We start from the raw sequence: 111,915 nt of genomic DNA, 5'->3' as shown, positions 1-111,915 counted from the left end.
GAGGATGGCTGTGGATCGGGCCGGTGACGCTGGTGAGGTTCGCGGTGTGGGGTGACCATCGTTGTTGCTCCAAGGGTGCAGGGGGAGGTTGGTGTGCCCCGCGGCCGCAGCGGGCGGAAGTGACCGGAGGTCCGCAGTCGCTGTACGCAAGCCTGGTTGGACATGCGAATCTCCCTGGTCTGGCGCGTGCGGCGTACTTCCGGTGACACGGGCAGTGTCAGTCGCCTGTCGATCGAGGTTGGTCACAGCGGCTGTGACCTGGGGTGTGAGAGCCGTAGGCGTTGCCGTTCGGGTTCGAACTGATCGGCAACCTCCGACAGTCCCCTGACAGCGACCGGGTGATCGCTCCCGTGGGCCGCCCCGGTCTGCTCCTCGACCGGCCCGTGGGCCGGTCGAGGAGCCGCGGTCGGTTGGTCAGGGGCGCGGCGGGTAGTGGTACGTGCCGTTGGCGACGGATTCGTCGTAGGGGCGTTCGGGGTCGTAGATGGGGTGTGGGGCTCGGGGCCGTACCTCCTTGAAGGTCACGGTGTCGGGCGGCCACTGATCGGGGGTGGGGGGAAGGTCGGTCAGGGCGAGGCAGTGTGTCTCGCCGATCGGCTGCCAGACCGGGTCGGCCGGGTGGCCGTGCTCGGGGTTGCTGGTGACGACGGTGAGGTGCCGCGTGTTGCGGCGCTCGAGGTAGCGGCGCAGGTCCTGCTCGCGCTGCGGGTCGGCGGCGTGGAACAGCAGGGTCGCCAGGCCGGTTTGTTCGGCCAGCCGCCGGTAGGCGTGGACGCGGTCGGCGAGGTCGGCGGGACGGATATGGCCCGGGTCGGGCTGGTACCAGAACGCGTGGCGGTCGCGGTCGTGGATGTACTCGCCGTGCCAGGCGGCATGTCGCGCCGCAGTGACGTATCGGCAGGTGCGCGGTGACCACCAGGTGCGCAGGTCACTCCCGGGTTCGGTGAGCGCGTGGGTGGCCAGGTCGACGAAGAAGTCGTTGGCCCGCAGCAGGCCGGGCAGGCCCACGTGTTCGCGGAGCCGGTCGCGGGCCCGGTAAACCTGCGCCGGTGTGACGTCGTGGTCTTCGCCGAGTGGGGTGAGTTGGGCGCCGATCGGGCCGAGGCACCACCACGTGTCGGCGATGGCCGCGGCGCCGGTGTTCCAGAGGCGGTCGATCCAGCCGCGTCGGGCGAGGATCGCCAGACGTCGGGTGGCCGACGCCGTTGTGGTGGCGAAGCCGAGTGCGGTGAGCTGCGCGGTGGTCAGGACGCGGTGCTCGGCGAGCATCTCGACGGCCCACCAGTCGGGCAGGCGCATGCGGCCGCTCTCGGCCAAGAGCAGCTCCGCGGGAATCGATCGGGTGGACGGGACAGTGAACTGGGGATGGTAGGTGGTCGACATGACCGTTTCCTCCAAGGTGGTGCCATCCCGGATAGGGGGTGGCAGGGGTGGATGAACGCCTGTGCGACCGCGTCGGTGCGGCATACCTCGGGCGGATCACGCACCGCGGTCGTGCGTCGCGGCGGGTGACAGTGCGGTGCCAGATCGCCGCTCCGTGCCCGGACGGCCGTCCGGGCACGACATCGGCTGGTCCGCGCGGCCGGATCGCCGGCCGGTATCTGCGGTACGGCGAGAACCCGAGCGCGGCTTCTGGCGCCGTCATTAAAGGAACCGCCTTTTGTGTGCTCTGGCGAACGCCTGCCCCACTCACAACCACTCACAGCCACTCACAACGAGGGGTTTCCCCAGTTGAGGTGATCCGTCCCAGGAGCCCTCACCGGGGGAAGTGACGGCGCCGCGAGAAGAGGGAGCCGACCTACGCGACTGCCGTCGACGTGGCGGCAGTGGTGGAGAGGCGGCGGCGGCTGGCGGCGCGCAGGCTGGCCCGGCGTTCGGCTCGCGCCGCCAACGCCTCGGCGGCCTGCGGGGACGCCGCGCCGGTCAGCAGGCCGCTGGCGAGAGCTTCGGCAAGGCGGGTGTCGATGCGCCCCAACCGCATGCCCAGGGCGTCGGTGCTGATGCCCATCCGGGCCGCGATCTGATCAATGGCCCGCCGTCCCAGCCGCACGTCGATGTAGGGCTGCTCGTCGTCGGCGTCGAGGATCCCCAGGCGCACCGCGCGGCGTACCAGCACGTCGGGATGCCCGTAGGGCACCTGCGGGGTCCGCGGTCCCGTGACGCGCTCCACGTCCTCGACCGTAACGAACTCGCTGGCCTGCTGGCGCAGCGCGTGTCCGGCGCGCCATCCGGCCCGGCACAATGACGCGTACGGCGCCCGGCGGGCCATGTCCACGTGGTCACGCAGCGCCGCCAGGAATCCCGCGAGGATCTCCGCGCCGATGTCGTCGGGGTCACCGCGGTAGCCGTCGGACAACCGTCTCGCGTAGCGGCGCAGCGCCGGCATCGCCATGCCGACCGCGGCGATGACCCACTGCGGCCCGTCCAGGCGGGCACGACGGATCAGCTCCCGCCACACCGCGTCGCGGGCCGTGTAGGCGCGCGGATTCGCCAGCAGCCAGTCCCGCAGCGCCGGCAGCGCCACGACACCCGTCGGCAGGCCGACATCCGGACCGAACGCGTCGAGGTCGAGGGACAGGGGCGCCGGGTCGCTGGTCAGCGCCGCGAACGCGACGTCGACGGCGTCCCGGGGCGCGTCGGGCCAGATTGTGTCGGACACCCTCATGATCAGTACTCCTCGGTCAGAGAGACCATCGGATATCGCCGCCGTGTTCTGGCGACGCTGGGATGCCGATTACGCCACGACCGACTCACAACCGCTCACAGCCCAGGTCAGGACCGCTCTTTGCCCCCAACGGACCGCCGTTGCGCCCCGCCCGAACTCGGGCGTCAGTCCGGCGCCAGACGGGCGACGCGGACGGGCCACGGTACGGCTGAGCAGGGCTGTGAGCCAACGAAGCGCAGCATGGGCGGCACCCGGACGGCTCAGCGACGAGGTGATGATCGTCGGGCTCGCGCCACCGCTCACGGTCACTCACAGCGGCTCACAGACACTCACAGCCGCTGACCCAGCACGTCTGGTCAGCGAATCTCGTCCGTCATCGGCGATCGGATCACTGTCGTTGGCACTGGATTATCTTGGCTGGCATCGGACTGACAGCGCCGTTGAACTTCGTGCCATCGAAGGTGCGCCGCAGCCATGTCTCGCTGCCGAGGTGGCAGCGCCGCTGGTCACCTCGCGCGAGGGGTTCTGAGCAGGGCTGTGAGCGTAGGGGCCGGTGCGAGAAGTGTCCGACAAGAGAGTTGCCAAGCCCTATACACCCTTCCTCTCACAATGGCTCACAGCCGCTCACGAAGACTCACAGCGACTCGCAGCGGGTGGCATCCGCTGCCGGCACGACCGGTAGGCCAGCGGACGACACCGGCGTGGCGCGAATCCCGACCATCTGCCGCGTCCCCGTCCCCGGGCGTCATGCCCGGCGTCTCACCCATGTCGGTCGCCGGAGTATGAGCACCAGTGGTGGGAACCTCCGTCCCGGCTGCCTCGCCCGGAAAGCGCGCGAACTGGGGTCAACGAGGGCGGTCGATTGACAGGTTGTCCGTTCGGCCGGCGGCGACCGCGTCCGCGAGGACAGGAACGTCGGCATGAGCGCCGTGTCACTTTGTCCGGACACGCGTTCACCGGCGGTCAGACGGAACTGAGAAATGGCGATCGGTGTCGTGCGCGCGGCCATGGCATCGAGGTGGGAACAGCGTGTCCTCCGTGTCCGGCCCGGTGTCCGCGACGTCGCGCGTGTCATCGATGTCCGTCGTTGACAAAGTGTCCGGTGGGATCGCTGAGCAGGCCCGGGACAACGCAGTCCCGCGTGTGTCGCCAGCATGAAACGGCATTGGCGTCGACGACGAGAGTCCGTCCTGTGATGGCGATGGCCAAACCGGCATGACATCACCGCGCCGCCTGGGCGGGTGTGTCAACCGCCCACAAGCTGTGTCGGCGCCCGTCGGCGGCGGGCATGTCCGCGGACAACTTGTCATCGACGTGCGTGAGTGCCCGACCGGTTGTCGCCGAGGCGGTGTGTGACATGTTGGCACCGCTGTTGAGCCGTCGGCGGACGCGAGGTCGGAGCGCCCGTGGACCGTCACACCACCCGCCGTGTCATCGACCTCTGTCACTGTCCCGGGGGTGGCGTCGAGGCGATGGCACATCCGCGCGCTGGCCCGGCGAGCGGCCGGACGGGCAGCTCTGTGAGCCGTCGTGAGTGGCGGTGAGTCAGGCAGGCGTTCGCCAGGGCACACAGACGCCGGTTTACAGATGTCAGCGCCCGACCGATAGGGCGTCGGAGCCGACATCGACATGGGTGAGCGCCGAGCTAAGCGCTGCTTGAGTCGTACCGGCCGGCCGTGCTGGATGTCGCCGGACCAGATCAGCATCCATCGGATCTGCTCCTGCGATCCGGCGGTGAGGTCTGAGCCCGTCTCCGGCATCCAGCGTCACCACCGTGCCCCGGGCCTGACCTGTACGCCCGTGCCTACCGTCAAGGAGATGACCATGAGATCGCCCAGACGCAATCGAACCGTGCCACCGCAGTCCGGGGAAGGGTCGGCTGCCGGTGAGCGGGAGCCGGCGTGGACGGCCGAGCTAATCCACGGCTTGGGCGTCAGCACGGACCTGGCTACCGCCGCGGCGGTGCTCGGCATGTCCCGCTCCGCCGCCTACAAGCTGATCCGCCGCGACGCGTTCCCCGTGCCGCACTTCCGCGTCGGCGCCCACTACCGGATACCGACGGCGCCGCTGCTCGCCGCCCTGCACCTGCAGGACCCGGGTACCACGCCGGAGCGTGCCGCCGGCGCCACGAGTGCCCCACCGTAGGCGCCTTCCGCGCTGGCGGGAGCTCATCCCGCCCCAGCCCTCACGCCGCGCCAACGCGCGCGGTTCTCTTCCAGTCCCCGACCTTGCGCCGGGACCGTCGTACGACGGTCCCGGCGACTTGATCGTGTCCGCGGATCACGCGTGGATGTCGATCAGCGCAAACCGATGCACCCCCACCTGATCGAGGAGCACCACCTGCCATGCCTGACGGAAGCATCTTCAAACGCTGCGGCTGCCGCCACCCCGACACCGGCAAGCCCTTTGGAAACGACTGTCCCAAGCTGCGCCGCCCCAACCGCGCCTGGAGTTCCGAGCACGGGCACTGGACCTACCAACTCGAACTCCCACCCACCGTCGACGGCGGGCGCCGGCAACTACGCCGCTCCGGCCTACCCACCCGCCGGGCCGCCGCCGACGAACTCGACCACGCGCGCGAACTGCTCGCCCTCGCCAAGGGCGACCGGCGCCGCCGCACCGAGATCGGCGACCTGCTCCAGAACGCCGCACGCACCAAGCGGCCCTTGCCCGAGGTCGACCGGATTCGTCAGCGGCTGCGCGGCGACGGCCCCCTCGCTGACGCGCCCACCGTCGCCGACTACCTAACCGGCTGGCTGACCCACCTCGCCGTGGACGACAACACCCTGCGCGGCTACGAGTCCATCGTGCGGGTGCACCTGATCCCGCACCTCGGCGAGGTCCCGCTGGACAAGCTGCGCACGAGCCACGTCCGTGCCATGTTCGCCGCGATTGAACGCCGCAACGACGACATTCGCGCCGCGAAGACCAGCCCCGACCCGGCGGTGCGCAGGTCGGCGGCCGGGGTGCGGCCCGCCGGCCCCACGACCCGGCAGCGCATCCGCGCCTGCCTGCGCAAGGCCATCAACGATGCCCTCGCCGACGAACTGATCGTCGGTTCCAACCCGGCCGCGCTGGTCAAGACCCCGGGTGACCGGCCGCTGCCGATCGTGTGGGAGGACGAACGCGTGCAGCGCTGGAAGGACACCGGACAGGTGCCCGGACCGGTGATGGTATGGACCGACGCCCAGGTCGTGGACTTCCTCGACCACGCCGCCCGGCACGCCCCGGACCTGCATCCCCTGTGGCACTACATGGCCTACCGCGGGCCCCGTCGCGGTGAGGCCTGCGGACTGCGCGACAGCGAGGTCCGCCTGCACCGACGGGAAACCACCATCAACAACCAGATCGCCACCCACGGCTACACACCCGTGCAGAAACCCCCGAAGAGCAGGTCCGGAAACCGCGACGTCGCCCTCGACGCCGACACCGTCAAGGTCCTCACCGCCTACAAGGCCCGCCGCGCCCAGTGGCAACTCGCCGCCGGCCCGGCGTGGCCCGACACCGGCCTGTTCTTCGTCCGCCTCGACGGGCAGCCCTGGCACCCCAACGCCGTCACCCAACGCTTCCGCCGGCTCGTCCGCAAAGCCGGCCTACCGCCGATCCGGCTACACGACCTGCGCCACAGCGCCGCCACCATCGCCCTCGACGCCGGCGTCGACATCAAGGTCCTCTCCGACCAACTCGGCCACTCCACCACGACCCTGACCCGCGACACCTACCAGAGCGTCACCAAACAACTGCACCAGGATGCCGCCGACGCCGTCGCGAAGAAGATCAACCAGAGGAGCCGCGGTTCCCGCAAGGCGGGGTGAGACCTACCCTCACCGAAACGGTAGCGGCTGAGCGTGTACGGGCCCGCAGGGCCGGAATACCGGTCACGCGAGCGAATACGCTCGCGCTGTGGGCGGTGACGACCAGCGGCTGAGCCGGCGGGGCAGCTTCGACGAGGATCCGGACAACTACCAGGCGGCGCGGCCCGGTTATCCGCGCCGGGTGTACGAGGTGCTTGCCGACTGCGGGCTGCGGCCCGGTGCCCACGTCCTGGAGATCGGACCCGGAACCGGGCAGGTGACCCGTCCCCTCGCGGCCGCCGGTGCGTCGGTGCTGGCGGTGGAACTCGGTGGCCGCCTGGCGGCCCGGCTGCGAACGAACCTGGCCGGCCGCGACGTGACCGTGATCGAAGGCGACTTTGCCACCGTGGCGCTGCCCGCTCACCGTTCGACCTGGCGGTCTGCGCCACCGCCTCCCACTGGCTGGACCCGGCTGCGGCGGTGCGGCGGCTGGCCCGCCTGGTCCGGCCGGACGGAGGACTGGCGGTGTGGTGGACCGTCTTCGGTGACCTCGAGCGCAGCCCGCCCTGGCGCACGGACCTGGACGCGCTCTACCGACGGTGGCTAGCGGCGCAGGGGCGCGGCCCGGCGGGCGTGCCAGCGCCCCTGCGAGTCGCCGAACGAACGGCGGAACTGCGGGCAGGTGACTGGTTCGGTCCCGTCCGCGTCGAGATGATCCGCTGGGAGCACCAGCTGACGCCGCACCGTGTGCGCGGGCTGTGGGGGACCTTCCCGAACGTGCGTGAGAGGAGTGCTGACCGGCGAGAGGCGTTCCTCGACGGCGTCGCCGAGGTGGTCGCCGGCCAGCCCGGCGGGACGGTGGCCGACCACTACGTCACCGCGCTGTACACGGCGCCGCGCCGAAACGGCTCTGCCCTTCGGACCGGTCGCACAGATCGGGCAGCGGACGCCTGAAGAGTGCCAGCGGAGTCACCTTCGACAGGGCTCGGGCCAGCCGGGACTGCTGGAGCAGGGCGCCCACCGCCGAGCCCCTTAGTTGGCCTGGGGCAATGTCTGCTAGCTGGTCCGGATCGTTCTGGCCTGGCTGCGTACCGACCATCTGTCATCCCGCGTCCGGGTGGTGGTGTCGCCGCTCGGCGCAGTGCTGCCACATCCGGGCGAGGTGCCCGACCATCCGGTCGCTGGCGGGGTGTCCAGGATGTGCGTGTCGGTGGGCGGAGATGGTGTCGGTGAGTAGCCTCCGCGCGCGGGCGCAGTGGCCGAGCTGGTGGAGAACGACGGCGAGTGACGCCTGCGCGGCGAGGGTGCGGTGCGCCTCGGGCCCGGCAGTGGTGGCGAGTTGCTCGGCGAGGTGGCGGTAGAGGTGATAGGCGCGCTGGTGATGCCCGGCCAGGCGGTGCGCGGTGGCGAGAGTGTGCAGGGCCGTCAGGGTGGTGCCGGCGGCGGGGCCGTGCAGGTAGGTGCCTGCGTGGTGGGCGTAGGTGGCCCAGCGGATCGCCGCACTGGGGTGGCCGAGACGGATGAGCACCTCGCCGAGGATGCCGGCGGCGTCGGCGTGAAGGGGGTCGGCCGGCGCGGTGGTCGGGTCGACGGCGGCCAGCGCGGCGTGCAGGAGTTCCCGGGCGTGAGCGGGATTGCTGGCGGCAAGGCTGCGGGCGAGTTCGACGTATTCGGTGACTGGAACGAGACTGGTGACGACGGGTCGCCAGGTGATGCGCAGATCGGTGCAGGTGCGCCCGGCAGTCACGCGGCTGATGACCCGTCCGGCGCAGGCCGCGCCCATCAGTGGGCTGTGGGGGTGAGCCAGAGTCGTGGGCACGATGCGGGGTGCGTGACGCAGCACGGCGCGGCCGATGGCATCCACCACGAGCACAGCGGGTAGGCCGGGGCGGCAACACCCGGGTGGGCAGTCGTAGACGAGGTCCTCGCCGCAGTCCATGACCGCGGTCATGGGCTGGGCGCAGAGGCGACACCACAGCAGCCCCGGCGGCAGCACCACCTCCCACGGGTCGGCGTCGTCGGCCCGCTGGAGAGCAGACCCTTCCCGTGCGGCAGTTGACGCTTCGGTCGCCTGACGTGCGTCGGTGACCCATTTCTGCACGAGCCGGCGCTGCAGGTTCAGCTCTTGGGCCACAGCGGTGACGGCACGGTGGTCGCCCGCCGCGCGCTGCTGATGTACGCGGGAAACCGCGGCGTCGATGAGATCCTGCGGGTACTTGCGGGGGTGTGGCATGTCGGATCGGTCCTGGGCGTGAGTTCTGGGATCAGCGGGCGCGAGGGCGTCGCGGCGGGCACGACGCTCGTCGGATTCGTCCTGGACCGGCACGGTCTCGTCCAAGACCTCGTGTGACGTGGCGCAGGATCGGCCACGGTTCGGTTCGTGAGGCCATCGCGCGGATCAAACGCCCAGACCGCTGGCCTGCGAGCCACCGGCCGCGCTGACGGTGTCCAGTGGATCGGGGCCCGACGTGGGGGTGCAGCGCATCGGGGTGATGACCGGGCCTGCGGGCAGCCGGACGGCTTCCTGCGGGGTGTATCCGTAGCGGGTGTAGACGTTCTGGCACTCGCCGATGGTGTCGGTCCACGAGGGCAGGTCGACGCGGTCGAGTCTGTGGCGATGGTGGGCGAGTATCGCCGCGCCGACACCTCGCCGCTGGGCGGCAGGCGCGACGGCGAGGAACGCCAGGTGGTAGTGCGGTTCAGCGGGCCGGCGCGCGCTGAGCAGCCCGTCGAGGATCTCGAAGCGCTCAGCATGGTCGCCGGCTGCGTCGGTGAGGCGGCTGCGGTAGTTGGCCGGTGGCGGGATGCTGCGGTAGCGGTGGAAACCGACTGCGGCGGCGTTCAGGTCGTCGGTGACGTAGGTGTCGCCGTAGAACATGGCGTGTTCCACCCAGATTGCCGTCACCTCGGTGAGGATGCGGCGCCGGTGGGTCGCCTCGGGCACCAGCCAGGCGGCCAGCGGGTCGGGGTGCAGGGCGTCGGCGATGAGCGCGGCGACCATGTCTCTGTCGGCCCAGCGGCCGGCGCGGATACGAGCAGTGGCGTCCATGAGGATCCCTTCAACAGTCCGGAAGCGGTTGGGAGTTGCCGCTTGATTGGCGGCGCGGTGTCAGGGCGTGTTGTTGGTGCTCGTGCGGGTGTGGATGCTGAACAGCAGGTAGTCCTCGACGTCGCCGGTGCGGGTGTGGCCGCGCCTTGATGGCGTGAAGTGGGCGCGTTCGTAGGCGAGGACCTCGCCGGTGCTGGGGTGCAGGACGAGCAGGACGCGGGTTGCCCCGCCGTCGCCGGTGGCGCTGACGCCGGCACCCGGGCGCCCGGCGCGGTCTCGCACGGCGGGGTGGTAGTTGAGCCCGTTGGTGTGGCTCAGCAGGGTGAGGATCGCGGTGCGGGCGTCGCGGTCGGGTGTGCGCCAGGTCGTCAGGCTGGCGATGGCGTGCAGGACCGCCGACGGGCCAAGGTACGGCGGCGAGATGCCGGCAATCTGCCTGCTGAGTCCGGCGGGGGCGAGGGCGATCGGGCCGATGGCTCCGTCGAGCGTGCCCGGCGGGTAGATCTCGTCGGTGGTGGGCTGTGGGCCGGGCGGGTGGCGCATGCTTGCCCGTCCGGATCCGTTGTCGGCGCGCCAGTGCCGCTGTTCGAAGACCACGACGGTGCTGGTCGCGCGTCCTGCGTCGATGCGGGTGTCGGCGGCCCATTGCCGTATCTGCACGAGCGAGAACCGGCCCGGGACGTCACAGGTGGCCTCGGCGGCGACCTTGGGAAGCGCGTCGGCGGCTGGCCGCGGTGCGGGTAGGGCGGTGGGTGGCGCCGCGGCGGTCCGCGCGGCGAGGGCGCGCAGCTCGGCGGCGGTCAGTGGCGCGGGGATCTCACACGGTGCGGTGCTCGTTCGGGCGGGAGGCGTGACCCACCAGCCGCTGTTGTACGGCGCGGGAGGTCGCGTGGCGGACCAGGCGGGGGCGAGGGCGGCTACGACGAGCAGGGATAGCACGGACAAAGCGGCGGTGATCCTGGCGGCGGGCCGTCGATGCCAGCGGGCCGGCAGATCCGTGGGCATCGCGGGTGGGTGAGGTGGGTGGATCACGGTCAATGGCTCCGGGAGGCTGTGGTGGGGTCAGCGGTAGGCGGCGGTGGCGAGGTCACCGATGGCCGCGTCGACGGCGGCGGTGATGTCGCGTACGGGTCGGTGGTGCTGTTCGGCGATCGCCCGCAGCTGGCCGGTGACGGTGGTGGTGTCGTCGAGGTAGAGGTGGGTGGTCAGGCCGAGGGCGGTGACGAGGCCGGCGAGGGCGGCGGTGTGGTTGTCCGGCGGTTCGCGTCCGGCGGCGAGGTAGCGCAGCCGGGCCCGAGCTACGACCGCCCATTTGGTGTCGGTGGCGAGGTAGACGTCGATGCGGGCGAGGCCGCCGAGGCGGCGTCGGCTGGTGCGGTGCAGGATCCCGCCGGCGTGCAGGCCGGCGCGGGTGCGTTCGTACAGGTCCTCGGCGAACCACGTCAGCCATCCCCGCAGCGTCGGGGCGGGATTGGCGTAGCGGACGGAGGCGATGGCGGTGTCGGCGATCAGGTCACCGACGGGCCGGTCGCGGTGCAGCCGGATCCGCTGTTCGCCGACGGGGCGAGCGCCCTCGGAGTCGTCGAGGGCGATCCGTCCGGCCAGGAACAGGTCAATCAGGACCGCACCGGCCATGCCGAGGGCGAGGGCCTGGCGGTGGATGTGGGGTTGGCCGGTGTCGTCGTTGTGGCCGAGCAGGAACAGCTCGTCCCGCAATGGCAGCTGAGGAATTGACGCGGTCATCGCGGTGGCTCCTACCGCAGCCCGGCCACATGCTGCCGTGACCGGGCGTGCACCCCGCCGTACACGGCGGTCGGGGCAGGAAGTAGCGCCTTGTCGACGGCGGCGAGGACCGTGTAGTTGGGGTCGCACACGTTGCCGATCGGCGCCCTGCCGGCCTGCGACACCAACTGGTAGGCGTCGAGCTCTTCCAAACCGGTGAGCGTGCTGGTCCAGCCGACCAGGTCGCAGTGGGCGATCCGGTAGGCATCCTCCAAGGGCCGGGCGCAGCCGACCGACATGATCGACGTGTCGGTCTCCAGCCGGGGCCACACCGTCGGGGTGCCCTTGATGACCTCGATGGTCAGGGTGGTGGTTGTGGCGATCTCCACCCCGACGCCGCAGGCCTCGCCTTCGCCTTGGCGGGCGTGTCCGTCGCCGAGGGCGAGCATCGCCCCGTGCACGGTCACCCCCAGGTAGAGAGTCGTTCCGGCGCGCAGCTCAGCGGTGTCCAGGTTCCCACCGTGCGTGTCGGGGACGATCGTGGAGCGGGCCTCGAACCCGCCGGGAGCGACCCCGATCGTGCCGATCATCGGGTCCAGCGGCAGGTCGACGGTGTGGTCGGTTTCCGTGGCGTGGAAGCGGACCGTGCCGGCCTGCCGGTCGATGTCGTACACCCACACCCGCTCCTCAAGTGGCGGCTGCAGGGTGGCGGTGTGCGAGGTGGAGGTCAGCGCCCCGAAGTGCGGGAATGTCGAGGACACGCCCCAGTCGCGGGCGGGGATGATCGAGGCGATGTGGATGGCGAGGGTGTCGCCGGGTTCGGCGTCCTCGACGAAGAACGGTCCGGAAACCGGGTTCAGGTACGGCATCCGGCACACCTGCGACGGCAGGTCCGCCGGACCGCGCACGAGGCCGCCGAAGCAGTCCTCGGTGTGCACCTGCAGGATGTCGCCGGAGCGGACGTGGGCCACCGGCATCCGGCCGCCGAAGGTGTAGGCGAGCTCGTCGCGGGCGGGACGGTAGGTGATCGTGTCCATGGCGGTCACACCCGTTCCACGTGGCGGGCCTGCGGCTGCGCGGGCGCCAGACCCGACAGGGCGGGCCGGCGGCCGGTCAGGTACAGGCCGGCGAGTACGGCCATGCCGATGGCGAGCCAGGCCAGGCCGAGGCGTTGCGCGGCGATGTTGGCGTTGACCACCACGTAGGCGAGGATCGCGAACCCGATCCCGGGCATGACCAGGTGCGCCCACCAGTTGCTACTACGCTGGCGGATCAAATGGTGCACGACCACGGAGACGTGCAGCACCAGGAAGGCGACCATCGCCCCGAAGTTGATCAGCGACGACAGCAGCGTGATCCCGTCGGCGCGGGTGGCCATGTACAGGCCGAGGACCAGGGACACGGCGCCGGTGAGCAGGGTCGCGTTGATCGGCACGTTCCGGCGGATCGACACCTTCGCTAAGAACGCGGGCAGTTGCCGGTCCCGGGCCATCGCGTACAGCAGGCGTGAGGTGGCGACCTGCGCGACCATCGAGTTCGGCAGGCCCCACGCGATCGCGGTCGCTACCGCGCACAGGGTCGCCAGCCAGCCTCCCCCGGCCACGGCGGCGGCGTCGTAGAAGGCGGTGCCGTTCACATCGCCCTCCGCGAGGAGCGTGCCGGGGTCCGGGGCGAGCATCGCGGCCAGCCAGGTCTGGGCGATGAACAGCACCCCCGCCAGGACCAGGACGGCGGCCATAGCGCGGCCGATCTGCCGGGAACCGCCCTTGGTCTCCTCGGCCAACATGGAGATGCCGTCGAAGCCGAGGAAGGACAGCACCGCGATCGACACCGCCCCGGCCACGAGGGACCAGGTGAACGTGTCGGAGTTGTAGAACGCCTCCCAACTGAACCGGCCCCTGCCCGAGGCGAGAGCCCAACCGGCGACGGCCAGGAAGACCGCCAGGACGATCAACTCGCCGACGAGCATCACCCGGGTCACCATCGCGGTCATCCGGATCCCGACCGAGTTGACGACCGTGTTGACCGCGACGAACCCGAGCAGCCACAACCAGACCGGCACCGCGGGCACGGTGGCGTGCATCGCCACCGACGCCACCAGGTACAGCAGTCCCGGTACGAGCACGTAGTCCAGCAGGATCACCCAGCCGGCCAGGAACCCGACCGGCGCGCTGATGCCCCGGCCGGCGTAGTTGTAGACGCTGCCCGACATCGGAAACGCCTTCACCATCTGCGCGTACGAGAACGCGGTGAACACCAACGCCACCACACCCACGGCGTACGCAAGGGCCACCATCCCGCCCGAGCCGGCGTACACGCTGCCGAAGATCGCCATCGGCGCGATCGGCACCATGTACACCAAGCCGTAGGCGACCAGGTCACGGAATCGCAGCTGACGTGCGAGTTCCTGTCGATAGCCGTAACGGCTCAAGTCGTTCTGCTCATACATTCGGGAACCGCCTCCTGAATCGAACCGCAAGGAAAGCGCATTCGGAGCCACGTCTCTTGGGACTGACGCGCCCGTGGGTCATGCGCTTTCGGTGATCCGGTCTCACACGCGCCAGTACCGGACCGAATGAACGATTACGTGATCACGGAGGGCAAGACAGCCCATGGTGAGGGGCCACCGTGACACCCCAGCGTGAGGTGTCCCAGGCGCGCCCTCGGCACGAAAGATATCGGTATCCGTCGAAGTGGTTTCGGCGACGACCGTGGGGAGGTGGACCGTGCGCGTGTCAGCGATGACGCCGGATCCGGTGCCGTGGGAGTGGGAGTTCGACTGGCACCTGACGAACCGCTGCAACTTCTTCTGCGAGTACTGCCACCCGCAGATCCGCTATGTCTTGAACAAGAAGCACCTGGACGAACCTGATCCCAAGCTGGTGGTTCAGCGCTTTGATGAGCTCAACCGCACCTGCCTCGTGCACATGTCGGGCGGGGAGCCCTTCCTGTTCCCCGGGTTCGTGGACCTCTGCGCCGGGCTGACCCGCCGTAACTGGATCAGCATCAACACCAACCTGGCGTCGCCCGAGCTGGTCGCCCGATTCGCTAGCGAGGTGGACCCCTTGCGTGTGGCGAAGATTGTCGCGGCCCTACACGTATCAGAGCGTGAACGTCTCGGTTTGCCGATGGCGGAGTATGCCGAGTCGTTCCGGATCCTGCGCGGGGCCGGATTCGATGTGGTGGCCCTGTACGTGCTCTTCCCGCCGCTACTACCCCGTCTACGTGAGGACCTGACCACACTGGCGGCCCTCGGAGTAGATCCGCTGCGAGCCAAGGTGTTCAAGGGCGTCCACGAAGGTCGCCGGTACCCGGAGTCGTACACCGACGCGGAGCGTGCGCTGATCCTGGAGAACTCCGGAGAGTACGCCTTCAACCGGCCGTACCTCGACGGGGTGCTTGCCTTCCGCGGCCAGCCCTGCACTGCAGGTATGACGTCGTTCAAGGTGACCGTGACCGGTGAGGTGCGGCGGTGCGCTTCGGTGCCGACCAGCTACGGAAACCTCTACGACGGCACCTTTCAACCCGCTGCCGAGCCGCAGCCGTGCCCGGCGAAACGTGTCCTCGTCCTGTCGCAATGCATGGCGTACCTCGTCGAGCCGCCGCAGCCGGTATCCGCAACCGCTACCGCGCCACGTCCGTGAGAAAGGGAGAAGGCGCCATGCAGGTCATCACCAGCCTCGGAGCGGTGCACCCCGATCAGGCTCCGTTCGACGTCGCGGAGCGCAAGGGCATCGGGCACCCCGACAGCCTTGCGGACCTCGTCGCCGACAGCTTCTCTCGCCGATACTCCGCAGCCTGTCAGGAGCGGTTCGGTGCGGTGCCGAACCACTGGGTGGACAAGGTGACGCTGGTAGGCGCGGCCGCGGACGTTCGCTTCGGTGGCTACGACATCCGCAAGCCCGTCGACTGCTACCTGTTCGGCAAGGTCACGGAGCGAATTGACGACAACGAGATACCTGTTGCCGAGCTGTTCGACGACACGGTCCGTGCTGTCCTCACCGACGCGCTGGACGACCCGGCAGTCCTCGGGCACCTGCGCATGCACGTCAACAACACCGCCGGCACCGGAGTGGACCACGACACGGAGTTCTACCGGCCTCGCACGGCTGCCGCGATCAGGCAGGTCCTCGCGAGCGAGTCGGTTGCCAACGACACCGTCCTGTGCGCCGGGACGAGCCTTCGTGGCCTCGCGGCGCAGACCGCAGTACGGCTGGAGACGATTCTGACGAGCGCCGCCTTCCGTGCCCGCTACAACACCGGCACTGATGTCAAGGTCATGGTGGTCCGCGACCGTGACCAGCTCGACGTGACCGCCGCTGTGCCGTTCCATCCCACGAGCACCAACGGCTGGTCGACGTACCGGACGGGGCTGGACGCGATCCGCGACGAGATCGAGGGCGAACTCAAACGGATGCTCGACGAGACGCCGACCGCATCTGCGGCACGGTTGTCGCTGAACACCAAGGACGTACCCGGCCGCGGCTATCTCGCACCCTTCGGTACCTCACTCGGCAAGGGCGACTGCGGCGCGGTCGGGCGGGGGAACCGGTACAACGGGGCGATCGAGCCGCTGCGTCCGGCAAGCGGCGAGGCACCGGCGGGCAAGAACCCGCTCCACCACGTCGGCAAGATCTACACGGCCGTGGCCGAGGACTTGGCGCGAAGCATCATGACGGAAATCGGTACCTACGCCGAGGTTGTCATCGCGGCGCGCAACGGCGACCAGCTCGACGACCCGGCGTACGTCCTCGTCCGATCCGAGGCGCCGATCGGAACCGCCGGCGAGTCACTCGTCGGGGCAGCGGTCCAGACCGCATCTGAATACGTCGAGCGGTTCCTGGCAATTGACCCCGTTAGTCGCTTCCGCGAGGAGCAGCCCTGATGGCGGCACTGTTGGACGAGGCTCATCTCTGCCACCTGCGCGAGCTGCGCGCCCGACCGGCCACGATCGATGACGAGGGCCTCCGCCTCGGGGACACGTACGTGATGTTCTTCGCTGAGTCCGGTTTGATGGCTGAGCACGCCGCCGCGTTAATTGGGGGTCGATGCGGAGCTGACGTCCTGGAGGTAGGCCTCGGCCTCGGCGTGTTCGCGCAACAGCTTGCGCCGTTCGCACCCGCAAGCTATACCGCTGTCGAGCCACACCCGGCGGTCGTCAATCTGGTCGCGCCAAGGGTCCGCACGGACCTGCCCTGTCCCGTGACGATTGTCGTCGAACCCTGGCAGGCGCTCGACCTTGAGCCAGAGAGCTTCGACGCGATCATGTATGACACCTGGCCGCCCGACGGACACGCCGACGCCGACTTCACCAGCTTCGTGGAACAGGTAGCGATACCGGCTCTGCGGCCAGCGGGTCGACTCAGCTTCTTCCACAGCGGGACTCGAATGTCCGAAGCACGCACACGTGTACTGGACCAGCACTTCCCGGGCTGGAGCGCAACGAGCATGACCATTCCTTCGAATCAACTGCCTACCGGCTGGACAAAGCCAACGGGTGACTTCCTTGTACCTTGCGCCCAGAAGGGAGTCCGCTGATGCGAGCGCTCGGCAACTCCGCCCAGTCCCGCTTCCAACAGGACGGCTACCTCACCATCGAGGGATTCCTCGAGCGCGAGACGCTGTCTCATCTTCGGGCCGCCGCTGATCTAGCGTTCCAGCAGGTCGTCGGCCACACCCTGTCCCTGCGGAGCGCACACCCCCGCCTTACATGGTGGCGCCTACCGGACGGCCAGCCATACATTTTCAAGATCAAGCCCGTGGTCGATCTCGCGCCGGCCTTCGACCAGGCAGCGGCGAGCGACGAGATCCAGATGCTTGCCTCGGCGATGCTCGCAGCCGACGTGATGCTGATGGAGAACAAGGTCACCTACAAGGCAGCACTTGCCGACGACGCCGGCTGGGCCGACTTGCCGGTTCTGGGCGAGGACGTCCGCAAACACTCCGACGCCGCGTACTTCGCTGCGCGAGGCTTCGGGCGGGTGATCACGGTGGCGCTGTGTCTCGATGACTGCCCAGCAGCGGCAGGTGCGCTAGAGGTCTGGCCTGGCAGCCACCGACGTCTGGTGCGACACGAGCGAACGGCAAACCAGGGGCCGGTCGTCCCGGACGAAGGCGCGCCCGACGATCAGGCGGTCACGCTGGAGGCACCGGCGGGAACGCTGCTGGCCTGGGACGCCGCGCTCGTACACGCCAGCGGACCGAACAGCACCGGCAAGCCACGGCGGCTGCTGGTCCTTGGTTATGCGGCCAGCGGCTCATGACCGCCAAACCGGGTCCGCCGGATCGAGCGGCCTCTGGCGAGCGGCAGCCAGCGGACGAGATGACCAGTCAGCCGTACACGCAACCGCACCCGTACTTCGGCCAGTGGGGCGAGGACCGCTGGCTCGTTGACCACCTTCCCGTTCCGGCGCAGGGAGTCTTCGTCGACGTCGGGGCAGGTGACGGAGTACGCGGCAGCAACAGCCTCTACTTCGAGAGACTGGGATGGACAGGGCTGTGCGTCGACCCTGATCCACGAAACCGGGCACCCCTCGCCAAGCGCAGCTGCGTGGTCCGCCACTGCGCCGTCTCGGACACCGCCGGCGAGCAGACTTTCAGCCAGTACGACGCCAAGCCCTCCTGGTCCGGCCTCGGTGACCGGGGCCACGGCTACACCGTGATTACTGTGCACTGCCTCCGGCTCGAAGACCTGCTCCGCGATCTCGGGATCGAGCGGATAGACCTGCTGAGCATCGATGTCGAGGGCGCGGAACTGGATGTCTGGTCGTCCTTCGACCCGGCTGAGCACCGCCCGGGAATCGTCATCATCGAATACGACGCCAAAGACCCGGACCGCAGCGAAGAGCGCATCGTGCGCGCTCTCGGGGCCGATCGCTTCGAAGTAATACACCGAACACCGGCCAATCTGATCCTGCGCGGGCTGGACGCCGAGAGCCAGCGACGGTGGCGTCATGCGGGATGAGGATCTCCTCGACGCGGTCGCCACCGCGATACGGCCGAAGGTGGCCGGCGAGAAGGCAGTGGTGTTTTGCTCCCACGGCGCCGACGCGGTCCACTGGCGCCACTTGCTCGCCGCTGCCAAGACGGCAGACGTCCTGGTCTTGGCTTTCGACGACGACCTCGCCGCATTCCCGAGCACTCCAGGTATCCGAACCGCCGCTCAACTGCTGGCGGACCGGCACGCTCTGCTCGCCACCCTCGCGACAGCCTCGCCTCTGAGCGCGCTCGTGGATCGCTTCGATCCCCACAGGCGGGCAACCCTTCTCATCACCGACCCACTGAACCCGACGGTCACAGGCAGTCGGCCACGCCTCGGTGCCAAACACCCGAGCTGGAGCTTCTTCGAACACAAGAGCGTCGTGGACGTGCTGTGGGACTCGATCGGCCTACCCCGCGCAGAGTCGGCGGTATACGACGCACCAGGAACGCTGTGCCGCCCGGAACCCGCGTCCAACTCGGGCCTCGTCTATGCAGGGCAGCCGTACGGGGCGGAGCCGTCAGCGGGCGGCGAGGACATCCGCTGGTCGAGCGCGAGCGTGCCCAGCCCTATCGTCGATCCGGCAGGTCGGCAGCGGGTGCGGATCATGCCGATGCTGGCCGGTACTCCGTGCCGCCTGCACGGGGTGGTCCTGACCGACTCGACCGTCGCCTTCACCCCGCTGGAGCTTCTCGTGCCGCGCCGGCCTGCCGACGGGACCTTCCTCTGCACGGGTACGGCACCGATGCCCGAGTCCCAACAGCCTCGGCTGATCGAGTTGACCCGGTGGATGGGCGAGGCTCTGCGCGGTCGTCTCGGCTACTGCGGAGGGTTCTCTGTTGACGGAATCCTCACCCGGAGCGGCTTCCGTCCCACTGACCTCAACACCAGGGTGACCTCGGCCTTCGAGGCAGCTCCGCCACCTCTCCGGGTCGCCGTCCACGCGAGCGCACTCCTCGCCCGGGCGGGCCTGCGCGGAGCCGACGCGGCAGAGCTGGCGGAAAAGGCGCATCGTGCCCTGAACAATGCTGCTCACCTCACCTTGCTCACCGTGGTCAAGCGGCCTATCCCGGCCGCGAGGCGAGACATTCGCTGGAGCGGCCTCGGCCTTGTGGCGTGCCCGCCCGATGAGGCGCACGGTTCGATCGAAGTCACCGGCGGAGCGCGCGGGACGGTACTGCGCGTCCGCCTGGGTAGAGATCACCTGCCGGCAGACGTGTCGCCGCAGGAGGTCGCCGTACTGGCATTCCGCGCGGCCGACGAACTCCTCGGCACCGGACTCGGTGACCTGCAGCCCCCTCCTGTCACGGGTGGCGCCGCTCCCACCCAACGAAGCGGCGCCACATAGGCCCCTATGAGAGTCGATCGATAGCACTCCCGATCCTCGTGACCGTGCGGCTTCGGCCGAGCATCTCCAACGACTCGAACAGGGGCAGCCCGACGGTACGGCCGGTAACGGCGACCCGGACCGGCGCCTGGGCCTTACCGAGCTTCAGCCCGCGAGTTGCTCCCAACTCCTCGACGGTGCGTTTCAGCGACTCGGCGTTCCATTCCACCGCCTTGAAGGCATTCGCCACCTCGGTGAGCAGCGTGAGGGCGTCCCCGGTCATGGCCTTCGCCCAAGCGGCCTCGTCGGTCGGCGGAACCGGCAGGAACAGGAAGTCCACCATCGGGACGATCTCGCTGAGCACCGCGACTCGGGTCTGCGCCAGCGGCGCGACAGCGGCGAACGCCACGTCGTCGTAGTCCTCCGCCAGCCACGGGGCGTCCTCACCGCGCAGCCACGGCTGGCACGCCGAGATGAATTCCTCCGTACTCAACGCCCGGAGATAGTCGCCGTTGAAGGCTCGGAGCTTCTTGACGTCGAAGTACGCCGGAGACGGATTGACGTCGGCCATCCGAAACTCCGCCACGATGTCGTTCCAGGGGACGATCTCTCGGTCGCCGGAGGGTGCCCAGCCGAGCAGCATCAGGTAGTTGCGCATGGCCTCGGGCAGGTAGCCCTCGGCACGGAAGTCCTCCAGGGCGACCCGATCCCGGCGCTTGGACAACTTCTGTCGCTTCTCGTTGACCAGGATCGGCGCGTGGGCCCACACCGGCGGTTCATGCCCGAGTGCTTCCCACAGCAGCTGCTGCTTCGGCGTGTTCGGCAGGTGCTCCTCGGCCCGGATGACATGCGTGATGCCCATGACCATGTCGTCGACGACGTTCGCCAGGAGGAACACCGGCGAGCCGTCGCCGCGAGCGATGACGAAGTCCTCGATTGTCGCGTTGTCGAAGGTGGGTTCGCCGCGGACCAGATCCCGCACGACCGTCTGGCCCTCATCCGGCGTCCGGAACCGCACCGCGCTGCCCGGGGCCGCAGCGAGCCCGCGATCGCGGCAGTAGCCGTCGTACCCCTTGTGCTCGCTTCCGGTACGCTCCACTACCCGCGTACGGACGCAGTCGCAGTAGTAGGCCTGGCCTGCGGTGAGCAACTTGGCGATGGCGTCGCGGTGGTGCTGGACATAGGCGGACTGGAACAGCGGGCCCTCGTACTCATCAGGGCCGGCGCCGAGCCACGCCATCGCGTCGATGATGCCCTGCACCCACTCCGGCTTGCTGCGTTCGGCATCCGTGTCCTCGATCCGCAGCACCATCGTGCCACCAGACTGCTTCGCCAGCACCCAGTTGTAGAGCAGCGAGCGGGCATTGCCTACGTGGAACATGCCGGTTGGCGACGGAGCGAAGCGAACCCGCACAGGGGAGTTTGGCGATGCCATGCACGCAGCGTACCGATATACGGCAGTCGCTTGATCGCATATCCCGGGTCGAGTTCTGCGTCTGAGGGCGGCCACGGCTGAAGCCGGCCAGCTGCTTCTCGATCAGAGAATGCGCCAGCGGCGCAGCTCGGCGCCGTCCTCGTTCCGGAGGTCGTCAAGCCGGCGATGCACCTCCGCTGCCGCCGGAGTGCCGGGCCGGGACTTGCGCGCGTTGGTGGCGATCATTTGGAGTTCGCGGAGTCGGCAGACCTGTTCGAACCCCGGCCAGGTAGTGGCGTCCCAGCCGTAGCTGGCCGTGAAGTCCGCGAACGCCGACTGCCCGCCGCCGAACCGCCGACAGTGAACCGCGATGGTGGCGATGTCCCACTCTCGCGGCCCGACCGCGATACCGTCCCAGTCAGCCAGTACCGGGGTGCCGTCGAATCGGCGTAGAGCGTTACGAGTCTGGGGATCGGATTGGATCAGACTGGCTCCCAGCGGGAAGGCCATCGACGACCAAGCCAAGCTCAGATCCTCGAGTCGGTTGAGCAACAGGTCGCGATCCCGATCGTCGATGATCTGAGCGTTTTCCACGGACCTGCGGACGCTCTCGACCGGCCGGAGCCTCGGCAGCTCCACCGGCGGCATCGGGAAGCCGTGCAGCTCTCGCAGCAGTTGCCCGAGCTCTGCAGCCGTGATCGGGTTGTCGTCCGCCGGGTCCAACCGCTGCCACACCGTGACGGCGTGCCCATCCACCACGAGCGGTTGAGCCGCCACCTGGGACGACAGATTGACGGTCGGGAAGCCCTTGGCCGACAGCCATTCGACCACCGCCACGACCGTCCGGGAGCGGTCAAGTCCGAACTCCAACGGCGCGATCTTGACTACTACCTCGCCCACGGCATACACGGCGTTGGTGTGATGCCGGAGTAACTGTGCCTCGGCAGCAGAGCGCTCCAGCCTCCGACACACTTCCGCGAGCACCGGACGCGTTCGTGCCTCGACGAACATGTCGCCCCTAGGGTTCGAGCACAGCAGTTCCGGCTGCAAGGGTACGGCTCTGCTCGCGGCACGCCTGCACGTACTCCGCCAGCTCGATCACCTCCCTGCCTCGCGCCGGTTGCGGAATCGCCGAGACGACCTGAGCCGCCTTGGTCAAGATGATCTCCGTACGCTGCAGCTCGGGCAGGCCGGCGACGGCAGCACAGGCAGCTACTGCCGCTTCCGCGAATCGGAGGTCGCGCACGAGGCAGAGGGCACGGTCAACGGCGATAAGAGCCGGATCGATCGGCACCCTCGGCCTGGGGCCATACAAGCTCAAGGCTTCGTCCTGGATCCGGTACGCCTCCTTCGCGTCACCAAGCCACGTTCTCGCCCCGGACAGGTAGAACAGCAGTCGCTTCGCGGGAAAGCGGAACGCTGCGTCGCTGTCGTCGTCACCCGCTTCGTCGAACATGCGGCACGCCTGCTCGATCGCCGCCCTCGCCTGGTCGACAGCACCGAGACGGGCCAACGCCCGCGCTCGTCCGGCGGCTGCCAATGCCCCGGATGGTGACGCCACGGTCGTGATGGCGAGCGCCTGGTCCGCCATCGCCACTGTCTGTTGTGGGTCGCCGAAGTAGTACGGCAGCATCGCCGCCTGGGCGCGCGCCAGCACCTGAAGTTTCGTGTCCGCGCTGTCGTCCGCCGCATGGATCGCAGTCCGGTACCACAGCCGCGCTTCGCTGGAATTGCCCAACCGCATCAGAGCGTCGGCGCACATGGTCGCCAGTAGGGCAGCCGCGCCAGAAAGACGGGCTTGGACCGACGCGGGTTGCCGCCGCCGCGACAGAACCTGGACTTCGAGACACTCGGCGGCAAGTCTCGACAGCATGACGGTCGGCGGTGCCGAGGGATACACCCGCATGTGCTCGCTTGTCGACTCCTCCACCAGTTCAAGGTGACGAGGCGACACGCTCGAGGACGACAGAGCCTCATCCAGCTCAGAGCGCAGGCGAGCGAGAGCACTCGCCTCCGCGACTGGAGCCTGATTCGCTGCTCGGGGAGAGCGGTGCGTACTCGATGACACCTGCGCCCGTACTGGCGGACCGTCCGCGCCGGTCGGCAGGTCCTGCGCGAGGCCGAGACCCATGACAGCCCGTGGGATGTTCAAGCCAAGGGCGATTCTTTCAAGCACCTCGTAGGCCGTGACCTGTCGCGTCCCCTTGGCGATTTCGGCGGCACGGTTAGCGGAGACATCTACAAGGGCCGCGATCGCTCCGTAAGAGACACCGCGAGCGTGCAGGAACCTGAAGACCGCCGCAATGTCACGCTTCTCCAGGAAGTCTCTGATCGGCCGACCTTCCCATCTGCCCGAAGTCCACCAGGCCGGGTCGATCCGGACGGCCATGATCACCTCCTGCATCTGATTCAGGGCCAAGTCGCATGCCGCCGCGGTGGGGCGCATGTGCGGCTTGTAGGTCGACCAAACTACCGGTTGTCTCGCGAAGGCTCCAGAGCGTTAGACCGACCCCTGACCTGGAACGCATAATCAGTGGCACCCACCCCGCACCAGCAACCCACAGGCGATGCCTGCGCGTTCGCGCCGGCCCGGAGGACCGAGACTTTCGCTGGCCTTGCGGGTATCCCAGTGACCGGTTGACGAGCCCGCCGTCGTCCGGCTCCGCGTGAAAGTTGTTCGAGGAGGGCCCGTGAGGCTGGCCGACAGGATCGCCGAAGTGTCGGTGGATGACGCTGTCCGCGCTTCGGTGAGCTACGACCAGCTGCGTACCGGTGATGACGGCCTGTACTGGCTGGAGACTCGCCCCGACGCAGGCGGGGGTACGACGGTGACACGGTGGCGGTCCGGCGAGGACACGCGTGATGTCAGTCCGAAGGGCCTCGATGTCGCCAGCGGTGCTCACGCGTATGGGGGCGGGTCGTTCGCTGTCGCCGAGGGGACGTTGTGGTGCGTCGGCGGAGATGGCCTCTATCGGAGCCGTCGTCACGGCGATGATCTCGAATTGGTCAGCCATGGATGCTTTGGTGACCTGACGATCGGCGACGGCGAGTTGCTGGCTGTGCGAGAGTCGGGGCAGGGTGACGAACTCGTCGCGGTGTCGCGCACCGGTGCTCCGCAGGTGCGGACTCTCGTCTCGTCGCGGGGGTTTCTCGGCGCACCTCGGCCGGGTCCGGGTTCGTTGGCCTGGACCGCGTGGAGCGAGCGCGACATGCCCTGGGACGCGTGTGAGGTGTGGGTGGCCTCCTACTCACCGCACGGTGGGGTCGAGGACCCAGTGAGGCTCGCCGGTGGTCCGGATGAGTCGGCGGTGGAGCCGCGGTGGGGACCCGACGGGGCGTTGTACTTCGTGTCGGACCGAAGCGGCTGGTGGAACCTCTACCGGTGGAACGGTCTCAAGGCGGAGGCGGTGGCGCCGATCGCGGGTGAGTGCGCTGCGGAGCCATGGGAGCTGGGTTACGTGTCGTATGGCTTCCTCGACGACGGTCGGATCGTCGCAGTGGTACGGGAGGGGCCGCGACACCGCCTTGTCGTCATCGAGCCCGGCGGCACGGTCCGCCCGGTCCACCTTCCGTACACGTCGATCAAGCCGTACCTGGCCGTTCGAGGGACGACCGTGGCGTTGATCGGATCGTCGCCGACCGCAGCCCCGCAGGTCGCGCTGATCGACCTGGCTGACGCCGATCCTCAGGTCGAGGTGCTTGCCAGGCCGGAGCACGCCGCACTCGAAGGGACGCGAATATCGACGCCCACGGAGCTGCGCGTCCGACTGGCCAGTGGTCGGGAGGTGCTTGCCCTGGTCTATCCGCCGACGGGCTCGACTGCGGACTGGCTCGCACCGGTGATTGTCCGGGCGCATCCTGGGCCTACCGCCTCCTGCCTGCTGCGCCTGGACTGGCAGGCGCAGTTCTTCACCAGTCGCGGGTTCGCCGTCGTTGATGTCGACTACCTCGGCAGCACCGGGTACGGCCGGGCCTTTCGGGAATCGCTGTACGGCCGGTGGGGTCTGGACGACGTCGATGACTGCGCGGCGGTGGCGGTGTACCTGCTGTCGACGGGGCGGGCGGTGCCGGGGCAGGTGTTCATCCGTGGTGCCAGCGCCGGCGGATACACCGCGTTGCACGCGGTGGCCCAGGACGGCCCGTTCGCCGCTGCCACCGCCGTGTCGGCGATCGTGGATTCTGACCGGTGGGCGCAGACGGTGCCCCGGTTCCAGCGAGCGCACGCGAGGCGGCTGCGCGGGGGTGCCGGCCCCGTTCGCGCCGCCGCTGTCCAGCAGCCGGTGCTGCTCATTCACGGCACCGCCGACGAGGTGGCCGTGGTCGAGGATGTCCACGAACTCGCCGACGAGTTGACGTCTCTTGGCATGGCACCCGAGGTGTTGCTTCTTCCTGATGTCGGCCACTACGTGGCGTCGTCCCGTCGAGCGGGCGCGGCGCTGGAGGCGGAGCTGGCTCACTACCGCTCGATGATGGCTGATGCGGCCAACGATGATCGGGGCTTACGCAGCCGCCAGCAGTAGTCGGTGACGAACGCGCTGCGTGCAGCGGTGTGAGGCGGTTCGTGAAGCGCCTCGACAATCCAAGCGGGACGATGCTGATCATTGACACCGTCTACGGTGAGTCCATGGCACACCCGCTCGCGCTGACGCCGCGGCCCATCCAGGAGCACGATGACCTGGTGGTGTGCCGGTCGCCGTTCGAGGCCCACGTCCCGTTCGGTGCCAGGGTCGACCACGCGAGCACCCCCGGCAATGCTGGCCGGTTGCTCCGCGTACCGACCAGCACAGCGACACAAGCGCCGCTGCACGCCGGCCGGAGTTCTCGGTCCACCACCGCCGCCCTCCCGCAAGCGTCCGAGACGCCGAGCGCCGAGCTCGGCCGACTTCGGATCGGGTACGCCCAGCTGGGCGCAAGGTTTCTTCCGATCGATCTCGGGGACCGGCGCGACCAGGTCCTCGCTCTGCTCCGGGCCTGCGGGCTGCGGTTCCGTGACGGCTCACGATGGCGACTTCCGGCGATGATCCCGCTCTTCTGACCGACGTGGCGACCATCGCCCCCGTCGGTGCGCGCCCTCCGTCGATCCATCACGCCGTGAAAGGTCCCATCGTCATGACCGCTCAGCGGATGCTCACCGGTGACCGTCCCACCGGAAAACTGCACCTCGGCCACTACGTCGGCAGCATCGCCAACCGGGTGAAGCTGCACCGGCGCTACGAGAGCTTCTTCATCATCGCCGACCTGCACATGCTGACCACCAAGAACACCCGCGACGACATCGCGAAGGCCACCCAGAACGCCCGGGACATGGTCCTCGACTCCCTCGCCGCCGGGATCGACCCCGACACCGCCACCTTCTACCTTCAGTCGGCGATCCAGGAAGTCGGTGACCTGAACACCCTCTTCCAGAACCTGGTCACCGTGCCGCGCCTGGAACGGGTGCCCTCGCTCAAGGACATGGCCCGCGACGCCGGCAAGGAGGAGATGCCGTACGGCCTGCTCGGCTACCCGGTGTTGCAGGCCGCCGACATCCTCTGCGTCAAGGCCCACGTGGTGCCCGTCGGCAAGGACAACGCCGCGCACGTCGAGGTCACCAGGGAGATTGCCCGCCGCTTCAACCACCTCTACGGCGAGGTCTTCCCCGTCCCCGACCTGGTCAGTGCCGAGACTCCCACCCTGGTCGGCACCGACGGCCGGGCCAAGATGAGCAAGAGCCTCGGCAACGCCATCGCTCTCTCCGACGAGCCGGCCGAGGTTCGCCGCAAGGTCATGGGCATGTATACCGACCCGAATCGGGTCCGCGCGGACGTGCCCGGCACGGTCGAGGGCAACCCGGTGTTCCAGTACCACGACGTCTTCAACCCCAACCGGGCCGAGGTCGAGGACCTCGAGAGTCGCTACCGCGAGGGCAAGGTCGGCGACGTCGAGGTCAAGGAGAAACTGGCCACCGCGCTGAACGCGTTTCTCGACCCTATGCGGGAGCGGCGCGCCCGCTACGAGGCCGACAAGGGTTTGGTCGACGAGCTGATCGTGGCGGGCACGGAACGTACCCGTCGGGAGGTCCAGCAGACGGTGTTCGAGGCCCGCAAGGCGATGGGCCTCACCGGCGTCTACACCCAGCTCCGCCGTAAGGCCGAGCGGTCCCGTAAACCCGCGGCCACCACGGCGTAGACAAAGGCCGACGACGACCACGTCGGGCTGGCCACCGACGCGATCGCACAACGGGGTAAGTGATCAAGCAACATCGTCGCCGATTGGAGACCGCTGCACGTGTCGAACATCGAGAAGGTTGACGCCGAGTTGCGTGCCCTGACAGCCGGCGTCGACCGAGCTCGCGGCCTCACCGCCGCAGCCGGTACCCAGGCGCAGGAGGTCGGGGTTCGTGCCGCGGGCGCCGGCTTCGCCGCGGTGGCTGCCGGCATGGTTCGGGTCCATAGCGCGATCGGTGAGATCCAGGCTGGTCTGGGCCGCCTCTCCGCGTCGATCGGGGAGGCGGCGCGGGCTGCGGCGGCGGTGCCCCGCCAAGGCACGCCGCAGGAGACGATCTCCGGGCTCGCGCCGGTGCAGAGCGCGGTGGACGGCGCCCGCGACGCGGCGACCGCAGTGATCAGTCAGGTCGGCGCGGCGCAACAACTCGTCAGGGCCGTCCTACTCGGCGGGCAGCCGGGACCCCTGTTGCAGGCCTTGGACGGCGTCAAGCAGGTCATGACGCTCATCGTTCAACGTACTGGCACCGCCCGGCAGTTTGTCGAGGCGGCGACCGCCGAAGCCCGATGGCTGGGGTCAGCGGGAAACTGATGGGGGCTGGCGGTCTCGCCCCGGCCAGCCCTTCCCCCGACGCCACCGGCGGCCCGACCGCAACCGCCATGGGCGACCCCGACCTGCCCGGATCGGGCCCCACCCCGTGGAGCAGAGCGCCCACGGGCGTTCCCGGCGGCTCGCCGACCGGACCACGGACCAGGATCCCACCCCGGGAGGACGACGCGGTACGGCGTTCGCTGGAGTTGGAGAACGAGTGCGCCGACACGCTTGCCCACGACGGCTACCGCGTGCACCAGAACCCGACGCGGCGGGAGATCGCCGACGCGCGCCGGAGCACCGGTGACGTGGGTAAGCCGGACAAGGAACCGGACTACCTCATCGAGGGACACGTCTTCGACTGCTACGCGCCCACCCTCGGCAAGGCGGTACGTGGGGTGTGGACGGAGGTGTCGCAGAAGGTGGCGAGGCAGCAGACCCAGCGGGTGGTGCTGAACCTGCAGGACTGGCGCGGTGACATCACCGCCCTGCAGGAGCAGTTCGACGACTGGCCGGTCCCGCAGCTCAAGGAACTGGCAGAGGTGACCCGGAGCGGTGCGATCATTCAGATCGTCCGACGAGACTGAGAAGGCAGGCAGCGCGTGGGCATCGAGTACCGACTGACCCTGGCCGGCGACATCCCGCTGGAGGACCTCGCTCCCCTCGTCGCCCCGCACGGCGTCGAGGAGTCGACACAGCCCGGCTACCCCCGGCTACTCAGCGCCGATCTCGGAGAGGAACTCGGCTACACGGTCACCATCTCCGCGGGCAGCAACGGCTACTTCGACGCCGAAGACGACGACGGCACCCAATGGGAATGGGAACCCGACAGGTACGCCAACGTCGTCTTCGACCTGCGAAAGAACGACCCACCGGAGGACGTGGTCCCCACCATGGTGTCGGCCGTCGGCCGTGTTCTCGCCAGCCGGCAGGAGGATGCCGCACTCGTGCTCAACGGCAACTGGCTCCTGCTGACGCGAGTCGCGGGAGAACTACGCGAACACCGGCCCTCGTGGTGGGACGCGTACGGCGTTGGGGAGATGATTGTGCAGTAAGCCGGTCCACGGCGGACACCACCTGTCGGCTGTTCCTGCCGGACCTGGCAGTAGGCAGCGACGGGGGCACTGGGCCCTGATGATTTCGGGTGTACGCGGAACGGTGTTGTGCCGCCTCCGGACCGGCGGCTTAGGCTGTGGCCAGCTCGCCCGGGTACCCGACGGCGTCGGTCGACGTCTTGGTCGGCACGCTGCGACGCCGGCTGACCCGCGACCCTGCCCTGAGTCTTCCTTTCTGCTACCGGCGGATCGAGCCGCCGGTCGTCCTCAGTCCGCCCACATCCTCGACCGGGTCCGCGCGGCGGATCCGCGCGAGAGCGACGTACCGAACGGATCTCGAAAAACTACTGACCGACCGCTGGCGCCGGCGCTCCGATGGTGGCCGGCGTACCGGTGGATCCGGTAGTGCGGCGCTCGGGGCGTGCAGACTTCCAGTCCGACGCGGCGCTGGCACGACAGGGGCGCCGGCAAGGGGTACCGGGCTTACCAGAACCGCACGAGGCAGGAGGTCGCGGACGCGCGACGCGAGACCGGGGATTCTGGGAGGCCGGAGAAGGCACCCGGCTTCCTCATCGAGGGGCATGTCTTCGACTGCTACGCGCCCACTCCTCCCGTGCCGTCCCGCGCCGTCTGGAGCGCGGTGTCCAGGAGGGTCGAAACGGAGCAGGCCCAACGCGTGATGTTGAACCTCCACGACTGGCGGGGAGACCTCGCCGTCCTGCACAAGCAGTTCGACGACTGGCCCATCACAGGGCTGAAGGAACTGGTGGCGGTAAAGCGCGACGGTGCGATCATTCAGATCATCCGGCGAGACTGATGAAGGGGTGCAGATGGCTGTCGAGTACCGGCTGACGCTGGCGGGCAGCATCCCACTCGAGCAGGTGGCGGAGCTGGCTGCTCCCGAAGCGGTCGAGGCGTCCACGGCGTCCGGCGGCCGGAGGCTCAGTGCCGACCTGAACGACGAGCACGGGTACGTCGTAGACATCACCGGCGGCCGGCACGGCTACTACTGCGCCGAGGACGACGAGGGTTCCCTGTGGCAGTGGGAGCCGGAGACCTACGTCGACGTGAGCTTCTACATGCGCAAGGACACCCTGGTCGACAAGGGCAAGCCCCACATGCTTGCCACCGTGGCCAGGATCCTCGCCGGCAGGGCCGAGGACGCGGCACTGACCCTCAACGGCGACGTGCTGATGCTGACGCGCGTCGCGGGAACCATCCAGAAGCACAACACCGACGGCTGGTACGACGAAGACTACGACAGAATCTTCACCCCTGATGGGCGTGCGCCCCTCGGCTGAACCCACCACAGCCACTCGCCCCCGACCAACCCGACCGGAAGTGCCTCAGTATGCGCAGCCACGACCTTACGCCCGGACGGATGATCGGCGTCACTTTCGACCATGCCGAGGACTTTTTCACCGCCCTCACCGACGCCTGCCGCACCAACGGCATCCGGCACGGCTACATCCCCGTCTTCATCGCCGGGTTCAGCACGGTCGAGATCGTCGGCACCTGCCAGCGTCTGGACGACCTAGAAGCCCCGGTCTGGGACCGGGTGCACCTGACCAACGTCGAAGCGCTCGGCGGCGGCACCATCGCCTACGACGACACCCACGACCGGATCGCGCCGCACATCCACGCCAGCGTCGGACTCAAGGAGCACAGCGCGACCGGCCACACCAGTCACCTGCTCGCCGCGACAGTCCAGTTCCTCACCGAAATGCTGATCATCGAGGTCGCTGCGCCCGTCATGCGTCGTATCCCCGAGGCGAGCCTCTACGACGTGCCGCTGTTGCGGATCGGCGACAACTGACAAGCCAATGGCATCCACGCCCGCCACGCCGACCGAATCGTTGCCCAACGGCACGGGCGTCTTGGTAGCTGCCGGCCGCGACGCCTCTACTACCAGCGGCGGTTCGCCGCCCGGGATCCCGGCTGCCACTCCCGGCCACGAAGCCGCCGACCAACGCGACACCGATGCCGCAGGCATACCGACCCATCGGCCCGGAGGACCGCCGCCATGAACGACGTGACCCCTACCGGCAGCCCCGACTCTGATCTGCATCCGGCGGAACTCCGGGGCAGGCAAGAGCGACGAGCGCGTGATACTTGGGGCGCGCTCCCTGACGAACCTTCCACTCACCTCTTCCCGTGCCCGGATCCGGCGCCATGACCTCGGTCCGGTCCGCGGCCAGATGGGCTTCCGACCCCGGCAACCTCAAGTTCGCCGTATACGTGGAGCAGCTGACCGGCGAATACAAGGGACCACCGGCCACGGCATCCGCACCATCTACAGCCAGGCGCTGAGCCAGATGACTCGCCGTAGCGATCAGATCGCGAGATGACAGCACCCCGGCGCGGGCCACGTGTCGCCCATACTTCTGTTCATGAACGAATACTCATGGCCAGTGGACGGCGAGCGACTTGCCGAACGGGCATCTGCTGAGTGGACGGCCACGGTCACCGCATTGCCCGCGGGTAGTGCCGTGACCGGCCACGTCATCGGCCGCCAACCTTTCGGCGTATTCGTAGTGATTGCTGACGTGCCGGACGCAGTGGGCTTGGCGGAGATTACGGCGATGCCGCACGGCGTCGCGCTTCCCCTCGTGGGCACCGTGGTGCGCGGAACGGTCATCGGCCACACTCCGCACAACCACCAGATTAGACTACGTCTCGTCGACCTTCAGGGCTGAAGCGCCGGCACCACGGTGCGCAGGTTCGCCCGCTACGCGGTATGAGCAGCTGCGCCTGTCGACTAACTCAACCCGTCCGGTCGTTCGTCCGCAGCCTCAGTGTCATCCTCCGCTTCCTCGGGATCGTTCTTCCCGCTTGCCGGGCCGGTGTAGCCATTCGCGAGCAGATGGCTATCGAGGATCTCGTAGAGGAAGTGACCCTCGCTGACCCAAAGCCGGCGGGTGCTGCCATCGGCTCGCGCCACAACGAAGTGAATTCTGTCAGTCTGGTTCTTGTGTCGCCAGGCTCGCAGCACCACGCGATCCGAGATGACTGGCACGGTAGGCCCTCCCTTGTAGACGACACAGAGTGCCACGATCAGGTCCAAGGTTGGTAACCGACCGTGTAGTCGGCGAGTCACAGCCGCACGGATGCCTCCCGTCGCCCTCTCTCGCAGCTCGATGGGCGGTGTCGGCAGGGCGCCGCACTTCCTCGGGCAGGACGTAGCGAGGCGCCGTGTGATATACGCAGTCTGCGGCAAATGCATGCGCTAGACCGTATCCGCGCAGGATGTACTGATACCTAGCCCTTGTTGGCCGAAGTTCAGCCGCAAGCGTCGAAAAGGTGTCATCGAATAGCGCTTCCTCAACAGCCGTTCGAGTCGTACGATTTGCGCTCGTGAGCGAAGCCCTGAACCCGGTTGGCGTGGTTTGCACATCTTGTCGCAACGCGACCTCATCTGTACCTGCTGGTTGGATCGGTGAGGATGAGGATCCCACAATTGGTTACGCGCTGATTGAGTGTTCACACTGCCATAGACTTATGGTTATTCAGGAGTTCAATGAATGGAATGGGCAAGATTTAGTTTCTAGTGGCGCTCCGGTTGTCGTCTGGCCAGTTCGAGACACACCACTCAGCGTCGAAATCCCTGATCCTGCACGCAAGTCTTTTGAGGAGGCGCGCGCCTGCCATCATGCGGGACAGTTCACGGCTGCCGCACTAATGGTGCGGCGGACACTCGAAGCGGTTTGTGTCGACAAGGGGGCCACGACCGGTAGCCTTCACGCCAAGCTGAACGATTTAAAGTCTAAAGGAATCATTGAGGGGAAGCTCACCGACTGGTCACACGACCTTCGAGCTCTGGGGAATGAAGCTGCCCACGATACAACGATATTCATCAGTGCTGCCGATGCGCAGGACGCCCTTGAGTTGGCGGAAGCATTGCTAAATTATGTCTACGTCCTCAATGCCAAGTACAACGCGTTTAAGGCGCGCCGCACAACCCCTGTTGCGTCATCATGATTACGCGAACTCGGCATTCTTATCAAGATCTCTAACAACGTCCTCACGCCCTACCGACCAACCGGAACCTGGCATAATCGACCACACCGCTCATCGGCATGAGCGGACACCTGGTGGGGCCGTCGCCGTAGGCGTCAGGGTGGGGCGTCGGCATCACAGGCCGGACGCCACCAACCCCATGAGCCAAGCGCCCGCCGACGTGCTCGGCGGGCCTCGCCGTCGGCGTGGGTGAGGCCGAGGGCTGACAGCGCGTCGGCCACCGCCGTCCGGTGCCCGGTGTACGGCCGGCGGGTCTTGGGCCGGGCAAGCGCATCATCATCTTCGAGGATGTGCTCGGTGTGTGCTCTCCAGCGGATGCCAACCCGGGTGAACCCATGCCAACGCGGGTCACCGCGGCCGAGCGCCGGTCGCAAACCGGGTTCGTGTGCTCGAGCTGTGGTCCTGGGCTGGGAGAACGGCGGTCCGGGGAACGTGGGTGAACGCGGGCCACTCCCTGCCACCCCAGGTGAACCCCAGGTCGCTAGACTAGGCCCTCGCGCCCTCGTAGCTCAGGGGATAGAGCATCGGTTTCCTAAACCGTGTGTCGCAGGTTCGAATCCTGCCGGGGGCACCAGCCACCGCCTTGACAGGTCGCGCAGTTGAAGTGACGGCGATCACATCGGGTCGAGACCCGATCCGGCGGGTCTTGTCGTCTTACCGGGTGTGAGAACAGGCATGGACGCTGCTGACGAGGGTGAACTCGTACGCCGAGTGGCTCGTGGCGATCGGCGGGCGTTCGACGAGCTCTACCGGCGTACGGCGCCCTGGCTGGAGGTGCGCCTGCGCCGCCGGTGCGCCGATCCGGACATGGTCGCCGAAGTCTTGCAGGACACGTACCTCACGGTCTGGCGGGCGGCTGGCAGTTTCGCAGGTGTGTCGGCGGCTCGCGGCGGCGGCGCGCAGGGGAGCGCTGTGGGTTGGCTGTGGACCATCGCCGCCCACCGTCTGGTCGACGCGTTCCGTCGGCGGGCGCGCCGGGCCCGGGTGCCGCAGGTGCAGCTCATGCCGGACACGGCCCCGGCGGCCGAGGACGAGGTGATGGCCGCCCGGATCGGCCAGGAGTTGGAGCAGGCCCTGCTGGTCCTGCCGCCCGAGGTGCGGGCCGCCCTGCGGGCGACGGTGCTCGACGGGCTGTCCATGCGGGAAGCGTCGGTGTTGCTGGGCGTACCGGAGAACACCGTCAAGTCCCGTGTCCGCCGCGCCCGGATCGCCCTGCGGGAGGCCCTGTCATGACGACCACACATCCGACGATGTCCCAGATCGAGCGGTACGCCGCCGGGGATCCCGGCCTCGACGAGCCCAGCGTCTGGGCGATCGAGGTGCACCTTGAGGGCTGCGCGGACTGTCGTGCCCGGCTGGCCGGTGCCACCACCGCCGACACCCGGAGCCTGATCGAGCAGGTCGCGACGAACCTGAACCGGGAGATCGCCACCGTGCCGGTTTCCGCCGGCCGGAGCCGGCCCTGGTCGGTGCTGCGTCACCGCTGGTACGTCGGCACCCTGTCGCCGTGGCTTGTCATGACCGCCACGGTGCTCGCCTCCGCGGTGCTGCTCGGTGAGCTGTGGGCCGGGCGGCCCTCGCTGGTGCTGCTGATCGCACCGCTGGCGCCGTTGCCCGGCGTGGCGGTCGCCTGGCACCGCCGCGCCGATCCGGCCTGGGAGCTGATCGCCGCCACTCCCGCCGCCGGGCTGACGGCGCTGCTGCGGCGTACGGCGGCGGTGCTGGCCTTCGTCATCCCCGCGCTCGCCGTGGCGGGCGCCCGCACCGGGGCGTCACTCGCGCTGATGCTGCTGCCGTGCCTGGCCTTCACCGCCGCCACGCTGCTGCTGGGCACGCTCGTCGGGGTACGCCGGGCCGCGATCGGACTGATCGCGATCTGGACGCTCGTCGTGGTCGCTCCGAGTCTGGCGGCAGCTCGGCTACCGGTGGTCCTGGCGGCGGACAGTGCCGGCAGCTGGGCGCTGGCCACGGTGCTGCTGACCGCCCTGGCTCTTCTGCGGGTCAACGGATTCCGGCGGCTCTCCCACCACGACTAGGCAGCTGCCACCACGACCAGGTAGCTGCCACCACCAGGCAACTCCCATCACGACCAGGCAGCCCCGAGCCGCGAATGAGGCGGTGTCGCTGCCGCGCTGACAATCACTGAAGGGGACGATGATGATGCGTGCCGTGAGTGCGGCCGAGACGGCCGCCACCACCCATCCCTGGGCGGTCCACGCGGAGGGTCTGCGGGTCCGGGCGGGGCGGCATCTGGCCGTCGACGGCCTTGATCTGAGCCTCACCTCCGGGGTGCACGGGCTGCTCGGCCCGAACGGGGCGGGGAAGACCACGCTGATGCGGGCCCTCGCGACAGTCCTGCCCCCCGCCGCGGGGCGGTTGACGCTGCTCGGGCGCTCGGTCGACGGCCGGTCCGAGCTGCGTTCGGTCCGGCGCACCCTCGGTTATCTGCCGCAGCATTTCGGCTTCTATCCACGGTTCACGGTTCGCGAGTTCGTCGGGTACATGGCCTGGCTGAAGGAGATGCCGAAGGCCGGTGTCGCGGCGGCCGTGCAGCGGTCCATCGACCGGGTCGGGCTGACCGCAAAGGCCGACGCCCGGCTGAAGACCCTCTCCGGTGGCATGCTGCGCCGGGCCGGCATCGCGCAGGCCATCGTCAACGATCCGCAGCTGCTGCTGCTCGACGAGCCGACCGTCGGTCTGGACCCGGAACAGCGGCTCGACTTCCGGGAACTGTTGCGTGACCTCGGCACCGACAGTTGCGTGCTGGTCTCCACCCACCTGGTGGAGGATGTGGTGGCGGCCTGCACCGACGTGATCGTGCTCAATGAGGGTCGGCTGGTGTGGCAGGGCACTCCCGAGGGTCTGTCCGGGCAGGGCGACCAGGGTGACGCCGGCGACAGCCGGGCCGAACGCGGCTACTCCGCCGTCCTCCGTCGGCACCGTGCGGAGGCTGCCCGATGAGCATCCTGGGGATCGAACTGCGCCGTTCCGCAGCGCTCGGTGCCGGACTGATCACGGCGGTGGTCGGGGTCGGTGCGCTCTATGTGGCCACCGGCCGGTGGTCGAGTGGCTGGATGGCACTGGCCCTCACCATCCGGGAGTACCTGCTCCTGATGTGGCCGCTGGCCCTAGCCGCCGGGGCCTGGCAGGGCCGCCGGGAGCACCGGGCGAAGGTGGGCGAGCTGTTCGCCACCACGGCCCGGCCCCGCGCCCAGCGGATGCTGCCGATCCTCGGCGCGACGGCCATCACCCTCGCGGTCGCCTACCTGCTGGTGACCGGGGCGGGCATCGGCTGGATCGTCTCCACCGCACAGCACCTGCCGCTGCTGAACTTCGCCGTCGTCACGGGTGTCGGTGCGTTGTCCCTGATCGGCGCGGCGTGGCTCGGACTGGGCATCGGGCGCATGCTCCCCGCCCTGGTGACCGCCCCGGCGCTGGCGGTGGCCGGCGTCCTGCTGATCTTCCTCAGCGCCATCCGGCTCCCGGACTGGTTGGCTGCGGCGATCTCCCCGGTCCACGGCACGGTTCCGTTTCACGCCTACCAGACGGTCGACAACCGGGTCAGCGGCGCGCTCGCGATCTCGATGGCCGCACTCGCCGCCGCCGGCCTGCTGTTGTTCGTGTCCGATGGCTGGCGTGCCCGTACGGCGGCGCTGGTGCCGGTGGCGCTCGGGCTGGTCGTGGCGACCGCGGTCGTCCCCCGGGACGAAGGCGTGCTCAACTGGCCGGTCGACCCGGTCGCGCGGGAACTCGTCTGTACCGACGACACACCGACGGTGTGCGTCAGCCGGGTCAACGCCAACGTGCTCGACGCGCTGACCCCGCTGGCCCGGGAGGGCCTGACGGCGTTGGCGAAGCTGCCGGACGCGCCGACCGCCGTGCACGAGGACACCCGAACGCCCACGTCTGACGACGTCAGCTCGCCTGAGGACGGCGTCGTCAGCATCACGGTACGAATCGACAGACGTGGCGGGCTCGCCCACCCGGCCGCAGTGGTTCCCGAGATCGTCAGGGGACTCGGAGTCGGGTACGACGGACGGTGCCAGAACCGCGACGAGGTGGTCGAACGGGCGGCGGCCTACTGGCTCCTGGACCGCGAGCCGCAGTCGGACGTCGGCGTGGTCCCCGGAATGATCGAAGAGGACCCTGAGATCAACGCCGGGGCGGTCGCGCTGTGGCAGGGACTGCGGGAACTGCCCGACGACGAGGCGTTGGCCCGCGTCACGGCGGTCCGCGATGCCGTTCGGGCCTGCGCCGACGTCACGGGCGTGCTGTCCGGGAGGGCCCGGTGACCGGGACGATGCTGTACCTGCGCTCGCGGCGCGTACCACTGGCCCTGGTCGCGGCCGTCGGCGGCGCGGCGGTGGTGTGGGTGCTGTGTCTGGCCTTCGCCGAGGAGCGGGACATCACGGTGATGGTGGTCGTGATGACAGTCCTGCTGATGGTCGCGGCGCTGTCGGCCACCCTCGCCGGTCCCGACGAGAACCTGGACCGGACCGCGTCGATGCGGTGGCCGTGGTGGCGGGCGGCGCACCTGATCGCCGCTCTGGTGGCCGTCCTCGCGGTCCTGCTCGTCACCCGGCACACCGGGGCCCGGTTCGGGCCGGCCGAGCTTGTGGTCCGCGACGCCGCCGGCCTGCTGGGACTGACCGCCCTGTGCGCCTCGGTGGTCGGTGCCGCCAGGTCGTGGTTCCTGCCGCTGGGCTGGACCATCGTCGCGGCCATGTATCCCCAGCAGGGTGTCTGGGGTGCTACGGCTACCTGGCAGGGACAGCCGCCCGGGAGTGATGCCGCCATGCTGACGGCCGGGGTACTCGCTCTCGGCGGGTTGATCGCCTACTCGGTGGCCGGCCCGGCCCGGCGCGAGGCGTCCGAGTAGACGCGGTGACTGTGGTGTGGCCCGCCGCCCAGCAGAGCGTGGGACGGCGGGTGCCACGGTCGTCAGAGTGCCGTGCGGATCGCCTCGGCGAGGGTGACAGGTGGGCGGCCGATCAGTTTGGCCAGGTCGTCGACCTCGACGTGCAGGTCGCCCTGGGCGGCACCCCGGTCGCCGTCGGCGAGCACCTCCGCGTACCCCTGGGGGAGGCCGGCGCCGACCAGGACCTCGACGTACGCCGCCACCGGCAGGTCGGTGTAGCGGACGTTGCGTCCGCTCTGTCGGGCCAGCTCGCCGGCGAGCTCGGCCAGGGTGAAGGAGTCACCGCCCAGCTCGTACACCTGGTTGGTGTGGCCGTCGCCGGTCAGCACCTCGGCGGCGGCGTCCGCGAAGTCCGCGCGGGTGGCGGCACTGATGCGTCCGTCACCCGCCGCGCCGGTCACCCCGTGCTCCAGGTACGCGGGCACCTGCGGCAGATAGTTCTCCAGGTACCAACTGTTGCGCAGGAAGACGTACGGCAACCCGGCGGCGATGATCTCCTGCTCGGTGAGCCGGTGCTCGGTGGCGAGGACGAGACTGGAGGTGTCCGCCTTCGCGATGCTCGTGTAGCCGACCAGGCCGACCCCGGCCTGCCCGGCAGCGGTGATCACGTTTCGGTGCTGGGCCACCCGCCGGCCCACCTCGCTGCCGGAGACGAACATCAGCTTCTCCGCGCCGGCGAAGGCCGCCCGTAGCGTGCCGGGGTCGTCGTATTCGGCCTGCCGGACGGTGACGCCTCGCCCGGCCAGGTCGGCCAGGCGGCCGGTATCCCGGCCCACCGCCACGATCCCGGTGGCCGGCACACCTCGTTCCAGCAGTGACGTGACGATGAGCCGACCGAGGTGCCCGGTGGCACCGGTGACGACGATGGACATGGGTGGTGCTCCCTCCAGGGAAAACTGCCTGACGTCGGCGTCAACCGGAACATCGGACCAATGCTTCCCGTTGGAGAGTAGGCACCTTGAAGTGTGTGACTTTCTGATGGAGAGTATTGGGAATGAAGCCGAATCTGTACGACCGCAACTGCGGTAGCCGGCAGGTGCTCGACCGCATCGGCGACCGCTGGAGCGTGCTCGTGGTGCTCACCCTCGCCGACGGCCCCCGGCGGTACGGCGAGCTGGCCGGAAGGATCGACGGGGTGAGTCAGAAAATGCTCACCCAGACCGTGCGGGCGCTGGAGCGCGACGGACTGGTCACCCGGAGCGTGCACGCCACGGTGCCGCCCCGGGTCGACTACGAGCTGACCGACCTGGGTCGTAGCCTGCTCACCCTGCTCGCCGGTCTGGAGGCGTGGGCCACCGATCACCTCGCCGAGGTGGAAGCCGCCCGCGCCCGCTACGACGCCCGTACGCCAGGGTGACGCCGGTGCGGGATCAGCTCGTGGGTAGCTGGGTGGCGGCGGTCACCACCTTGTCGATCAGACCGTAGTCACGGGCCTCCTCCGCGGTGAACCAGCGGTCCCGGTCCCAGTCCTGCTGGATCTCGTCCAGGGTCCGCCCGCTGTGCTGGGCGATCAACTCCTGCATCGTCCGCTTCACGTGCAGCATGTTCTCGGCCTGGATGGTGATGTCGGCGGCGGTGCCGCCCATGCCGCCGGAGGGCTGGTGCATCAGGATCCGGGTGTGCGGCAGCGCCCACCGCTTGCCGGCCGCACCGGCGCAGAGGAGGAACTGGCCCATCGAGCCGGCGAGCCCGAGGGCCAGGGTCGCCACGTCGTTGCGTACGAAGCGCATCGTGTCGTAGACCGCCATGCCGGCGCTCACCGAGCCACCGGGCGAGTTGATGTAGAGGGTGATGTCCCGCTCCGGGTCCTCGGCGGCGAGCAGCAGGATCTGTGCACAGATCCGGTTGGCGATCTCGTCGTTCACCTCGCTGCCGAGGAAGACGATCCGCTCCCGCAGCAGCCGTTCGAACACCTGGTCGCCGAAGGTCCGCTGGCCGTCGTCGAGCATCGTGATCATGGTCAACCTCCACCGCCGGCGGCGACGTCGAGCGCTCGGGAACCGGCTTCCTTGAGCCTGCGGCACGGGTGCGGTCACCAGCCAGCCGTTCTGCCCGGGGCAGATCCGCCCACGGCAGAACGACGGAGAACAGCCCGCCGATCCGGGCCGTCCGGTCAAGCCCGGGGCGCCTTCCTCGTCAGCCTGATGTCAGGGTGACATGAAGATTTCTGTGTGACATCGAGGCTCGGGAGGCGACAACCCCGGGGTGGCCGCACCCTCGGTGACCGCCGAGGGTGGCCCGAACGGCGGCCGTCCGTCGGGCGGCTCGCCTACGTGCACCGACCCGGCGCACCGGGCCGACGGACGAACGGCCGGGCGAACCGCGACGGAGCAGTGGCCCTCGGGCGACGAGGTGGACCGGGCCGACCGGATCGGCGAAGACGACGACCCTGATCCCGCCGCTCAGCCGACCGCCGCTCAGCCCACCGCCGGTTGGGCCCGCGGTGCCGAGCTGCCCGCCCGAGGGGGTCCAGGCTCCGTAGCGGTCGTTGCCGCCCAACCCTGCGGTCAGGTCCGAGGCGAAGCCGAAACCGACGGCGTTGAGGCGTGCGACGGGCTGGGCTGATCCGTCCGTACCGCGACCAGCGGGCGTGGCCGCCGGGTCGCCGGGCCGGGTGACCGGGACACGACCGGCCGGGCCGGTGGCGGGCAGTCGGCGTTCGACCCGCCGGAGCTCGTCGCGGACCTCCTCCAGCAGATCCGAGAGGTGCAGGCCGAGCGCCCGGCAGATCGCCGCGAGAACCTCGGAGGACGCCTCCTTGCGTCCGCGTTCCACCTCGGAGAGGTAAGGCACGGAGACTCCGGCGGCCCGGGCGACCTCCCGCAGCGTGCGGCCCTGGTGCTGGCGCTCGCGGCGCAGCACCGCGCCGATCACCCGTCTCAGCAACGACATGCGGGCCTCACTCTCGCCGCTTCCTGCGCTGACCGTCCCATCATGCCCGTCCGCCGGCCCGCTCGCCGTACCGTGTCCATTGAACGGCACCCCGCCGTGCGGTTCCTGGATCAGCGGCTATGTTGTGGACGTGCAGGCGACCGAGGCGGGGCAGGTCCCCCGGTGATCCACTTTCCGGCGCAGCGGCGAGGCCCGCTCAGCGCGCTGAGCATCCGGCTGGCCGCCGCTCTCGGGCTGGTACTCGCCGTGGTCGCGGTGGTCTACCTCGAACGGGAGCAGTACCGCGACAACAACGGTGACGGCCTGACGCTCCTTGACTGCTTCTACTACGCGGTGGTCTCCCTCTCGACCACCGGCTACGGCGACATCGTGCCGGTGAGCCAGGAAGCCCGGCTGGTAAACGTCCTGTTCATCACCCCGGCCCGGGTGCTGTTCCTGATCATCCTGGTCGGCACCACCCTTGAGGTCCTGACCGAGCAGTACCGGACCGGCCGTCGCCTGCACCGGTGGGAGAGAAAAGTGAAGGACCACGTCATCATCTGCGGCTACGGCACCAAGGGGCGCAGCGCGATCTCGGCCCTGATGGAGAACGGGCTGGACAAGTCCCGGATCGTGGTGGTGGAACGGGCCGGCCCGGCGCTGCGTCAGGCGACGTCGAACGGGCTTGTCGCCATCGAGGGTTCGGCGACCCGATCCTCGGTGCTCAACCAGGCCCACGTACGCACCGCCAAGGCGGTGATCATTGCGACCGACAGCGACGACGCGTCGGTGCTCGTGGCGTTGACCGTACGTCAGCTCACCGCCGGTCAGGTCCGGATCATCGCCGCGGCCCGGGAGGCGGAGAACGCCCCGCTGCTCAAGCAGAGCGGCGCGCACCACGTGATCGTCTCCTCGGCGACCGCCGGCCGGCTGCTGGGCCTGTCCACGTCGGCGCCGCCGCTCATCGACGTGGTGGAGGATCTGCTCACCCCGGGTCAGGGCATGGCGCTGGCCATGCGCTCCGCCGAGCGCAGCGAGGTCGGCAGGTCGCCCCGGGAACTCGACACCCTGGTCATCGCGCTGGTCCGGCGGGGCAAGGTGGTCACCCTGGCGGACCGGGCCGGTGCGGTCATCGAGACCGGGGACATGCTCGTGCACGTACGCGACGACCGTCCCACCGCGAACACCCTGCCCTGAGCGACGGTAGGCGACCAGGCGGGTCTGAAAGATCGACCGGGCCGCCCCCGAGGGAACGGCCCGGTCGTCGTCGCGGTGGCGGTACGGTCAGCCGACGATGGTCCAGGTGTCGCCGCTGCCCAGCAGCCCGGCCAACTGCTGGTCCGGGGTCTCGCTGACGGTGGCCCGGGCATCGGCCAACTGCCCCTGCACCACGCTGTCGTACGACGGGCGGCGCACCGAGCGGAACACACCGATCGGGGTGTTCCGCAGGTCGAAGCCGGGCAGCCGGGACAGCGCGAACGCGTATGCCGGGTCGGTCACCGTGGCATCGTGCACCACGATCTCCTCAGCCGGGGTCGACGCGGTCTCGCGTACCTCCAGACCGAACCCGCCGGGCGGGTGGACGACGCAGAACTGCCCGTCCTTGCCGAACGTGATCGGCTGGCCGTGCTCCAGCCGGATCAGGTAGTCGTCGCGGGTGCCAGGTTCCTTGAGCTGCTCGAACGCCCCGTCGTTGAAGATGTTGCAGTTCTGGTAGATCTCCACGAAGGCCGAGCCCTCGTGCTCGGCGGCGGCGCGCAGCACCGACTGGAGGTGCTTGCGGTCGGAGTCGATGGTCCGGCCGACGAAGGTGGCCTCCGCGCCGAGCGCCAACGACAGCGGGTTGAACGGCGCGTCCGCCGACCCCACAGGCGTCGACTTCGTGATCTTGCCGACCTCGGAGGTGGGGCTGTACTGCCCCTTGGTCAGGCCGTAGATCCGGTTGTTGAACAGCAGGATCTTGAGGTTGACGTTACGGCGTAGCGCGTGGATCAGGTGGTTGCCGCCGATGGAGAGGGCGTCGCCGTCACCTGTCACCACCCACACCGACAGGTCCGGTCGGGAGACCGACAGGCCGGTGGCGATCGCCGGTGCCCGCCCGTGGATCGAGTGCATCCCGTAGGTGTTCATGTAGTACGGGAAGCGCGACGAGCAGCCGATCCCGGAGACGAAGACGATGTTCTCCCGGGGGATGTTCAGCTCCGGCATGAACTGCTGGACGGCGGCGAGGATCGCGTAGTCGCCGCAGCCGGGGCACCAGCGCACCTCCTGTTCGGACTTGAAGTCCTTGGCGGTGAGCTTGAGGGCGACGGGCTCAGACATTCTTCAGGACCTCTTCCAGCATCGTCTCCAGCTCGGCGGCGGTGAACGGCAGGCCGCGGACCTGGTTGTAGCCGATGGCGTCGACCAGGTAGCGACCCCGGATCACGTGGGCGAGCTGGCCGAGGTTCATCTCGGGGATGACCACCCGGTCGTAGGAGCGCAGCACCGCGCCGAGGTTGGCCGGCATCGGGGCCAGGTGCCGCAGGTGCGCCTGCGCGACCGGCAGGCCACGCTGGCGCAGGGCGCGGCAGGCGGCGCCGATCGGGCCGTACGTCGAACCCCAACCGAGCACCAGCACCCGGGCGTCGCCGTCCGGGTCCTCCACCTCCACGTCCGGCACCGGGATCGTCTCGATCCGGGCCGCCCGGGTGCGAACCATGTAGTCGTGGTTGGCCGGGTCGTACGAGATGTCGCCGGTCTTGTCGGCCTTCTCCAGCCCGCCGATGCGGTGTTCCAGGCCCGGGGTGCCCGGCACGGCCCACGGCCGGGCCAGGGTCTGCGGATCGCGCAGGTACGGCAGGAAGGTGGTGCCGTCCTCGCCGTTGGGCGTGGTGGCGAACTCGACCCGCAGGTCGGGCAGGGAATCCACCTCGGGCAGCAGCCACGGCTCGGAGCCGTTGGCGACGTAGTTGTCCGACAGCAGGATCACCGGGGTGCGGTAGGTGAGCGCGATCCGCGCCGCCTCCAGCGCGGCGTGGAAGCAGTCGGACGGCGACTTCGGCGCGACCACCGCCACCGGCGCCTCGCCGTGCCGGCCGAACAACGCCATGTTCAGGTCGGCCTGCTCGGTCTTGGTCGGCATGCCTGTCGACGGGCCGGCCCGCTGCACGTCCACGACCACCAGCGGCAGCTCCAGGGCCACCGCGAGGGAGATGGTCTCGCCCTTGAGCGCCACGCCCGGGCCACTTGTGGTGGTCACGCCGAGCGCGCCGCCGTACGAGGCGCCGAGCGCCGCGCCGATCGCGGCGATCTCGTCCTCGGCCTGCATGGTGGTGACGCCGAACCGCTTGTGCTTGCTCAGCTCGTGCAGGATGTCCGAGGCCGGCGTGATCGGGTACGCGCCGAGGAAGACCGGCAGGCCGGAGCGGACACCCGCGGCGACGAGGCCGAGCGACAGCGCGGCGTTGCCGGTGATGTTGCGGTAGGTGCCCGGCGGCATCTTGGCCGGCTTCACCTCGTAGCGGACGGCGAAGTCCTCGGTGGTCTCGCCGAAGTTCCAACCGGCCTTGAACGCCGCGACGTTCGCCGCGACCAGCTCGGGCCGCTTGGCGAACTTGCGCTCCAGGAACCGCAGGGTGGAGTCGTACGGCCGGGAGTACATCCAGCTCAGCAGGCCGAGGGCGAACATGTTCTTGGCCCGTTCGGCGTCCTTCTTGGACACGTCCAGCTCGGCCAGCGCGCCGATGGTCATCGAGGTCAGCGCGACCGGGTGCACCGCGTACCCGGCGAGCGTGTCGTCGTCGAGCGGGCTGCTCGCGTAGCCGACCTTGGCCAGGTTCCGCCGGGTGAACTCGTCGGTGTTGACGATGATGTCGGCACCCCGGGGCAGGTCGGCGAGATTCGCCTTGAGCGCCGCCGGGTTCATCGCGACAAGCACGTTCGGCGCGTCGCCGGGGGTGAGGATGTCGTAGTCGGCGAAGTGCACCTGGAAGCTCGACACGCCCGGCAGGGTGCCGGCGGGAGCCCGGATCTCGGCGGGGAAGTTGGGCAGCGTGGAGATGTCGTTACCCAACTGCGCGGTCTCGGAGGTGAACCGGTCCCCGGTCAGCTGCATGCCGTCGCCGGAGTCGCCGGCGAACCGGATGACCACCCGTTCCAGCTGGCGGATCTGCTTGCTCACGGCCGCACCTCACTCTGTGGCGCGCCGTGGCGCGGCTGGCTGAACTGGATGGTGACCTCGCCTTGCCCGGCCACGAGACCTCCTTGACGCGCCGCTGCACCGGCCGTCCGCGAACGTCCGGCCCGCCTGTCCTTCCCTCACCGAGAGCCTACGTCGAATCAGTGGGGCACCCGGCCCGGAGGTCCGCCGACTGGGATCGAAACGTGAGGGTTTATGTGGTCAGTTGCGGTGTTTCGCCGGGGCCGCCGTAATCCATATCACCGCACGTCCCAGCCAGGTCGGTCATGTGTCCGGGCCGGTCGCCGGGCGCGGAACCAGATTCCACTGTCCGATTCCGGCGCGCCGCCGGCCGGGCCCGCCGCCTCCGCCGGCAGCGCCGCTCCGGTCGCCTGCCCGCGCCCGGCCCCCGGCGTGGTGGCCCGACGCCGCCGCATCGCCGTGACCAGCCCGGCGGCGAGGAGCAACAGCAGCACCGACACGGTGATCGGCAGCACTGCCGTGCGGTGCCCCGACGTCGGTCCGCCGGGTGCCCCGGCCGGGAGCAGGCCCGGCGACGTCTCCGACGTGGCCGGCGACACGCCGGCGGGCAGTTCCGGTGACGCGGTGATCCGGAAGCTGAGCTGCATCCGCCGGTCGGCACCGTGGCGCGGATCGAGCAGGCCGATCACCGCTCCGGACAGCGGCGCGGCACGTAGCGCCGTCACCGTCGCCGTCACCGGCAGGCGCACCTCGTCGGTACGCCCCGCCCGGACCGTGCCGAGGTCGCAGCGGGTACGCGTGGCCGCCACGGCGACGCAGCCGGGTGGCGGCGCGGCCACCGTGACCCCGGCGGGCAGCAGCACGTCGACCCGGCCGGTCGCGTCGGCCCGACCGGTGTTGCCGAGCCGGACGAGAAGGCCCTCGCTGGCGCCCTCGGCGTCGAAGGCGACCTCATCGGCCGACATGGTGATCCCGGGTGCCGGTGGGCCGGGTGGGAAGAGCACGGCGAAGCCCTCGTCGTCCGCCGCGGTGCCGGTCGCGCCGGTGGCCGTCACTCGTACGGAGCCGGCCAGCGGCATCCGCCGCCAGGCGTCGCCGTCGACCCGGATCCGCAGGCGGGTGCTGAACCGCTCGCCGGGTGCCGTGCTCCACTGCCCGCAGCGGTACTCCCGCCGCCCGGCGGTGGCGCAGCCGTCCGTACCGGCATCGGTGAGCCCGGCCGGCAGGGTGTAGGCGAGCCGGACACCGGCGCTGGCGGTGCCGGTGTTGGCGACTGTCACGCGCAGGGTGGCCACGGTGCCGGCGACGTTCCAGTAGCCGGCCGGCAGCGTGAGGTCACCTGTGGTGACAGTGATTCCGGCCGAGACGGGTGGCGCGATCGTGGGCGCGGGCGGCCGGGATGGCGGGGAGTACGTGGGCCGGGGCGGTGCGCCGGTCGCGGCGGGCGGACCGCTGCTCGGGACCGGTGCGCCGGTGGTGACACCCGGGGTCGGCGTGGTCGACGGTGACGCCGGTGCGCTCGTCTCGACCGGCGGCTCCACAGTGGGTGGGGGCGAGGTGGGCTCGGGTTCACCCGTCGGCTCCGCCGGCGGACTGTCCGGCACCGGCTCGGCGGCCCGGTTCGCCGTCGGCGCGGCCACCACCGCCCCGGGCGCCACCGCCGCTCCGGCCGCCACCAGCAGACCGAGGGCGCAGGCGGACGCCAAGGTACGGCGCCAGGCGCGTCGTCCGGGCAGGCGGCCCATTGCTCCTCCGGTGCTGGTGGTGGTCCCCATGGTGGGCACAAGTTGTCCTGAGACACTAGTCCCAGGTGTAAAGAAGTTCGCGACCCGGCGGTGGACCGTGTGGGGACGGTAGGCTGACCGACCGTGACCGGTTACCTGGGCTCGTACGCGACGCTCGGGCTGTTGCTGCTCGCGGGCGTGCTCTTCCTCGTCGTCGCGTTCACCGCCAACCGGGTGCTGCGCCCTGCCCGCCCGGCCGACCCGCCCGGCAAGCGCGCCAGCTACGAGTGTGGCCTCGACCCGGTGGGTGGCGACTGGGCGCAGATGCAGATCCGCTACTACGTCTACGCGTACCTCTACGTGCTGTTCGCGGTCGAGGCGGTGTTCCTCTTCCCCTGGGCTGTGGTCTTCGACAGGCCCGGGTTCGGGCTGGTCACCGTGGTCGAGATGGCGATCTTCGTGGGTGTCCTCGCGCTCGGCCTGCTCTACGCCTGGCGGCGCGACATCCTGCGCTGGACCTGACCGCCGGCGGGGCCCGCCACAGCTCAGGCGAGGCCGCGCCGGCTGAGCCTGGGTGGGCGATCTCCCCGGACGGACGCGACCATGTCCAGCAGCCGGCGGGTGGGGCGGACCTGGTGGGCGCGGAAGACCCGGGCACCCAGCCACGCGGAGACCGCCGTCGCGGCGAGCGTTCCCTCCAACCGTTCGGCGACCGGCAGGTCCAGCGTCTCGCCGATGAAGTCCTTGTTCGACAGGGCTACCAGCACCGGCCAACCGGTCGCGGTCAGCTCGCCCAGCCGCCGGGTGATCTCCAGTGAGTGGCGGGTGTTCTTGCCGAAGTCGTGTGCCGGGTCGATGAGGATCCCGTCCGGACGTACGCCCAGGGAAACCGCACGGTCGGCGAGCCCGGTCACCGTCGTGACCACGTCCGCCACGACGTCGTCGAAGGCCGCGCGGTGCGGCCTGGTACGCGGGCTGAGCCCGCCCGCGTGCGAGCAGACCAGCCCGACCCCGGTCCGGGCCGCCACCCGGGCCAGCGCCGGGTCCGCCCCCGACCAGGTGTCGTTGAGCAGGTCCGCGCCGGCCGCCACGGCCTCCACCGCGACCTCGGCGCGCCAGGTGTCGATCGAGATGACGACCTCCGGGAAATCCGCCCGTACCGCGGCGATGGTGCCGACCGTGCGCCGGATCTCCTCGGCGACGTCGACCTCGGTGCCCGGCCCGGCCTTCACCCCGCCGATGTCGACGATGTCCGCGCCCTCGTCCACCGCCCGTTCCACCGCCCGCAGCGCATTGTCGGCCTGGAAGGTCGCGCCCCGGTCGAAGAACGAATCCGGGGTGCGGTTGACGATCGCCATCACCACAAGCTCGTCGGGACCGAACCGCCGAGCCCCGAGCCGCAGCACTCCGGCCACGCCACCTCCCACATCGCCCTACGCCGCCGGCCGATCACGCCGCCGCCCCGGTGACGCTATCCGGTCGCTGGTCCGGCGCGGTGGCCGGGAACGTCTGCGGTGCCGCGTCGTCCGGGCCCGGCGCGTTTCGGACCGCCGCACCGGCGCCTCGTCCGGTACGCCGCGCCGGGTGGGGTCGCCCCGTTCCCTTCGGCGTGCCACGATCAGTACATGGGTCAGCTTCTGCTCCTGCTGGTCGTGGCGGTCACCGTCGCGGCGGTCGTGTTCGGCGTGACGGTGCTGGTCACCGGTCGGGATCCCGGCCTGGCCCCGGTCGAGGCGGACGGGCGGGCGGTGCCGCTGCCCGGCGATCGTCCGCTGCGCGAGTCGGACGTGAGCGAGGTGCGCTTCGACACCGCGCTGCGGGGGTACCGGATGACCCAGGTTGATCAGGCGATGCGCCGGGCGGCGTACGACATCGGCTACAAGGCCGAGCTGATCGGCGTGCTGGAGGCAGAGGTGACAGCGCTGCGGGACGGCCGGACCGCCGACGCCGACGCGCTACGCCGGGCCCGCGAGCAGGCGGCCAAGTCGGCCGAGGCGGCTGCTGCGCAGCCGGACGCCCCGGTGGCCGACGGATCGGTAATCGAACTTTCGGTGACACCGGCGACGGTCGAGTCCGACGCCGTACCCGGCCCGCCGCCGGAGGCCATGACGGTGCCGACGACCGGGCAGGAAACCGCGACGACCGAGCCGGTCGACCGCTATGTTCGGCCGGCCGCGAAGCGGTCGGTGCCGGGTGGGGAGCCGACCGACGGTGCCGCACCCTCCGCTGTCGCCGACCCGGACACCGGAGAGTCGGCCGACGGTGAAGCGCCAGCATCCGGGGTGCGCGATTCGGCGGTCCGGTCGGAGTCGGCGTGAGCGGTCCGGACGGCGCTGACGATCTACGCGAGGCGGCCCAGCCCGGTGCTGGTGAGGTCACCGCCACGGTGATCGTCAACGCCCCGGCGGAGAAGGTCTTCGCCGCTCTGCTGGCCTGGGAGCGGCAGTCCGAGTGGATCCCCTTCACCACCGTCCGGGTGGTGGAGGGCGACGGCGGCGAGGGGAGCCTGGTCGAGGCGATCACCTCGCTCGGGCCGGCGGTGTTGCGGGACACGATGCGGGTGGTCCGGGTGGACGCGCCGTACGAGATCGGCGTGGTGCACTGCGGCACGCTGCTGCGCGGCCCCGGGGTGCTGCGCTGCACCCCGCTGGAGAGCGGACGCACCCAGGTCGTCTGGCACGAGTGGTTCCACCTGCCGGGCGGCCCGGCCGGACGGGTGGCCTGGCCGGTGCTCTGGCCCGGCTCCAAGTTCAGCCTCACCCAGGCGCTGCGCCGCTTCGCCCGCCAGGTCGAGCAGGGCCGCCTGCCCTGACCGGTGCGTGCGGCCCGGGCTGTCGGACACTGGGCCTAGCCTTGGCTCCGTGACTGAACTGGTGATCGGGGCCGACGGGCTGGCCCGCTGCGGGTGGGGAGCCAGCACCCCCGACTATGCGGTCTACCACGACACCGAGTGGGGCCGTCCGCTGCACGGTGACGACGCGCTCTACGAGCGGATGACGCTTGAGGCGTTCCAGTCCGGCTTGTCCTGGCTGACGATTCTGCGCAAGCGGCAGGCCTTCCGGGCGGCCTTCGCCGGGTTCCGGATCGACACGGTGGCCGGCTACGACGAGGCCGACGTGGCCAGGTTGCTCGCCGACGCCGGCATCGTCCGCAACCGGGCCAAGATCGAAGCTGCGATCGCGAACGCCCGCGCCGCGCAGCAACTCCCCGAAGGACTCTCGGCGCTGCTCTGGTCCTTCGCCCCGCCGCCCGGTCGGGCCCGGCCCGGCACCGGGGCCGCCGTGCCCGCACTCACCGACGCGTCCACGGCCATGGCCAAGGCGCTCAAGAAGCGTGGCTTCCGGTTCGTCGGCCCGACCACGGCGTACGCGCTGATGCAGGCCACCGGGATGGTCGACGACCACCTTGCGGGCTGCCACGTCGTGACATCCACGACGGGCGTGATGGGATGAGGGCATGACGACCGACACCGCACACCGGGTGAACGGGGCGAGCCAGGCGGACGGCACGGGCACCTGGGCCGTGCTCCTGCCCGCCGGACGGTACGACGCCGAGCGGCTCGTCCACCACGACACACTCGAACTGACCGGGCTGGACGAGACCGTCCTGCCCCGCCTCGGTGACCAGGTCGCGGTGCTTACCGACGAGCCACCGCGGCTGGTGGCGGTGGGCCGGGTCGCCGGCCCGACCGCCCGCCGTCCGGAGGATCCGGACGACCCGCAGTCCGACCACGCGCCCGACGCGCTTGTCGTCGCGTACACCCGGCGAGCCTTCGACGAGCCGGTGCCGGCGGACGAGTTGATGCTCGGCGGGCCGGTCACCGCGCTCGACGCGGCGACCTTCCGCGAACTGGTCGACCGGCTCGGCCCGCCACCGCAGCGCCGCACCTGGCTGGTCAGCCTGGACCTGCCGATCGAGGCCGACTCGCCGGCGGAGGCGGTCCGGCTGTTCTGGGCGTACGTGCAGGAGCTGGGCCCCCGGGAGCTGCCCGCCTTCGTCTCACCGTCCGGCGACGAACTGGCCATGCAGGCGTTCGTGCTCGGCGCGGAGGCGAACCAGGATCCGGAAGAGGACGACTGACCGATCCGGGTGACGGTGGCCGGCGACGGCTCAACGACCTTCGAAGACCGGCTGCTGCTTGTTGACGAAGGCCATCGTCGCCGCGCTGTGGTCCGCTGTCGCGCCGCAGATCGCCTGCGCCTGCGCCTCGGCGGCCAGCGCGTCGGCGAGGGTGCCGGCGTCGGCGACGGAGAGCTGACGCTTGATCGCCCCGTAGGCCACTGTCGGTCCGGCGGCGAGTCGGGCGGCCAGTTCCTGCGCGGTGGGCAGCACCTGCTCGTCGTCGTCGGTCAAGCGGTTGAGCAGCCCCAACCGGCAGGCCTCCTCGGCGCGTACCGGCTCGGCCAGCATCAGCAGCTCGACGGCCTTGGCGTGGCCGACGAGCCGGGGCAGCGTCCACGAGGCGCCGGTGTCGGCGGCCAGCCCGACCTTGGTGAACGCCATCAGGAAGCTGGTCGACGGGCCACCGATGCGGATGTCGGCCAGGAACGCCAGGGAGGCACCCGCCCCGGCGGCCATGCCCCGGACCGCGGCCACCACCGGCTTCGGCAGGCTGGCCAGCCGGGCGGCGATCGGGTTGTAGTGCGCCCGCACCGTGTCCAGCTGCTTGCCGTCGCCCGCCTGGAGGGTGCTGACGTGCTCGCGTAGATCCTGACCGGCGCAGAACGCCCCGCCGGCTCCGGCCAGCACCACCGCCCGGCAGCCACGGTCGGACTCCAGCTCGGCGAGGGTGTCCCGGAGCGCCTCCTTGAGCGTCACGTCGAGCGAGTTCATCGCCTTCGGGCGGTTCAGGGTGAGGGTGACGACCGCGTCGGTGCGGTCGACGAGCAGTGGCTCGGTCACGTGTGGCGACCCTTCTGTCGGGCTGTCCGGTGTCCACCGTCGAGGCACTGCTCGACGTACCGGTCGGCGGCCGGCCGGAGCCGGGCCGCATGGCGGTCGAAGAAGCTGGCCGCGGCGACGCCGGGCCAACGTTCGGGCAGCAGCGCCGGCGGCAGCTGCGGATCCCGGAACAGGAACGTACGCCACGCGTGCACCAGCCGGAACCGGGCCGCGTACGCCTCCTCGTCGCCGCTGCGCGCCGTGACACCGGTCAGCAGCGTCCGCTGCTCGGCGACGAACTGCTCGTACGCCCGGCCGATCTCGGCCAGGTCCCAGGCTCGGCGGACCAGGCCCATCGCGCCCGGCGTGCCGGCGGTGTGCGCGGCGCTGAACCGCTCGAAGCGTACGCCCGCCTCGCTGAGCAGCAGGTCGACGTCCTCGGCCGGACGGGTGGCCACCCAGGTCTGCTCGTCGAGCGTGCCGTAGCCCAGGTACCGCAGGTTGGCGGCGAGTCGCTGGCGGTCCCGCCGCGCGCTCGGCGCGTCCAGCACCAGCAGGTCGAACCGCCCGTCCCAGGTGACCCGGCCGGTGCGGTAGATCCGCGAGGCCGCCTCGTCCAGTCGGCGGGCCGCCTTGGGTGTGATCGAATATCCCGGTCCGGAGGTCAGTCTGGTCGGTTCGAGCCAGCCCTGGCGCACCATGCGGGAAACCGCCGTCCGTACGGCGGGTGGCGCGATCCCGAGCGGCGCCAGCAGCTTGACCAGCGCGGCAACGGGTGCGCGCCCACCCCGTGGCCGGAGGTGGTCGCCGTACAGGTCGAAGAGTGCCGACCGTGCCTGCATGACCGCACATTGTGACAGGCCATCTAAGGATAAGCTAGATGCTGTTACATCAATGCTGCTTCGGTTTGGGTCCGGCGGTGTTCATCAGGGAAAATCGTCGGTCGACACCCACGTGCAAGTTGCGGGTGGTCATGGCGAAGTGGCTGTGGGGCAACCCACCGACCCTGGTGTAGGTCTGAGGGGAGACAACATGGCGGCGATGAAGCCGCGGACGGGCGACGGTCCGCTGGAAGTCACCAAGGAGGGCCGGGGCATCGTCATGCGGGTCCCGCTGGAGGGCGGTGGCCGGCTCGTCGTCGAGATGACTCCCGACGAGGCGACTGCTCTGGGTGACGCGCTGAAGGCGGCTGCCGGCTGAGTGAGGCCGGTTCGTCGGCGAAGCTCGCCACCGCGGACGGTTCGTCTGGTCCCTGGCTCTGAGCCACCGGTATCACCGGTGGCTCAGAGCCGTCACACCCGCGCGCGGCCGATTCTCCGCGCGTCCGTCTCCAGGAGGTACGGCTCCGCGTGCTCGCCATCCGTCTGACCGCCGAGCCGGCACGGCTCGACACCCTGGTCCTGCCCGTGCGGTCCGGTGCCGCCGAGGATGCTCCGGCCGAGCCGGTCCCGACCGGAGTGACCCCACCCGAGGGGGTCACCGACGAGGTGGCCGCGCTGGTGCCGGTGGCGCGGTTCAAGGGCCGGGCCGGGGAGGTGCACACCCAGCTACGGCCCGGAGGTACCCCCCGGAGGCTGCTGCTGCTCGGGATCGGTGCGGCGGATGAGGCGGCCTGGCGGGCGAGTGGCGCGGCACTGGCCCGCGCGGTCAAAGATGAGACTCATGTCACACTGGCTCTGCCGGCGGGTGCGCCGTCCGAGGCGGTTCGCGGTCTGGTGGAAGGTCTGCTGCTCGGGTCGTACCGGTTCCGGCTCGCTGCGGACCCCGACGCCCCCACGCTCACCGACGTCGACCTGGCGGTCACCGAGCCTGAGGCGTACGAACAGGCCGTCACGGTGGCGCGGACCACCGCCCGGATGACCCGAATGGCCCGGGACCTCACGAACATGCCCTCCTCGGTGAAGAACCCGCAGTGGTTCGCCGAGCAGGTCGCCGAGGCCGTCACCGAGCTGCCCGGGGTCACGTTGCGGGTCCGCGAGCCGGAGCAACTGACCGCCGAGGGTTTCGGCGGCATCCTCGCCGTCGGCGGGGGATCGGCAAGCGGCCCGCGCCTGGTCGAGTTGGACTGGCACCCCTCGGACGCCCGCACCCACGTGGTGCTGGTGGGCAAGGGCATCACCTTCGACACCGGCGGCATCTCGATCAAGCCCGTACCGGCGATGAAGCTGATGCGCAAGGACATGGCCGGCGCCGCCGCCGTCGTGGCGGCCACCCTCGGAGCCGCAGCGCTGCGGCTGCCGGTACGGGTGACCACGCTCGCGCCGCTGGCCGAGAACATGGTCAGCGGGGCCGCGTTCCGGCCCGGCGACATCGTCCGGCACTACGGCGGGCTGACCAGCGAGACGACGAACTCCGACGCCGAGGGCCGGCTGGTCCTCGCCGACGCGCTGGCGTACGCCGTGCAGGAACTCAAGCCCGACCTGCTTGTCGACCTGGCCACCCTGACCGGCGCGAACGCGGTGGCACTGGGTACCCGCACCGGTGCCCTCTACAGCGACAACGACCAGCTCGCCGAGGACCTGCTCACGGCGATCAGGTCGGCCGGCGAGTCCGCCTGGCGGATGCCGCTGCCCAGCGACTACGTCGAGCACCTCGGCAGCGACCTGGCCGACCTGCACAGCGCGCCCACGCAGGGCGGTGGCTCCGTGCTGGCCGCTCTGTACCTGCGGGAGTTCACCGGCGAACTGCGGGACCGTTGGCTGCACATCGACATGTCCGCCCCCTCCTGGTGCGAACGCGACGACGCGGAGCTGACCCGGGGCGCGACCGGTTGGGGCGTACGCGGGCTGCTGCGCTGGCTGGCCGCGCTGGACTGACCGCCCCGGGCCGGCCTACCGGGGCCGGACCGCACCCGCCGGCACGGCTGCCAGCCGGGTCACGTCGCGGGTGGGTCGGCTCAGCAGCGCACCGCTGCCAGCAGCCCGTGACCGACCGGCAGCAGCGCCGGGATCCAGTGCTCCGACTCGCGGATGGCCTTCACCGTCTCGCGTACCGTCACCGTCTCCGGGTCACGGGCGGCGGGGTCACCGATCCGCCCGCCGGCCAGCGCTCCGTTGAGCACCAGCACCCCGCCCGGCCGCAGCAGCCGCAGCGCGGCGTCCACGCAGGCGGTGAAACCGGTCACCTCGGCGTCGACGAAGACCAGGTCGTACGCGCCGTCGGCGAGCCTGGGCAGCACGTCCAACGCCCGGCCGGTGATGATGCGGGTGCGGCCGGAGACGAAACCGGCTTCGGCGAAGATGCGGCGGGCGATCCGCTGATGCTCCACCTCGACGTCGATGGTGGTGAGTACCCCGTCGACCCGCATGCCGCGCAGCAGCCACACACCGCTGACGCCGGTGCCGGTGCCGATCTCGACCACCGCACGGGCGTTGCCGGCAGCGGCGAGCAGGCGCAGCGCGGCACCCGCGCCAGGTGTGACAGCGGCTAGACCGACCTCGTGAGCGAGGCTGCGTGCGGTCCGCAGGACGAGGTCCTCGGTGACGTACGACTCGGCGAACTGCAGGGCCGGGTTCGTCGAACTGCCGGAACCGGCGACCGTGGCTATGGGGCACCTCCGGGCGACGAGCATGATGCGCAGGGCGGTTGGGCACTGTGACTCTAGAGGCGGCCCGCCCCGAGCGCAGCGGGGCATCCACCCGCAGTGACAACCGCTGACCCCGCGCGGCGCATCCGTGCAATCCTGGAAGCGGTGTCCGTCGTCCACGCCTGGCGCGGACGCGTGGACACCGGGGACGGGAGTGGGAGGCACCGAGTGACCGACGGCTGGGACTGGCGCCAGCCCGGCGTGGGCGGAGCACCGGCCGGGCAGCCGGCGGCCGGGCATCCGCCAGCCGGTGTGCCGGCGACACCACAGGACGGCGGCCACGCCGCGTCACCGTGGTGGTCCGACGCGCTCGCCGATCCGTGGCGGGATCCGTACGCACCGACGGCTGTGGTGCTGCCGGCGGCACCGGTGGCCGGCAGCGAGCCGGAACCGGTCACCGATCCGGACGCGGCCGGTCGGCCGAGGCTCCAGCAGCTCCTGGTCATTCCGCTGGTGACAGCCCTGCTCGCCGGGGCGCTCGGCGGTGCGCTCGGCTATGCGTTCGCGATCCGTGGTGGTGCCGGTGGGGCGGTCCTCGGCGCGGTCCCCGGTACGGTGCCCACGCTCGCCCAGCGTCCGCCGGAGTCACTGGCCGGCGTCGCCGAACGGGTACTGCCCAGCGTGGTCACCGTGCGGGTCGCCGGCCTGGGTGGCACCAGCGAAGGCTCGGGCTTCATCGCCAGTGCCGACGGGCATGTGATCACGAACGACCATGTGGTGGCCGGCGGTACCGGTAAGGCGTCGGTGATCTTCAACGACGGCACCTCGGCCGCCGCGACGGTGGTGGGGCAGGACGCGGAGTCCGACATAGCCGTGATCAAGGTCTCCCGCACCGGGCTGCGTCCGGTCGAGTTCGGCGACTCGGACGCGCTGGCCGTGGGCGACCCGGTGCTGGCGATCGGCTCCCCGCTGTCGCTGGCGAACACGGTGACCGCGGGCATCGTCAGCGCCCTGGACCGGACGATGCACGCCGGCGAGCCGGGTGGTCCGACGCGCTACTACGCCGCGATCCAGACCGACGCCGCGGTCAACCACGGCAACTCGGGCGGTCCGCTCGTCGATACGGCCGGGCGGGTCATCGGCGTCAACTCGACGATCAAGTCTCTGGTCGCCGAGGGGCAGGAGGCCGGCAACATCGGCCTGGCCTTCGCCATCCCGATCAACCAGGCGAAACGGATCACCCAGGACATCATCGGCACCGGGAAGGCCCGCCGCACGGTGATCGGTGCCCAGGTCGGCGGGCCCGGTTCGGGCACCAACGGCACCGGGGTACGCCTCGCGACTGTCGAGCCGTCCGGTCCGGCCGCCGGTGCGGGACTGCGCGCCGGTGACGTGATCCTGAAGCTCAACGGCCGTCCGATGACCGAGCCGACCGACCTGATCGCCCTGGTCCGCAAGTACGCGCCCGGATCGGTGGTGACGGTGGAGTACCGCCGGGGTTCCAGCCGGCAGAACGCCTCGGTCACCCTGGCCGCGGACGCGAAGTGACCTCGCACCCTCTTCTGGCAGCGGCACCTACGTGCGTACTCTGGCTGCGGTAGCCGGGGGAAGGGGGACCGAGGGTGTTCGAGAACCTGAACGTGTGGGAGGTCGGCGCGCTGCTGCTGCTGGCGCTGCTGATCTTCGGCGACCGGCTGCCGGTGGTGATCAGTGACGGACTGCGGATGGTGCGCAACCTGCGCACCATGGCCCGCAGCGCCACCACCGACCTGAGCAAGGAGTTGGGCACCGACATCCAGTTGGAGGACCTGCACCCCAAGGCGTTCATCCGCAAGCACCTGCTCAGCGAGGAGGACGAGCAGGCGATCCGGAAACCGCTCCAGGGTGTCTACGACGGCCTCCGGGCGGACGTCACAAGCGTGCACGACGAGCTCAAGGACGTCGCGAACGCGGCGGACCCGCGCCGGCCCGGCCCGGCCCCGGCGAGCGCCGGCCCGGCCCCGGCTCCCCGCGCGGTCAGCTACGACGACGTCACCTGACACCCACCACCCCGGTCGGGCAACCGACCGGCCGGTTCAGCGCCCGGACGGCTTGAGGCCCAGCGGCTTGCCGAGCAGTGACTCGCGGCGCAGCGCGAGCCGGTCGGCCACCTGGCCCAGCGCCTTCGCCGCCGGGGAGTCCGGCTCGGCGAGCACGATCGGGTTGCCCTCGTCGCCTGCCTCCCGGACCCGGGTGTCCAGCGGCACCTGGCCCAGCAGCGGCACCTGCGCGCCGATGGTCTGGGTCAGTGAATCCGCCACCGTCTGACCACCGCCGGCTCCGAAGATCTCCATCCGAGAGCCGTCGGGCAGTTCCAGCCAGGACATGTTCTCGATCACGCCGACCACCCGCTGGTGGGTCTGCAGGGCGATCGCGCCGGCCCGCTCGGCCACCTCGGCGGCGGCGGCCTGGGGGGTGGTGACCACCAGGATCTCGGCGTTCGGCAGGAGCTGAGCCAGGGAGATCGCCACGTCGCCGGTGCCCGGGGGCAGGTCGAGCAGGAGCACGTCGAGATCGCCCCAGTAGACGTCGGCGAGGAACTGCTGCAACGCGCGGTGCAGCATCGGCCCCCGCCAGACCACTGCGGCGTTGCCGGCGGTGAACATCCCGATCGAGATGACCTTCACCCCGTGCGCCTGCGGCGGCATGATCATGTCTTCGACCCGGGTGGGGAGGCCGTCCGCGCCGAGCATCCGCGGCACCGAGTGGCCGTAGATGTCCGCGTCCACCACGCCGACGGAGAGACCCCGGGCGGCCAGCGCGGCGGCCAGGTTGACAGTCACGCTGGACTTGCCGACGCCGCCCTTGCCGCTGGCCACCGCGTACACCCGGGTGCGGGAGCCGGGCTGGGCGAAGGGGATGACCGGCTCCTCGGTCGCGCCGCCGCCGCGCAGCTTCGCCTGAAGCTCCTTGCGCTGATCGGTGCTCATCACCCCGAAGTCGATCTCGACACGGCTGACCCCGCTCACCGCGCCGACGGCGGCGGTGATGTCGCTGCGCAGCTTGTCTTTCAGCGGGCAACCGGCCACGGTCAGCAGCAACTCGACCCGGACCACGCCGTCCTCGCCGATCTCGGCGGAACGCACCATGCCGAGTTCGGTGATCGGCCGGCGGATCTCCGGGTCGTTGACGGTGGCCAGGGCGGCCATGACGGCGTCGTTGACGGTGCTGACGGGAGCTGACATGCCCGCAATGCTACGTCGGCAGGGTGCCGCCGCCGGTGGCGGTCGCAACGATGTGAGCGAGTCGATCAGCTCTCCGGGCGGCGGGAGGTCGCGGTGCCGTGACGACCGTCACCCGGTTGGTCGCCGTCCACCTCGTCGCGGGGCTCGTCCAGCCCGTCACCACCGGTCCGGCCCGCCGGGTCGTCCCGGTGCCGGCGTTCCCGCCGCTGTCGCCGCTGCGCCGCCTCGTCCAACTCCTCGGCGAGCCGGGACAACTCGGAGCGGACGAAGTCCCGGGTGGCCACCTCGCCCAGCGCGATCCGCAGCGCGGCGATCTCCCGGGCCAGGTACTCCGTGTCGGCCTTCTGCATGGTCGCCCGGCGCCGATCCTCCTCCATCCCCACCCGGTCGCGGTCGGCCTGGCGGTTCTGTGCCAGCAGGATCAGCGGCGCCGCGTACGACGCCTGGATGGAGAGCACGAGGGTGAGGAAGGTGAAGGTGTACGGGTCGAACCGCATTCCCGCCGGGGCGAGGGTGTTCCAGAGGAACCATGCGGTGATCACCAGCGTCATGTAGACGATGAAGTTCGCCGTACCCATGCCCCGTGCGATGCCCTCGGCCCAGCGTCCGAACGTCTCCTGATCCACCCGGGGCAGCTTCAGTCCGCGAGGCTCCCGAGGCACGTCAAGCCGCTCCGCGCGCCGTTGCTCAGTCATGGTCACCGCCCGTCGCCGAGTCCGCGACGGCTGACGCCGTCGCCCCGTTCCGGGGGCCGCTCACCGCGTCCCGGTCCCGCCAGTCCCGGGGCAGTGAGTGATCCAGCACGTCGTCGACGGTGACGGCGCCCACCAGCCGGTTGTTCCGGTCGATCACCGGCATGGCCACCAGATCGTAGGTGGCCATCCGGCGGGTGATCTCCGGCAGTGGGGTGGTCGGGCGCAGCGGGTCGATGTCGTTGACGACCACGCCACCGAGCAGATCGGCCGGGGGCTCCCGGAGCAGCCGCTGGAAGTGCACCATGCCCAGGTAGCGGCCGGTGGGGGTGGCCATCGGTGCCCGGGCCACGAACACCTGCGCGGCCACCGCCGGGGAGAGCTGGGGCTCCCGGATCCGGGCCAGCGCCTCGGCCACCGTCGCGTCGGGAGGCAGGATGACCGGTTCGGAGGTCATCACGCTGCCCGCGGTGCCCGGGGTGTACTTCAGCAACTGTCGTACCGAATCGGCCTCGTCCGGCTCCATCAGGTCGAGCAGCACGTCCTGCTCCGGCGGCGGCAGCTCGCCCAGCAGGTCGGCGGCGTCGTCCGGCTCCATCTCCTCCAGGATGTCGGCGGCCCGCTCGCGGTCCAGCGCGGCGAGAATCTCCACCTGGTCGTGCTCGGGCAGCTCGCTGAGCACGTCGGCGAGAAGCTGGTCGTCCAGGGCCGCCGCCACCTCGTTGCGCCGGGCGTCGGGCAGATCCTGGAGCGCGTTGGCCAGGTCGGCCGGGCGCATGTCCTCGAGTACGGCCAGCAGGTTGGCGGTGCCCCGGGTCTCCGCGATCCCGCTGAGCCCGCGTACCTGATTCCACTCGACCTGGTGCAGATGGCCCCGGCGAGCCAACCGACCTGTCTGTTCGCGGACCGCCACCCGGGTCAGCGACCACTCGCCGCCACGACTGCACTCCATCGCCACGTCGACCACCGACGCGGCCCGACCCTCCGGGGCGACCTGCACCCGGCGGTCGAGCAGCTCCTGGAGGACGAGCAACTCGTTCGGGCGCTTCTCGAACCGGCGCAGGTTGAGCGTGCCGCTGCCCAGCACGATGGCGTCGGCGTCGATCGAGGTGATCCGGTTGATGGAGAGGAAGATCCGTCGGCGCATCGGCATCTCAGCGACCAGCCCCACCACCTCGGGCGGCCGTTGGCTCGCGCGCAGCCGGGCCACCGCGTCGCGTACCCGGCCCACCTGGTCGCCGTTGGGGTCGAAGACGGCGACTCCGGCGAGGCGGGCGATGTAGACCCGGGTCGGCGTGCTCACGGGCACCAGCCTAGGGGGTATGTCGACGCCCCCGCCCACCATGGTTCAGGACCGGCACGGCCGGGCAGTGACCCCGACAAACGTCCTGAGGGCCTAGTGTCTATCAACATGTCGACCTTGGCTTACGAGATCGTGGACGTCTTCACCGACCGTCCGTACGCCGGGAACCCGCTCGCGGTGGTCTTCGGCGCCGAAGGGCTGGCGACCGACCAGATGCAGGCTCTGGCGCGGGAGTTCAACCTCTCGGAGACGGTCTTCGTGCTGCCCGCGACCCAGGCCGGGGCCACCTACCGGGCCCGGATCTTCACGCCTGTCGACGAGTTGCCGTTCGCCGGCCACCCCAGCGTCGGCGCAGCGGTCACCGCCGCCCGCCGGGGCGTGTTCCCGGTGGGGCAGGTCACCCAGGAGTGCGGTGCCGGGGTGCTGCCGATCGAGGTCAGTGCCGGTGCCGCGACCCTCACCGGTGGCAGCCCCACCCTCGGCCCCGAACTGGAACCGGAACCGTTGCTGGAGATGGTCGGGCTCGCCGCCGAGGACCACAGCGGCCCGGCGCCCCGGGTCGCCGGCTGCGGCCTGGAGTTCCCGTTCCTGCCGGTACGCCCCGACGCTCTCGCCCGGGCCCAGGTGAACCCGGTGACGGCCGGGCGGTACGGCATTGAGCATGTCAGCGTCTTCTCCTGGGACGCCGTCAGCCAAACCGCACAGGCCCGGGTCTTCGTCCCCGGTCTCGGCGTACCCGAGGACCCGGCGACCGGGTCGGCCGCCCTCGGCCTCGGGGTGTGGCTGGTCGCCAGCGGCCTGCTGCCCGGCGAGGGACGATCGTCGTACACCGTCCGGCAGGGCGTCGAGATGGGCCGACCGTCCTCGCTGGCCTGCACGGTGACCGCGGCCGGTGGCGTGGCGGTGGGCACGAGCGTCGCCGGCCAGGTGATGCCGGTGGCGCGCGGCGAGATCCTCGTCCCGCCGTTCGTCGGCTGACGGCCGACGCGGACCGGCCCGGATGCGAGAGGATGCCGCGGTGACCGACGAGCGCGAGAATCACCCCCTGGTCGACGAGGCGATGAAGAAGGCCTCGGTGGCCTGGGTCGCGGTGGCCGACGGACCGCCGCTGGCCCTGTGGTGCGTGCCCCTGGAAGCGGCGCTCTTCGTGGTCGTCGGCCCCGGCGAGCAGGCCGCGCCGGGGTTGGCCGAGGCCGACGAGGCCCAGGTGACGCTGCGCGGCGACCACGGGGGCCGGATCGTCACCTGGCCGGCGCGGGTCAGCCGGGTGGCACCCGGCACCGAGCAGTGGGACACCCTCGCCCCGTTGGTGGGTGCCAAACGGTTGAACGCGCCCGGGCCGACCGTTGAACTCGTCGCCCGTTGGGCCGCCGACGGATGTGCCCTGATGCGGCTCGCCCCGGCCGGCCGGCCCGCGCACGGAGCCGAACTGCCGGCCGGCTCGCTCGCCGAACCGCCCCGGCCGACGCCGGCCGTGCGGGCCACCCGCCGGCCGTTCCGGTTGCACCGCGTCCGACGCCGCTGACCCGTCACACCGGGGCCGGGCGGACCGTCGACGGCGGGCCTGAGCGGCGAGGCGCGAGGCCCATCCGTGGCGCGGGCATCCGACGCCGTCCGGCTACGACGGGGTGCCGACCGGGGCGACGGCCTCGACCAGGTCGACCACCTCGGTGAGGGAACTCAGGGTCCGCCCGGCCCAGTCGACGTCGAGGTTGAACACCAGGTGATCGGCCAGGTCGGGCGAGGCCAGCCGGGCGGCGCTCAGGCCGGCACGCTGTGCGCCGGTCAGCTCCTGGCTGCCGCCGTCGCCCACGTAGAGGCAGTCCCGTGGCGGCAGACCCAGCCGCGCACAGGCGGCCAGGTAGAGGGTGGCGTCCGGCTTGCATCGCCCCACCTGGACGGAGAACACCCGGACGTCGAGCAGCGGGGCGATCGCCAGTTCCGGCAGGAACGCCGGCAACTCGTGGGTGCAGTCACTTATCACGCCGGTCCTTACCCCCCGTCGCCGTAACGCCCGCAGGGTCGGCACGGCCTCGTCCCGCAGCCGGGTGTCCGCGCGTACCGCCCGGTGGCGAGCGGCGGCGGCAGCTCGCAACGCCTCCGCCGATGGGTGTACGCCGGCCTGCTCGCACACCCAGCGAAGGGTCGCCTCGACGCTGCCGAAGCCTCCGCTGGCGCGTTCGTAGAAGCTGCGGTCGAGCACCTCCAGGAAGGTGTCCGGCGGACAGCCGAGCAGCTCGGCGGTGCTGAGGTGACCTTTGCCACGCTGGACCGGACGGGTCAACGTGCCGAAGAAATCGAACAGCACCGCTCGGAACCTGGGCATGGGTACTGACTCCGGGCGGATGAGAGGAGCCCCGACGGGACGCGCATGATCGTAACCGACCGTTGACGGAATGTGGTCACCGCACGACGTGTGAAGATTGCACCTCGTGGTCCCCGAACCTCATCGTCCGCCGCTTGACCTGATGACCGGCGCGGCCCTGGCCGTGGCCGTCCTCGCCGTCTCGTCATCCGCGCCGCTCATCGCCTTCGCCGCCGCGCCCGCCCTGGCTGTCGCGTTCTGGCGCAACGTGCTCGCGGTCGCCGTGCTGAGTCCGTTCGCGCTGGTCCGCCGGCGGTCCGAGTTCCGTGCCCTGACCACCCGCGTCGGCCGCCGCGAGGGCATGTACTGCGTCCTGTCCGGGGTGGCGCTGGCGGCACACTTCGCCACCTGGATGCCAAGCGCCAAGCTCACCTCGGTGGCCGCCGCAACCGCGCTGGTGGCCACCCAGCCGGTCTGGCAGGGGCTGATCGCCCGGGCCCAGGGCCGCCGACTGCCGGTGGGTGTCTGGGCGGGCATCGGGGTGGCGGTGGCCGGGGCGGTGCTGGCGACCGGAGCCGACTTCACGGTCTCCGGTCAGGCGTTCACCGGGGACCTGCTGGCGCTTGCCGGCGGTCTGTTCGCGGCCGTTTACACCGCGTTGGGGGAGCGTGCCCGGGTCACCGTCAGCAACGCCACCTACACCACCATCTGTTACGGCGTGTGCGGGCTGATCCTGCTGGTGATCTGTCTGGTCGGCGGGGTGCCGCTGAGCGGCTTCGACACCGGCACCTGGCTGGCGGTGCTCGCCCTGGTCGGTGGGGCGCAGCTGCTCGGCCACTCGATGTTCAGTTACGCCCTGCGGCGGGTCTCCGCCACCACGGTCAGCGTGCTGATCCTGCTTGAGGCCCCCGGTGCGGCGCTCATCGGCTGGGCGTGGCTGGGCCAGCTACCCGACCCGGTGACCCTGCCCGGCCTGTCGTTGCTGCTGGTCGGCGTCGCGGTGGTGGTGCTCTCCAGTGCCCGCACGGCCCGGCGTACGGCACGGGTCAGCACGGCGGTGCCGGCGGACGCGGCACCGGTCCGCGACTGAAGCCGGCTCCCGCCGGTCACACCTCGTGCACCTCGAGCACCCGGGTTTGCGGGGCGGCGTCGCCGAGCCCCGCGCGCAGCGCCACCCGCTCCGGGTCGGCCAGGAACGCCTCGTAGCCGGCTCGGGTGTCGAACCGGATGAGGTGCACCTCGGTATGCCCGTCCCCGGTGCGCAGCCGCCGTTCCAGCCGGCCGTCGTGGCGTGGCAGCAGGGCGAGCACCGTGTCCTCGTACCGTTGCCCGGCCTCGACCGCGTCGTCGGGCAACTCCACGAGCGCGACCAGGCGCACCGCGGCGGCCGGGTCGGTGACAAGCGACTTCCAGAAGTGGTGGTCGACGTGACCGCCCGGGATGCCCTCCCGCCGGCCGGTGTCGAGGTAGCCGTGCCGACGGTAGAAGCCCGGGGCCTGGAACGAGAACGAGGCGACCGAGATCTCGGTGCAGCCGCGCTGACGGGCCTCCTGCTCGGCCGCCGCCAGCAACCGGCCGCCCCAGCCTTCGCCGCGACGGTCCGCCCGTACCCAGACCATGTTGATCCCGGCGCAGCTGCCCCAGCTCCACCCGGTCAACCCGGCCAGCAGCTCACCGTCCGGGTCGGTGACCCGGACCGCCAGTTCCGCCTCGTCGGCGACGCCGGTGGCCTGGTTGTTGAAAGCGGTCAGCTCGGCGTCCAGCCGGGCGGTCAGCTCCTCGTCCTTGCCGAGCACCCGCAGGCTGGCGCCTTCCGTGACGGTCATGGCGCGGAGTATCGCAATGTTTCCCGACCGCGGCGACCCGGTTGTCCCGCCCGACGGACGGTCAGCCCGATACGCCGACAGCGGCGGCGCTCGCCGTCCAGAGTCGTTCCGCGAGTCGCGGATCGGCTGCCTTCGGCCACGGCCGGCGGGGCCGGCAGTCGAAGTAGTAGCCGCCGTCGCGCAACCGGGACCGGTCCTGGTTGGCGAGCCACACGAGCGTCTGCGCCCCCTTGACCGGGCTGCGGAAGGGCAGCAGACGCATGCCGAGCGCGACTATCCGGCTGTCGTTGCCGAAGCGGGTCCGCACCACCCCGGGATGGAAGCAGTACGACTCGACCCGCGGCCACCGTCGGGCCGCCTCGGCGGTGAAGAGGATGTTCGCCTGCTTGCTGGTGCCGTACGCGGACAGCGGCCGGTAACGGCGCAGCGGCGCGTTGAGATCGTCCGGATCGAGCCGGCCGCTGCGGTGCGCACCGGAGGCGGTCACCACCATCCGACGCACCCGGTCGGCCAGCAGGTTGGCCAGCAGGAACGGTGCCAGGTGGTTGGCCTGGATGGACAGCTCGAACCCGTCGACGGTGGTGACCGGCTGGAGCACGATCGCACCGGCGTTGTTGGCCAGCACGTCGATCCGGTCGTACGCGGCACGCAGTCGTTCGGCCATCTGTCGGACGTCGTCGAGGACGGCGAAGTCGGCGCGGAACACCTCGGGTCGCTCCCCGGACGCCTCGCGTACCTCGGCGGCTGCGGCCCGCAGCCGGGCCGGATCCCGGCCGACCAGGACGACCCGGTCGCCCCGGCAGGCCAGGTTGGTGGCGGCGGCCAACCCGATGCCCGAACTCGCTCCGGTGATCACGACCAGTCGACGGTCAGTGACATCTTCCACAGGTCCATTCACCGCGGTCACGGGACGAGGTTACCGTGGCGTCACAAGCACCTTTGGGATCGTTAAGTCAGGGGTGGCGGCCCCCGGCCGTACCCCGGAAGGAGCGCCGTCGATGGCCGTTGTTGGGCGTTCCCGCCGGTCCTGCCTGGCCGTACCCGGATCGAGCGTCAAGATGCTCGGCAAGGCCCAGGGACTCCCGGCCGACCAGGTCTTCCTCGACCTGGAGGACGCGGTCGCCCCGCTGGCCAAGCCGGACGCCCGCAAGAACATCGTGGCCGCGCTCAACGAGGGCGACTGGGCCGGCAAGACCCGGGTGGTCCGGGTCAACGACCTCACCACCCCGTGGACCTACCGGGACGTCATCGACGTGGTGGAGGGCGCGGGGGCCAACCTCGACTGCGTGATGCTGCCGAAGGTGCAGAACGCGGCGCAGGTGCAGTGGCTGGACATGACCCTCACCCAGCTGGAGAAGACCCTCGGCCTGGAGGTGGGCCGGATCGGCATCGAGGCGCAGATCGAGAACGCCGCCGGCCTGGTGAACGTCGACGCCATCGCCGCCGCGTCGCCGCGTGTCGAGACGATCATCTTCGGCCCGGCCGACTTCATGGCCTCGATCAACATGAAGTCACTCGTGGTCGGCGCGCTCATCCCCGACTACCCGGGCGACCCGTACCACTACATCCTGATGCGGATCCTGATGGCCGCCCGGATGCACGACAAGCAGGCCATCGACGGCCCGTTCCTGCAGATCCGGGACACCGACGCGTTCCGCGAGGTGGCGAAGCGGTCGGCGGCGCTCGGCTTCGACGGGAAGTGGGTGCTGCATCCCGGGCAGATCGACGCCGCGAACGAGGTCTATTCGCCGGCCCAGGCCGACTACGACCACGCCGAACTGATCCTCGACGCGTACCAGCACTACACCTCGGAGGCGGGTGGCCGGCTGGGCGCGGTCATGCTCGGCGACGAGATGATCGACGAAGCGTCCCGCAAGATGGCGCTGGTGATCGCCGCCAAGGGCCGGGCGGCCGGTATGACACGTACCTCGGCGTTCACCCCGCCGGCCGAATAGCCGTACCCACTCGTGACCCGCCCGCCCCGACCGAGGTCGGGGCGGGCGTCGCAGGTCAGGTGGTGGAGGACGAGTTCGCGATGGCGAAGGCGATCGCGATGGCGTAACCGATGATCACCAGCGCGAGCAGGCCGGTGAGAATCCAGCCGACGATGATGGCGGCCTTGGCCATTCCCTCGCCACTCTCACCGGTCTCCCGGATCTGGCGCATCGCCACGTGTCCCATGATGGCGCCGATCGGAGCGGTGATGCAGGAGCCGATCCCGATCAGGGAGAGGACCAGGGCGACGATCGCCATCGAGTTCGTCTTCTGTTGCGGATAGCCGTACCCGGGTGGGGGATACCCGTAGCCGGGCGGAGCCGGCGGGTAACCGGGCGGCTGGGCCGGCGGGTAGCCGGCGGGCGGGTACGGCGCGGCCACCGGGTCCGACTTCATCCCGGCGTACGGGTCGGCAACCGGTTGGTACGGGTCGTAGCCGGAGGGCTGCGGTGGGATCGGTGGCTGCGGGTGGACCGGCAGGGTCGGGTCGGCGGGCGGGCCGGACGGCTGGCCGGTCGATGCGGGCTCGGGCCAGCCGCCCGCCTGCGGGGGTTGCGTCATCGGGCTTCTCTTCCGTCGCGATGTTGTGGCGCAGTCAGGGTAGTCACCGCCGGGTACCCCGCGACGCGCCCGGCATCGGGTGCGCGTTGCCCGACAGCGGCGGTAAGGGGCAGGATCTCGGCATGGGGATTGACGCGCGTGCGGCGGACCGTTCCGGCAACAGACCGAGACGGGACGTCAGCCGGCCGGGCATGGGTCGCCGCCCACGCCCGGCTGTGACACCGGAGCCCGGTGACCAGGACGCACCGGCGCCACTGCCGGAGCCGGTGACGATGCGGTTGGACGGCAAGGTGGCGCTGGTGACGGGGGCGGGCAGCCCGGACGGCATCGGGTACGCCACCGCTCGCCGGCTGTCCGACCTCGGCGCCCGGGTGGCGATCGTGTCGACGACGCGGCGCATCCACGAGCGGGCCGGTGAACTCGGGGTGACAGGCTTCGTCGCCGACCTCACCGACGAGTCGGAGGTGGGCGCGCTGGCCGATGCCGTCACCGAGCAACTCGGCGACGTCGAGGTGCTCGTCAACAACGCGGGTCTGGCCAGTCGGGCCAGCCCGGAGGTGCTGCGCCCGGTCGCACAGCTCAGCTACGACGAGTGGCGCGGCGAGATCGACAGGAATCTGACCACCGCGTTCCTGTGCAGCCGGGCCTTCATCGGCGGCATGGCCGAGCGCGGTTGGGGACGGATCGTCAACCTCTCCGCCACGGCGGGGCCGGTCAACGCGCTGCCCACCGAGGCGGCGTACGCGGCGGCCAAGGCTGGCGTGGTGGGCCTGACCAGGGCGCTGGCCATGGAGATGATCGCCGACGGGGTGACGGTCAACGCGGTGGCCCCGGGCACCATCTACACCGCGGCGTCGACAATGGCGGAGATCAAACAGGGGCTGGGTACGCCGGTCGGGCGGCCCGGCACGCCGGACGAGGTGGCCGCGGCGATCACCTTCCTCTGCTCGCCGGCCGCGTCGTACATCACCGGGCAGATGCTCGTGGTCGACGGCGGCAACAGCGTCCGGGAGGCCCAGTTCCGCTGAGTGCGGGCTCCCGGACCGTCGTCCCGGCTAGGTGCTGGTGCCGTCGGAGCCCGCCCAGATCGCCAGTGCCAGCCAGCCGCAGCAGGCCACCAGGAACAGGCCGGTGAAGATGTAGCTGAGGATCAGGCCCCAGGTGGCGAGCTGGTCACCGTCCTCGCCGCTGGTGCGCAGCTGCCGCTTGGCCAGGTGGCCGAGGGCGATGCCGGCGGGAGCGAAGACGAAGGCGAACACGAGCGACAGGATGGCGAGCACGTTCGTGCCGCCACCACCGCCCTGACCGGCCGGCGGCCCGTACTGCCCGTAGGGCACCTGCGGGGCGTACGGCGGTTGCTGGCCCCACTGCTGGCCGTGTGGCGGCTGGCCCGGATGCTCGTACGCCGGCTGCCCGTACGCCGGCTGTTCGCCCGGCTGCTGTCCGTACGGCTGGCCGTACTGTGGCTGCTGCCCGCCCGGCGGCGGCTCGTAGGGCGACGGTGGCTGGTCCGGCTCCGGTGGTTGGCCCACGTTCTCCTCCTCCGCCCGCCTGCCGCTCCTCGCGGGTCGTCCGCCCTGGTGGGGAAGGCCCTCATTGCGGGACGCTACCCGCAGCGGTGAACCTTTTCACAGAGGTTGTGTGGACTGGTCGCCTTGGCCGCGTCGGCCCGCGCAACCGATACTGATCGAGCGTTTAGTTACCAATGAGTAAGGCGCCGATTCCCCGGAGGCTGAGATGGCTCGACTCGCCCAGACGCCCGGTCTGACCGACGAGCAGCGGTCGATCCTGGAAACCGTCCGGGAGTTCGCGGACAAGGAGATCATCCCGCACGCGCAGCGCCTGGAGCACGCCGACGAGTATCCGACCGACATCCTCGACGGAATGAAGGAGATGGGCCTGTTCGGGCTCACCATCGCCGAGGAGTACGGCGGTCTCGGCGAATCCCTGCTCACCTACGCGCTGGTGGTGGAGGAACTCTCCCGGGGCTGGATGTCGATCTCCGGCATCGTCAACACGCACTTCATCGTGGCCTACCTGATCTCCCAGCACGGCTCCGCCGAGCAGCGGGCCCGGCTGCTGCCGAGAATGGCCACCGGCGAGGTGCGTGGCGCGTTCTCGATGTCGGAACCGGAGTGCGGCTCCGACGTCTCAGCGATCAAGTCGAAGGCGGTCCGCGACGGCGACCGCTTCGTCATCAACGGCCAGAAGATGTGGCTGACCAACGGCGCGTACTCGTCGGTGGTGGCCACCCTGGTCCGGACCGAGACCGGCGCCGACTCGGTCTACGGCAACATGAGCACCTTCCTGCTGGAGAAGGAACCCGGCTTCGGTGAGACCGCGCCGGGCCTGACCATCCCCGGCAAGATCGAGAAGATGGGTTACAAGGGCGTCGAGACCACCGAGATGGTGCTCGACGGCGTCACCGTTCCCGACAGCGCCGTCCTCGGCGGTGCCGACCAGGTGGGCCGGGGCTTCTACCAGATGATGGACGGCATCGAGGTCGGCCGGGTCAACGTCGCCGCCCGGGCCTGCGGCATCTCCATCCGGGCCTTCGAGTTGGCGGTCGGGTACGCCCAGCAGCGCCGGACCTTCGGCCAGCAGCTCGCGAAGCACCAGGCCATCGCCTTCAAGCTGGCCGAGATGGGTACGAAGATCGAGGCGGCGCACGCCCTGATGGTCAACGCGGCCCGGCTCAAGGACGCCGGCCAACGCAACGACGTCGAGGCGGGGATGGCGAAGCTGCTCGCCTCGGAGTACTGCGCCGAGGTCGTCCAGGAGGCGTTCCGCATCCACGGCGGCTACGGCTACTCCAAGGAGTACGAGATCGAGCGGCTGATGCGGGAGGCCCCGTTCCTGCTCATCGGCGAGGGCACCTCCGAAATCCAGAAGACGATCATCTCCCGGGGCCTGCTCCGCGAGTACAAGCTCTGAGCGGTAGGGAAGGCCGTCAGGGTTCCTGCTGACGGGGTCACGCCGAGGCGGCCTGCGCCGCCCGCAACAGCCGGAGCTGGCCGATCTCGGCCACGTTCTTCATCAGCTCGGCGTTGACCCACCCCACCAGGTGCCGGACGGTGTGCCCGCTCTCCGCCGGCCACGGAAACGTGGCAGCGGCCTCAAGATCGCCGTCGGTGAGGTCGTCGAGCACCGCCAGCCACCGGGTACGCAGGTCCCGCAGCCACGACACGGTCTCCGCGCCCGGCCCGGGCCAGTCGACGTCCTCCCGCGCCGGCACGGGGCGTCCGCTCAGGTGGTCGGTCGCAGAAGTCCACCACCAGCCGAGATGCCAGGTCAGCCAGGCGATCGTGGGCACCGGGACCGGGTCGGGTTCAGCATCTGCCCAGTCCGGTTTCCACAGGCCCTCGGAATCGCGGTGCATGGTCCACCGGTGCTCGGCCGGCTGCCACCCGAAATCCGCCGGCTCCAGGCGATCGAGGTGGTACTCGAACAGCGACCAGGTGAGGTCGAACTGCCACCGGAGGAGGCTCTGGCACGACGTGGGCATCCGCACAGGATGCCGCTGACCGTCGCCCGGGTCGACTGGTATTCAGCTCCGGCGGGTCAGTCCGGCGGCGGCCCGCTCCACGATGAGGCAGCGGTCCTCCACGTAGTCGATGCCGGCCTCCTCGGCGATCCGCCGGGCCTGCGGCGAGACGATGCCTAGCTGCAACCAGACCGCCGGGGCGCCGATAGCCACCGCCTGCCGCACCACATCCACGGCGTCGTCGGCCGGCCGGAACACGTCGACCAGGTCGACCGGGTGCGGGATGTCGGCCAGGGACCGGTACACCGGCTCGCCGAAGAGTTCGTCGGCGCTCGGGTTGACCGGGATGATGCGCCAGCCGTACCGCTGCATCTCCAGCGGCACGCGGTGGGCAGCCTTGAACGGATCGCGGGACGCGCCCACGACGGCGATCACGCCGGCGTCGGCGAGGATCTGCTTGGCGGAACGCATCCGACGACTGTAACCGCGTCGCCGTCAGGTCGCCCCTGATCGACCTTTCGCAGGACTCGCCGGTGGCTGCTGCGGCGGGCTCAGCCTCGCCCGCCGCCGTTCAGAGCAGGCTCAGCTGCTCCGGTGCTGGTGCCGGCTGTGGCGCGTCACGATGCTCGCCGGCCCCGGACCGGATCAACCCGTGCCGGCGGGCGGCGATGCGGACCCGGGCGGTCAGCTCCCGCTGGTAGGACTGCGGCGCGTAGGCGCCCGCCCGGAACAGCTCCCGGTAGCGCGGAACCAGCCGGGGGTGCTCCCGTCCGAGCCACTGCGCGTACCACTCGCGGGCACCGGGACGCAGGTGCAGCGCGAGCGGCGTCACGCTGGCGGCGCCGGCGGCGGCGATCGCCGCCACGGTGACCTCGATGGACTCGTCCGTATCGGACAGGCCGGGCAGGATCGGCGCCATCAGTACGCCCACCTCGAAGCCCGCGTCGGCGAACCGGCGTACCGCGTCGAGCCGGCGGCGCGGGCTCGGCGTGCCGGACTCGACCGAGCGCCACAGGTGCTCGTCGAGGAAGCCGACCGAGAAGGAGACGCCCACCCGGGCGACCTCGGCCGCCTGCCGCAGCAGCGGCAGGTCACGCTGGATCAGCGTGCCCTTGGTCAGGATCGAGAACGGGTTGGCGAAGTCGCGCAGCGCCTCGATGATCGGCGGCATGAGCCGGTAACGCCCCTCGGCCCGCTGGTAGCAGTCGACGTTCGTGCCCATCGCCACGTGCGCGCCGCGCCAGCGTGGTGCGGCCAGCTCACGACGCAGCAGCTCACCCGCGTTGACCTTGACGACCACCCGGCTGTCGAAGTCCGCACCCGCGTCGAAGTCGAGGTAGGTGTGGGTGTTCCGGGCGTAGCAGTACAGGCAGGCATGGCTGCATCCCCGGTACGGGTTGACGGTCCACTCGAACGGGACGCGGGAGGTGCCCGGGACCTTGTTGAGGATCGACTTGGCGTGCACCTCGTAGAAGGTCATGCCGGCGAAGTCGGGGGTGTCGAAGGTGCGGACGACCGCCTCGGGCAGCGCCAGCGGCAGGGGTGGCGTCGCTGGCGCTGCCCGTCCGGGATCTCCCTCGACCGGGGGAGCGGTCAGGTTCTCCCAGCGCATGGCCAGTATTCGAACACATGTCCTAGTGACGTGCAAGTGACTCGCCGGACATCCGCGTGTGGGCCGGCCGGCGTGGGGGGAGGATGAAGGTATGTCGACCTTCGTCTACGACGGGGACTGCGCCTTCTGCACCAGCTGCGCGGAGTTCATCGAGCGTCGGATCCCGACCGGTGCCCGGGTGGTGCCGTGGCAGTTCGCCGACCTCGACCAGCTCGGCCTGACCGAGGCGGAGTGCGAGGAGGCGGTGCAGTGGGTCGGCGCCGACGGCAGCCGGGCCGCGGGTCCGGACGCCATCGCCGCGTTGCTCGCCAGCAGCGGCCGTGGGTGGCGGATCGCCGGGGCCGGGCTACGGATCCCGCCGGTACGCGCCGCCGCCTGGCCCGCGTACCGCTGGGTGGCCCGCAACCGGCACCGGATGCCCGGCGGTACGGCCGCCTGCTCGCTGCCCCAGGAGACCCGGGACCGTCTCTACGGCCCCTCCGCCGGCTGACACTCGCCGACCAGGCCCGTGACCGGGGCGGTGTCCGGCCGCCCGGCGGCCGGCTTCCCGGTCGGCGGTGCAGGGGTGACGTCCGGTGGGTCGGTGCCGAGTTGCGTGTCGACCACCGGGGGATGCGGGTCGAGGCCACGTCGGTCGGACGGTGACCTGCGGGCCAGTAGCCGTCGCAGCGCGAGCACCGGGCGGACCTTCTCCAGTGGCAGGAAGCTGGTCATGGCGACCAGGTGCGGTGCGAACGAGATGGTGATGGTCGCGATCGTCACCAGGTGGAACGAGTAGAAGAAGCCGACCATGGCGAGCCGCCAGCGCTCGGGCAGCACGAAGACCAGGGGACTGAGCAGCTCGAAGGCGAGGATGCCGAACTGGGCGACGAGCAGCAGGTGGGGCACCTGCGCGATCAGGTCGGCCAGGTCGGTGCCACGTCGGATGATTGCTTTTGCGAGCACCGAGCCGGTCGCCCAGTCCAGGCCGCCGAAGCGGAACTTCGCCCAGGCGGCCAGGAAGTAGGTGCAGATCACCGAGATCTGGGTGACCCGCAGCGCCCAGCCGCCGGCCTCCGTCCTGGTCAGGTCACCGTGCCGGGCCCGGCCCGCGGTGGGCAGCACGGCCAGCGCGACGAGCAGGGCGAAGCGGTCGTGGTCCACCTTGCCGTAGCTCATCGCGATGATCATCCACTCCAGGTAGAGCGCGAAGACCGTCCAGCCGAGCAGCCGGGGAGCACGTCCGGTCGCGGCGAGCAGGGCCAGCAGCAGCAGGGCCCAGAAGATCACGCTCACCAGCGTCGCGGTGGGGGTGGGCAGCGGCAGTACGCGCCCGACGAACAACGGTTGGTAGAGGTTGCCGGGCACGTCGACGCGGTCGCGTACCCAGGGGGTGAAAAAGACCAGGTCGGCGGCGACGAAGAGGTAGACGAGCGTGCGGAACGCGGCGACGCGACCGCGCGGCACCGCTTCGGTGAGCCAGCGGCTCATCGGGTGACCTGCCAGCTGACGACTGTCTCGTCCACCCATCGACCGGTGGGTCGACGGTCGGTGATGTCGTGCCACCGGATCACGATCCGGACCTCGGTCAGCTCCGGTGCGTCGGGATGGCGTCGGCCGTACGCCTCGGCGACCTCGCGCAACCGGCTCGGGTCGGCGACGTACCGGCTCTGCTGGCCTTCGATCTCGGCCCGGCGGATGCCTGTCGCCCGCTCGCCCAGGTCGACGAGGTTGCCGCTGAGGTCGACCCCTTCCACCCGGGTGTCCGGGGCGTCCGCGTCGGCGGGGTCGGAGGTGGAGTACATCCGGAAGGGGCCGAACGGGAAGTGGTCGTCCGCGCCCCAGGTGGTGCCGGCGAGCAGGACGGCGAAGCCGAGTGCCGTCACCACCACCCGGACGGTGCGGCCGCGGCTCGTCAACACATCCATCGCGTGCCGAAGATACGGCACCGGTGCTCGTCGGAGTGGCCCGAGCGGCGGGCCGTGTCCCAGCTGTGACAGGTAGGTGTCGTGGCAGGAGTGCGGACGTCGATGGCCGGGCCCGCAGCGGGCCCGGCCATCGTGTCCTGGTGAGGTCAGTGCTTGTGCTCGGCGAGCTTCTTGCGTACGTCATCCATGTCGAGGGCCTGGACCTGCTCGATGAGGTTCTCCAGGGCCGACTCCGGCAGTGCGCCCGGCTGGGCGAAGACGATCACGCCGTCGCGGATCGCCATGATGGTGGGGATGGACCGGATGTCGAACTTGGCGGCGAGCGCCTGCTGCGCCTCCGTGTCCACCTTGCCGAAGGTGATGTCCGCATGCTTGTCGGACGATCGCTCGTAGACCGGAGCGAACCGCTTGCATGGACCGCACCAGTCGGCCCAGAAGTCGACCAGGACGATGCCGTTGCCCTCGGTCACCTGGTCGAAGTTCGCCGTGGTCAGCTCGACGGTTGCCATGTGAGTCTCTCCGATCACGCGGAACAGCTACGTCTGGTGGAACTCGGGCGTACCCCTTCGCATTCCCGCCGTGGTGCCACCGTAACCCTGGTCGCAGTCCGGGTGGGGCCTTTGTCCACATCGATTGCCGTCGGTCTCCGAGGGCGTCCGCAGATCGCACATGCATGTCGCATTTGCGTGACCGCCCGTAATGGGAGCGTTTCCAATGAGATCAACGCTCTGACCCGGTACGACGCGGTAACTTTGGCGTTGACTAGCGGCGATTCGACCTGCAGAGATCGCTTATTGGCCGATGATCGGTCACTCAAAGTAATGTAACAAAAAGATAAATGTGACCTCGGTCTCTGTGCCGTCGGGCTGGTGTGGGGCAGAATCTTGAGGCATCAGAGCGTGGGCGGCGGGTGCCGGGGAGGGCCCCGCCGCTCATTGCGTCCGGCCCCAGGTCGACCCCGCCGGCACCGCGTCCACCGCTCGCTCAGGCTTGATCAACCACGGTTCCGCCGCGCCGGTGTGAGATTTCGACGCCCGCCGCGCCCCGCGCCTCGCCTTAACCTTCGATAAGGCATGCTGTGCCGAACTCCGTCGCCTCCGTCGAAGGGGACCAGGATGCAGTTCGGCCGCTACTACGAGGAGTTCGAGGTCGGCGCGGTCTACCGGCACTGGCCGGGCAAGACGGTCACCGAGTACGACGACCACCTCTTCTGCCTGCTCACCATGAACCACCATCCGCTGCACATGGACGCGCACTACGCCGAGACGGCGAGTCAGTTCAGGCGCAACGTCGTGGTCGGCAACTACATCTACTCGCTCCTGCTCGGGATGTCGGTGCCGGACGTCAGTGGCAAGGCCATCGCCAACCTGGAGATCGAATCGCTGCGGCACGTCGCACCCACCTTCCACGGCGACACGATCTACGGCGAGACCACGGTGCTGGACAAGCGGGAGTCCGCCTCCAAGCCGGATCGGGGTGTGGTCGCGGTGGAGACCCGCGGCTACAACCAGGACGGCACGTTGGTCTGCGTCTTCCGGCGCAAGGTGATGGTCCCCAAGCGGGAGTACGCGGCGGCAGCCGTGCCTGACGGCGTCGACCCTGAGCGGCCCAGCTTCCCCGAGCCCCGCTGACCCGAAGCGGGCGCGCCCGACGGCATGCGGTCGGCCGCCACCGACGTCGTCACGGGGCGCGCTGTGGCGGGTTACCCCCGGGATGGGTCCGGTCCCGGGTGCGGGCGCATATGCTGGCGCCGGAGGTTCCGCCATGAGCGAGCGAATCACCACCACCGCCACCGCCTATTCCGCCACGGAATGGGACCTGCTCACGTTCCTGCCCGGGCGGGTGATCGTGGCGGCGGCCCAGCCGGCTCCCGGGCGTCCGCACCGGAGCGTGGCAGCGGGCCTGGCCGGGTTGGACGCGGTGGCGGCCGGGCGGGCCTTCGACAGCGATCTCGTCCGGGCGGTGGTGGCTGCGATCTACGCCCGGGACGACGGCGCATCCCCGCCAGCGGCCCAGCTCACCGATCTGGTGGACGTGCTCGCCGCCTGTCGGGCCGTGGTGCGGGTGCTCGATCGCCACACCGACCCGGCTGACTCGGCCGCCTACCGGCAGTGGGTGCAGTCGGTGGCCGCCCGCGTCTGTCGTACCGCCTCCTCGGCGGTCATCGGCGACGCGCTGGCTCCCGTCGACCGCCGTTTCCTCGACCGACTCGGCGACGCGCTGGCGCTGCGCTGACCGGCGTGCCAGCCTCGCGCCGACCGCCGCGCTGGCGCTGCGCCCATCCGGTCGCGGTGGTCAGGGCGTAACCTGCGTGACCGTGACCGATGAGCAGCCCGACGTCGGCGTGGGCCCCTGGCCCGGAGAACTGCCGGAGGATCCCCGCTACGACCCGGAGCTGCTCGCTGCGGGGGACCGGCGCAACGTGGTCGACCGCTATCGCTACTGGCGGCGCGAGGCGATCGTCGCCGACCTGGACCGGCGGCGGCACGACTTCCACGTGGCGATCGAGAACTGGCAGCACGACCTCAACATCGGCACGGTGGTGCGCAACGCGAACGCGTTCCTCGCGGCCGAGGTGCACATCGTGGGCCGGCGGCGCTGGAACCGGCGCGGTGCCATGGTCACCGACCGCTACCAGCACGTACGCCATCACGAGACGATCGACCAGTTGGTCGCCTGGGCGGCGGAGAACGACCTGCGGCTGGTCGGCATCGACAATCTGCCCGGCTGCCGACCACTGGAGACCACCACGCTGCCGCGGCGCTGCGTCCTGCTGTTCGGTCAGGAGGGTCCGGGGCTCTCCGCGGCCGCGCACTCCGCGTGCGACCAGATCTTCTCCATCGCCCAGTACGGCTCGACCCGCTCGATCAACGCGGGCGTGGCGAGTGGGATCGCCATGCACGCATGGATCCGCACCCACGCCACCCCACCCCCCACCTAACCCACCCGACCCCGGCCAACTCCTCCGGCGATCATGAAGTTGTTGTCACGACACGCCGGGCGGAGGCGCAACAACTGCATGATCACCGAGGAGTTGGCCGGGGTCGGGTGGGGGAAAGCGGCGGCTCGGCTTGACGGGGGGCCGTCCCGGGGTGACGGTGGAGTGGTGACGGTTGCGGTGAGTTGTCCCAGATGCGGCGGGTCGGTCCGACCGCCGGACCTCATGCACGCGGAATCCCGTTGCTCTGACTGCGGACCGGTTGCCCCGCTGCACGTGCCCGAGCACATCGGCGCGGAGATCGTGGCCAGCGTGGTCGGTCACATCCAGGCCGCCGCCCAGCCGCAGCAGCCGGCGGTTCCGCTGTGGTGCCCGTGGCCGTTGCCTCCGGGTTGGACCACGACCGGTGTGGCGTGGGCCGGCGACGACCGGCTCGGAGTGCGCGCCACAGCTGTCGCCTGCGCCGGGCCCGCACCGCTGGGCGGTGGGCCGGCGGACCTGGTCTTCGTGGCCGAGGAGCCAGGCGTGGGACTGGGTGCGCGATACGCCGGGGTGCCGGGACCGGACGCCGGACCGGAACTGGCTGAGGCGCTCACCGACCCGGGCCCGGGGCATCCCGGCCATGTCGGACGCGCCGGGATCAGGGTGGCTGGTCACCCGACTCCACTGTGGCTGGTGAACTCGCTGCCGGATCGAAGCGCGTACGCCGGCGAGGCTCGGGGAATGTGGCTCTATGCGATAGCCTGGCCGGCGAGTGCGGGGCATCTGCTCGCGGAGGACGTGCTGCTGCACGACCTTGTCGAGTGGACGCCGTCCGAGCTCGTGTACGGCGCACCATCTCCGTACCTGCACGGGAAGGCTTGACAAGTCTCCCGGAATGTCGGAGAACGGACGCAGATATTCACGGTAAGACACCACGCTGATACTCTGGGTGCCGCTGCGGTAATGGGACCCGGCGCCGCGCGAGAGGATGGCCCGCCATGGTCAAGAAGGTCCTCACCTGGGCCGGAATCGCATTCTTGATCTTTTTCGTCGCCTACCGGCCAAACTCTGCGGCGGATGTGTTCAAGTCGCTGGGTGGCGGCATCATGGACATCGCCCAGGGCTTCGGCGACTTCTTCACCTCACTGGTCGCCTAGCCTCCGATGGGAAGCCCCTCCGGCCCACCCTTCGATCCCGACGATCCCGACCGGGCCCGCCGGGAGCGTGACACAGAGCCGATCCCCCGCATCGATCCTGACGACGGGCCGGGTTACGGCTCCGGCGCCCGCCTCTCCGACGGTCCGTCGTTCTCCGACGACGCCGGCTACGGCGACGGTCCCGGGTACGCCGGCGAGGGCCGGTCGGGTCGGTCCTGGGTGCGTGATCCGGAGGCGGGTTATCTACACCCGGAGATCTCCGAGGAGGAGCTGGCCGGTCTCCGCGCCGATGCCAGCGGTGCCGCCCCGCGCCGGGTGTTGCCGCTGGAGGACGAACCCAGCTCCCTTGTCGCCCGCTATCTGTTCCCGACGGAGCGGTACCGGGGCGAGTGGAAGCGGCACTGGGTCCACCTGGTCACTCCGATCATCATCGGCGTCGCCGCCACCTTCGTGCTCGGCTACCTCTCCGGCTTCCTCGCCGGTCAGGACGTCGGCGCGCTCACCACGATCGCGGTGCTGCTCTGGTTCGCGGTGATGGGCTGGGTGGCGTGGCGGGTCGCCGACTGGTGGTACGACCGGTTCATCCTGACCAACAAACGGGTCATGGTGGTCAACGGGATCATCACCCGTCGGGTGGCGATGATGCCCCTGGTCCGGGTGACGGACATGAAGTACGAACAGACGCCGGCGGGCAGGGCACTCAACTACGGCACCTTCGTGCTGGAGTCCGCCGGCCAGGAGCAGGCGCTACGTGAGGTCAAGAACCTGCCCAACCCCAACGAGCTCTATCTGCGTGTCGTCGAGGAGATGTACGAGCCGCAGGCGGTCGAGGCCCGGCTGGGCAAGGAGCAGGACGAGGCCAAGGCCGACGACGGAGCCTGAAACTTTCGACCGAACCTCGGAGATGTTGCACACCTTCCGTCCTCGACCCGCTGGTCACGCTCTGGCAGGCTGCGGCAGGATCAGGCACGGAGGTGGCGTGTGGCCAGCAGCAACCCGCTGGAAGAGGAGTTCCGCGACTTCGTCGCGGCCCGCTCCGGCGCCCTGCTGCGGACCGCGTACCTGCTCACCGGAGACTGGGGCACGGCGGAGGATCTTCTCCAGACCGCGCTGACCAAGACGTACCTGGCGTGGAAACGGCTGGGCGGGATCGAGGCGATCGAGCCGTACGCCCGCCGCGTCATGATCAACACCTCGACGAGCTGGTGGCGGCGTCGCTGGCACGGCGAGCGCCCGACCGAGGTGCTTCCCGAACAGGTCGCCGCCGACGAGATCGAACGCCAGTTGGATCGGGACGTGCTCTGGCGGCACCTGCGCGCGTTGCCAGCTCGACAGCGCGCGGTGTTGGTGCTGCGCTTCTACGAGGACATGTCGGAGGCACAGACTGCCGCCCTGCTGGAGATCTCGCCGGGCACGGTGAAGAGCCAGACCTCCCGGGCGTTGGCCACGCTGAGACGGCGGATGGGCACCGAGGACGCCTTTGGCCTGCGCGACGGGAGGTCGGAGCCGACCGCGCAGCCGACCGGGAGGGTGGCGCCCGCCGGGCAGGCGGCCAACCGGACCGGGACCGGGCGTCCGCAGCCGGAGGGCACCGGACGGGTACCCCGACACCGGCCGGACGCAACTCCCACCGGCGGGGCCGTCCCGGCCCAGGCAGCCGGCGGCGCGACGTCGTCCCGTGGCGCGGCTGCCTCGCCGGGTGCGACCGCCTCGGCGGGCAACGCCGACGGCGGCGCCGCGAAGCCGGGACCCGAGTCGTCGGCGCAGCCGGGTAATGCGCTGGTCGGAGAGCGACGGTGAAGCAGAAACCACCAGCTCATGACAACCAGAGCCGGTTCCCGGATCGTTCATTGGACGTGCCGCCCGACGAGTTGGAAGGTGCCCTGCGGGAGATGCTCTCCCGGCGGGCGGCCGTGCCACGCGCGGTCGCCGCTGATCCAGCCGGTGCGGCGATCCGGCGGGCGAACCGCGTCCAACGCCGCCGCACCGTTTCCGGGATGGGCCTGGCACTGGCGGCGATCGTGGCGGTCAGCGCGGGCAGCCTGCACCTGCGCGACGACCGGCCGCCGGAGGGCGGCACCGTGGTGATCGGCGACCCGGACCGGCGCCCGCTCGTCGAGCGCACCATTCCGCCACCGGGCCCGGACACCGCGCCACCGCTCGCCGAGGTTGATCTGATCATCGATGGGTCGATCGCCACCGCGCAGGGTCGACGGGTGCCGCTGCACGGCACCGGCGACGTGGAACGGGTACATCGACTCACCGACGGCCGTGGCTGGTTGGCGATCGGGGCACCGACCCTGAGCGGGCGCGTGCTCTGGGCGATCGGCGCGGACGGTACCGCGCAGGTGCTGCTGGCCGGTGCCGACGAGATCGTTCTCGACGGGGACGGCCGGCAGGTCGCCTGGAAGCAGGGCACGGTGCTGGCTGCCGCCGGGATCGTCAACGGCGAACTCGCCACCACAGTACGGGCCGAGGCGCCGGCTGAGGCGGTGCCGCTGCGGTTCGTCAACGGTGCCGTGCTGGTCAGGCTGACCACCGACGGCCCCGGGCACGTGCTGTGGTCGCTGCGGCCCGGCCCGCTGGATCAGGGCACTGACCGAGCGAGTACGCACATCTTCGGTGCCCTGCCCGACGGCCGCCTGGTCGGTGGGATCACTCCGGGTGCCGGGCGGCCCGCCTGCCTGACGCTGCTCGACCCGGCCCGGGGCCTCGCACCCGCCCGACCGGGCTGCGGGCCGGAGCTGGCCGGCGACAGCCGGGGCGCGGTGTCACCGGACGGGCGCTGGCTGCTGGTCAACGGACGCTCGGCAGGTGAGGACTCGGCGTTGCTCGTGGACCTGACGAAGCTCGACACGTCAACCGGCGTCCGGCCGGCCGGGCCGCCGATGACCGGCACCGTGGTCTGGCGTACGCCTGACACGGCCTACTACGCCGATGCTGCCGGCGGCCTGGTGCGGGTGGCCGTCGACCTGGTGGCCGCGGGCCGTCCCGCCGCGCCGAACGCCCTGCCCGGCCTTGCCGCCGGTGAACTGCCGGTGGTGGTGAGCGGTGGCTGACCGGGCACCCGGTGACGGCGGCCGATGACCTACCGGATCGATCTCCACACGCATTCCACGGCCAGCGACGGCACGCTCGCCCCGGCCGAGCTGGTCCGTGCCGCGGCGGCGGCCGGACTCGACGTGGTGGCGATCACCGACCACGACACCACCGACGGTTGGGGGCCTGCGTTGCGCGCGCTGCCGCCCGGGCTGCGGCTGGTCCGTGGCGCGGAGCTGTCCTGCCGGTGGGACGGAGAGCAGCCCCCGGTGCCACTGCACCTGCTGGCCTATCTCTTCGATCCGGCGCACCCGGAACTGGTCGCCGAACTGACCCGGGTACGGGCAGCGCGGCTGGCCCGGGGCGAACGGATGGTCGCCCTGTTACGGGCCGACGGCATCGACGTGGACTGGCCACAGATCCTGGCCCTGGCCGGCGGCGGGACCGTGGGTCGGCCGCACATCGCCCAGGCGCTCATCCGGGCCGGTCTGGTCGCCACCACCAGCGAGGCGTTCGGGCCGGAGTGGCTGGGGGAGCGGTACCGGCTGCCCAAGGACGACATCGACGTGTTCCGGGCCGTACGGCTGATCCGGGCGGCCGGCGGGGTGGCGGTGTTCGCTCATCCCCGGGCCAGTCGACGCGGCCGGATCGTGCCGGACGAGCTGATCGCCGAGCTGGCCGAGGCGGGGCTGGTCGGCCTGGAGGCCGACCACGAGGACCATTCGCCCGCCGAGCGGGCCCACGTACGCGGTCTCGCCGCCGAGCTGGGTCTGCTGGTGACCGGCTCGTCGGACTTCCACGGCAGCCACAAGACGGTGCAGCTCGGGGCCTTCACCACAGGCGTCGAGGCGTACGAACGGATCGTCGCCGCCTCCTCCGGGGTGACCGCCGTCGCTTCCGGCTGACCTGGGTTTCCACGCCGAAGGCCACGGCTACGGTGACCGGGTGGATCTCAAGCTCTTCGGCGAGGTCTTCGTGACCCTGCTGGTGATCGTCGACCCGCCCGGCATGATGCCGATCTTCCTGGCGCTGACCGGCCCGCTGTCCGCACGGGAACGCAACCGGGCCGCCTGGCAGGCGGTCGCGCTGGCGCTGGGTGTCATCGTGATCTTCGCGGTGGCGGGTCAGACGTTGCTCGCCTACCTGCACGTCGACCTGCCGGCGTTGCAGGCGGCCGGTGGGCTGCTGCTGATCCTGGTCGCGCTGGAACTGCTCACCGGCAAGACCGACGACCCGACCAAACAGGCCACCGCCAACATCGCCCTGGTGCCGCTGGGCACGCCGCTGCTGGCTGGGCCCGGCGCGATCGTGGCGACCATGCTCTTCGTCCAGCGGGCCGACGGGGCGGCCGACTTCTCCGCGATCGCCGCCGCCATCGTCGCGGTGATGCTGACCGTCTGGATCGTGCTGCGGTTCTCCGGAGGCATCGTGAAGGTCCTGCGTCCGGGCGGGATCGAGGTGCTCACCCGGATCGCCGGCCTGCTGCTCGCGGCCATCGCCGTACAGCTCATCGCGGACGCGATAGCGGCGTTCGTGGCGCAGTACAACGGCGCCGGCTGACCGGCTCGTCCGGTCTGTCGGAGGTGGATGGCAGGATCAGGTCGTGCGACGAGCCTCCCCAGCCGGACGACCCGCCGCCGGTGGCCGCCCGCCCCGGCCCCGCGACGCGCAGCCCGAGCAGCTCGGCTTCGACGGCATGCCGGAGCGGCTGTTCGTCTGCACACCGAGTCGACTCGGTGCGTACGCCGACTGTCCACGGCGCTACCGCTACTCCTACGTCGACCGTCCGGCCCCGCCGAAGGGCCCACCCTGGGCGCACAACTCGCTCGGCGCCAGCGTGCACACCGCCCTGAAGAACTGGTATGCGCTGCCGGCCGACCGGCGTCGCCCGGAGGTGCTGGCCACCCTGCTCAAGGGCACCTGGGTACGCGAGGGCTACCGCGACGACGAGCAGGAGCGTGACGCCTACCGGCGGGCGCTGGGCTGGCTGGAGGCGTACGTGGGCGGGCTCGACCCGGCCGACGAGCCGGTCGGGGTGGAGCGGGTGGTGGCGGTGAAGACCGGGGTGCTGGCCTTCAACGGTCGCGCCGACCGGATCGACTCGCGGCCCGGCCCGAGCGGGCCCGAGCTGGTCATCGTCGACTACAAGACCGGCCGCGCCGGGCTGGACGGCGACGACGCGCGCGGTTCGCAGGCGCTGGCGCTCTACGCGTACGCGGCGGAGCGGGTGTTCCGCCGGCCGTGTCGCCGGGTCGAGTTGCACCACCTGCCGAGCGGCACCGTCGCGGCGCACGAGCACAGCGTCGAATCACTGGCGCGGCAGGTGACCCGCGCCGAGGAGACCGCCCGCGACATCATGGCCGCCGAACGGTCGGTCACCGACGGCACTGATCCGGACGACGCCTTCCCGACCGCCCCCGGCCCACGCTGCGCCTGGTGTGACTACCGACGTAGCTGCCCGGCGGGCTCCGCGACACCCGGCAAGGAACCGTGGGCCGCCGTGGAACGCTTCACCGCGCCGGCCGCCGAGGAGGACTGACCCGCGCCGCACGTTCCGTGGCGGCGCGCTGCACGGGGCCCTCCCGCCAATCACGCGGCAGGGCGGTGAGGGCGAGCCGCAGCGCGCGGACCGTCACGTCGGCCGACAGCGCGGTGGTCGGCAGGCCGAGCCCGCCGTAGAGCCGCCGTGCCCATGACGGCAGCAGGGCGAGCGCGGTCCCGGCGACACCCAGGTACGCCCACCGGGGCGGGCCGAGGTTCAGCCCGATCCGGGCCGGCAGGCTGAGCTTCCACGGCAGCGGCGGTGCGGTCAGGAACAGGGCCGTCTCGGCGGCCTCCCGGGTCATCCGTAGCTCGGGCCGGATCCGCTGGTAGTAGTCGGCCACCTCGGCGGCGGTGCCGGGAACGGTCTCCGGAGCCAGGCCGACGAGGGCGGCGGTGCGCCGTTGCTCGGAGTAGTAGCGGTCCACCTCGTCGGCATCCAGCGGTACGCCGGCCCGCCTTGCGGTGTCGAGGAACGATTCCACTTCGGTGACGTGTACCCAGCGAAGCAGGTCGGGTTCGTCGATCCGGAACCGCTCGCCGGTGGTCGGGTCGACAGCTGTCATCCGGGCGTGCAGTCGACGGAGCCGCCGCCCGGCCCGCTCCGCTTCCTCGGTGGTCCCGTAGACGGTGGTCCCCACGTAGTCGGCGGTGCGGATCAGACGCCCCCATGCGTCCTTGCGGTAGTTGCTGTTCTGCGCGACCCCGGCCATCGCCCGGGGATGCAACGCCTGGAGATAGAGCGAACGCAGACCGGCGACGAACAGGATGGGCTCCTGGTGCAGTTTCCAGGTGACCGAACCGGGACCGAACAGGCCGACGTCGACGGTATCCACCCGTCAAGGGTGCCACGCCTGCCGAGGTGAACCCGGGCGGTCGGGGCTGCGTGTGGATCAACAGGGCGTTGGTGGATCAAGCATCGACCCGTACGCTGACACCCACGATCACCTCCGGAGGTGCCGATGTTCGAGAAGGCGCTGGGCCTGCCCCTACACGTACTGGTCGTGCACGCCGTCGTGGTGTTCGTGCCGCTGCTGGTGCTGCTCGCCCTCGCGTACATCGCGCTGCCCCGGTTCCGGGCTCGGCTGGACTGGGCGGTGGCGCTGCTCGCGGTGGTCGCCCCGATCACCGCGTGGGTCGGCAAGAAGTCCGGCGAAGCGCTGGAGGCCCGGCAGATCGAACGGGGCTTCTCCGGCGAGATCCTCGACAAGATCAACGAGCACGCGGCGCACGGCGAGGTGCTGTTCCGCGTCACGTTGGCGCTCGGCCTGGTGGTCATCCTCTTGCTGGTCGCCACCAGCAACCACCCCCGGGTGCCGAAGCTGCCCGGCTGGGTGCCTGTGGTGCTGTCGGTCGCGGTGCTGGGGTTGGGTGTCGCGGCCCTCGTCTACGTCTGGCTCACCGGTCATTCCGGTTCCGAGATGGTCTGGGGCAACACCTACGAATAGGCCGGTCACGGGGGGCGTCGGCTCAGAACAGCAGCCGGGTGCAGAGCAGACAGGTAAGCACCACGAGCACGGCTCCGGCTATCGCGCCGACGGCCCAGGTCACCCGCTGAGCCCGCTGCTCCTGCGCGTCCAGGGCGATCATGTCCTGGCCCGGCAGTTGCCGGGGCGGTGCCGGTTGCAGGTGCACCGGTGGCCGCCAGCCGGGCGGCGGCGCCGTGGTGGGTGGCGGCCCGCTGTAGCTGCCCACGCCGCCTGAGACGGCACTCCCGCCACCAGGGCCTGGCATGCCGCCCGGGCCTGCGCTGCCGCTTGGCACGGGGGTGTCGTTCGGGCCCGGGGTGTTGTTCCGGCCTGGGGTGGATTCCGCCACGTCGGAGGCTGCGTCCGGTACGGATGAGCCGGGCGACGAGGGCTGACTGGCGTCGGCCGGTGCCGGGGTGCGCTCCACCGGGGGGCCGGAGGGGGATCCTTCGCCGGAGTCGGGCCGGCGCCACGGATCGTCTGGGTCCAGACCGGGTCGGGGGATCGTCACGCCGTCCGACGCTACCAATCACCCCATCACCGCACCGTCAGGCCGCGCCCGACCGGCCATGATCCGGACAACTTCGGGGATAGTGCCGGGTCCCGTTCGCGCGAGGCAGCACCATCCCCGAAGTTGCCAGGGTCTTGAGTGCCGCAGCTGCGTTAGTCTTGCCGCTCGTGAGCACTGGCGAACCCGATGGCCGGGGCGATGACGATCGCGCGGTCGAGTTGACCGACGACTTCGTGGTGCTGCCGGAGCAGACCGCCGACGACACCGATCACGGGTGGGGCGAGCGGGCCGGCGGCAACGACGACTGGCTGCTCGCCGAGCGCCCGCCGCACTGGGACTGAGCGGCCCACCACTCGCCCCGACGCTGACGCGCCCGCGCCTTCGGGCTCCTGACCTGCGGTCGCGCGCGCCTGAATGGGATCGCGTTGCCCCTGTTGCCGGGAGACCGGCCGGACAGGTCCGGTACGGGTGTCGGTCAGGAGGAGCTGGTCGAGGCCGCCGCCTTGCTCGCGCCGCCGGAGGACCCCCCGGACGACCCGTTGCCCGAGCCGGACGAGGCGGAACCGGATGAGGCGGAACCGGACGAGGCCGAACCGGACGACGAGGAGTTCGAGCCGTTCGAGCTGGAGGATGACGACTCCGACTTGCCGCTGGAACCGTTGGACGTGGTGTCCGAGCCGGAGGAGCGGGAGTCGGTGCGGTAGAAGCCTGAGCCCTTGAAGACGATGCCTACCGAGTTGAACAGCTTCCGCAGTCGTCCCTCGCACGCCGGGCAGTCGGTCAGCGGCTCGTCAGAGAAGGACTGCACCGCCTCGAGCTGGTGACCGCACGCGGTGCAGGCGTACTGGTACGTGGGCACGTTCTCCTCCGGATCTGGCACGGCCGGTTGGCACTCGACGTATTCGAGTGCCAATGGTGCGTCATTGCCCCCCGGTTCGTCCAGCGGAAGTGTGGGGCACGACACCTGGGAGGGTCACCAGGCCGTGGGCCGGGGTCACTGCTGCCCGTACCGGCTGGTCGTGCGGTTCGCCGGGCAGCTCGTCCAGCAGCTCGCCGTCGTGCAACGGCACCACCGTGAGCACGGTCGCCGGCACCCGGGCCAGGGCCCGATCGTACGATCCGCCGCCGCGACCCAGACGGACGCCCCGCTTGTCCACCGCCAGTGCCGGCACCACCACCAGATCGGCGGTGGCCACCGCGGTGACCCCCAGCCGGGGCCCGGCCGGCTCGCGGATGCCCCGTCCGGCGGCGACCATCGCCTGCGACCCGTCCCAGGCCGCCCAGTCCAGGTCGAGGTCGTCGCGGAGCACCGGCAACAGCAGGTCCGCGCCGGGGGGCAGCGCGTCGGCGAGCACCGCCGGCAGGTCCGGGCCGCCCGGTTCCCCACCGACCGGGGCGTACGCGGCCACCCGGCCGGGCCGCAGCCGGCGTACCAGGGAGGTCAGCTCGGTCTGCACGCGGGCCGCAGCGGCGGCGCGCTCAGCTTCGGTGCGGGCGCGGCGGCGGGCGAGCAGCCCGACCCGGGCGATGCGCTTCGCGTCATGCGCCACTTCCGCTCCTTCAGCAAATTCCGGCACGCAACACTCCTCACGCAACGCTCGTCCAGCCGTCGCTCTGTGTCAGCATCGCAGGCAACTGTCGCGCAACTTCCGGGGGAAGGGGAAGCGTTGACGCTACGCGGGCGGTTGACCGCAGCCTTCCTGGCGGTGGCGTTCGGCCCGGTCCTGCTCGGTGCCGTCTTCGTCGCCGCCACGGTGGCTGCGGTCGACCGCAGCCGTGCCACCGAGCGGCTGGCGGTGGCCGCCACCGCCGTGCGTACCTCGGTCGATGCCCTCTGCCAGCAGCTGCGCGCCGCCGCCGACGCGGTCGCCGTCACCGCCGACCACGCCGGGACCGCCGCGCAGGTGGTCAGTCGCGGTCTGGCCAGCGCCGTGCTCGTCACCGACGTGGCCGGTCGGGTCAGCTACGCCACCCCGGACCCGCCCCCGGCACCGTGGCGGGACTGCGCGGCGCCGGAGCCGCCCGGCGGAGCGGTGAGTGCCCTCGTGGTGCGGGTGCAGCTACGCGACGCCGCCGGCTCGGCACTGGGTACTGTCGCCGCCGCCCAGCCGGTCGACCCCGCCTTCATCGGGCGGCTGGCCGCGGTGACCGGGGTGGCGGTGACCCTGCTCGACGGGGCCGCGCCCGTCCAGGTGGCCCACACCACCGAATCCGGCAACGGCCGTGACGCGGTGCTTGCCGCCGCCGCCTCCCTGCGGGGCGAACGCGTCACCGGCACCACCGACGGGCGGTACGTGCGTCGCGCCGGCCCGACCGCCGGGCAGCCGCTGCCCCTGGTGCTGTCGGTGCCCAGTGACCAGCCGCCCGGTCTGCACGCGGTGCTGGTCGCCGTGGTGCTGCTGGCCGCACTGCTCGGCGTGGCGGTCGCGTGGCGGCTGGCCCGGGTGACCACCCAGCCCCTTGTGGAACTGGCCGGCGCGGCGGACCGGGTCGCCACCGGCGATCTCACCGCCCGGGTACCGGTACGCAGCAACGACGAGATCGGTCGGCTGGCCGTCGCCTTCAACCGGATGACCCGTGAGACGGGTGGCTACCTGACGGCGCTGGCCAGCAGCCGTGATCAGCTTCGCGGGCACCTCGCCGTCCTCGGCGACACCCTGGCCAGCACCCATGACCTGCCCCGGATCCTGCGGGTGATCCTGCACAGCGCGCTCGCCTCGACCGGGGCCCGGGCCGGGGCCGTGCTCCTCACCGAGCAGGGTGAGCAGCTCGTCGCCAGGTGCAGCGCGGGGCTCGACGACCGCTGGGGCGGCACCGGGCCGCTCCGGGTGCCACTGGGCAGCGGGGTGGTCGGCGCGGTCGCCTCGACCGGTCAGCCCTGCCGAGGTCGGGTGGAGCCGACGAGCGTCGCCTCGGACGAGCCGCGCTGCCGTACGTACATCGCGGTGCCGTTCGCCGCCCCCGACGCGACTGGTGGCGACGCGTCGGGCGTGGCCCCGGCGGCTGTCACTCCGGGCCGACCGGCGGAGGTGGTGCTGGGCGTACTGGCCCTCTACGACCGTCTCGGCGGGGAGGAGTTCGACGACGACGACCTGGCCACCCTGCGCACCTTCGCCCGGCACGCAGCGGTGGCCGTGGACAACGTACGGGTGCACGAGGAGGCGCAACGGCTGTCGCTCACCGACCCGCTGACCGGGCTGTGGAACTACCGGTACCTGCGCGAGTCGCTGCGCCGCGAGGTGGAACGGGCCAGCCGGTTCGGCCGGATGGTGAGCGTTCTCGCCCTCGACCTGGACCGCTTCAAGAGAGTCAACGACACGTACGGGCATGCGGCCGGTGACACCGTGCTCGCCGAGTTCGCTCGGCGGGTTCGCGGCGAGATCCGGGAGGTGGACCTGGCCTTCCGCCGGGGCGGTGAGGAGTTCGTGGTGCTACTGCCGGAGACCGACGCCCATGGCGCGACGATCGTCGCCGAGCGGCTCGGTGCGGCGGTCCGCGACAGCCCGGTGACGGTGGTGGGGCACGCCGGTGTCCGGGAACTGATCCCGGTGACCGTCTCCATCGGCATCGCCGTCTTCCCGGACCACGCCGACACCGGGCCGCAGGTGTTGGCGGCGGCGGACGAGGCGCTCTATGCCGCGAAGACGGCAAGCCGGGACACCTGGCGACTGGCCCCGCCCCGGGAAACCTCGCCGACCCGTGAGGTACCGGTGCCACCGGCGGCCCGCAGTCCCGCCGACGGACTGCCCCGGGCCGGACCCGACGCGCCGGCCGTCGGTGTCCCGCCGGCTGGCCCGGAAGCCGCTCCAGGCGTACCGATCACAGGTGAGGCGGCAGCCGGATCCGGCACCATCGGCACCGGCAGAACCGGCCCGGCGGGCGGCGCGTCTTCTGGTCCTCACCCGCCGCGGCGTGGCCATGGCCGATAGTCTCGCGACATGTCGGAGCACTCAGCGCACCCCTCAACGGCCGCCGCCACCGGCCGTCCCCGTGCCGTCAAGGCCGTCATCCCGGCCGCCGGCCTGGCCACCCGGTTCCTGCCGGCCACCAAGGCAGTGCCCAAGGAACTGCTGCCGGTCGTCGACCGGCCGGTGTTGCAGTACATCGTCGAGGAAGCCGCCCAGGCCGGCATCGGCGACGTGCTGCTGATCACCGGCCGGGGCAAGACGTCGATGGTGGACCATTTCGACCGCCGCCCCGACCTGGAGGAACGGCTCGCGGAGAAGCCGGACCTGCTCGCCGCCGTGAAGCGGACCGAGGAACTGGCGTCCATCTACACCTGCCGCCAGCCGGAGCAGTTGGGTCTCGGGCACGCCGTCGGGTACGCGGAGTCCCACGTCGGCGGCGAGCCCTTCGCGGTGCTGCTCGGCGACGAGTTCGTCAACCTCAGCGAGCCGCTGCTACCGGCCATGCTGGAGCTTCAGGCGCGTACGGGTGGGGTGGTGCTCGCCTTCTTCGAGGTCGACCCGGCGGAGACGAAGCGGTACGGGATCGCCTCCGTCGAGCCGGCCGAATCCGAGCTGACCGACATCGGCGAGGTCGTGAAGGTGACAGGCATGGTGGAGAAGCCGAAGCCGGAGGAGGCGCCGAGCAACCTCGCCGTGCTCGGCCGGTACGTGCTGCCCGGCAAGATCTTCGACGCCATCCGCCGGACGAAGCCGGGCAGCGGCGGGGAGATCCAGCTGACCGACGCGATGGAGATCCTGCGTACCGAGGGCACGCCGGTGCACGCGATCGTCTACCGCGGCATCCGCTACGACACCGGAATGCCCCTGGGCTACCTACAGACCGTGGTCCAGATCGCCGCCGACCGCGAGGACCTGGGTGGCGAGTTCCGCAAGTGGCTTGCCGAGTTCGTCAACTCCGACGCGTCGGGCGGTCCGAATACATGACCACGACGGCCGACGCCGAGGCGGCCGAAAACGGGTTGACGCCGCTCGCCGACTACCTGGGCAGCGTGCTGCGCAGGTTGCGCGCGCTGCCTCCGCTCGACCTCGACCTCACCCAGGCGTACGGCAACGTCCTCGCCGAGGACGTCGTCGCCCCGCACTCGTTTCCGGCCTTCGACCAGGCGGCCGTGGACGGGTACGCCGCGCGCTGGGAGGACATCTCGGGCGGGGGCCGGGGCGTGGGATACGTCCCGGTCCAGTCCAGCCGGCCGGGCGGTCGCACGGTACGGCTCAACGTCGTCGGTGATCTCGGTGCGGCGAGTTGGCGGCCGGTCCGGCTCACTCCGGGTTCGTGTTTCTCGGTGGCGGCCGGCGCACCACTGCCGATCGGCGCTGACGTGGTCGTTCCGGTCGAGTGGACCGACCAGGGCATGGCGGCGGTGGAGATCTTCCGGGTACCGAAACGGGGGTACGGGGTCCGTCGCACGGGCGAGGAGGTGACCGCCGGTGCGGTGCTCGCCCACTCCGGCACCTACGTTTCGCCAGCGCTGGTGGCGGTGCTCGCCGCGACCGGCATCGGCCACGTGGTGGTGCGCCCGAGCCCTCGGGTGGTGATCGTGGCCACCGGTGACGAACTTGTCGACGTGGGCCGGGGCAGCCAGCCCGGCCAGGTCGTCGACGCGAACTCACACGCCCTGACGGCCGCGGCGGCGGAAGCGGGGGCGTTGGCCTACCGGGTGGGCATCTGTGACGACGACCCGGAGGGGCTGCGTGGGCTGCTGGAGGACCAGACCCTGCGCGCCGACCTGATCATCACGACCGGTGGCACCGGCACCGGGCCGGGCGACATGGTCCGCCGGATCCTGTCCCGCCGGGAGGGCAGCCGCGCCGGTCCGGTCACCTTCACCGACGTGGCGCTCTATCCGGGTACTGCCCTCGGGTTCGGCACTGTCGGCGCCGAGGAGGTGCCGGTGGTCTGCCTGCCCGGCGACCCGGGAGCCGCGATGATCGGCTTCGAGGTGCTGGCTCGGCCCGCGATCAACCTGTTGGCCGGGGCGGAGCCGGTGTTCCGGCCCAGCGTACGGGCGCACCTGCTGGAGACCGTTTCCTCACCGGTCGGACTGCGCGAGTTTCGGCCCGCACACGTCGCCGAGCGGCGTGGCGGGGGTTACACTGTTCAGCCGCTCAACGGCGGCCCGTTCACGCTCTCCGGCCTGGCAGAGGCGAACGGACTTCTCGTTCTCGGCGAGCGGGTGACCGCCGCCGCCGCCGGCTCCACCGTCGACGTGTTGCTGCTGGACCGCCGCCGGTGACCCACCGGTGACGCTCGGGAGTGGAGGTTCGGTGTTCCGACGGGCACCTGGCTGGCCGGCGGTGCTCTCCGACGGCGCGGTGCTGCTGCGGCCGTACCGGCGGTCGGACGCGGCGGCCTGGTCGCAGGTGCGTCGGGCCAACCGGGAGTGGCTGGCCCCCTGGGAGTCGTCGGTACCGGGTGACTGGGACGAGCTGAACTCGCCAGCCACCTTCCGCTGGGTCTACCGCGACCAGCGGCGCTCGGCGCGCACCGGCGAGGGGATGCCGTTCGCGGTCTGCCTGCACGAGAGTGGCGCGGAGCGGCTTGTCGGCCACATCAACGTGGGCAACATCGTGCGCCGGGCCTTCTGCTCCGGGTACGTCGGCTACTGGGTGGACCGGCGGGTCGCCGGCCGGGGTGTCATTCCCACCGCGCTGGCGCTGGCCGTCGACCACGCCTTCAACTCCGGCGGTCTGCATCGGATCGAGGTCAACATCCGTCCCGAGAACGTGCCGTCCCGCCGGGTGGTGGAGAAGCTGGGCTTCCGCGAGGAGGCGTACCACGCGCGCTACATGCACATCGACGGTGCCTGGCGCGACCACATCGGCTACGCGATGACCAGCGAGGAGATCGCCGCCGAGGGCGGCCTGCTGGCTCGTTGGCACCGGCTGCGCGCCCGTACCCCGTGAGCCGTCCCACGTGCGGGATCGGCGCGGCGCGGCGGATCCGGCGACGGTGACCCGTAACCTCAGGTAACTGCAAGCTGCGGCAGGCGCTGCCCGCCCCGCATGATTCACGTCGCCGATGCCGATCGGTGGAAGATCCTGCGGCCGGTCGGCGCTTGCTCCGAATCTGGTGACGGGAGGGGTGAGGGTGCCGACCTCGGTGCTCCTCGCCGTCCTCGCCGCCGCCGGGCTGCTCGCCCTCGCTCCGGCGCTGGTTCGTCGGTACGACGCCGCCGAGCGGCTGGTGGCGGAGCGGGCGCAGTCGACGGCGCGGGTGCTCCAGCGCCGCCGACGCCGTCGCACTGTCCCGGGGCGGCGACCGGTGAACCCCTCCCGCGCCCTGGTGATCACCCTCAGCGAGGACCGCGACTCGGGGGAACTCGCCACTCCGGTCTCCGGCCCGCCCGCCCTGCGCCGCTCGGTCCCGCCCGCGCCGCGCCGGGCAGCTGACGCATCCGGGTCGCCGTCACCAGGTGAGCCGGGCTCGGACTCCTCCCGCGCGTCGGGGGAGCGCCGGTTGCCGCGCCGCTCCGGTCGGCCGAGCCGGCTGCGCGCCGTACCGGCGGGCGGGGCTCGACCCCGCCGCCGCCCCGACCGGCGGCACCACCACACCCCCGCCATCTACCGCCGCCGCCGGGTGCTCGCCGCGCTGGTGCTGCTCAACGCCGTCGAGCTGGTCGGCGTGCTGGTCGTGGGCCCCGGATTCTGGATCAGCTTCGGCGTCACCGCCACCCTGCTGATCGTGTACGTCGTACACCTGCGCGCCCGCGCGTTGGCCGACCGCCGACGACGCCGGGCCCGGGCTCGGGAGGCCGCGTGGCTGGCCGCCCGCCAGGCCGAGGTACGCCGGGAGCAGGCCCGCCGGGCGGCCGCCCGCCGAGAGGCGCAGCGCCGCCTGGCGGCCCAGCGGGAATCCGTCCGGCGTAGCGCGATGGGCCTGGACCGCCCCGCTGACCTGCCGCAAGCCGCCAACGGCGGCTCGGTCTCCTACCGCCGCACCGGCGGCCTACGCGGTCGCCCCTACGAAACCGGCCCCGGCTCCCACACCGCCTGACCCACCCCGCGTCGGGTGGGCGAGGTGCTCGGGCTCCGCGTTGGGTGGGGCGAGGTGCTCAGGCTCCGCGTTCGGTGGGCGAGGCGACAACATCGGGGAAACTGCGCGGATCTTGTGGGGCCGGGTGGCGGGGTGGTTCGCGGCGGGAGCGCTCGACCTGTTAGCCTTGTCGCCGGCCCGCCCGGTGAAAGCCGGGTGGGACCGACGCCGGTTCACCGGCGGAGGGGCTGTGGCGCAGACCGGTAGCGCACCTCGTTCGCATCGAGGGGGTCAGGGGTTCAAATCCCCTCAGCTCCACCAGTAACACCGTTGAGCAGCGGACACGCTGCTAGCAAGATCGCTGGGGTGCAGACCAGCGAGGATTCTCGGACTTTTCGGCTGGTCCGCCGATGTGCAGGTGGCCGATGTCTGTGTCTCTTGCCGAAAGACGGTGGGGGCAAGCCCCACCAACAGTTCCGTCCAGTTTTCTCACCCTGGGCAGCCACCCTTCCGAACTCCTGCTGTCGGTGCCGTGAGTTGCCGGCGGCGTCGCGCCGTCGTAGTGAGTGCGCTTGACGATGTCCACAATCCGACTCGACCAAACCAGGATCGACTCCAAAGTGATCATGACTGCGTCGTATCTTGCAGCTGCGACCAGGCGCCGATTCCGTGATGGTTCGCTCCGATGATCTCGTGGCCGCGTCGAGGGGTTGAGAGTGGTCTTCCGCAAGAAGCACGTGGGGAAGAAGGCGAGGGTTGGTGGGTCGGGCGGAAGTCCAAGCCTTGGTCAAGGTCGCGGAAAACGCCGTGCTCGGGCCAGTGGACATGCGAACAGTGGTCGGTACCGAACGTCGGCTGGCGCAGCACGAGCCCGGAACCGGGATTCTCCGCCCGTGGAAATCAGGCCGGATCCCTGGCAGCGCCTGATCGCCGTCGGGAGCATCCTGTCGGTCTTCGTGGTCGCGGTCGGACTGTATCTCGGTAGTGAGGCGGACCGTGCGCAGCTCGATGTGGCACTCAAGGGGCAGGCCAGCGACAGGTACAACGACGCGGTTCGGCAACTCAACGAACCTGGGCGCGAGAAGCTCCTGCTCCGGGTGGGTGCCATCTATGCGCTTGAGCAGTTGATGCGGAACTCGCCATCCGACCAGCCGGCGACGATCGAGATAATCGCCGGATTCGTCAGGTTGAATTCTCCGCTGCCGGCCGTCCCTGAGCCCGATGCGGCGCCGGCGTCGACCAGTCGAGCTGTGAACCGATCGGACCGCACCTGGTTGCCGATGGACATCCAGGCTGCGTTGACAGTTCTCGCCAGGAGAAACTCCGAAGAGGACGACCGGGCGGTGTTGACGTCGGAAGGGCTGGCAAACAACCAGCGCAGTGGCGACGGATTGGAGCTTCCGGACACCTATCTCCGGGGGGCCCAAGTCGATGGCATCACCCTCGATGGAGCTGACCTGCGGGGTGTGGATCTGCGCGAGGCCCGGATGTCGAGCGCCAGTCTGCGGGGCACGAAGCTGGAGATGGCCGAGCTCGACAACGCCAATCTTTCCCATTCCATTCTCCACGTCGCCGATTTCTCGGGAGCAAGTCTGCGTAACGCTGCTCTGTTCGGAGCATCACTCTGGCAGGCGGATCTTTCGGGTGCCGATCTGCGCGGCGTGACAGACCTTTCATCAAGCCAGCTGCAGTGCGCCGTCACCGATGCTGAAACGAAACTCCCCGCAGGCGTCGAACCGCCGCCCGTTGGCGCATCGCGCCTTGCGGAGTGTTCGACAATCACCTGGAATTAGCCGGATCCGACCCACCGGCCGTGGCGGCGTCGTTGGCCTCCGTTGCCCGCCGGTGCGACAAGGTCTGCGGAATCCAGCGACCCTGCTCAGCCGACGAGGTTGCCCCGCTCCCGTGGGCGGGCCGTGATCCGGGATGCCTGCGCTGGGCGGTGGAGTGTTGCGGCCGGGCGTCCGATAGATGTCGGTCTCTTGACGGGGAGTGAATGTTAACGCTATCAATGAGGTAGCGGGCACGGCGGGCACGGTCGGACGGGGACCGTGCCCGCTCCCGGATGGCCGGCTCGCGGTTGGCGGAAGGGCGAAGGCGATGGCGCGTCGGCAGCTCAGGTGTCGCAGTTGGGTGGCGGCGACCGCCGTCCTGCTGACGACTGCGGCAGGTGTCCTGGTGGGACCGGCCGCCCCAGCGCAGGCCGCCGCCGTCACCTTCACCAACCCGCTGGCCGAGCAGCGCGCTGATCCGCACATCCACCGGCACACCGACGGTTACTACTACTTCACCGCCACGGTGCCCGAGTACGACCGGATCGTGCTGCGCCGCGCCACCACCCTCCAGGGGCTCGCCACCGCACCCGAGCGGGTGATCTGGCGCCGGCACAGCAGCGGCGAGATGGGCGCGCACATCTGGGCTCCGGAGATCCACTTCATCGACGGCCGGTGGTACGTCTACTTCGCCGCCGGCCGCACCGACGACATCTGGGCTATCCGGCCGTACGTGCTGGAGAGCAGCGCCGCCAACCCGCTCGACGGCCCGTGGGTGGAGCGCGGCCAGCTCCAGCCGGCGCGCAGCAGCTTCTCCCTCGACGCGACCACCTTCGTGCACAACGGCCAGCGCTACCTGGCCTGGGCGGAGTACGCCGGCAGCAACTCGAACATCTACCTCGCCCGGGCCGTCAACCCGTGGACGTACGCGGGCACGCCGACCCTCATCGCCACCCCGACGTACGCCTGGGAGACCCGGGGTTACCGGGTGAACGAGGGACCGGCGGTGCTGATCCGCAACGGCCGGGTCTTCCTGACCTACTCGGCGAGCGCGACCGACGCCAGTTACGCCGTCGGCCTGCTCACCGCCGCTGCCGGCAGCGACCTGCTGAACCCGGCGTCGTGGAGCAAGCGCGCCACGCCGGTGCTGGCCAGTGACAGCCGGACGGGTCAGTACGGCCCGGGGCACAACTCGTTCACCGTCGCCGAGGACGGCAGCGACGTGATCGTCTACCACTCCCGCAACTACGAGCGGTACCTCGGCAACGGGTACGACCCGCTGAGCGACCCGAACCGGCGGACCCGGGTCCAGCGGGTCTACTGGAACGCCGACGGTACGCCGAACTTCGGCGTACCGGTGCCGGACGGACTGACGCCGGTCCGGCTGCGCGCCCACGACCTGCCCGACCGCTACCTGCGGCACTGGGAGTTCCGGGTCCGGCTGGAGCCGAACGTGACGAACCTGGCCGACTCGCAGTTCCGGATCGTCGCCGGCCTGTCGAACTCCTCGGCGATCTCGCTGGAGTCGACGAACTACCCCGGCTACTTCCTGCGGCACCGCAACCACCAGGTCTGGGTGGAACGCAACGACGGCTCGAACCTCTTCCGGCAGGACGCCACGTTCACCCGCCGGGCCGGGCTCGCGGACGCGGCGAAGGTGTCGCTGGAGTCGGTGAACTTCCCCGGCCAGTACGTCCGCCACCGCGACGGCCTGCTCTACCTGGAGGCGGTACCGGACGCGGCCGGACGGGCCTCGGCCACCTTCGCCCTGGACTGAGCGACAGCCCGGGGCGGCAGCGGGCCGGATGTCGGGGGGCGTACCTAGACTTCCGCGCCATGGCGACGGTGACCTTTGTGGATGAGAGCACTGCGGGTACGCGGACTCCCGCGTGGGCCTTGCAGATCTTCGAGGAGCGGTTGACGCTCCGCGAGCTGATCCGGCGGCGGATCCACCAGGAGGTGGCCGAGCACAACGCGGCCAGCCCGGAGCCACGTCGGTCGCTGGTGCAGCCCACCTCGACCGAGCGTGCCCTCAACGGTGACCAGGGCGAACGGCCCCGCCGTCGGGTCGACCCGCAGCGGCAGGTAGCCCTCGCCGAGAAGGCGTTCGGCAGTAACGGGTTCGTGGTGCTTGTCGGCGATCGGCAGATCGAGGAGCTGGACGACGAGGTCGATCTGCGCCGCGACACGGAGGTCACCTTCCTCAAGCTCGTCCCGCTGGTCGGTGGCTGATGACCACCACCACCGACACCGTCTGGTACGCGGACCGGGCCCGCGACCTGGTCGCCGCGAAGGACCTGGACAGCCTGGCCGGCCATCTCCACACGCACGCCCGGCTCTGCCGCGACAATCCTGAGGTACGCGCCGCGCTGCGCGCGTTGTCCCGTCCGGACGTGGCGCTGCTCGTGCAGGCGATGGCCGCCCTGGTACGGCAGGACCGGCGCCACACCTGGCCGCCGCGCGACCTGATCGGGCAGTTGGCTCGCCGGCTCCCCACCGATCTGGCGCCGGAGCAGCTTCAGGATCTCGCCGCGTTCGCCGTCGAGGAGCCGTACGCGTTGTCACCTACCGCGCTGGAGACAGTGGCGCGGGGCCTGGCCGCCACCGGCCCGATCTCCGCCGACCTGATGGAGGTGCTCGTCGACAGGTCCGACGAGAGCCAACGGCTGCGGCAGTTCATCGCCGAACTGGCCGGGCCGCGGCTCGACCCGGACGACCCCTGGGCCCAGCAGATCCTGACCGAGCTACCCACCCTGGACCCGGCATGGAAACAGTTGGTAGCCCACGCCAGCACCGCCACCACGCCCCGTCCGACGGCCGGCTGGTCGACCGAGGCGGGCCGGCTGCTCGCCCAGGTCGACCGGAGCGAGGCCGGGCAGCTTTTCGGCAGGTGGCTCACCACCGCGGCCCGCGCCCCGCACCAGCAGCCGAGTCCGATGAACGCCGACCTGCTGCGTGGCCTGCTCTGGTTGGTCGAGCGGACCGGCCCGACGCCGGAGCAGGTGCGCCGCATCGGCGGCCTGGTCGAGGCGATGCTGCGTCGCCTGCCCGGCGTCGGCCCGGCCTGCCCGAAGGTCGCCAACGCCGCGGTCGGGGTGCTCGGGCGACTCGACGGCGAGCCGGCGCTGGCGCAACTGGCCCGGTTGTCGGCCCGCGTCACCTACAAGGGCACCCGCAAGGAGATCGACAAGGCGCTCGACGCTCGCGCCGCCGCCCTCGGCATCAGCCGGGACGAAATCGAGGAGCTGGCCGTTCCGGACTACGGTCTGACCGGGGTGGGTCGGCACGAGGTGTCCCTCGGCGGCTGCCGGGTCGAGCTGTCGCTGGTGTCCACAAGCGTCGCGCTGGCCTGGTTCACGGAGACCGGCCGGCAGGTGAAGAGCCCACCAGCGGCGGTACGTCGGGAGCACGCGGCGGAGCTGGCCGACCTGAAGAGCCTGGCCAAGGAGATCACCGGCATGCTGACCGCCCAGGCGGCCCGGCTGGACCGGCTCTTCCTGGCCCAACGCACCTGGACCTTTGCCGCCTGGCGGCAGCGTTACCTGGATCATCCGGTGGTCGGCGTGCTGGCCCGCCGGCTGCTGTGGCTTGTCGACGGGGTGCCCTGCGGTTGGGCCGACGACGCACTGCGCACCGTCGACGACACCCCCGTGGCCGCTGGCGACGATGCCGAGGTGCGGATCTGGCACCCGATCGGTCGGTCGGTGCCGGAGGTGGTCGGTTGGCGGGAATGGTTGGAGCGGCACCGGATCGTCCAGCCGTTCAAGCAGGCACATCGAGAGGTCTACCTGCTCACGCCGGCTGAGGTGACCACCGGCACGTACTCCAACCGGTTCGCCGGGCACATCCTGCGGCAGCACCAGTTCCACGCCCTGGCCGCGGTCCGGGGCTGGACGGACCGGCTGCGGCTGATGGTCGACGACTCCTATCCGCCGACCTTCTGGGAACTGCCCGGGTGGGGGCTGCGGGCCGAGTACTGGGTGGAAGGGGTCGGCGACGAGTGGGATACCGACACCACCGACAGCGGCTCCTACCTGCGGCTCGTCACCGACCAGGTGCGCTTCTACCCGATTGCCGCCGCGCAGAACTGGTCGCACGCCTCGGGGGGCGGCTACTCGGCATCGTCGTGGTCGGACGCCCGGCCGGGCGACCCGTTGCCGCTCGACCGGATCCCGCCACTGGTGCTCAGCGAGATCATGCGGGACGTCGATCTCTTCGTCGGGGTGGCCAGCGTCGGCAACGACCCGACCTGGTCGGACGGTGGCCCACAGGGCCGGTTCCGGGACTACTGGTCGTCGTACAGCTTCGGGGAGTTGTCCGCGACCGCCGAGACCCGGCGGGAGCTGCTGGTTCGGCTGCTGCCCCGGCTGGCGGTGGGGCGGCGGGCCCACCTCGACGGCCGCTTCCTGGTGGTCGAGGGCGAGCTGCGCACGTACCGGATCCACCTGGGGTCGGGCAACATCCTGATGAGCCAGAACGACGAGTACCTCTGCATCGTGCCGGACCGCAGCACCGGCCGGGTGGGCGAACAGCAGTTCCTGCCGTTCGAGGGAGACGGCATGCTCGCGGTCATCCTCAGCAAGGCGCTGCTGCTGGCGAAGGACGCCGAGATCACCGACGCGTCGATCACCCGCCAGATCAGATCCGGCGGGTAGCTGACGGACGGGATCGCGGCCCTCTGTGGTCTGCCCCGCGATACGGTGATCGGGTGCGAGGCGAGGCGGCCACCGTCGGGCGATGGCTCCGGCTCGTGCTGCTGGCCTGCACCCTGTTCGGGTTGGCCGCGATGCACAGCCTGGGTCATGATCCCGTCCTCGGCATGGCCGGCCACGGCGGCCATGCCGCACCGATCTCCTCAGCTCACCTGGACGGCTGCCACGACGAGCGGTGTGAGGCACCGGCCGCCCAGACCACGGAGGAGCCGGGGCACGGTCACCCCTCGGGCTGGTCGGTCTGTCTGGCCATCGCCGCCGGCCTGGCACTCGCCGCCGTGCTCGCCGCTCATCTCCTCCGGCGTACGCGCAGCGTGCTGCCGCCGGACCGCCGGCTCACCCGGGCCCGGGGCGGCCGTGCCCCGCCAGCGTTTCCCATGTTCGGTCTGACCACGGCGTCGACGTCGGTGCTGCGGATATAGGAGCGACGAGCGGTCACCCGGATGGATGCCCGCGCCGACTCGTCTCTGTCCACCGAATCTGAAGGGCCCTGTCACACCATGAATCGCACCTGTCCACGCCGTTCCGTCTGGGTCGGCGTGAGCCTCACCGTGGCGATCGGTCTCGCCGGCTGCGCCGCCGACAACTCGACAAGCGCCGGCCACAACATGCCGGGCAGCCCGTCGGCCAGCGCGATCAGCGGAGAATCCGCCACCAGCAACGCGGCCGACGTGATGTTCGCGCAGATGATGATCCCGCATCACGAGCAGGCGGTCGAGATGTCCGACCTGGCCGCCACCCGTGCCTCCGACCCGGAGGTGAAGCAGCTCGCCACGCAGATCAAGGACGCCCAGGCGCCGGAGATGGCCCAGATGCGGGGCTGGCTCACGTCGTGGGGCGCTCCGATGCCGATGGCCAGCGGTGGCCGGCACGGCATGCCCGAGATGGACCACGAGATGCCGGGCATGATGTCCGAGGCCGACATGGCCAAGCTCGCGGCTGCCTCCGGCACGGAGTTCGATAGGCAGTTCCTCACCATGATGATCGCGCATCACGAGGGGGCCATCACGATGGCCGAGGAGGAAGCCGCCCAGGGCGTCAACCCGGACGCCACAGCTCTGGCACAGCGGATCGTCACCACGCAGCAGGCCGAGATCGACACCATGAGGAAGGTTCTCGCCCGGCTGTGACGCCGTCCGGTGCCCGGGCGGTCCGCCGCCCGGGCACCACCGCGCACAAGCACTCGCTGCCGGCGATGGCTCGACGTCAGGACCGTCGGCAGGTCGGGCGGGCACCTCGACATGACCTGCCGGTGGGGCTCACCTGGTGGAGGGGGCGAATCCGACAACGTCCGCGACCGCGGCGGTACGGACGAGGTCCGCCTCGACCGCGAAGCGACCGGTGATCAGTGCGGGCGGGTGCTCGACCGGCGCGTCGGTGACCCGGGCAGATGAGATCCGGGCGATGAATGTCCCGGTGTCGGGGTCGAGGTGCACGAGCGCGTCGTGGAAGTCGAGCCAGCTGCCGACGACCGGATGCCACACCTTGTAGACGGTCTCCTTGGCACTGAAGATCACTGCCGGCCAGTGGACGCCGGGCGGCAGTCGCTCGACCTGCTCGTCCTCCTCGGGCAGGCAGATCAGTCGGCGTACCCCCGCACTGAGTTCGCGGTGCTGCTCGGCATCCATGCCGACCGCCCGGATCTCGTCGCTGCGGGCGACGGCGGCGGCGCAGTAGCCGCGGGTGTGGGTGATGGTGCCGACCGTGCCCGTCGGCCAGACCGGTGAGCGGTCGGCGGCGGCCGGTATGGCGACCGGTGGTAGGCCGAGCGCCGCCATGGCGCGTCGGGCGCACACCCGGCCGGCGGTGAAGTCGCGGCGGCGACTGTCCACCGCGCGATCACCGAGACAGGCCACCTCGGCTGCGTGCAACCGCCCGGACCAGTCGTCCGGACCCGCCACGGCCACCGCGACGGCGGGTGGTAGCAGGTCACGCATCTGCGGCTCCGGGATGGTGCTTTCGGCCAATGGTGCTGGTACGAGTGGCCGGGGACGATGGGTGCTCTCGGTTGACGCAATGCCTACGGCGGGTCGCGGCGGCCATGGTTGGCCAACGTACCGCAACGTTGTAACGCCTCAGTGTTCCCGAACGCTGTAGGTGCGCACGGGCATGTTCGACCCGGCGGTGGGCGGGCACGCCCGCTGCCCCCGGTGGAGGCGGAAGGGAGCGCGATGACGGGTGTTACGGATCGCTCGGGAGTCACGGTGGCGGAGGCGGGCGGAATCACGCCTCCCGGACGGGCGAGCGAGCACGCTCCGGTGACCCCCGAATGGACGTGTGGCACCTGTGGCGCCGAGTGGCCGTGCGAGCCCAAACGGAAGCGGTTGCTCACCGAGTACGGCGTGGATCGGGCGATGCTCAGTGTCTACCTGGGCGCCTGTCTCGCCGCCGCCGCGGAGGATCTGCACGTCGCCGGGTCGACGTCGTTGCAGGACCGGTTCTTCGGCTGGTTGCCACCCCGCCCCAAACGGCAGTGAGTCCCCGCCCGGACGCCATCCAGGCTGGCCGACGATTCGATGCGCGGCGATGTAACAGGCTACTGAGTGGCTGGACGAAACGGTTCAGCCCCGCGTCGGGCGGTCACTCCTGGGCGGCGCAGAGTCCGCGAGGAGTCACGCAGCGACAACGACAGCCCTGACTTCTTGTCGCATTCAGCATTCGTCGGAAATCTGACCCGTGCCGCCCCGTTGTGCCCCCGGTCGCGGGTGGTTAAGCTGCTGGTGCGCGCCCCAATCGCCCGCTTCCCCCGTGGCAGGCGATCGGGGCGCGTCCTATTTCCCGACGAAGGGCCCGTACGCCGAGGCGTACGGGCCCTTCGTGGTGTTCAGATCCAGCGCCCGCCGAGCCACATCCGGGCAGACCAGTCCTCGTACGGCAGCACCGTGCCCACGAAGATCGGATAGAAGTACGCGAAACAGAGGACGACGAGCGCCACGTACGCCCCGGCGACCACCCCGCCGACCAGCCGGCGGTCCCGGCTCGCCTCTTCGTCGTCGGCACCGGTCACGGGTCGGGTACCGCTCGGCCCCGCCGGCGAGGCGATGGCCCCCAGCACGTAGACCACGGCGAGCACCAGGAACGGCAGCGCGGGCGCGGCGTAGAAGGCGAACATCGTCCGGCCGTCGAGAGCGAACCAGAACCAGGGCAGCAGGCCGGCCGCCACGGCGAGCAGGATCGTTCCGGCCCGCCAGTCCCGCCGGGCCAGGCCGAGCCAGACCAGTGCCACAAGCGCGGGTAGGAACGACCACCACAGCAGCGGGGTGCCCAGCAGCAGGACCTCCTCGGCGCAGCTCGCCGCACCGCAGGGGCCCTCGCCGGTCCAGTGGAACGCCACCGGCCGGCCCAGCAGCAGCCACTGCCACGGCCACGACTGGTACTTGTGCGGATCGTCGAGCTGGCTGTGGAAGCCGAGCGCGGCCTGGTGGTACTGCACCAGATTCCACAGCGGGCCGACGATGGGCGTGTCGCTGAGCCCGGCGTCCGGGTACCGCTCGGCCAGCCGGTAGTAGCCCTCCTGGCCGAACAGCCAACCGGACCAGGTCGCGACGTAGGTGACAGCCATCAGCAGGCCGGCGAGCACCATCCAGGGCACGCCGTCGAGCAGGGTGTCCCGCCACGGCCGGCGTACCCCGGCCGACCGCCGGGCGCCGACGTCCCACAGGAACATCAACAGCGCGAAGACGGGTACGAAGAACAGCGCGCTCCACTTCACCGCGAAGGCGCAGCCGAGCAGCACCCCGGTCGCCAGCCGCCACCAGGGCCAGTTCCGCCAGCCGCCGGGCGGCCGGCCGGCCCGCCCCCGGGCGGTCGGATCCAACCCGGCCTCCAGGGCCCGGGCCCACCGGCGGCGGGTCGCGTCCCGGTCCAGTACCAGCGCGCCGAAGGCGGCCAGGATGAAGAAGAGCAGGAAGATGTCGAGCAGCGCGGTGCGGGAGAGCACCAGGTGGAAACCGTCGACCGCGAGCAGCAGGCCGGCGGCGCAGCCGAGCACCGTGGAGCGGAACATCCGGCGGCCGATCCGGACCAGCAGCAGCACCGACAGGGTGCCCACCAGCGCCGCCGAGAAGCGCCAGCCGAACTCCGGCGCGGTGGTGAACAGGTGGCCGGGGACCGAGATGCCGTGCTCGGCGTCGCTGTAGCCGAAGGCCCACTCGCCTAAGCCGATCAACCACTTGCCCAGCGGCGGGTGGACCACGTACGACACGACGTCGTTCGTGTAGTTCCACTCCACGCCCTTGTCGACAAGCCCCCAGGCGTCCCGGGCGTAGTAGACCTCGTCGAAGATCTTGCCCGGCGGGTGGCTGAGATTCGCGAACCGGAGAACCGCCGCGATGACCACCACCACCGCCGTGGCCAACCACGAACGGTCGTCCAGCCCGGCCTCGACCGTGGCCAACCGGCGGCGGATCGTCGCCGGTACCCCACCCGCCACCGGATCGGTGGCGGTGGTGGTGGTCGCTGCCGGCTCCGAGGGCCGGTCGGGGCTCGCGCTCTGTGCTGTCGACGCACTCGTCACCCGGCGATCGTAGGCTGCGGAAGGGGTCGGTGGTGTCGGTCGTCCCCATATCCGGTACGCCCGTCGATGAAAGAGAGCGCTGCTGTGGGTGGAATGTCCGAAACGGGCCGGCTGATTCTGCTCGGCGCGCCGCTCGGCAACTCCGCCGACGCCTCCACCCGACTGCGGGAGGTGCTCGCCGCCGCCGACGTGGTCGCCGCCGAGGACACCCGCCGGCTGCACCGGCTCGCCCGCGATCTCGACGTGACCATCCCCGGCCGGATCGTCTCGTACTTCGAGGGCAACGAGGAGCGGCGTACCCCGGAACTTGTCGAGGTGCTCACCGAGGGATATGTGGTCGCGCTGGTCACCGACGGCGGCATGCCGAGCGTCTCCGACCCCGGCTACCGGTTGGTCCGGGCCGCCCTGGACGCCGGGGTGCCGATCACCGCCGCCCCGGGTCCGAGCGCCGTCACCACCGCCCTCGCCCTGTCCGGGCTGCCCAGCGACAGGTTCTGCTTCGAGGGCTTCCTGCCCCGTGCCCCCGGCGCCCGGCGGGCCCGGCTGCGGGCACTCGCCGCCGAGGAACGGACGCTTGTCCTCTTCGAAGCGCCGCACCGGATCGCCGCCGCGCTCACCGATCTGGCCGACGCGTTCGGCGTCGACCGGCCCGCGGCCCTCTGCCGCGAACTGACCAAGACGTACGAGGAGGTGCTGCGTCGCCCGCTCGGTGAGTTGGCCCGGTGGGCTGCCGACGGCGATCCGCGCGGCGAGATCACCCTCGTGGTGGCCGGTGCTCCCGCCACCCCCGCGGTCCGTCCCGACGACGACGTGCTGCGCGCGGCGGTGGCCGAGCGGGAGGCGGCCGGCCGGAGCCGCCGGGATGCGATCACCGACGTCGCGACCGCGCACGGGTTGCGCCGCCGCGACGTCTACGCCCTCGTGCACCAGTGAGTCCTGGTGCTACCAGGCGGCGATCAGGAAGCCGAGTGCGGTCAGCAGCGGCCCGGCCAACGACGCGGTGATCGCCAACCGTCGTTCGGTCGGGTCGGGTAGCCGGGCCGCACCGGTCCAGCGGGCGATGCCCACCGCACAGCCCACCACCCCGAGCATCCCGAGCAGCCAGCGTAGGTGGGCGCCTACCCCGCCGTCGGCGTACGCGACGTGACCGTCCGGGCCGGTCACCCGGGCGGGCAGCGCCGAACCGGGCACCGCCCGGTCGCGGGGCACCCCGCTGACCCGTACGCCGTGGGTCCGGAACTCCTCGTCCGTCGCGGTGAAGATGCCCCGGCACCGCTGGGTCAGACCGTCGCCGGTGCACCTGGTGACAAGTGCCGTGCCCGAGGTGGCATGCCCGACGGCGAGCCAGAGCGGGCCGGCGCTGACCCAGGCGAAGAAGGCCGCCGCGAGGCTCAACCCGATCAGCGCGGCCAGCCCCGCCAGCGGATCCGGCGGATGGTTGCTCCGTTCCCGGTGCCGGCGCACCGGCCGCAACCGCCGCCACCACTGACTGCCGTCGCCGGGCGACTCCTGCCGCACCGGTGTGCCGTCCCAGTGGACCTCCTCGATCGGTGCCCAGAAGGTCTCCTCGTCCGGCGTACCGTCGTCACGCGATCGGTGCCGGCGGCCCCGACGCCCGGCCGGCCGGACCGGGACCCGGCGCGGCAGCATGTCCACCGGAGCGCCGGTGGTCGGCTCCACCTCGACACCGTGCCGCAACTCGACGGTGGCGGGATCCGGTCCGGCGACGCCGGCCTCCCCCTCGGGTGCCGCCGAGGACACCGCGCGGGGCTGGGGCGCGACCACCTGGGTACGCGACGGCCCGGCGGACTCCGGCCCGGCGTCGGGGAGAGGGCCGTCGGAGTGGTCTCGGGCGGCTCGGCTGCCAGTCACACGTCCCATTGGACACCGGCGAAGGTGGCTGATCCGGCAGCTCAGGCAGCGTGTCGGCGACAAATCGGACGACTTGCCGGAGCCGGTCGGATCAGCACGCCGGGCGGGGAGCCCTATTGGTTCGCGGCCACCGCGCGGGGGTCACTAGGCTTTCTGTCCATGAGTCACGTTCTCGCGGCAGTGGCCTGGCCGTACGCCAACGGCCCGCGCCACATCGGCCACGTCTCCGGTTTCGGCGTTCCCTCCGACGTGTTCGCCAGGTACATGCGGATGGCCGGTCACGACGTGCTCATGGTGTCCGGCACCGACGAGCACGGCACGCCGATCCAGGTGCAGGCCGACGCCGAGGGGCTGAAGCCGCGCGAACTGGCCGACCGGTACAACCGGGTGATCGTCGAGGATCTGCACGGCCTCGGCCTCTCCTACGACCTGTTCACCCGCACCACCACCGGCAACCACTACGCGGTGGTGCAGGAGCTGTTCGAGGGGATGTACCGCAACGGCTACATCGTGCCGAAGACCACGATGGGGGCGATCTCGCCGTCCACCGGCCGCACCCTGCCCGACAGGTACATCGAGGGCACCTGTCCGATCTGCGGCTACGACAGCGCCCGGGGCGACCAGTGCGACAACTGCGGCAACCAGCTCGACCCGATCGACCTGATCAACCCGCGGTCGAAGATCAACGGGGAGGCGCCGGAGTTCGTCGAGACCGAGCACTTCTTCCTCGACCTGCCCGCCCTGGCCGACGTCCTGCGGCAGTGGCTGGACACCCGGGAGGGCTGGCGGCCGAACGTGCTGCGCTTCTCGAAGAACCTGCTGGACGACCTGCACCCCCGGGCCATCACCCGCGACCTGGAGTGGGGCGTACCGATCCCGCTCGACGGCTGGCGCGAGCGCACCGACAAACGGATCTACGTGTGGTTCGACGCCGTCATCGGCTACCTGTCCGCCTCCATCGAGTGGGCCCGCCGCACCGGCGACCCGGAAGCCTGGCGGAAGTGGTGGTCCACCGATGGCGAGGGGAAGGACTCGCAGGCCTACTACTTCATGGGCAAGGACAACATCGTCTTCCACTCGGTGATCTGGCCCGCGTTGCTCGCCGGCTACTCGGGTGAGGGTGATCGCGGCGGTGAGTCGGGTCGGCTCGGCCGGCTCAACCTGCCCACCGAGGTGGTTTCCAGCGAGTTCCTGACCATGGAGGGACGCAAGTTCTCGTCCTCCCGCCGGGTGGTCATCTACGTCCGCGACTTCCTCCAGCGCTACGACGCCGACGCGTTGCGCTACTTCATCGCGGTGGCCGGGCCGGAGAACAACGACACCGACTTCACCTGGGCCGAGTTCCTGCGCCGCAACAACGACGAACTGGTCGCCGGCTGGGGCAACCTGGTCAACCGGTCCGTATCGATGGCGGCGAAGAACTTCGGCGAGATCCCGCCGATCGACCCGGCCGGGCTGACCGAGGCCGACGAGGCGCTGCTGGCCGTGGCGCGCGCCGGCTTCGCGACGGTGGGTGACCTGATCGCCCGGCACCGGCAGAAGCAGGCCATCGGTGAGGCGATGAAGGTGGTCGCCGAAGCCAACAAGTACCTCTCCGAGCAGGCGCCGTGGAAGCTCAAGGACGCCGCGGACAAGCCCCGGATGGGCACCATCCTGCACGTCGCCCTCCAGGTGGTGAGCGACGCCAACACGCTGCTCACCCCGTTCCTGCCGCACTCCGCGCAGAAGATCCACGAGCTGCTCGGCGGCACCGGGGTGCACGCCCCGATGCCGGTCATCGAGGAGGTCGCCGACCTCGACGTCGGGCCCGCGTACCCGGTGCTGACCGGGGACTACACCCAGGGCGCGCGGTGGGAGTCCGTACCGCTCGTGGTGGGCCGGCCGCTCGCGGCGCCCAAGCCGGTCTTCCGCAAGCTCGATCCCTCGATCGTGGACGAGGAGCTGGCCCGGCTCGAAAGCTGACCGCGCAGTGATGGGCGCGTCCCGTACCGGGTCGCGCCCATCATGTCGTCCGCGTGGCCCGGCGCGGTGCGGTCCGCGCCGGACGGCGGCCCGGACCGGATCAGGCGCGGGCCATGGCCGGCGAGCCGATGAACTCCATGATCGCCTGGTTCACCTCGGTGGCGTTGGTCCACGGGGTGCCGTGCGGCGCGCCCTTGAGGGTGACCAACCGGCTGTCGGCGAGCATCGGCTGCAACCGCTGGCCGGTCTTCGGGTACGGCAGCACGTTGTCCTTGTCGCCCTGCACGATCAGCACCGGCACGTCGATCCGGGACACGTCGGCCCGGAAGTCGGTGCCCCACGCGTCCACGCTGTCGTGCGTGGCCTTGGCGGAGGCCATCGCCCCGATGTTCCAGTGCGCTCGGTACGCCTCCTCGCTGACCAGCTTGCCCTTGTTCTCGTCGTAGTTGAAGAAGGTGTTGCAGAACTGCGTGAGGTAGGCGAACCGGTCCTGCGTGATCGCCTGCTTGAACCCCTCGAAGATGCTCGCCTCGACACCCTCGGGGTTGTCCGGGGCCTGCCGCAGGTACGGCGCCAGCGGTGCCAGCAGCACCGCCCGGTCCACCCGATCCGAACCGTACGCGCCCAGATAGCGGGTCACCTCGCCGGTACCCATCGAGTGGCCGACCAGGATCGTGTTGCGCAGATCCAGCTCGGTCATCAGCACGTCGAGATCGGCGGCGAAGGTGTCGTAGTCGTACCCGAACGCCGGCTGTGCCGAGTTGCCGTAGCCGCGGCGGTCGTACGTGATCACCCGGTATCCGGCGTCGAGCAGCGGTCCGGAGACCTTCTCCCAGGTCGCCCCGTTGAAGGGGAACCCGTGGATGAGCACGATCGGCTGACCCGACCCATGGTCCTCGTAGTACAGGTCGATGGGCGCGGAGTTCTCCGTGCCGACGGTGATGAAGGGCATCTCGTCCTCCTGTTCAGGTGGGAAGTCGAGCCTTCCCCGGCGGGCATCCGATATTCCTCCGCCACCCGACCCGAAGGACCAGCTCAGAGGAGGTACGGATGATCCACCACCTGATCGTCGGTGACCTCACCGCCCGGGGCCCATGTCTCGTAGACACCCCGTTCGTGACACTGTGCTCCGGTGGCGGCGACCGCGTCCGGATCCGGTCGTCGCAGCCGTAACCGCAGCCAGCCCGACTCCTCGCGCAGCACCAGACACGGCACCCCCCGCCAGGCGGCCAGGCGCAGTCGTCGGCTCGCCCCGTCGACCGGGTACCGGGCGGCCCGGGTCAGCGCCAGCACCCGGAAGCCGCCGGGCAGGTCGGCGACCGCCTCGTACTCGCCGCCCGCGTACGTACCCACCAGTCGGGTCGAGCGCGGCGCCTCCCCGGTCGGCACATACTCCTGGTCCGGCGACAGACCCGGCACCGCGGCGAGCAGGTGTCGCCACTGTGGCCCGACCATCCGTAGCCAGCCCCGCTGCTCCGCCTGGTAGGCGTAGAGCACCACCTCCACACCCTCCGCCGGGTAGGCCAGCAGGGTGGCGTTCGCCGGCATCGGCAGGTCGGCGAAGTCCCGGGTGACGAACTCCGGAATCAGGTGATGGCTGCTCGGCGTGAAACCGGTACCGAGCACCGCCGGACCCAACCGGTCCCGCGCCCCCAGGGCCGCCAGGCCGCGGTACGCGGCACCCGCCGGCACGTCGTAGTCACCCTGGTCGGCGGCGCGCCACCGCAGCGCGTACGTCACGTCCGCGCCGTCGCGGCCGTCCCCGCCGTCGGTACGCAGCACACTCGTCGTCGTCGGGGTACGCAGGTGCGCCACGTCGTGTTCCCGGTAGCAGAACCCGTGCGGCAACCAGCCCCGGACGTAGCCGGCGAGCTGCCGGGCGGAGAGGATCTTCATCATCCGGGTACCCCGCCGGACACCGGCCGAGGCGCGTACCGCAGTGATCAGCGGATCGTCGGCGGCGGCCGGCTGCTGGGCGAGCCGGTGCACCTCCGACCAGCCCCGCTCCCGGTGCAGCGGCACCAGCAGCGGCGTCTCCGGCTCCTCGGCCTGCTCAGTCGCCCCGTGCACCGCGGTGATCTCGGTGACGTGCACGAACCGTCGCCAGGGCAGCGCCGAGTTCGGTCGGGGCGCCCACTCGAAACCTGTCGCCTCGTCGGCGCTGAACAACTCGTACGCCGCGCCCCGTGCGATCTCCTCCGCCGGATAAACCGCACCGCCGAACGCCACCCGCAGACCGGTCCGCTCCGGCACCGTACCGCCGGCCCGGGAAAGCTCGCTTCGCGCGTCCACTCCGCGACGGTAGGGGTGCGGGGCGTAGCCGAGGTGAACTCCGGGTGGCGTGCGGATGGACTCGGTCGGTGTGTGATGCTGTCGACGAGATGAGCGAGCCGACCGAGTCCCGTAGCCAGCGCGCCGCCCGCCGTGCCGGAGAGTTCCCACCCGCACCCGAGCCGTTGCCCCTACCGGTCCTGGACAGCCACACCCACCTCGACATCACCGTCAGCGAGGCCGGGGTGCCCGGGGGCGGCGACGCCGCCGACCCGGTTGCCGCGGCCATCGATGTCGCCGCCGCCGTGGGGGTCGACCGGCTGGTGCAGGTCGGGGTGGACGTCGCCTCCTCCCGCTGGGGTGTCGAGGCGGCGGACAGCTACCCGGCGGTGGTGGCCACCGTCGCGCTGCACCCCAACGAGGCCCCCCGGTTGGCCGACCTCGACGGTGCCCTGCGCGAGATCGAGGCCCTGGCGGGTCAGGACCGGGTGCGCGGTGTCGGCGAGACCGGAATGGACCGCTACCGCACCGGTGACGAGGGCCGCGCCGCGCAGGAGGAGAGCTTCCGCGCGCACATCGCCATCGCCAAACGGTACGGCCGCACGCTTGTGATCCACGACCGGGACGCGCACGCCGACGTGCTGCGCATCCTCGACGACGAGGGCGCACCGGACACGGTGGTGATGCACTGCTTCTCCGGCGACGCCGAGTTCGCCGCCGAATGCGTCCGCCGGGGCTACCTGCTCAGCTTCGCCGGCACCGTCACCTTCGCCAGTGCCGGGGCGTTGCGCGAGGCCGCCGCGCTGACCCCGCTCGACCAGATCCTGGTGGAGACCGACGCGCCCTACCTCACTCCCGTGCCGCACCGGGGCCGGCCCAACGCCTCGTACCTGATCCCATTGACCGTCCGGGCGCTGGCCGCCACCACCGGCACCGACCTCGACGCACTCTGCGCCGCCATCTCGGCCACCGGTGAACGGGCCTTCGGTCCCTGGCACCCGGCTGGCGTCCCAGGCTGACCCGTACGCTGTCGGGTTATGGCCGCAGACCTGCTCGGCCCGGCGGAGATCCGGGACCTCGCCGCCCGGCTCGGCGTCGCGCCCACCAAGAAGCTCGGCCAGAACTTCGTGCACGACCCCAACACGGTGCGCCGGATCGTCGCCACCGCCGGACTCACCGCCGACGACGTGGCGCTGGAGGTCGGCCCCGGGTTGGGCTCGCTCACCCTCGCCCTGCTGCCCGCCGCCGCCCACGTGCACGCCGTCGAGATCGACGCCACGCTTGCCGGCGCGCTCGCCGACACCGCCGCCCGGCACGCCGGCCCGGCCGCCGACCGGCTCAGCGTGCACCACGCGGACGCCCTGCGGATCACCGCCGCCGACCTGCCCGACCCGGCGCCCACCGCGCTGGTGGCCAACCTGCCCTACAACGTCGCCGTGCCCGTG

Annotated in this window: 118 protein-coding genes, 2 tRNA genes and 1 pseudogene (1 of these 121 running past the window's edge); 77 read left to right on the top strand and 44 right to left on the bottom strand. The window is 70.7% G+C overall.

Annotated features, from left to right (window positions below; genetic code table 11):
* Positions 1-414 precede the first annotated feature (414 nt).
* Together CLT74_RS19000 and CLT74_RS18995 are read right to left on the bottom strand one after the other, a co-directional pair.
* On the bottom strand, positions 415-1,383 hold the full coding sequence (locus tag CLT74_RS19000) for a replication-relaxation family protein (RefSeq protein ID WP_158240277.1): 969 nt from the start codon (positions 1,381-1,383) through the stop codon (positions 415-417).
* Between the two features lie 415 nt (positions 1,384-1,798).
* Entirely contained in the window at positions 1,799-2,665 is an 867-nt protein-coding gene (locus CLT74_RS18995; protein WP_099847729.1) for a hypothetical protein, read from the bottom strand.
* A gap of 1,824 nt (positions 2,666-4,489) precedes the next feature.
* On the opposite strand from CLT74_RS18995, the gene CLT74_RS18990 reads away from it, so the two are divergent.
* The 4 genes from CLT74_RS18990 (at position 4,490) to CLT74_RS31445 (ending at position 7,413) form a co-directional block, all read left to right on the top strand.
* Positions 4,490-4,810 carry a helix-turn-helix domain-containing protein gene (locus CLT74_RS18990; protein ID WP_199172217.1) on the top strand — a complete coding sequence of 107 codons (321 nt, stop codon included), beginning with the start codon at positions 4,490-4,492 and terminating at the stop codon, positions 4,808-4,810.
* 200 nt (positions 4,811-5,010) lie between these two features.
* Entirely contained in the window at positions 5,011-6,480 is a 1,470-nt protein-coding gene (locus tag CLT74_RS18985) for a site-specific integrase (protein WP_099847728.1), read from the top strand.
* Between the two features lie 88 nt (positions 6,481-6,568).
* Positions 6,569-7,066, top strand: a complete 498-nt coding sequence (locus CLT74_RS31450) for an rRNA adenine N-6-methyltransferase family protein (RefSeq protein WP_486582412.1) — start codon at positions 6,569-6,571, stop codon at positions 7,064-7,066.
* A gap of 170 nt (positions 7,067-7,236) precedes the next feature.
* Positions 7,237-7,413: a hypothetical protein gene (locus CLT74_RS31445; RefSeq protein WP_486582411.1), complete on the top strand. Its 177-nt coding sequence runs from the start codon at positions 7,237-7,239 to the stop codon at positions 7,411-7,413.
* Between the two features lie 148 nt (positions 7,414-7,561).
* Here CLT74_RS31445 and CLT74_RS18975 read toward each other — a convergent pair whose 3' ends face one another.
* Positions 7,562-8,593 (bottom strand): hypothetical protein, encoded by a 1,032-nt coding sequence (locus CLT74_RS18975; RefSeq protein WP_099847727.1) that lies wholly within the window; start codon positions 8,591-8,593, stop codon positions 7,562-7,564.
* Between CLT74_RS18975 and CLT74_RS18970 the strand changes: the two genes are divergently transcribed.
* The gene (locus CLT74_RS18970) at positions 8,585-8,809 is read left to right on the top strand and encodes a hypothetical protein (protein ID WP_143697185.1); all 225 of its coding nucleotides are present in this window, start codon (positions 8,585-8,587) and stop codon (positions 8,807-8,809) included. The two genes, CLT74_RS18975 and CLT74_RS18970, sit on opposite strands and share 9 nt — an antisense overlap.
* Before the next feature lie 48 nt (positions 8,810-8,857).
* Here CLT74_RS18970 and CLT74_RS18965 read toward each other — a convergent pair whose 3' ends face one another.
* From CLT74_RS18965 to CLT74_RS18945, 5 genes are read right to left on the bottom strand one after another with little or no spacing between them, the layout of a single operon-like run.
* Positions 8,858-9,508, bottom strand: a complete 651-nt coding sequence (locus CLT74_RS18965) for a GNAT family N-acetyltransferase (protein ID WP_099847725.1) — start codon at positions 9,506-9,508, stop codon at positions 8,858-8,860.
* Between the two features lie 60 nt (positions 9,509-9,568).
* Positions 9,569-10,513, bottom strand: coding sequence for a hypothetical protein (locus CLT74_RS18960; protein WP_099847724.1), 945 nt, complete (start codon positions 10,511-10,513; stop codon positions 9,569-9,571).
* Between the two features lie 57 nt (positions 10,514-10,570).
* Entirely contained in the window at positions 10,571-11,251 is a 681-nt protein-coding gene (locus CLT74_RS18955) for a GOLPH3/VPS74 family protein (protein WP_099847723.1), read from the bottom strand.
* Between the two features lie 11 nt (positions 11,252-11,262).
* Entirely contained in the window at positions 11,263-12,276 is a 1,014-nt protein-coding gene (locus CLT74_RS18950; RefSeq protein WP_099847722.1) for an acetamidase/formamidase family protein, read from the bottom strand.
* Positions 12,273-13,679 carry an APC family permease gene (locus CLT74_RS18945; RefSeq protein WP_099847721.1) on the bottom strand — a complete coding sequence of 469 codons (1,407 nt, stop codon included), beginning with the start codon at positions 13,677-13,679 and terminating at the stop codon, positions 12,273-12,275. Before CLT74_RS18945 ends, CLT74_RS18950 begins: the two co-directional genes overlap by 4 nt.
* Before the next feature lie 292 nt (positions 13,680-13,971).
* Between CLT74_RS18945 and CLT74_RS18940 the strand changes: the two genes are divergently transcribed.
* The 6 genes from CLT74_RS18940 to CLT74_RS18915 are packed head-to-tail and all read left to right on the top strand — an operon-like array spanning position 13,972 to position 19,557.
* Positions 13,972-14,874 (top strand): radical SAM protein, encoded by a 903-nt coding sequence (locus CLT74_RS18940; protein WP_099847720.1) that lies wholly within the window; start codon positions 13,972-13,974, stop codon positions 14,872-14,874.
* Positions 14,875-14,891: 17 nt separating this feature from the next.
* Positions 14,892-16,115, top strand: a complete 1,224-nt coding sequence (locus CLT74_RS18935) for a methionine adenosyltransferase (RefSeq protein WP_099847719.1) — start codon at positions 14,892-14,894, stop codon at positions 16,113-16,115.
* A complete protein-coding gene (locus CLT74_RS18930; RefSeq protein WP_099847718.1) occupies positions 16,115-16,768 on the top strand; it encodes a class I SAM-dependent methyltransferase in 654 nt (217 codons plus the stop codon). The genes CLT74_RS18935 and CLT74_RS18930 overlap by 1 nt, the downstream gene beginning before the upstream one ends.
* Positions 16,768-17,493, top strand: a complete 726-nt coding sequence (locus CLT74_RS18925; RefSeq protein ID WP_099847717.1) for a phytanoyl-CoA dioxygenase family protein — start codon at positions 16,768-16,770, stop codon at positions 17,491-17,493. The genes CLT74_RS18930 and CLT74_RS18925 overlap by 1 nt, the downstream gene beginning before the upstream one ends.
* A 59-nt stretch (positions 17,494-17,552) precedes the next feature.
* A complete protein-coding gene (locus CLT74_RS18920) occupies positions 17,553-18,194 on the top strand; it encodes an FkbM family methyltransferase (RefSeq protein ID WP_099847716.1) in 642 nt (213 codons plus the stop codon).
* Complete coding sequence (locus CLT74_RS18915) at positions 18,184-19,557, top strand: hypothetical protein (RefSeq protein WP_099847715.1); 1,374 nt, start codon at positions 18,184-18,186, stop codon at positions 19,555-19,557. The genes CLT74_RS18920 and CLT74_RS18915 overlap by 11 nt, the downstream gene beginning before the upstream one ends.
* 4 nt (positions 19,558-19,561) lie before the next feature.
* Here the strand turns inward: CLT74_RS18915 and gltX are convergent, their stop codons facing one another.
* The 3 genes from gltX to CLT74_RS18900 all read right to left on the bottom strand — a co-directional run bounded on the left by gltX (position 19,562) and on the right by CLT74_RS18900 (position 23,396).
* Positions 19,562-20,971 (bottom strand): glutamate--tRNA ligase, encoded by a 1,410-nt coding sequence (gene gltX, locus CLT74_RS18910; RefSeq protein WP_099847714.1) that lies wholly within the window; start codon positions 20,969-20,971, stop codon positions 19,562-19,564.
* Between the two features lie 102 nt (positions 20,972-21,073).
* Positions 21,074-21,961, bottom strand: a complete 888-nt coding sequence (locus CLT74_RS18905) for a phosphotransferase (protein WP_099847713.1) — start codon at positions 21,959-21,961, stop codon at positions 21,074-21,076.
* Positions 21,962-21,968: 7 nt separating this feature from the next.
* The gene (locus tag CLT74_RS18900) at positions 21,969-23,396 is read right to left on the bottom strand and encodes an NsdA family TPR-like regulatory protein (protein WP_486582410.1); all 1,428 of its coding nucleotides are present in this window, start codon (positions 23,394-23,396) and stop codon (positions 21,969-21,971) included.
* Positions 23,397-24,258: 862 nt separating this feature from the next.
* Between CLT74_RS18900 and CLT74_RS18890 the strand changes: the two genes are divergently transcribed.
* From CLT74_RS18890 to CLT74_RS31440, 10 genes are all read left to right on the top strand, one after another.
* Complete coding sequence (locus tag CLT74_RS18890; RefSeq protein WP_486582409.1) at positions 24,259-25,470, top strand: S9 family peptidase; 1,212 nt, start codon at positions 24,259-24,261, stop codon at positions 25,468-25,470.
* A 104-nt stretch (positions 25,471-25,574) separates the two neighbouring features.
* Complete coding sequence (locus CLT74_RS18885) at positions 25,575-25,985, top strand: hypothetical protein (RefSeq protein WP_143697184.1); 411 nt, start codon at positions 25,575-25,577, stop codon at positions 25,983-25,985.
* 74 nt (positions 25,986-26,059) lie between these two features.
* Positions 26,060-27,118 (top strand): tryptophan--tRNA ligase, encoded by a 1,059-nt coding sequence (gene trpS / locus CLT74_RS18880; RefSeq protein ID WP_099847711.1) that lies wholly within the window; start codon positions 26,060-26,062, stop codon positions 27,116-27,118.
* Between the two features lie 99 nt (positions 27,119-27,217).
* Entirely contained in the window at positions 27,218-27,745 is a 528-nt protein-coding gene (locus CLT74_RS18875; RefSeq protein ID WP_099847710.1) for a DUF6244 family protein, read from the top strand.
* Between the two features lie 164 nt (positions 27,746-27,909).
* On the top strand, positions 27,910-28,332 hold the full coding sequence (locus tag CLT74_RS18870; protein ID WP_099852360.1) for a CdiA C-terminal domain-containing protein: 423 nt from the start codon (positions 27,910-27,912) through the stop codon (positions 28,330-28,332).
* 15 nt (positions 28,333-28,347) lie between these two features.
* The gene (locus tag CLT74_RS18865; RefSeq protein ID WP_099847709.1) at positions 28,348-28,800 is read left to right on the top strand and encodes a SitI3 family protein; all 453 of its coding nucleotides are present in this window, start codon (positions 28,348-28,350) and stop codon (positions 28,798-28,800) included.
* Positions 28,801-29,221: 421 nt separating this feature from the next.
* A complete protein-coding gene (locus CLT74_RS18860; protein ID WP_099847708.1) occupies positions 29,222-29,617 on the top strand; it encodes a CdiA C-terminal domain-containing protein in 396 nt (131 codons plus the stop codon).
* Positions 29,618-29,630: 13 nt separating this feature from the next.
* A complete protein-coding gene (locus CLT74_RS18855) occupies positions 29,631-30,101 on the top strand; it encodes a SitI3 family protein (protein ID WP_099847707.1) in 471 nt (156 codons plus the stop codon).
* A 50-nt stretch (positions 30,102-30,151) separates the two neighbouring features.
* A complete protein-coding gene (locus tag CLT74_RS18850) occupies positions 30,152-30,616 on the top strand; it encodes a PCC domain-containing protein (protein WP_099847706.1) in 465 nt (154 codons plus the stop codon).
* Between the two features lie 574 nt (positions 30,617-31,190).
* Positions 31,191-31,496 carry an RNA-binding protein gene (locus CLT74_RS31440; RefSeq protein ID WP_486582408.1) on the top strand — a complete coding sequence of 102 codons (306 nt, stop codon included), beginning with the start codon at positions 31,191-31,193 and terminating at the stop codon, positions 31,494-31,496.
* Positions 31,497-31,558: 62 nt separating this feature from the next.
* Here the strand turns inward: CLT74_RS31440 and CLT74_RS18840 are convergent, their stop codons facing one another.
* Complete coding sequence (locus CLT74_RS18840; RefSeq protein ID WP_143697183.1) at positions 31,559-31,816, bottom strand: hypothetical protein; 258 nt, start codon at positions 31,814-31,816, stop codon at positions 31,559-31,561.
* A gap of 338 nt (positions 31,817-32,154) precedes the next feature.
* Between CLT74_RS18840 and CLT74_RS18835 the strand changes: the two genes are divergently transcribed.
* From CLT74_RS18835 to CLT74_RS18805, 7 genes are all read left to right on the top strand, one after another.
* Positions 32,155-32,778, top strand: a complete 624-nt coding sequence (locus CLT74_RS18835) for a DUF4145 domain-containing protein (RefSeq protein ID WP_143697182.1) — start codon at positions 32,155-32,157, stop codon at positions 32,776-32,778.
* A 537-nt stretch (positions 32,779-33,315) separates the two neighbouring features.
* A tRNA-Arg gene (locus tag CLT74_RS18830) sits at positions 33,316-33,391 on the top strand.
* Positions 33,392-33,492: 101 nt separating this feature from the next.
* Complete coding sequence (locus CLT74_RS18825) at positions 33,493-34,050, top strand: sigma-70 family RNA polymerase sigma factor (protein WP_099847703.1); 558 nt, start codon at positions 33,493-33,495, stop codon at positions 34,048-34,050.
* Positions 34,047-34,853: a zf-HC2 domain-containing protein gene (locus tag CLT74_RS18820; protein WP_099847702.1), complete on the top strand. Its 807-nt coding sequence runs from the start codon at positions 34,047-34,049 to the stop codon at positions 34,851-34,853. The genes CLT74_RS18825 and CLT74_RS18820 overlap by 4 nt, the downstream gene beginning before the upstream one ends.
* 121 nt (positions 34,854-34,974) lie before the next feature.
* Complete coding sequence (locus tag CLT74_RS18815; protein ID WP_486582407.1) at positions 34,975-35,778, top strand: ABC transporter ATP-binding protein; 804 nt, start codon at positions 34,975-34,977, stop codon at positions 35,776-35,778.
* Complete coding sequence (locus CLT74_RS18810) at positions 35,775-37,109, top strand: hypothetical protein (RefSeq protein WP_099847701.1); 1,335 nt, start codon at positions 35,775-35,777, stop codon at positions 37,107-37,109. Before CLT74_RS18815 ends, CLT74_RS18810 begins: the two co-directional genes overlap by 4 nt.
* Positions 37,106-37,696, top strand: coding sequence for a hypothetical protein (locus CLT74_RS18805; protein WP_099847700.1), 591 nt, complete (start codon positions 37,106-37,108; stop codon positions 37,694-37,696). The genes CLT74_RS18810 and CLT74_RS18805 overlap by 4 nt, the downstream gene beginning before the upstream one ends.
* A 62-nt stretch (positions 37,697-37,758) precedes the next feature.
* Here the strand turns inward: CLT74_RS18805 and CLT74_RS18800 are convergent, their stop codons facing one another.
* The gene (locus CLT74_RS18800; protein ID WP_099847699.1) at positions 37,759-38,607 is read right to left on the bottom strand and encodes an SDR family oxidoreductase; all 849 of its coding nucleotides are present in this window, start codon (positions 38,605-38,607) and stop codon (positions 37,759-37,761) included.
* Between the two features lie 122 nt (positions 38,608-38,729).
* Here CLT74_RS18800 and CLT74_RS18795 point away from each other — a divergent pair, with 122 nt between their 5' ends.
* Positions 38,730-39,092 carry a winged helix-turn-helix transcriptional regulator gene (locus CLT74_RS18795; protein ID WP_099847698.1) on the top strand — a complete coding sequence of 121 codons (363 nt, stop codon included), beginning with the start codon at positions 38,730-38,732 and terminating at the stop codon, positions 39,090-39,092.
* 13 nt (positions 39,093-39,105) lie between these two features.
* Here CLT74_RS18795 and CLT74_RS18790 read toward each other — a convergent pair whose 3' ends face one another.
* Both CLT74_RS18790 and CLT74_RS18785 read right to left on the bottom strand, forming a co-directional pair.
* The gene (locus tag CLT74_RS18790; RefSeq protein WP_099847697.1) at positions 39,106-39,693 is read right to left on the bottom strand and encodes a ClpP family protease; all 588 of its coding nucleotides are present in this window, start codon (positions 39,691-39,693) and stop codon (positions 39,106-39,108) included.
* A 295-nt stretch (positions 39,694-39,988) separates the two neighbouring features.
* Positions 39,989-40,627, bottom strand: a pseudogene (locus CLT74_RS18785) (helix-turn-helix domain-containing protein); the annotation flags it as partial.
* A gap of 162 nt (positions 40,628-40,789) precedes the next feature.
* Between CLT74_RS18785 and CLT74_RS18780 the strand changes: the two are divergent.
* Positions 40,790-41,803, top strand: coding sequence for a potassium channel family protein (locus CLT74_RS18780; RefSeq protein ID WP_099847695.1), 1,014 nt, complete (start codon positions 40,790-40,792; stop codon positions 41,801-41,803).
* 87 nt (positions 41,804-41,890) lie between these two features.
* On the opposite strand, the gene CLT74_RS18775 is transcribed toward CLT74_RS18780, so the two are convergent.
* The 3 genes from CLT74_RS18775 to CLT74_RS18765 all read right to left on the bottom strand — a co-directional run bounded on the left by CLT74_RS18775 (position 41,891) and on the right by CLT74_RS18765 (position 46,522).
* Positions 41,891-42,928 (bottom strand): 2-oxoacid:ferredoxin oxidoreductase subunit beta, encoded by a 1,038-nt coding sequence (locus CLT74_RS18775; protein ID WP_099847694.1) that lies wholly within the window; start codon positions 42,926-42,928, stop codon positions 41,891-41,893.
* Positions 42,921-44,768: a 2-oxoacid:acceptor oxidoreductase subunit alpha gene (locus CLT74_RS18770; RefSeq protein ID WP_099847693.1), complete on the bottom strand. Its 1,848-nt coding sequence runs from the start codon at positions 44,766-44,768 to the stop codon at positions 42,921-42,923. The genes CLT74_RS18775 and CLT74_RS18770 overlap by 8 nt, the downstream gene beginning before the upstream one ends.
* 257 nt (positions 44,769-45,025) lie before the next feature.
* Positions 45,026-46,522, bottom strand: coding sequence for a hypothetical protein (locus tag CLT74_RS18765; protein ID WP_486582745.1), 1,497 nt, complete (start codon positions 46,520-46,522; stop codon positions 45,026-45,028).
* A gap of 93 nt (positions 46,523-46,615) precedes the next feature.
* Between CLT74_RS18765 and ndhC the strand changes: the two genes are divergently transcribed.
* The gene (gene ndhC, locus CLT74_RS18760) at positions 46,616-46,993 is read left to right on the top strand and encodes an NADH-quinone oxidoreductase subunit A (protein WP_099847691.1); all 378 of its coding nucleotides are present in this window, start codon (positions 46,616-46,618) and stop codon (positions 46,991-46,993) included.
* A 23-nt stretch (positions 46,994-47,016) separates the two neighbouring features.
* Here the strand turns inward: ndhC and folP are convergent, their stop codons facing one another.
* Complete coding sequence (folP, locus tag CLT74_RS18755; RefSeq protein WP_099847690.1) at positions 47,017-47,886, bottom strand: dihydropteroate synthase; 870 nt, start codon at positions 47,884-47,886, stop codon at positions 47,017-47,019.
* Between the two features lie 210 nt (positions 47,887-48,096).
* On the opposite strand from folP, the gene CLT74_RS18750 reads away from it, so the two are divergent.
* Genes CLT74_RS18750 through CLT74_RS18735 form a run of 4 tightly spaced genes read left to right on the top strand, consistent with a single transcriptional unit; the run spans position 48,097 to position 50,551 of the window.
* Positions 48,097-48,789: a DivIVA domain-containing protein gene (locus CLT74_RS18750; RefSeq protein ID WP_099847689.1), complete on the top strand. Its 693-nt coding sequence runs from the start codon at positions 48,097-48,099 to the stop codon at positions 48,787-48,789.
* The gene (locus CLT74_RS18745; RefSeq protein WP_099847688.1) at positions 48,786-49,283 is read left to right on the top strand and encodes an SRPBCC family protein; all 498 of its coding nucleotides are present in this window, start codon (positions 48,786-48,788) and stop codon (positions 49,281-49,283) included. The genes CLT74_RS18750 and CLT74_RS18745 overlap by 4 nt, the downstream gene beginning before the upstream one ends.
* A gap of 49 nt (positions 49,284-49,332) precedes the next feature.
* Positions 49,333-49,923, top strand: coding sequence for a DNA-3-methyladenine glycosylase I (locus CLT74_RS18740; RefSeq protein ID WP_099847687.1), 591 nt, complete (start codon positions 49,333-49,335; stop codon positions 49,921-49,923).
* Positions 49,924-49,927: 4 nt separating this feature from the next.
* Positions 49,928-50,551, top strand: coding sequence for a hypothetical protein (locus CLT74_RS18735; protein WP_099847686.1), 624 nt, complete (start codon positions 49,928-49,930; stop codon positions 50,549-50,551).
* Between the two features lie 30 nt (positions 50,552-50,581).
* Here the strand turns inward: CLT74_RS18735 and CLT74_RS18730 are convergent, their stop codons facing one another.
* Together CLT74_RS18730 and CLT74_RS18725 are read right to left on the bottom strand one after the other, a co-directional pair.
* Positions 50,582-51,373 (bottom strand): enoyl-CoA hydratase-related protein, encoded by a 792-nt coding sequence (locus CLT74_RS18730; RefSeq protein WP_099847685.1) that lies wholly within the window; start codon positions 51,371-51,373, stop codon positions 50,582-50,584.
* Positions 51,370-52,194 carry a PaaX family transcriptional regulator C-terminal domain-containing protein gene (locus CLT74_RS18725; protein WP_099847684.1) on the bottom strand — a complete coding sequence of 275 codons (825 nt, stop codon included), beginning with the start codon at positions 52,192-52,194 and terminating at the stop codon, positions 51,370-51,372. Before CLT74_RS18725 ends, CLT74_RS18730 begins: the two co-directional genes overlap by 4 nt.
* A gap of 190 nt (positions 52,195-52,384) precedes the next feature.
* On the opposite strand from CLT74_RS18725, the gene CLT74_RS18720 reads away from it, so the two are divergent.
* The gene (locus CLT74_RS18720; RefSeq protein ID WP_013283866.1) at positions 52,385-52,552 is read left to right on the top strand and encodes a DUF3117 domain-containing protein; all 168 of its coding nucleotides are present in this window, start codon (positions 52,385-52,387) and stop codon (positions 52,550-52,552) included.
* 149 nt (positions 52,553-52,701) lie between these two features.
* Positions 52,702-54,168 (top strand): M17 family metallopeptidase, encoded by a 1,467-nt coding sequence (locus tag CLT74_RS18715; RefSeq protein ID WP_099847683.1) that lies wholly within the window; start codon positions 52,702-52,704, stop codon positions 54,166-54,168.
* An 80-nt stretch (positions 54,169-54,248) separates the two neighbouring features.
* Here CLT74_RS18715 and CLT74_RS18710 read toward each other — a convergent pair whose 3' ends face one another.
* Positions 54,249-54,923 (bottom strand): O-methyltransferase, encoded by a 675-nt coding sequence (locus tag CLT74_RS18710; RefSeq protein ID WP_486582406.1) that lies wholly within the window; start codon positions 54,921-54,923, stop codon positions 54,249-54,251.
* 183 nt (positions 54,924-55,106) lie between these two features.
* Between CLT74_RS18710 and CLT74_RS18705 the strand changes: the two genes are divergently transcribed.
* Both CLT74_RS18705 and CLT74_RS18700 read left to right on the top strand, forming a co-directional pair.
* Positions 55,107-56,426 (top strand): trypsin-like peptidase domain-containing protein, encoded by a 1,320-nt coding sequence (locus tag CLT74_RS18705; RefSeq protein ID WP_099847682.1) that lies wholly within the window; start codon positions 55,107-55,109, stop codon positions 56,424-56,426.
* A 74-nt stretch (positions 56,427-56,500) separates the two neighbouring features.
* A complete protein-coding gene (locus tag CLT74_RS18700; RefSeq protein WP_099847681.1) occupies positions 56,501-56,917 on the top strand; it encodes a twin-arginine translocase TatA/TatE family subunit in 417 nt (138 codons plus the stop codon).
* Between the two features lie 36 nt (positions 56,918-56,953).
* On the opposite strand, the gene CLT74_RS18695 is transcribed toward CLT74_RS18700, so the two are convergent.
* From CLT74_RS18695 to CLT74_RS18685, 3 genes are all read right to left on the bottom strand, one after another.
* Positions 56,954-58,102, bottom strand: a complete 1,149-nt coding sequence (locus tag CLT74_RS18695) for an Mrp/NBP35 family ATP-binding protein (protein ID WP_099847680.1) — start codon at positions 58,100-58,102, stop codon at positions 56,954-56,956.
* Between the two features lie 65 nt (positions 58,103-58,167).
* Positions 58,168-58,797, bottom strand: coding sequence for a DUF1003 domain-containing protein (locus tag CLT74_RS18690; protein ID WP_099852350.1), 630 nt, complete (start codon positions 58,795-58,797; stop codon positions 58,168-58,170).
* The gene (locus tag CLT74_RS18685) at positions 58,790-60,097 is read right to left on the bottom strand and encodes a magnesium transporter MgtE N-terminal domain-containing protein (RefSeq protein WP_486582405.1); all 1,308 of its coding nucleotides are present in this window, start codon (positions 60,095-60,097) and stop codon (positions 58,790-58,792) included. The genes CLT74_RS18690 and CLT74_RS18685 overlap by 8 nt, the downstream gene beginning before the upstream one ends.
* 108 nt (positions 60,098-60,205) lie before the next feature.
* Here CLT74_RS18685 and CLT74_RS18680 point away from each other — a divergent pair, with 108 nt between their 5' ends.
* Positions 60,206-61,075, top strand: coding sequence for a PhzF family phenazine biosynthesis protein (locus CLT74_RS18680; RefSeq protein ID WP_099847679.1), 870 nt, complete (start codon positions 60,206-60,208; stop codon positions 61,073-61,075).
* Positions 61,076-61,097: 22 nt separating this feature from the next.
* Positions 61,098-61,622 carry a hypothetical protein gene (locus CLT74_RS18675; RefSeq protein ID WP_099847678.1) on the top strand — a complete coding sequence of 175 codons (525 nt, stop codon included), beginning with the start codon at positions 61,098-61,100 and terminating at the stop codon, positions 61,620-61,622.
* Positions 61,623-61,715: 93 nt separating this feature from the next.
* On the opposite strand, the gene CLT74_RS18670 is transcribed toward CLT74_RS18675, so the two are convergent.
* The gene (locus CLT74_RS18670) at positions 61,716-62,423 is read right to left on the bottom strand and encodes an HAD family hydrolase (protein ID WP_099847677.1); all 708 of its coding nucleotides are present in this window, start codon (positions 62,421-62,423) and stop codon (positions 61,716-61,718) included.
* A 142-nt stretch (positions 62,424-62,565) separates the two neighbouring features.
* Here CLT74_RS18670 and CLT74_RS18665 point away from each other — a divergent pair, with 142 nt between their 5' ends.
* Entirely contained in the window at positions 62,566-63,492 is a 927-nt protein-coding gene (locus CLT74_RS18665; protein ID WP_099847676.1) for a DMT family transporter, read from the top strand.
* 16 nt (positions 63,493-63,508) lie between these two features.
* Here the strand turns inward: CLT74_RS18665 and CLT74_RS18660 are convergent, their stop codons facing one another.
* Positions 63,509-64,228: a GNAT family N-acetyltransferase gene (locus CLT74_RS18660; protein WP_099847675.1), complete on the bottom strand. Its 720-nt coding sequence runs from the start codon at positions 64,226-64,228 to the stop codon at positions 63,509-63,511.
* Between the two features lie 61 nt (positions 64,229-64,289).
* The gene (locus CLT74_RS18655) at positions 64,290-65,114 is read right to left on the bottom strand and encodes an SDR family NAD(P)-dependent oxidoreductase (protein WP_099847674.1); all 825 of its coding nucleotides are present in this window, start codon (positions 65,112-65,114) and stop codon (positions 64,290-64,292) included.
* A gap of 112 nt (positions 65,115-65,226) precedes the next feature.
* Between CLT74_RS18655 and CLT74_RS18650 the strand changes: the two genes are divergently transcribed.
* Positions 65,227-66,183: an HpcH/HpaI aldolase/citrate lyase family protein gene (locus CLT74_RS18650; protein WP_099847673.1), complete on the top strand. Its 957-nt coding sequence runs from the start codon at positions 65,227-65,229 to the stop codon at positions 66,181-66,183.
* 55 nt (positions 66,184-66,238) lie between these two features.
* Here CLT74_RS18650 and CLT74_RS18645 read toward each other — a convergent pair whose 3' ends face one another.
* The gene (locus CLT74_RS18645; RefSeq protein ID WP_099847672.1) at positions 66,239-66,784 is read right to left on the bottom strand and encodes a DUF4190 domain-containing protein; all 546 of its coding nucleotides are present in this window, start codon (positions 66,782-66,784) and stop codon (positions 66,239-66,241) included.
* A 191-nt stretch (positions 66,785-66,975) separates the two neighbouring features.
* Here CLT74_RS18645 and CLT74_RS18640 point away from each other — a divergent pair, with 191 nt between their 5' ends.
* A complete protein-coding gene (locus CLT74_RS18640) occupies positions 66,976-67,812 on the top strand; it encodes an SDR family oxidoreductase (protein WP_199172398.1) in 837 nt (278 codons plus the stop codon).
* A gap of 27 nt (positions 67,813-67,839) precedes the next feature.
* On the opposite strand, the gene CLT74_RS18635 is transcribed toward CLT74_RS18640, so the two are convergent.
* A complete protein-coding gene (locus CLT74_RS18635; RefSeq protein WP_099847670.1) occupies positions 67,840-68,316 on the bottom strand; it encodes a DUF4190 domain-containing protein in 477 nt (158 codons plus the stop codon).
* 205 nt (positions 68,317-68,521) lie between these two features.
* Between CLT74_RS18635 and CLT74_RS18630 the strand changes: the two genes are divergently transcribed.
* Positions 68,522-69,718, top strand: a complete 1,197-nt coding sequence (locus tag CLT74_RS18630) for an acyl-CoA dehydrogenase family protein (protein WP_099847669.1) — start codon at positions 68,522-68,524, stop codon at positions 69,716-69,718.
* A gap of 37 nt (positions 69,719-69,755) precedes the next feature.
* Here the strand turns inward: CLT74_RS18630 and CLT74_RS18625 are convergent, their stop codons facing one another.
* The 3 genes from CLT74_RS18625 to CLT74_RS18615 all read right to left on the bottom strand — a co-directional run bounded on the left by CLT74_RS18625 (position 69,756) and on the right by CLT74_RS18615 (position 71,880).
* Entirely contained in the window at positions 69,756-70,289 is a 534-nt protein-coding gene (locus tag CLT74_RS18625) for a DinB family protein (RefSeq protein WP_099847668.1), read from the bottom strand.
* 42 nt (positions 70,290-70,331) lie between these two features.
* On the bottom strand, positions 70,332-70,739 hold the full coding sequence (locus CLT74_RS18620; RefSeq protein ID WP_099847667.1) for a CoA-binding protein: 408 nt from the start codon (positions 70,737-70,739) through the stop codon (positions 70,332-70,334).
* Positions 70,740-70,839: 100 nt separating this feature from the next.
* Positions 70,840-71,880 carry an Rv2578c family radical SAM protein gene (locus CLT74_RS18615; protein ID WP_099847666.1) on the bottom strand — a complete coding sequence of 347 codons (1,041 nt, stop codon included), beginning with the start codon at positions 71,878-71,880 and terminating at the stop codon, positions 70,840-70,842.
* Between the two features lie 91 nt (positions 71,881-71,971).
* On the opposite strand from CLT74_RS18615, the gene CLT74_RS18610 reads away from it, so the two are divergent.
* Positions 71,972-72,370, top strand: coding sequence for a thiol-disulfide oxidoreductase DCC family protein (locus CLT74_RS18610; protein WP_093408328.1), 399 nt, complete (start codon positions 71,972-71,974; stop codon positions 72,368-72,370).
* Here CLT74_RS18610 and CLT74_RS18605 read toward each other — a convergent pair.
* The 3 genes from CLT74_RS18605 to trxA form a co-directional block, all read right to left on the bottom strand.
* A complete protein-coding gene (locus CLT74_RS18605) occupies positions 72,349-73,350 on the bottom strand; it encodes an HTTM domain-containing protein (RefSeq protein WP_143697180.1) in 1,002 nt (333 codons plus the stop codon). The genes CLT74_RS18610 and CLT74_RS18605 overlap by 22 nt on opposite strands.
* Positions 73,347-73,787 (bottom strand): hypothetical protein, encoded by a 441-nt coding sequence (locus tag CLT74_RS18600; protein ID WP_099847665.1) that lies wholly within the window; start codon positions 73,785-73,787, stop codon positions 73,347-73,349. Before CLT74_RS18600 ends, CLT74_RS18605 begins: the two co-directional genes overlap by 4 nt.
* Before the next feature lie 146 nt (positions 73,788-73,933).
* Positions 73,934-74,296, bottom strand: coding sequence for a thioredoxin (gene trxA, locus CLT74_RS18595; protein ID WP_099847664.1), 363 nt, complete (start codon positions 74,294-74,296; stop codon positions 73,934-73,936).
* 606 nt (positions 74,297-74,902) lie between these two features.
* Here trxA and CLT74_RS18590 point away from each other — a divergent pair.
* The 11 genes from CLT74_RS18590 to CLT74_RS18545 all read left to right on the top strand — a co-directional run bounded on the left by CLT74_RS18590 (position 74,903) and on the right by CLT74_RS18545 (position 83,442).
* A complete protein-coding gene (locus tag CLT74_RS18590) occupies positions 74,903-75,418 on the top strand; it encodes a MaoC family dehydratase (protein WP_099847663.1) in 516 nt (171 codons plus the stop codon).
* A 133-nt stretch (positions 75,419-75,551) separates the two neighbouring features.
* Complete coding sequence (locus tag CLT74_RS18585; protein WP_099847662.1) at positions 75,552-76,022, top strand: hypothetical protein; 471 nt, start codon at positions 75,552-75,554, stop codon at positions 76,020-76,022.
* Positions 76,023-76,104: 82 nt separating this feature from the next.
* Complete coding sequence (locus CLT74_RS18580) at positions 76,105-76,728, top strand: TrmH family RNA methyltransferase (protein WP_099852348.1); 624 nt, start codon at positions 76,105-76,107, stop codon at positions 76,726-76,728.
* 162 nt (positions 76,729-76,890) lie between these two features.
* Positions 76,891-77,589: a DUF6758 family protein gene (locus CLT74_RS18575; RefSeq protein WP_486582744.1), complete on the top strand. Its 699-nt coding sequence runs from the start codon at positions 76,891-76,893 to the stop codon at positions 77,587-77,589.
* A gap of 116 nt (positions 77,590-77,705) precedes the next feature.
* Positions 77,706-77,864, top strand: coding sequence for a hypothetical protein (locus CLT74_RS30860; protein ID WP_007455302.1), 159 nt, complete (start codon positions 77,706-77,708; stop codon positions 77,862-77,864).
* A 6-nt stretch (positions 77,865-77,870) separates the two neighbouring features.
* A complete protein-coding gene (locus tag CLT74_RS18570; protein WP_099847660.1) occupies positions 77,871-78,746 on the top strand; it encodes a PH domain-containing protein in 876 nt (291 codons plus the stop codon).
* 99 nt (positions 78,747-78,845) lie between these two features.
* Positions 78,846-79,664 carry a SigE family RNA polymerase sigma factor gene (locus CLT74_RS18565; RefSeq protein WP_099847659.1) on the top strand — a complete coding sequence of 273 codons (819 nt, stop codon included), beginning with the start codon at positions 78,846-78,848 and terminating at the stop codon, positions 79,662-79,664.
* Between the two features lie 50 nt (positions 79,665-79,714).
* The gene (locus CLT74_RS18560; RefSeq protein WP_099847658.1) at positions 79,715-80,923 is read left to right on the top strand and encodes a hypothetical protein; all 1,209 of its coding nucleotides are present in this window, start codon (positions 79,715-79,717) and stop codon (positions 80,921-80,923) included.
* Positions 80,924-80,947: 24 nt separating this feature from the next.
* On the top strand, positions 80,948-81,808 hold the full coding sequence (locus CLT74_RS18555; RefSeq protein WP_099847657.1) for a PHP domain-containing protein: 861 nt from the start codon (positions 80,948-80,950) through the stop codon (positions 81,806-81,808).
* Positions 81,809-81,848: 40 nt separating this feature from the next.
* The gene (locus tag CLT74_RS18550; RefSeq protein WP_099847656.1) at positions 81,849-82,463 is read left to right on the top strand and encodes a MarC family protein; all 615 of its coding nucleotides are present in this window, start codon (positions 81,849-81,851) and stop codon (positions 82,461-82,463) included.
* A 136-nt stretch (positions 82,464-82,599) separates the two neighbouring features.
* Positions 82,600-83,442, top strand: coding sequence for a RecB family exonuclease (locus CLT74_RS18545; protein WP_486582743.1), 843 nt, complete (start codon positions 82,600-82,602; stop codon positions 83,440-83,442).
* On the opposite strand, the gene CLT74_RS18540 is transcribed toward CLT74_RS18545, so the two are convergent.
* Positions 83,414-84,280, bottom strand: a complete 867-nt coding sequence (locus tag CLT74_RS18540; RefSeq protein WP_099847654.1) for an oxygenase MpaB family protein — start codon at positions 84,278-84,280, stop codon at positions 83,414-83,416. The two genes, CLT74_RS18545 and CLT74_RS18540, sit on opposite strands and share 29 nt — an antisense overlap.
* 126 nt (positions 84,281-84,406) lie before the next feature.
* Between CLT74_RS18540 and CLT74_RS18535 the strand changes: the two genes are divergently transcribed.
* The gene (locus CLT74_RS18535; RefSeq protein ID WP_099852346.1) at positions 84,407-84,892 is read left to right on the top strand and encodes a DUF2231 domain-containing protein; all 486 of its coding nucleotides are present in this window, start codon (positions 84,407-84,409) and stop codon (positions 84,890-84,892) included.
* Positions 84,893-84,914: 22 nt separating this feature from the next.
* On the opposite strand, the gene CLT74_RS31435 is transcribed toward CLT74_RS18535, so the two are convergent.
* Complete coding sequence (locus tag CLT74_RS31435; RefSeq protein ID WP_486582404.1) at positions 84,915-85,139, bottom strand: hypothetical protein; 225 nt, start codon at positions 85,137-85,139, stop codon at positions 84,915-84,917.
* A gap of 452 nt (positions 85,140-85,591) precedes the next feature.
* Between CLT74_RS31435 and CLT74_RS30855 the strand changes: the two genes are divergently transcribed.
* Together CLT74_RS30855 and CLT74_RS31430 are read left to right on the top strand one after the other, a co-directional pair.
* Positions 85,592-85,765: a hypothetical protein gene (locus CLT74_RS30855; protein WP_199172216.1), complete on the top strand. Its 174-nt coding sequence runs from the start codon at positions 85,592-85,594 to the stop codon at positions 85,763-85,765.
* A gap of 84 nt (positions 85,766-85,849) precedes the next feature.
* Positions 85,850-86,128 (top strand): hypothetical protein, encoded by a 279-nt coding sequence (locus tag CLT74_RS31430; RefSeq protein WP_486582786.1) that lies wholly within the window; start codon positions 85,850-85,852, stop codon positions 86,126-86,128.
* A gap of 216 nt (positions 86,129-86,344) precedes the next feature.
* Here the strand turns inward: CLT74_RS31430 and CLT74_RS18520 are convergent, their stop codons facing one another.
* Entirely contained in the window at positions 86,345-87,001 is a 657-nt protein-coding gene (locus CLT74_RS18520; protein ID WP_099847653.1) for a 5-formyltetrahydrofolate cyclo-ligase, read from the bottom strand.
* A 90-nt stretch (positions 87,002-87,091) separates the two neighbouring features.
* On the opposite strand from CLT74_RS18520, the gene CLT74_RS18515 reads away from it, so the two are divergent.
* The 12 genes from CLT74_RS18515 (at position 87,092) to CLT74_RS18460 (ending at position 100,979) form a co-directional block, all read left to right on the top strand.
* Positions 87,092-89,353, top strand: a complete 2,262-nt coding sequence (locus tag CLT74_RS18515; protein WP_099847652.1) for a diguanylate cyclase — start codon at positions 87,092-87,094, stop codon at positions 89,351-89,353.
* A gap of 9 nt (positions 89,354-89,362) precedes the next feature.
* Positions 89,363-90,316 carry a UTP--glucose-1-phosphate uridylyltransferase gene (locus tag CLT74_RS18510; RefSeq protein WP_099847651.1) on the top strand — a complete coding sequence of 318 codons (954 nt, stop codon included), beginning with the start codon at positions 89,363-89,365 and terminating at the stop codon, positions 90,314-90,316.
* Positions 90,313-91,626: a molybdopterin molybdotransferase MoeA gene (locus tag CLT74_RS18505; protein WP_099847650.1), complete on the top strand. Its 1,314-nt coding sequence runs from the start codon at positions 90,313-90,315 to the stop codon at positions 91,624-91,626. Before CLT74_RS18510 ends, CLT74_RS18505 begins: the two co-directional genes overlap by 4 nt.
* A 61-nt stretch (positions 91,627-91,687) precedes the next feature.
* Positions 91,688-92,296 carry a GNAT family N-acetyltransferase gene (locus CLT74_RS18500; RefSeq protein WP_199172397.1) on the top strand — a complete coding sequence of 203 codons (609 nt, stop codon included), beginning with the start codon at positions 91,688-91,690 and terminating at the stop codon, positions 92,294-92,296.
* Positions 92,297-92,480: 184 nt separating this feature from the next.
* Positions 92,481-93,386 (top strand): hypothetical protein, encoded by a 906-nt coding sequence (locus CLT74_RS18495; protein WP_099847648.1) that lies wholly within the window; start codon positions 92,481-92,483, stop codon positions 93,384-93,386.
* 223 nt (positions 93,387-93,609) lie between these two features.
* A tRNA-Ala gene (locus CLT74_RS18490) sits at positions 93,610-93,686 on the top strand.
* Between the two features lie 572 nt (positions 93,687-94,258).
* A complete protein-coding gene (locus tag CLT74_RS18485) occupies positions 94,259-95,158 on the top strand; it encodes a pentapeptide repeat-containing protein (RefSeq protein ID WP_099847647.1) in 900 nt (299 codons plus the stop codon).
* Positions 95,159-95,498: 340 nt separating this feature from the next.
* Positions 95,499-96,914, top strand: coding sequence for a family 43 glycosylhydrolase (locus CLT74_RS18480; RefSeq protein WP_486582403.1), 1,416 nt, complete (start codon positions 95,499-95,501; stop codon positions 96,912-96,914).
* 59 nt (positions 96,915-96,973) lie between these two features.
* The gene (locus CLT74_RS18475; protein ID WP_486582402.1) at positions 96,974-97,369 is read left to right on the top strand and encodes a hypothetical protein; all 396 of its coding nucleotides are present in this window, start codon (positions 96,974-96,976) and stop codon (positions 97,367-97,369) included.
* Positions 97,369-99,792 (top strand): DUF4132 domain-containing protein, encoded by a 2,424-nt coding sequence (locus CLT74_RS18470; RefSeq protein ID WP_099847646.1) that lies wholly within the window; start codon positions 97,369-97,371, stop codon positions 99,790-99,792. Before CLT74_RS18475 ends, CLT74_RS18470 begins: the two co-directional genes overlap by 1 nt.
* A gap of 53 nt (positions 99,793-99,845) precedes the next feature.
* Entirely contained in the window at positions 99,846-100,271 is a 426-nt protein-coding gene (locus tag CLT74_RS18465; RefSeq protein WP_099847645.1) for a DUF6153 family protein, read from the top strand.
* A 117-nt stretch (positions 100,272-100,388) separates the two neighbouring features.
* A complete protein-coding gene (locus CLT74_RS18460; protein WP_486582401.1) occupies positions 100,389-100,979 on the top strand; it encodes a DUF305 domain-containing protein in 591 nt (196 codons plus the stop codon).
* Positions 100,980-101,108: 129 nt separating this feature from the next.
* Here CLT74_RS18460 and CLT74_RS18455 read toward each other — a convergent pair whose 3' ends face one another.
* On the bottom strand, positions 101,109-101,786 hold the full coding sequence (locus CLT74_RS18455; RefSeq protein ID WP_099852331.1) for a 4'-phosphopantetheinyl transferase superfamily protein: 678 nt from the start codon (positions 101,784-101,786) through the stop codon (positions 101,109-101,111).
* A 267-nt stretch (positions 101,787-102,053) separates the two neighbouring features.
* Here CLT74_RS18455 and CLT74_RS18450 point away from each other — a divergent pair, with 267 nt between their 5' ends.
* Entirely contained in the window at positions 102,054-102,326 is a 273-nt protein-coding gene (locus tag CLT74_RS18450) for a hypothetical protein (RefSeq protein ID WP_199172214.1), read from the top strand.
* 347 nt (positions 102,327-102,673) lie between these two features.
* On the opposite strand, the gene CLT74_RS18445 is transcribed toward CLT74_RS18450, so the two are convergent.
* Positions 102,674-104,365 (bottom strand): phospholipid carrier-dependent glycosyltransferase, encoded by a 1,692-nt coding sequence (locus CLT74_RS18445; RefSeq protein ID WP_099847643.1) that lies wholly within the window; start codon positions 104,363-104,365, stop codon positions 102,674-102,676.
* A gap of 66 nt (positions 104,366-104,431) precedes the next feature.
* Between CLT74_RS18445 and rsmI the strand changes: the two genes are divergently transcribed.
* Positions 104,432-105,298, top strand: a complete 867-nt coding sequence (rsmI, locus tag CLT74_RS18440; RefSeq protein WP_486582400.1) for a 16S rRNA (cytidine(1402)-2'-O)-methyltransferase — start codon at positions 104,432-104,434, stop codon at positions 105,296-105,298.
* 9 nt (positions 105,299-105,307) lie between these two features.
* Here rsmI and CLT74_RS18435 read toward each other — a convergent pair whose 3' ends face one another.
* Positions 105,308-106,246, bottom strand: a complete 939-nt coding sequence (locus CLT74_RS18435; RefSeq protein WP_199172213.1) for a hypothetical protein — start codon at positions 106,244-106,246, stop codon at positions 105,308-105,310.
* Between the two features lie 150 nt (positions 106,247-106,396).
* On the opposite strand from CLT74_RS18435, the gene metG reads away from it, so the two are divergent.
* Positions 106,397-108,199: a methionine--tRNA ligase gene (gene metG, locus CLT74_RS18430; RefSeq protein ID WP_099847641.1), complete on the top strand. Its 1,803-nt coding sequence runs from the start codon at positions 106,397-106,399 to the stop codon at positions 108,197-108,199.
* A 100-nt stretch (positions 108,200-108,299) separates the two neighbouring features.
* Here metG and CLT74_RS18425 read toward each other — a convergent pair whose 3' ends face one another.
* Both CLT74_RS18425 and CLT74_RS18420 read right to left on the bottom strand, forming a co-directional pair.
* Positions 108,300-109,151 (bottom strand): alpha/beta fold hydrolase, encoded by an 852-nt coding sequence (locus CLT74_RS18425; protein WP_099847640.1) that lies wholly within the window; start codon positions 109,149-109,151, stop codon positions 108,300-108,302.
* 83 nt (positions 109,152-109,234) lie between these two features.
* A complete protein-coding gene (locus tag CLT74_RS18420) occupies positions 109,235-110,491 on the bottom strand; it encodes a hypothetical protein (RefSeq protein WP_099847639.1) in 1,257 nt (418 codons plus the stop codon).
* Positions 110,492-110,580: 89 nt separating this feature from the next.
* On the opposite strand from CLT74_RS18420, the gene CLT74_RS18415 reads away from it, so the two are divergent.
* Positions 110,581-111,489 (top strand): TatD family hydrolase, encoded by a 909-nt coding sequence (locus CLT74_RS18415; RefSeq protein WP_099847638.1) that lies wholly within the window; start codon positions 110,581-110,583, stop codon positions 111,487-111,489.
* Between the two features lie 18 nt (positions 111,490-111,507).
* Positions 111,508-111,915, top strand: the 5' end (the start) of a protein-coding gene (gene rsmA / locus CLT74_RS18410) for a 16S rRNA (adenine(1518)-N(6)/adenine(1519)-N(6))-dimethyltransferase RsmA (protein ID WP_099847637.1). 465 nt of this gene lie beyond the right edge of the window; only the first 408 of its 873 coding nucleotides appear in the window; the start codon lies at positions 111,508-111,510; the stop codon falls past the right edge of the window.

The organism is Verrucosispora sp. CNZ293 (genome assembly GCF_002754655.1).
The sequence above is the reverse complement of the archived record's forward strand: the minus strand, read 5'-3'. Positions and strand labels throughout refer to the sequence as shown.

Bases quoted from the DNA above. Each gene is read 5' to 3' on its own strand.
- CLT74_RS18670 (WP_099847677.1), bottom strand. From the start codon at position 62,423: ATGCCCAGGTTCCGAGCGGTGCTGTTCGATTTCTTCGGCACGTTGACC.
- CLT74_RS18900 (WP_486582410.1), bottom strand. From the start codon at position 23,396: ATGCGCCCCACCGCGGCGGCATGCGACTTGGCCCTGAATCAGATGCAG.
- gltX (WP_099847714.1), bottom strand. From the start codon at position 20,971: ATGGCATCGCCAAACTCCCCTGTGCGGGTTCGCTTCGCTCCGTCGCCA.
- CLT74_RS31440 (WP_486582408.1), top strand. From the start codon at position 31,191: ATGAACGAATACTCATGGCCAGTGGACGGCGAGCGACTTGCCGAACGG.
- CLT74_RS18510 (WP_099847651.1), top strand. From the start codon at position 89,363: ATGTCGGAGCACTCAGCGCACCCCTCAACGGCCGCCGCCACCGGCCGT.
- metG (WP_099847641.1), top strand. From the start codon at position 106,397: ATGAGTCACGTTCTCGCGGCAGTGGCCTGGCCGTACGCCAACGGCCCG.
- CLT74_RS18960 (WP_099847724.1), bottom strand. From the start codon at position 10,513: ATGCCCACGGATCTGCCGGCCCGCTGGCATCGACGGCCCGCCGCCAGG.
- CLT74_RS18650 (WP_099847673.1), top strand. From the start codon at position 65,227: ATGGCCGTTGTTGGGCGTTCCCGCCGGTCCTGCCTGGCCGTACCCGGA.
- CLT74_RS18825 (WP_099847703.1), top strand. From the start codon at position 33,493: ATGGACGCTGCTGACGAGGGTGAACTCGTACGCCGAGTGGCTCGTGGC.
- CLT74_RS18425 (WP_099847640.1), bottom strand. From the start codon at position 109,151: ATGCCCTTCATCACCGTCGGCACGGAGAACTCCGCGCCCATCGACCTG.
- CLT74_RS18995 (WP_099847729.1), bottom strand. From the start codon at position 2,665: ATGAGGGTGTCCGACACAATCTGGCCCGACGCGCCCCGGGACGCCGTC.
- CLT74_RS18415 (WP_099847638.1), top strand. From the start codon at position 110,581: ATGAGCGAGCCGACCGAGTCCCGTAGCCAGCGCGCCGCCCGCCGTGCC.
- CLT74_RS18605 (WP_143697180.1), bottom strand. From the start codon at position 73,350: ATGAGCCGCTGGCTCACCGAAGCGGTGCCGCGCGGTCGCGTCGCCGCG.
- CLT74_RS18790 (WP_099847697.1), bottom strand. From the start codon at position 39,693: ATGATCACGATGCTCGACGACGGCCAGCGGACCTTCGGCGACCAGGTG.
- CLT74_RS18435 (WP_199172213.1), bottom strand. From the start codon at position 106,246: ATGGGACGTGTGACTGGCAGCCGAGCCGCCCGAGACCACTCCGACGGC.
- CLT74_RS18795 (WP_099847698.1), top strand. From the start codon at position 38,730: ATGAAGCCGAATCTGTACGACCGCAACTGCGGTAGCCGGCAGGTGCTC.
- CLT74_RS18735 (WP_099847686.1), top strand. From the start codon at position 49,928: ATGACGACCGACACCGCACACCGGGTGAACGGGGCGAGCCAGGCGGAC.
- CLT74_RS18990 (WP_199172217.1), top strand. From the start codon at position 4,490: ATGAGATCGCCCAGACGCAATCGAACCGTGCCACCGCAGTCCGGGGAA.
- CLT74_RS18585 (WP_099847662.1), top strand. From the start codon at position 75,552: ATGAGCGAGCGAATCACCACCACCGCCACCGCCTATTCCGCCACGGAA.
- CLT74_RS18475 (WP_486582402.1), top strand. From the start codon at position 96,974: ATGGCGACGGTGACCTTTGTGGATGAGAGCACTGCGGGTACGCGGACT.
- CLT74_RS18625 (WP_099847668.1), bottom strand. From the start codon at position 70,289: ATGCCCACGTCGTGCCAGAGCCTCCTCCGGTGGCAGTTCGACCTCACC.
- CLT74_RS18940 (WP_099847720.1), top strand. From the start codon at position 13,972: ATGACGCCGGATCCGGTGCCGTGGGAGTGGGAGTTCGACTGGCACCTG.
- CLT74_RS18630 (WP_099847669.1), top strand. From the start codon at position 68,522: ATGGCTCGACTCGCCCAGACGCCCGGTCTGACCGACGAGCAGCGGTCG.
- CLT74_RS18765 (WP_486582745.1), bottom strand. From the start codon at position 46,522: ATGGGGACCACCACCAGCACCGGAGGAGCAATGGGCCGCCTGCCCGGA.
- CLT74_RS18915 (WP_099847715.1), top strand. From the start codon at position 18,184: ATGCGGGATGAGGATCTCCTCGACGCGGTCGCCACCGCGATACGGCCG.
- CLT74_RS18470 (WP_099847646.1), top strand. From the start codon at position 97,369: ATGACCACCACCACCGACACCGTCTGGTACGCGGACCGGGCCCGCGAC.
- CLT74_RS18945 (WP_099847721.1), bottom strand. From the start codon at position 13,679: ATGTATGAGCAGAACGACTTGAGCCGTTACGGCTATCGACAGGAACTC.
- CLT74_RS30860 (WP_007455302.1), top strand. From the start codon at position 77,706: ATGGTCAAGAAGGTCCTCACCTGGGCCGGAATCGCATTCTTGATCTTT.
- CLT74_RS18640 (WP_199172398.1), top strand. From the start codon at position 66,976: ATGGGTCGCCGCCCACGCCCGGCTGTGACACCGGAGCCCGGTGACCAG.
- CLT74_RS18955 (WP_099847723.1), bottom strand. From the start codon at position 11,251: ATGACCGCGTCAATTCCTCAGCTGCCATTGCGGGACGAGCTGTTCCTG.
- CLT74_RS18885 (WP_143697184.1), top strand. From the start codon at position 25,575: ATGGCACACCCGCTCGCGCTGACGCCGCGGCCCATCCAGGAGCACGAT.
- CLT74_RS18615 (WP_099847666.1), bottom strand. From the start codon at position 71,880: ATGCGCTGGGAGAACCTGACCGCTCCCCCGGTCGAGGGAGATCCCGGA.
- CLT74_RS18675 (WP_099847678.1), top strand. From the start codon at position 61,098: ATGCGAGAGGATGCCGCGGTGACCGACGAGCGCGAGAATCACCCCCTG.
- CLT74_RS18620 (WP_099847667.1), bottom strand. From the start codon at position 70,739: ATGCGTTCCGCCAAGCAGATCCTCGCCGACGCCGGCGTGATCGCCGTC.
- CLT74_RS18800 (WP_099847699.1), bottom strand. From the start codon at position 38,607: ATGTCCATCGTCGTCACCGGTGCCACCGGGCACCTCGGTCGGCTCATC.
- CLT74_RS18680 (WP_099847679.1), top strand. From the start codon at position 60,206: ATGTCGACCTTGGCTTACGAGATCGTGGACGTCTTCACCGACCGTCCG.
- CLT74_RS18690 (WP_099852350.1), bottom strand. From the start codon at position 58,797: ATGACTGAGCAACGGCGCGCGGAGCGGCTTGACGTGCCTCGGGAGCCT.
- trxA (WP_099847664.1), bottom strand. From the start codon at position 74,296: ATGGCAACCGTCGAGCTGACCACGGCGAACTTCGACCAGGTGACCGAG.
- CLT74_RS18985 (WP_099847728.1), top strand. From the start codon at position 5,011: ATGCCTGACGGAAGCATCTTCAAACGCTGCGGCTGCCGCCACCCCGAC.
- CLT74_RS18820 (WP_099847702.1), top strand. From the start codon at position 34,047: ATGACGACCACACATCCGACGATGTCCCAGATCGAGCGGTACGCCGCC.
- CLT74_RS18590 (WP_099847663.1), top strand. From the start codon at position 74,903: ATGCAGTTCGGCCGCTACTACGAGGAGTTCGAGGTCGGCGCGGTCTAC.
- rsmI (WP_486582400.1), top strand. From the start codon at position 104,432: ATGAAAGAGAGCGCTGCTGTGGGTGGAATGTCCGAAACGGGCCGGCTG.
- CLT74_RS18610 (WP_093408328.1), top strand. From the start codon at position 71,972: ATGTCGACCTTCGTCTACGACGGGGACTGCGCCTTCTGCACCAGCTGC.
- CLT74_RS18925 (WP_099847717.1), top strand. From the start codon at position 16,768: ATGCGAGCGCTCGGCAACTCCGCCCAGTCCCGCTTCCAACAGGACGGC.
- CLT74_RS18965 (WP_099847725.1), bottom strand. From the start codon at position 9,508: ATGGACGCCACTGCTCGTATCCGCGCCGGCCGCTGGGCCGACAGAGAC.
- CLT74_RS18815 (WP_486582407.1), top strand. From the start codon at position 34,975: ATGATGCGTGCCGTGAGTGCGGCCGAGACGGCCGCCACCACCCATCCC.
- CLT74_RS18905 (WP_099847713.1), bottom strand. From the start codon at position 21,961: ATGTTCGTCGAGGCACGAACGCGTCCGGTGCTCGCGGAAGTGTGTCGG.
- CLT74_RS18775 (WP_099847694.1), bottom strand. From the start codon at position 42,928: ATGTCTGAGCCCGTCGCCCTCAAGCTCACCGCCAAGGACTTCAAGTCC.
- CLT74_RS18855 (WP_099847707.1), top strand. From the start codon at position 29,631: ATGGCTGTCGAGTACCGGCTGACGCTGGCGGGCAGCATCCCACTCGAG.
- CLT74_RS18600 (WP_099847665.1), bottom strand. From the start codon at position 73,787: ATGGATGTGTTGACGAGCCGCGGCCGCACCGTCCGGGTGGTGGTGACG.
- trpS (WP_099847711.1), top strand. From the start codon at position 26,060: ATGACCGCTCAGCGGATGCTCACCGGTGACCGTCCCACCGGAAAACTG.
- CLT74_RS18710 (WP_486582406.1), bottom strand. From the start codon at position 54,923: ATGCTCGTCGCCCGGAGGTGCCCCATAGCCACGGTCGCCGGTTCCGGC.
- CLT74_RS18920 (WP_099847716.1), top strand. From the start codon at position 17,553: ATGACCAGTCAGCCGTACACGCAACCGCACCCGTACTTCGGCCAGTGG.
- CLT74_RS18455 (WP_099852331.1), bottom strand. From the start codon at position 101,786: ATGCGTGACCTGCTACCACCCGCCGTCGCGGTGGCCGTGGCGGGTCCG.
- CLT74_RS18555 (WP_099847657.1), top strand. From the start codon at position 80,948: ATGACCTACCGGATCGATCTCCACACGCATTCCACGGCCAGCGACGGC.
- CLT74_RS18750 (WP_099847689.1), top strand. From the start codon at position 48,097: ATGGGTCAGCTTCTGCTCCTGCTGGTCGTGGCGGTCACCGTCGCGGCG.
- CLT74_RS18505 (WP_099847650.1), top strand. From the start codon at position 90,313: ATGACCACGACGGCCGACGCCGAGGCGGCCGAAAACGGGTTGACGCCG.
- CLT74_RS18545 (WP_486582743.1), top strand. From the start codon at position 82,600: ATGCCGGAGCGGCTGTTCGTCTGCACACCGAGTCGACTCGGTGCGTAC.
- CLT74_RS18660 (WP_099847675.1), bottom strand. From the start codon at position 64,228: ATGACCGTCACGGAAGGCGCCAGCCTGCGGGTGCTCGGCAAGGACGAG.
- CLT74_RS18935 (WP_099847719.1), top strand. From the start codon at position 14,892: ATGCAGGTCATCACCAGCCTCGGAGCGGTGCACCCCGATCAGGCTCCG.
- CLT74_RS18850 (WP_099847706.1), top strand. From the start codon at position 30,152: ATGCGCAGCCACGACCTTACGCCCGGACGGATGATCGGCGTCACTTTC.
- CLT74_RS19000 (WP_158240277.1), bottom strand. From the start codon at position 1,383: ATGTCGACCACCTACCATCCCCAGTTCACTGTCCCGTCCACCCGATCG.
- CLT74_RS18810 (WP_099847701.1), top strand. From the start codon at position 35,775: ATGAGCATCCTGGGGATCGAACTGCGCCGTTCCGCAGCGCTCGGTGCC.
- CLT74_RS18535 (WP_099852346.1), top strand. From the start codon at position 84,407: ATGTTCGAGAAGGCGCTGGGCCTGCCCCTACACGTACTGGTCGTGCAC.
- CLT74_RS18695 (WP_099847680.1), bottom strand. From the start codon at position 58,102: ATGTCAGCTCCCGTCAGCACCGTCAACGACGCCGTCATGGCCGCCCTG.
- CLT74_RS18930 (WP_099847718.1), top strand. From the start codon at position 16,115: ATGGCGGCACTGTTGGACGAGGCTCATCTCTGCCACCTGCGCGAGCTG.
- CLT74_RS18665 (WP_099847676.1), top strand. From the start codon at position 62,566: ATGACCGGCGCGGCCCTGGCCGTGGCCGTCCTCGCCGTCTCGTCATCC.
- CLT74_RS18725 (WP_099847684.1), bottom strand. From the start codon at position 52,194: ATGCAGGCACGGTCGGCACTCTTCGACCTGTACGGCGACCACCTCCGG.
- CLT74_RS18720 (WP_013283866.1), top strand. From the start codon at position 52,385: ATGGCGGCGATGAAGCCGCGGACGGGCGACGGTCCGCTGGAAGTCACC.
- CLT74_RS18645 (WP_099847672.1), bottom strand. From the start codon at position 66,784: ATGACGCAACCCCCGCAGGCGGGCGGCTGGCCCGAGCCCGCATCGACC.
- CLT74_RS18570 (WP_099847660.1), top strand. From the start codon at position 77,871: ATGGGAAGCCCCTCCGGCCCACCCTTCGATCCCGACGATCCCGACCGG.